This window comes from Szabonella alba, assembly GCF_016765775.1.
Lineage (GTDB): Bacteria > Pseudomonadota > Alphaproteobacteria > Rhodobacterales > Rhodobacteraceae > Szabonella > Szabonella alba.
On the sequence record NZ_JAESVN010000005.1, the window covers coordinates 225,742 to 328,635 of the forward strand.

Below are 102,894 nucleotides of genomic sequence, written 5' to 3' on the forward strand. Positions count from 1 at the left end.
ACCCGCGCCTTTTGCGCGTAGCCGCCCCAATGCGCCTCCCCCACGCGCCAGCCGGTCAGCACAACCGCATCGCCGGGGGCATAGCGCGGATCGGCAGAGCTTTCGACGCGGCCCGCGAAATCAATGCCGGGCACATGCGGATAGTTGCGCACCAGTCCGCCCCCCGGCCCGATGCACAGCCCGTCCTTGTAGTTCAGTGTGGAATAGTCGACGGCAACGGTCACCTCGCCTTCGGGCAGCCGGTCCATGCCGATCTGCTGCACTGTGGCGGCGGTCTTGCCGCCCTCATCCCGTTCCACGACCAATGCGTTGAATTCCATCACCCTGCCTCCGGTTTTACGGATGCAGGGTTGGGGAAGGGGCAGGGGATGTCAAGCGGGCGGCCGAAAGCAGAAAGCCCCGCAAAATGCGGGGCCCCGGTCTTGGCTTTTGTCGGATTCTCCGGGCGGCAATCAGGCCGCGCTGAGTGCCTTCTCGACGTCGCGCTTGATCTTAAGCGCCTTGCCGGACAGTTCATCATCCTTGGACTTGGCAAGGAAGGCGTCCAGACCGCCGCGATGGTCCACGGTGCGCAGGGCATGGGCCGAGACGCGCAGCTTGAAGGACTGGCCGAGGATGTCGGAAATCAGCGTGACATCGTTCAGATTCGGCAGGAAACGCCGACGGCTTTTGTTATTGGCATGGCTGACCGTGTTGCCGGTCATCGGGCCTTTTCCGCTCAGTTCGCAGACGCGCGACATGGTCGAGTTCCTTGTATCTTCGGCGTTACTTCGGCAGATCCCCGGCAGTGCCGTGTCGCGCGATGGCAGGACACCGGTACAGCAGAGCGCATCGCGACGGGCGATGCTCCGAATTCAATCAGCGCCGTTTAGGGGGAATCGCGGGGCGCGTCAAGGGTTCAGCGTTGAAATGCGTGCGGCTAAGATGATGGGGGTCAGATCAGCGGGCTCAGATCATGGGGCCGGGATCGGGGAGGATCTGCACGCCGTTGATCTGCCAGCCCCCGGGGCCTTGCTGCATTTCATAATCCAGCAGATGGGTGCGCCCCTCGGTATCGGTGATCATCACCCTTTGCCACAGCCTGCCCGCGACGTCGCGCAGTTCCAGCAGGCGGACCGCGCCGGGGCGATGCACCATCGGATAGCCCTGCCGCACCATGGTGCCGAAATTCGGCGCCGTTCCGAATAGCTGCCGGATGGTCGGGCTGGCAAAATCGAAGGCCCGGTCGAAATCATCCTTTCGCAACGCTTCGATCTGGCCGTTGATCGTGGCCGATATGCCGGGGTCGGCGGTCTGGGCCGCAAGGGGAGGGGCAGAAAGCTGCGCCGACAGCAGGGCGGTGACAAGGCACAGGGCAGGGGTGATCCGTCGCATGACGCGGTCCCTTCGGTCTGATTATGTCCCCGGGTAAAAGACTAGGCGCAAAACAACCGTGGTCAAGGGCGGGTGGCGGTAAAGACCGCAATCGCCGATCCGGCTTGCCTAGCGGGGGCGGCTTCGCCTATGCGGGACTGGTATGGTAGAAAGGATGCCGCGATGAGCCTGCCCCGCCGCAAGGACCCTGCCGATCTGCGATCCGCCCGCTGGTTCGCCCCCGATGACCTGCGCAGTTTCGGGCATCGTTCGCGCCTGATGCAGCTTGGCTATTCCGAGGCGGATTTCATGGGCAAGCCCGTTATCGGTATCCTGAACACATGGTCCGAACTCAATGCCTGCCACGCGCATTTCCGCGAACGCGCGCAGGATGTGAAGCGCGGGATCTTTCAGGCCGGGGGATTCGCGGTCGAACTGCCCTCACTTTCGGTGGATGAAAGTTTCACCAAGCCCACCTCGATGCTGTATCGCAACATGCTGGCGATGGAGGTGGAGGAAAACATCCGCTCGCACCCGCTGGATGGCGTGGTGCTGATGGGGGGATGCGACAAGACCACGCCGGGGCTGGTGATGGGGGCGATCACGGCGGGCGTGCCGGTGATCTATCTGCCCGCAGGCCCGATGCTGCGGGGCAATTATGCCGGGCGGGTGCTGGGCTCGGGGTCGGATGCGTGGAAATACTGGGATGAGCGGCGCGCTGGCAATGTGTCAGACGCCGAATGGCAGGGCTTGCAGGGCGGGATCGCACGCTCGGCCGGGGTCTGCATGACGATGGGCACGGCCAGCACAATGACGGCGATTGCCGATGCGATGGGGCTGACCCTGCCGGGGGCAAGTTCGATCCCGGCGGTGGATTCGGGGCATCAGCGCATGGGCGCCGATTGCGGGCGGCGGATCGTCGACATGGTCTGGGAGGATCTGACGCCTGACCGGATTGTAACGGCGGCTGCGGTGCGCAATGCCGCGATTGTCGCGATGGCAACGGGCTGTTCCACCAATGCGGTTGTCCATCTGATTGCCATGGCACGGCGCGCCGGGGTGGAGCTGAGCCTTGACGATCTGGACGCGTTGGGGCGGGTGACGCCGCTGATCGCCAATGTGCGGCCGTCCGGCAAGGATTACCTTATGGAGGATTTCTTCCATGCCGGGGGCCTGCGCGCGCTGATGGCGCAGTTGCGCGACCGGTTGGATCTGGATTGCCTGACGGTAACAGGCCGGACCATGGGCGAAAATCTGGAAGGCGCGGTGGTCTGGAATGAGGATGTGATCCGCCCCCTGTCGAACCCGGTCTATGCCGAAGGGTCGCTGGCCGTGCTGCGCGGCAATCTTTGCCCGGATGGGGCGGTCATCAAACCTGCGGCCTGTGATCCGAAATTCCATATCCATGAAGGCCCGGCGCTGGTCTTTGACAGCTATCCGGCCATGAAGGCCGCCATCGATGATGAGACGCTGGACGTGACGCCCGACACGGTGCTGGTCTTGCGCAATGCAGGGCCCTTGGGCGGGCCGGGCATGCCGGAATGGGGCATGTTGCCCATTCCCAAGGCGCTGATAAAGCAGGGATATCGTGATATGCTGCGGATCTCGGATGCGCGGATGTCGGGCACAAGCTATGGGGCCTGCGTGCTGCATGTCGCGCCCGAAAGCTTCATCGGCGGACCGCTGGCCTTGCTGAAAACCGGAGATCTTGTGCGGATGGACCTGCCGGCGCGCAGGCTGGACATGCTGGTGTCTGAGGAGGAACTGGCACGGCGGCGCACGGACTGGACGCCGCCCCAGCCGCATTTCGAACGCGGCTGGGGCTGGATGTTCTCACGCCATGTGACGCAGGCCGACAAAGGCTGCGATTTCGATTTTCTGGAACGCGGGTTCGGCCGCGCGGCAGGGGAGCCGGATATTTTCTGACCGTCCCCGAGGGCAGGATGACCGGGCGCAGGCCCGGTCAGCCAATTGTGCGGACAGGGCAGGCCGTTACCGCGCCAGTTCGCCCGCCAGCCCCCGGTCGATCAGCGCAATCGTGCGCTCGATCCCGTAAAGGGCAATGAAGCCGCCAAACCGCGGACCTTCCGAGGCGCCAAGGAAAACCTCGTACAGCGCCTTGAACCAGTCGCGCAGCGGTTCAAACCCGTGATCCTTGCCGACGGCAAAGACCATGGATTGCAGCGCGTCGCCATCCGCTGCGCCCTCCCATGCCACCAGACGGGCGCGAAGATCCTCCATCGCGGCGCGTTCGCGCGCGTCGGGGAGGCGGAACTGCCGGGTCGGCGCGATGCGGTCGGCGAAATAGCGCACCGCATGACCCGCCGCCGCATCCAGATCAGGATGCGTTTCGGGTGACGCCTCGGGCGCATAGGCGCGGATATAGCCCCAAAGTCCGGCCGCATCGGTCGCCCCCGCCACCGAGGCAAGATTCAAAAGCATCGAGAAGGGCACGACCATATGGGATTCGGGCGGGTTGCCGCCATGGATATGCCAGACGGGATTGTTCACCTGCTGCTCGACCGTCTGGTCGGGCCAGGCGCGCAACTGCTGATGATATTCGTCCACCGCGCGCGGGATCACGTCGAAATGCATCCGCTTGGCGGTTTTCGGCTTCTGATACATGAAATAGGACAGGCTTTCCGTCGCCGCATAGCTCAGCCATTCGTCGATGGTCAGCCCGTTGCCCTTGGATTTACTGATCTTCTGGCCCTGATCGTCAAGGAACAGCTCATAGGTCATATGGTTGGGTTTGCGCCCGCCCAGAACCTCACAGATGCCATCATAGATCGGCGTATTGGTGCTGTGATCCTTGCCATACATTTCAAAATCCACATCCAGCGCCGCCCAGCGGGCGCCGAAATCGGGCTTCCATTGCAGTTTGACCTGTCCGCCCGTCACCGGCAGCGTCCATTCCCGCCCCGTTTCATCATCAAAGGTGATCGTGTGGTTCACCTTGTCGATATGTTTCATCGGGACATACAGCACCCGGCCGGTTTTCGGATGGATCGGCAGGAAGCAGGAATAGGTCTGCTGGCGTTCTTCGCGCAGGGATTTAAGCATGATCGCCATGATCGCCTCATAGCGTTCACAGGCCAGCCGCAGCGTGTCGTCGAACCGGCCCGAGCGATAGAACTCGGTCGCCGAGATGAATTCATATTCAAAGCCGAACGTGTCCAGAAACCGGCGCAGCATCGCGTTGTTGTGATGGCCGAAGCTTTCGTATTCGCCATACGGGTCGGGCACGCTGGTCAGCGGTTTCTGCATATGTTGGCGCAGCATATCTTGCTGCGGCACGTTTTCGGGAACCTTGCGCATGCCGTCGACATCATCCGAAAAGCAGATCAGACGGGTCGGAATGTCGGAAATCACCTCAAACGCGCGGCGGATCATCGTTGTGCGCGCCACCTCACCAAACGTGCCGATATGCGGCAGACCTGAAGGGCCATAGCCGGTTTCAAACAGGACATGCCCCTTGGCGGGCGGGGCTTTCTCATAGCGTTTGAGGATGGCGCGGGCTTCCTCGAAGGGCCAGGCTTTCGAAGTCATCGCAGCGTCGCGCAGGGCAGACATGGGTCTTTTCCTTTTCCTCGGGTGCGGCAGCACAGCGCTGCCTGCAGCCCGCCTGTCCTATTGCCGGGGCGGGGGCGCGTCAATATTGTCGGGGGAAGGCAATAGTGAAGGAAGCCCGCCGTGCCAGACAAGATTGAGATGATGACGCCCCAGGATGCGCTGGTTGCGGTGATGGTGGCGGTGTCCGCCTCGGATGAAAACCTGCGCACCTCGGAACTGGTGGCGATCCAGCGCATCGTCAATCATCTGCCGGTTTTTGCCGATTATGATCCGGCGCGGATGCGGCGGGTCACCGAAACGGTGCTGGACCTGTTTGCGGATGAGGAAGGGCTGGATCTGTTCTTCACCATGATCCGTGACGCGCTGCCCGAACGCCTGTTCGAAACCGCCTATGCGCTGGCCTGCGATGTCGCCGCCGCAGACGGGATGCTTTATGACGAGGAACTGCGCTTCCTGCTGGAGGTGCGGGAGGAGCTTGCCATCGACCGGCTGCATGCCGCGGCCATTGAGCGCGGCGCGCGGGCACGTCATCTGGGGGTCTGAGGAACGACCGAGGGGAAGGGGGCCTAAAGGCGGGATTTGCCGCCTTTAGGCGCTTCTGGCGGTGTTCTGCGGCGTCAGCGGCGCGATGGTAAAGGGTGGAACGGTCCTGCCGCTGCTGCGCGAGCGGATCGCGACCAGTTCGGATTCAAGATCGGCAATCCAGCCTGCCTGTTTCTCGCATCGCCGTTCTGCATCCGTCAGGGCGGCGCGCAGCCATTTCAGATCGGCCTGTTCGGCCTGCTGCTCAAGCCCCGGTTTGCGCTGTATCCCGAACCAGAGCCCCAATCCGAACGCCATCAGCAGGACGATCACGACGCCAAGCGATTGCAGAAGCAGCGAGGGGGCGAAAGAGGCAAACATTGCGGGCACCGTTGAGTTTACTGGAACTGTGGAAGGCGGCGGGGGCCTTCGGGCCGGGATGGACAGGCGGAAGAGGACAGGCGGAAATGGATCGGTGTTGAAGGGCGGACGTTGCGGGGTTCGGATGCGACGCGATCCGTCGGGCAGGGCCGGAAAGTGCGGGATGCAGGCACGCGCGTCCAGTGACATTCGGTCCTTTGCCGCACCTCAAGTCCCGCACGCGCGGGTTTCTGCCGAAACCGCAGTGTTTCGTGATCAACCGGGGCAATTGTCCGGCCGGGCCATGTCAATAACCGGCAGGGCCGTGATTCCGGTGGCAGTCCCTGCGGATTGCCCCGTCCGGTGGCACCCAGGCACGATTCGGGGGGATGAAACGCGGCAAGAGATTGGGCTCAGGTCACCATGCCCGCCCAGCGACCCAGCAACTGGCCCTGCAATCTGCGTGCCCTTGCGTTCCATTCGCGCCCGCCCTCGGGCCGTTCCCGCTGGGCAACCGACAGCCTGTCGCGGCGCGGAAGATCGGCGCAGAAGATTGCAAAGGTCAGTTCCCGCCCGTTCGGAGCCTGAAGATAGCCCGCAAGGCCCGACACGAAATTCAGCGTTCCGGTCTTGGCCACGGCGCGGACCGGATGGCCCTTCATCTCATTGCCCGACAGATCCCGCAGCGCCTGTTCCCGCAGGATCGCGGGCAGGCCCGAGGCGCGTCCCGACCGCAGCGCGCGCACCATGTCGGACGGGGCCACGCGCGATGCTGCACCCAGCCCGGAATGATCGACGAAGCGCGAATTTGCGCCATGGCGCGTCACCGCCCAGTCCGACATGCGCCGCCCGCTGTCAGGCAGGGTCCCTGCGCCCGAGGCCACCAGCCCCACAGCCTCGGCGGTGATGTTGGTGGAGAAGCGCAGCATATCGCGGCTGACGGCCATCAGGTCATCACTGCGGTTCTCGGCCAGCAGATTGCCCTGCGGCGGGGCGCTGATGACCTGCGCGGGGGGCAGTTGCAGCCCATGGGCGCGCATCAGCACCGCAAAGACCTCGGCGCAGTAGTGTTCGGGGTGGCGGACAGGCAGCCAGCGGCTGCCATTGCTGTTCAGGGCCTGCGCCGCGACGCTCCATTCATCCCGTCCCGCGCCCCGGCGGTAATCGAACAGCGGTGCCGCGCGGTTGACGGCACGCACCTCGGCCATGGTGACACGCGGCACAAAACGCCTGCCGCGCGCATCCATCGTCAGTTGCGGCCCCGAGGCGCTGCGGCGCCATTCGAAATGCACGCGGTTGAAGTTCAGGTTCAGCCCGGCAATCGTCGGGTTATAGCCGACATGATCGGGCTGATCGGCGGCGATGCGGTCCTGCCGGGGCACGCCACTTCCGCAGACAAGGAAGCGCCCGCTGATCTCCTTCACCCCGCGCGCGGCAAGGGCGGCGGCCAGATCGCCCAGACGGTCGGTGTCCAGCGTCGGATCCCCTGATCCCAGCAGCACCAGATCCCCCTGAAGCCGCCCGCCCGAAACCGGCCCCGTGGCCAGAACCCGCGTCGAGAACCGGAATTGCGGCCCCAGCCTGTCCAGTGCGTAAAGTGTCGTCATCGCCTTGGCGACCGAGGCGGGCGGCAGGGCGGTTTCGCCGCCATAGGCCTCAAGCACCTTGCCGCTTGCCGTCTCGGCGACCAGAAATCCGACCGAACCGCCCAGCCTTGCCGCCTCGACCAGCGCCATCGCCTCGTTGCCTGCCTGCGCGGAGGAGGCGGAGGTCACGGCGACGGCGCGGGCTGCTGGCCGGATTGATCGGGAAGGGGCCTCGGCGCAGCCGGGCACCGCGATACCTGCCATCAGGCCCGAAAGGACCCAACGGCGGGTGAATTTCTGTTCGGCGCTCATGCCGGAAGACTAGCGGCAGACGGCACGGGGCACAATATCCCGGCGTCTCACACTTTTCTGTGCGGAATCAGGCCCGGTCAGTCGCCGGTGGTTCCGTCGTGCCTTGGCGGCACCGCCAGCCCGGCCTCGGTCATGATCGCGTTCAATGCGATGTCATGGGGCTGGGGAAAGATCGTGTTCAGCCGCGCGGCCTGCAGGCCGATGCCGATGGTGAAGGGGCGCGGGGAAAGTGCTGCAAGGCTGCGGTCGAAATAGCCGCCGCCATAGCCCAGACGAAAGCCGTCTTCGGTCCAGCCGATCAGCGGGGCAAGGGCCACCTCCGGCCTGACAATCGGTGCACCGGGGGGCGGCACGGGAATGTCCCAGATGCCGCGCTGCATGCGGGTTTGTGGCGTCCAGCGGCGAAAGACCAGCGGTGCCGCCCGCGTTTCGACCAGCGGCAGGGCGACGATTGCGCCGCCTTCATGCCACCGGGTCAGCAAGGGCCGCAGATCGGGTTCCCCCTTGATCGGCCAGTAACCCGAGATCACGCGGCCGCTCAGATCCCCGAACCGCGCCTGCAGGAAGGCCGCCAGATATTCGGCGATTGCGCTGCCGACCGATCTGCGCGCCTCCACGCCCAGACCGTCCCGCGCCGCGCGAAGCGTCTGCCGCGTCGCCTTGCGCCAGCGGGCAACGTCACTTGCCTGCTGCGGGTCGATGAAGGACGGATCAAATTCCGCCGCAAAGCAGGGAGAGGAAGCGGGCGGGGCGATCCGTCCCGTGATCCCCGCAGTGCCGAAGGAGGCGGCGTCCTTTGCGGGGGGCGTCCTGTCAGGCCTGCGGAACGGGGGATCACTGGGCATCGGCAGGGGTCCGGGCGTCGGGCTTCGGAATTGTGAATTCCGGGTGATTTCCGGCTCAGGGTAGCTTTCCTGCCATGAATGTAAACGCCTCTGCGCGGCGCACCCGGACCGGCCTTGCGGGCCGGTGCCACCGCTGCGCCATTGGTCAGAAAATTTCATGCCCGCCGAACAGCAGGGGCAAACCGCCGAATGCCAGAAAGGGGCGCGCCGATCCGGCCGCCCCGTTCCTGTTCTTGCCCGTTTCTGCGGCGGGCCGCAGTCGGCCCCCGGGGTCAGGCGACCTCGGCAAAGACCTTTTTCAGCGCCTTTTCCAGCTTGTCGAACATCTCGTCCAGATGGTCCTTGGTGCAGATGAAAGGCGGGCACAGCACGATGGCCTGCCCCAGCGGGCGGCAGATCAGCCCGTGATCGGTGCAGGTATTGGCGATGCGTTCCGACACCGACAACTTGCCGTCGAAGGGCGTCTTGGTCGCCTTGTCCTTCACCGCTTCCAGCGCCCCCATCAGACCCTTGCCGCGCCATTCCCCGATATTGGGGTTTTCGGCCAGACGCGCCAGACCGGCCTCGAAATGCGGGGTCAGGGTGCGGACATTCTCGGCCAGACCCTCATTCATCACGACATCAATCGCCTTCAGCGCGACCGCGCAGCCGACCGGATGGCCCGAGGCGGTGAAGCCATGCGGGAATTCCTCGATCGCCTCCGAGGCGTCCTGCAGGCGGTCCGCCAGATCGGGGCCAAGGATGACGGCCCCCATCGGGAAATAGCCTGCGGTGATGTTCTTCGATGAGATGATCGCATCAGGCACGAAATCATAGGTCTGGCAGCCCCAGGTATTGCCGGTGCGTCCGAAGCCGCAGATCACCTCATCGGCGATCAGCGGGATGCCGTATTTCTTCAGCACCTTCTGCACGGCCTGGAAATAGCCTGCCGAAGGCGGGATCACCCCGCCCGCACCCATGACCGGCTCGGCAAAGAAGCCGGCAATCGTGTCGGGCCCTTCCGTGATGATCGTCGCCTCAAGTTCCCGCGCCATGCGTTCGGTGAACTGCGCCTCGCTTTCGCCATCCTTGCCGAAGCGCCAGTAATGCGGGCAGCCGACATGAATGAACCCGGGCAGCGGCAGGCCGAAGACCGAGTTATAGGGCTTGCCGGTCATCGAGGCGGAAACGGCGGTGACGCCGTGATAGGAATTGATGCGGGTGATGATCTTGCGGCGCTGCGGATGACCCTCGGCCCCGGCAAGGAACCACAGCATCTTGACCATCGTGTCATTCGCCTCGGATCCGGAATTGGTATAGAAGACCCGGCCCCGGTCGAAGGGCGAAACTTCGACCAGTTTTTCCGACAGCATCACCGTCTGGTCCGACATGCGCCCGAAAAAGGCGTGATAGCCCGGGAAGCGGTCATATTGCGCCTTGGCGGCCTCGGCCAGTCCGGGGTGATCAAAGCCCGCGACCATGTTCCACAGGCCCGAATTGCCGTCGAGATAGCTGCGGCCATGCACGTCATAGACATAGGGACCCTTGCCATGGGTCACGATCACCGCGCCGCGTTCATGGATCGAGGGCAGGTCGGTGAAGCCATAGAGCGAATAGCTGTCGGCGCGGCTTTCCCAGCTGTTGGGTGTATCGTCACGCATATCAATCATCCTTCTGACTTTGTACTTCCTCACGCTATCCGGGCGCGCGCGGGCTTTCAATCCGGGGCGTGCTGCGGGGCGGCGGAATGGCGGGGCGGTCGGGCGGAATGCTTGGAAAGCCCCCACCCCGACCCAGCACTCTGACAGCCGCGTACAACCGGCAGGCAGGGCAGGAAGGCCGTCTGCCCCCTTCGCCGCGTGACTCTGCCCCCCTCAAGGCTAGTTCCAGACAGAAAAACCCGGTCCCCCCCTTTTTCTGTCTGGAACTAGCCTTGAGGGGGGCTCCTGCCCGGCCAAGCGGTGCTGCCGCAGGGTCAGAGGCCCAGACGGTCGCGCAGCGAATACCATGTCATCGCCGCAACCAGAAGCGGCCAGCGCAGCGCCGCCCCGCCCGGAAAGCGGGCTTGCGGCAGGCTGGCCATCAGGTCGAACCCGCCCGTCTGCCCGCCAATCGCCTGCGCCATCAGCTTGCCCGCAAGGGTTGCCATCGCAACGCCATGGCCCGAATAGCCCGAGACGGACCAGAGCCCGGGACGCGGGTGCAGAAAACAGGGCAGGCGGTTCATAGTGATCGCCAGTGTGCCGCCCCATGCATGGTCGATCTTCACATCGCGAAGCTGGGGATAAATCTCAAGCATCGGCTTGCGCACGGTTTTCACGATATCGGGAAAGCGGTAGCCATAGCTTTCACCGCCACCGAACAGCAGCCTGTTGTCATCGGACAACCGCCAGTAATTGACCACGAATTTTGTGTCGCAGGCGGCAACGGGTTCGGCCAGCACCGTGCGCGCCAGATCGCCCAGGGGTTCGGTGGCGATGATGAAATTGTTGATCGGCATGACCCGCGCGGCAACGCGCCCCTCCAGCCGCCCCAGATAGCCATTGCCCGCCAGCACGACATGGTCGCAGACGACCTGACCTTCGCCCGTGCGCACCACCTGCCGCGCGCCTTCCGAAATGGAGTGAACCTCGGACCGTTCATGGATCACCACACCCGCCGCAACCGCCGCCAGCGCAAGGCCAATCGCATAGTTCAGCGGATGGATATGCCCGGCACCCCGGTCGATATCGCCGCCCTTGAAAGCGGTTGATCCGATCAGCCCTTCGGGCAGGGGGTCGACCAGATCATAATCGTAATCGCGGGCCAGTTTCTCGGCCATCACCTTGGCGTGATCGGCCTCGCCTTGACTATAGCAGGCATGGGCGATGCCGGGACGGAAGGTGACCGGCATGGCATGGCGCGCGATCAGATCCTTGACCAGTGTCTTGGCCTCTTCGCCCATGTCCCAAAGCGCGCGGGCGCGGGTGCGGCCCACCATTCCCTCAAGCTGGTCCTGTTCCAGCCGCTGCCCCGATCCGACCTGCCCGCCATTGCGCCCCGAGGCGCCGAAGCCCACGCGATGCGCCTCCAGTACCACGACACGGAACCCGGCCTCGGCCAGATGCAGCGCCGCCGAAAGCCCGGTATAGCCCGCGCCCACGACGCAGATATCCGTCTCGACCTGTCCCTTCAGCATCGGGAAAGGGGCCAGCGGCGTGGCGCTTGCCGTATAATACGACGCGGGGTATTCCCCGCGCCGGTCATTGGCGTGCAGAAGATTCATACGTTCAGCAGCAGATGTTCGCGTTCCCACGGGCTGATGACCTGCAGGAATTCCTTGTATTCATTGCGTTTCACGGAATCATAGACGCGGCAGAATTCCGGGCGCAGCACCTCTTGCAGGGCCTTGTCCTCATCCAGCAGGTCCAGCGCATCGCCAAGGTTATAGGGCAGGTCGGTTTCCGACATATAGGCGTCACCCGTACATTCGGCGCGGGGCATCGTCGCCTCGACCAGCCCCAGATAGCCACAGGCAAGGCTGGCCGCGAGACCCAGATAGGGGTTGCAATCCATCCCCGCCAGCCGGTTTTCCACGCGCCGCGCCTCGGGCCCCGAGATCGGGACGCGCAGACCGGTCGTGCGGTTGTCGCGGCCCCATTCCAGATTGATGGGGGCGGCGAAATCGGGGACGTAGCGGCGATAGCTGTTCACATAGGGGGCCAGCAAGGCAACGGCGGCGGGCAGATGGTTCTGCATCCCAGCGATGAAGTGGAAAAACGCCTCGGTCTCACCGCCATCGGCAGAGGAAAAGATGTTCTGCCCGGTTTCCGTATCCACCACCGAATGGTGGATATGCATGGCCGAACCCGGTTCGCCCTCGATGGGCTTGGCCATGAAGGTCGCGAAACAGTCATGGCGCAGTGCTGCCTCGCGGATCAGGCGCTTGAAGAAGAAGATCTCATCGGCCAGCGCGATGGGGTCGCCATGGGCGAGGTTGATTTCCACCTGCCCGGCCCCGCCCTCTTGCAGGATGCCGTCGATTTCAAACCCCTGCGCTTCGGCGAAATCATAGATATCGTCGATCACCTTGCCATATTCATCGACCGCCGACATCGAGTAGGCCTGTTTCCCGGCGGCCCTGCGGCCCGACCGCCCCATCGGCGGAATGATCGGCTGGTTGGGGTCGATATTGCGGGCGACAAGGAAAAACTCCATCTCGGGCGCTACAATCGGCGTCCAGCCCCGTGCCTTGTAAAGCTCGATCACCCGGCGCAGCACATTGCGCGGCGCGGTGGGGATCGGGTTTCCGGCCTGATCGAAAGCGTCATGGATGACCTGCAGCGTCACATCCGCCGTCCAGGGCGCGGCAGAGGTCGTGCCATAATCGGGCCGCAGGATCATGTCGGGTTCGGTGAACAGACCCGAGGGGTTGTCGGCCCATTCGCCGGTTATGGTTTGCAGGAAGATCGAATTCGGCAGGAAATAGTTCTGCTGCCGCGCGAATTTCGAGGCGGGCATGGCCTTGCCGCGCGCCACGCCGGCGATATCGGCGATGATGCACTCGATCTCATCCAGACGGCGGCCCTCGATATAGGCGCGGGCGGCCTCGGGGATGGACTGGATCCAGTCAGCCATGCGCGGCCTCCGCATCCTGTTGACCGGCCTGCCGGGCCGCGCGGAAGAAGGCGCCGATGCGTTTGGCAATGCTGCCCGCATCCAGCGGATCGGCCAGCCGCGCCCGCGCCGCCTGCATCAGCGGATCGGGCACAAGGCCGGGACCCCGCGTGCGCATCAGCCCCTCGACAAAGGCGGGGGGAAATTCGGGATGGGCCTGCACGGTGAACATGCGGTCATCGTAAAGCAGGGCAGCATTGGCGCAAAACCCGTTGGTCGCGACGACCTTGGCACCTTGCGGCACCTGCGTCACCTGATCACGGTGCCAGGCGTTCAGCGTCAGGGTCTGGCCTTCGAAATCGTAATCCGTGGCGCCGACCGACCAGCCCTTGTCATATTGCTCGACCTTGCCGCCCATGGCCTGCGCGATGATCTGATGGCCGAAACAGATGCCCACCACCGGCACATGCGCGCCGTAGGCGGTGCGGATGAAATCTTCCAGCGGCGGGATGAAGGCGTGATCTTCATAGGCGCCATGGCGCGATCCGGTGATCAGCCAGCCATCGGCGGCATGGATATCGGGCGGGAAGTCCATGACTTCCACCCGCCAGGTGCGGAAGGTGAAGCCCTGTTCTGCCAGCAGAAGCTGGAACATGTCGGGATAGTCGCCACTGTCGGGTTTGAGTTGGTCGGGCGCAGCGCCGGTTTGCAGAATGCCGATCAGCATGAAATGTCCTGATGTGAGGGTCAGGCCAGACTACGCGGGCGGATGGGGGGTCGGCAAGGGGGGAGCGGTGACCGGCTGCGCGGTGCCGGTAGAGTGGGGCAGGCAGGCAGGGGGGCGCTGCCCCCCTGCACCCCCCGGGATATTTATGGACAGAAAAAGGAAGGGATCAGCCCTTCTCCTTCTTCGCCTCGGCGGCGGCTTTCAGTTTTGCCACCAGTTCGGCCTTGGGGGACTTGCCGCCGTAGGGGGTCTTGTCGCTGCCATAGGCGTTATGTTCCGCATGGCGCGGCGCGTTCTTGTGGGCCTTGGCACTGCCTGATTTTGCGTAATCCATGAAGGGCTCCGGAATTGGGGGGGCGGGGGACGGACCCCCGCCAATGCCCCATCCCGCGCCCGGGTGCAATCACCCGTGATGCGTCAGACCGTGTCGAGATAAAGTTCGACCTGCTCTTCCGCGGTGAGTTCGGCAAGATAATGGATTTCCTGCCGCTTGGTCAGAACCATGTTGCGGATCATCTCTGGCCCAAAGATGCGCGGCATCGTGGTCGAGGATTCAAAGGCGTCCACCGCCGCCGCCCATGTCGTGGGGATCGTGGACAGGCCGTCGATCGCATAGGCATTTCCGGTCACGGGCGGCGGGGGGTCCATGCCGTCCTCGATGCCGTTCATGGCCGCGCCAAGGATCACGGCCAGCATCAGATAGGGATTCACATCCCCGCCCGCGACCCGGTGTTCAATGCGCCGCGCCGAGGGACTGCCCGCAGGAATGCGGATGGCGGCGGTGCGGTTTTCATATCCCCAGCAGATATTGACCGGGGCATGGGCCTCGGGCACCAGCCGTTCATAGCTGTTGGCATGGGGCGCGAACAGCAGGGTCGAGTCCGCCATCGCATCAAGACAGCCCGCCACCGCATTGCGCAGCATCGCCGTCCCCTTGGGTCCGCCGCTGTCAAAGACGTTGTCGCCATTGCGGTCGATCACCGAGAAATGCGTGTGCAGGCCCGAGCCGGAATATTCCGGATAGGGTTTGGCCATGAAAGAGGCGGCAAAGCCATGCCGCCGCGCCAGACCCTTGACCAGCATCTTGAAAAGCCAGGCATCATCGGCGGCGCGCAGCGCGTCGTCGCAATGCATCAGATTGACCTCGAACTGCCCCAGACCGGTTTCCGATGTCGTGGTGTCGGCGGGAATGTCCATCGCCTCACAGGCGTCGTAAAGATCGGTGAAGAACGTGTCGAACGCGTCCAGCGCGCGGATCGACAGGGTTTCTGCCGCCTTCCGGCGCTTGCCCGAACGCGGGGACAAGGGGACTTGCAGTTTCTTGCCCGAATCGTCGATCAGGAAGAATTCAAGCTCCATCGCGACCACCGGGGTCAGCCCCTGCGCCTTGAAGCGCTGCACCACGGCATTGAGCGCGTGGCGCGGATCGCCCTCATAGGGCTGGCCGTTCTCGCGATACATCCAGATCGGCAGCAGCGCGGTCGGCGCCTCCAGCCAGGGCATCGGCATGAAGCCGCGCTCGGTCGGGCGCAGGGTTCCGTCCTGATCGCCCTCTTCGAAAACCAGCGGGCTGTCGTCGATATCTTCGCCCCAGATATCGAGGTTAAGCACGGAATAAGGAAAGCGGATCCCGTCTTTCAGCACCTTCTCGGCAAAGCGCGCGGGGATCCGCTTGCCGCGTGCCTGGCCGTTGATATCCGCAGCGGCCACACGGATCGTGCGCACCTCGGGATGTTTCCTGAGCCAGTCTTTCATACTATCACCTGATGATCTGCGGGCGCAGCCGCAGCCGCACCCTTGTATTGGCCGGCAGATGCCGGTTGAGCCGTGCATTGATCCGCCCGAAAATCCAGATCAGCCCCAGTGTCAGGAGGATGAAATAGAAGGCCACGATCGGATAGGGCACGAAGGGGTTGAAGGTCTTGTCCACGAAATATTTCGCGTAATAAAGCGCATCACCGCGTTGCTGAAAGGCGGGAAAGCCCGAAAAGAAGACCAGTGTCGTTGCGTGGAACAGAAAGATCGCCTCATTGGTATAGGCGGGCCATGCCAGCCGCAGCATGGTCGGCCACTGGATGCGGCGGAACTTTGCCCAGCCGGTTAGGCCATAGGCATCGGCGGCCTCAAGATCGCCTTTCGGGATCGAGCGCAAGGCACCATGGAAGATTTCGGCCGTATAGGCGGCAGTATTCAGAAAAAGCACGATCAGCGCCCCCGCCCAGGCCCGGCTGAGCCAGCTTGTCTGCACGGTCAGGCCGAAAATCTCGATCCCTGCGCGGGGCAGCAGCACCAGTGCCTCATAGGCAAGGAAGAACTGGATGAACAGCGGCGAGCCGCGAAAGAGGAAGATGAACCATTCGCAGGGCTTGCGCAGCCATGGCGAGGCGGCGTTCTTGCCAAGCGCCACGGCGGTGGCCAGAAAGAAACCGGCCAGCAGGGCCAGCAGCCCGAAATAGACGTTCCAGATCATCCCCGATCCGATCAGGCTGAATTGCTGGCACAGCGTGAAATCTTCACGCGGGAGCAGGCGTTCGCCATGGCCAAGCGCGCGGAACGCATAGGCATTGACGGTTTCCCAGCAGGTCATGGTCATGCCGCGGCCCGCCTTTGCGCTTCGCCATCGGCTGTCGCCTGCCCATGGCTGAGACGGCGTTGCAACCGGGTCAGGAAGATCTCGGAAACCTTGGTCATGGCAAGGTAGAAGACCAGCAGCACAAGGAAATACCACAGCCGCCAGTCAGGATGCGGGTATTCAAAGGCCGAGGTCTTGGCCCCGCCCAGTTCCCGCGCCCAATAGACCACATCCTGCACACCCAGCAAAAACAGCAAGGGCGTCGCCTTGAGCAGGATCATCCACAGGTTGGACAGGCCGGGCAGCGCATAGACCCACATCTGTGGCACAAGGATGCGGCGGAAGACCTGGCCCTGGCTCATGCCATAGCTTTCGCCGGTTTCAAGCTGCGCGCGCGGCACGGCGGCCATGGCCCCCGACAGGACATTGGCGACAAAGGCGCCGAAAACCAGCGCGAAGGTGAAAACCGCAAGGCCCGCCCCATAGATCCGGTGAACGGATTGCGGGGCGCTGCCATGTGGCACTTTCGCCTCGGGGCAGACGCGGAATTCAAGCCCCTGACGGATCGGCTCGGACCAGTCGGGGCAGCGGACCTGATGCATGATCCATTCGATGCCCTGATCCAGCGCGATCACGAAGAACAGGAAAAAGATGATATCGGGAATGCCGCGCACCATGGCGGTATAGGTCTTGCCGATCACGCGCAGCGGCAGGAACGGTGCGCGGGCGGCCATGGCGCCCGCAAAGCCGAAGGCCAGCGCCGCCGGGGCCGTCACGGCCAGCAGCGTCAGCACGGTCACGAAAGACCAATAGAAATCGAAATGCTTGCCTGTGGTCAGGTAGCAGGACAGCCAGGTCAGGCCGTCAAGTTGCGATGGGTCGCTGCAATAGGCAAACATCGGGATTACACGACAGGCGGGGGCAGGGGGCGCCGGGGCGCCCGCCCGCCCCTTCCGGTCATCAGAAGGTCACGGCGTCAGCGCCGAACCACTTGGTGATCATCTCGTTCAGCGAGCCATCCGCCTTCATCGCGGTGATTGCGTCGTCGAACTTGGCCTTCAGTTCGGTATCGGACTTGCGCAGCCCCATGCCGATGCCGCCGCCCAGTTGCACATCGGCATCCAGCATAACCAGTTGCCCGCCGGACTCTGCCGCGATCGGGGCCAGATAGTCCTTGTCGGCAAAGACCGCATCCGCCTCGCCGTTGCGCACGGCGGCGACGGTTTCATCTGGGGTTGCGAATTCCAGCAGGGTCGCGCCGCCTTCAGCCACATGGCTGGCCTGGATAGTGCCGGTCTGCGCGGCGATGACGGCGCTGGTGATATCCACCCCGTCATTCAGCGCCATATAGGCGCTTTCCGTGGCCGGGAAGTAATCCTGCGTGAAGTCGATCACCTGCATGCGCTCATCAGTGATGCTCATGCCGGCGATGATCGTGTCGTAATTGCCCGATTGCAGGTTGGGGATAATGCTGTCCCAGTCGGTGGTGACCCATTCGCAGGTCATCTCCGTCATTTCACACAGCTTGTCACCCAGTTCGCGCTCGAACCCGTCCACCTCACCGGCATCGTTGATGAAGTTATAGGGAGGATAGGCGCCCTCGGTGCCCATCCGCACGGTCTGGGACAGTCCGGCCCCGGCGGTCAGCGCCATCAGGGCGGTCGCGATCAGCATGGTTTTCATTGTTCTGGTCTCCCGTTGTGGATTCGTCTTTTGGTTATACCGGGTCTGTCAGGCCGTGGCCGACAGGAAACCGCGCAGGCGTTCGGTCTTGGGATTGCCGAAAAGCGCGCCCGGGGGGCCCTCTTCCTCGGTGCGGCCCTGATGCAGGAACACGACATGGTCGGAGACATCCGCCGCAAGCCGCATGTCATGGGTGACAAGGATCATCGTGCGCCCCTCATCGGCAAGCGCCTTGATGACGCGCACCACTTCCTGCTCCAGTTCCGGGTCCAGCGCCGAGGTCGGCTCATCAAACAGCAGCGCGCGCGGTTCCATGCACAGGGCACGGGCGATGGCGGCGCGCTGTTGCTGTCCTCCCGAAAGCTGCGCGGGAAAGGCCCCGGCCTTGTCGGCAATGCCCACCTTGGCCAGATACTGCCGCGCCTTGGTCTCGACCTCGGTCGGGTCGCGTTTCAGCACCGTCACCGGCGCCTCCATCACATTCTGCAAAATGGTCATATGGGCCCAGAGATTGAACTGCTGGAATACCATGGACAGATTGGTGCGGATCCGCGTGACCTGCGCGCGGTCGGCGGGATGGCGCGCCGCACCCTCGCCCTTCCAGCGCACCGCTTCGCCCTCGAACCGGATATCGCCCTGCTGACTGTCCTCCAGCAGGTTGCAGCAGCGCAGCAGCGTCGATTTGCCTGACCCCGACGATCCGATCAGCGAGATGACATGCCCCTTCGGTGCCACCATTTCGATGCCCTTGAGCACTTCGAGCGGTCCATAGCTCTTGTGCAGGTTCCGGATCTCGATGACCGGCGCGGCAGGGGAAGGGGGCTGAGGATCGGCTGGCACGTTCGCTTCTGTCATTGTTCAGGGTTGCCGCAAATTAGGACCGATAAACCGCGCCTTTGCAACGGGGATTTCGGGACGACGCAGGGGAACTTTGCCGAAACCCGCGGCATCTGCCCGCATTTCGGGCACAGGGCGGGTGCCGGTTCAGCCGCCCATGGCGGGCGGGGGCGGATCGGGCACGGCCAGATAGGCGGCGGTCGCGATATCGGCCAGCCCGCGCAGACCCAGCAGCGCACGGGGGGCCTCGGGCAGCGCCGCGACCGCATCGGCCAGCGCCGCGCGCAGGGCCGCCACATCCTGCCCGGGCGCGCAGATCAGCGGCAGGCCCGGCGTGGGAACGGTGCGGCCCACCACCCGCAGGGCGGTGGCAAGGTCGGGTTCAGTCCGCTGCAGATGCCGCCATGTCACCGCATCCAGCGCCGCCAGATCGGCCTGCCCCGCAGCCACCGCCCGGGCCGAGGCACGATGTGCGCCGGTCTGCAGCACGGGCCGCAGCCGAAGCCCCGTGGCCGCTGCATGGGTGGCCGGGGCCGCCCAGCCCGATTGCGACAGCGCCTCATTAAAGGCAAAACCGGCATCGTCGAAATCGGCAAGGGCGGCGCGGGGATCGGCATTGCGGGCAACAAAGACGCTGCAATAATGCCCCGGCGGGCAGTCGGGCAGACCGTAATCGGGGGTGCAGACGAGTTGCACCCGGCCCTGCAGCCTGGTGCGGAACGGATAGCCGCAGGTCTGGGCCAGAACCAGATCGGGTGCCTGCCAGATCTGCCACAGATCGGGCGCGTCACGGGTCAGGGCTTCGGGCGCGTCCAGTCCCCGCCGGCGCAGCGCGACGCGGACCAGCGACCAAAGCGTGTCATTCGCCGGCCCCAGATCCCCGAAATCATACATCGGCAGGGCGGCAATCATGTCCGGACTATTCCCCGTCCGCCGCCCGGGATGCGCGTTGCCGTGCCTCTGCCGAGGCGCGGTCGTTCAGCCCCAGCAGACGCGCGATCAGCCGCATCTGGCTGTCTTCCGCATCATGGCGCTGGCTGTCGGCAAGGGCCACCGACCACATCGCCTGCAGCAGCGCCTCGCGTTCGCCCAGCGGAACGGCCTCTTTCAGCGCGCGGGTGAAGCGCACCAGATCGGCGGCCTCGCTTTCCAGAATTTCCGCCTGTCTGCGCAGGGCCGTGGCCTCGGGCGCGGAAAGCCCGTAGCGGTGGGCCAGAACCGCCTCGATCCGCGCGATCTCGACCCCGGCATAATCGTCATCGGCCCGGGCAACGCCGACCAGCAGTGCGGCAAGCGCAAGGCGCGCGTCCATTTCGGTCAGCGGATCAGGGGCGGGGGCCGCAAGGCGGCGCAACATTGCTTCGAACATGGGGGGAATATAGGCACGGTCCGCCGGAAGGCCAATCCCCGTATTCGGGGGAAGGGCGATCACGGCGCGCGCAAGTGTCGCGGGCCATGATGCGGCTGGACGGGCGGCTCCGATTCACCAGTCGTTAACTTTCAACCTGCAGGCTCCGGTCGGTCAGGGGGCCGGATCAGGGGCCCGGGACGGGGAAAGGCTGCGATTCGCAAATGCCGGACATGCAGAAAACAGGGCAGAGACCCCAGACCGGCGCTGAGGCGCGGGAGAGATTCGACAGCGCCGAACGGCTGGCGCGGCTGCGACTGTTCCGGTCGCGCCGGGTGGGGCCGGTCACCTTTCACGGCCTGATCGCCGAACATGGCAGCGGGCAGGCGGCACTGGATGCACTGCCCAGCGTGGCCGCAGCCGCCGGGGCGCAGGAGTATCAGCCTTGTCCCCCTGCGGATGCCGAGGCCGAAATCGGGGCAGGTCGCAAATCCGGTGCGCGGCTGATCTTTCACGGTGAGGCGGATTATCCCGTGCCGCTGGCCGGGCTGGCCGATGCGCCGCCGGTGCTATGGGTTATCGGTAATCCGGGGCTGTTGCAGCGGCCCATGATCGCGCTGGTTGGGGCGCGCAACGCCTCATCACTGGGGCTGCGCATGGCGCGGCGGCTGGCCGAAACACTGGGGGAGGCGGGGCTTGTCATCGTCTCGGGTCTTGCGCGCGGCATTGATGCCGAGGCCCATGCCGCAGCCCTGCGGCTGGGCACGGTCGCGGTGCAGGCGGGCGGGGTCGATGTGATCTACCCGGCCGAGAATGCCGGGCTGGCGGCGGCGATTGCCGAAAAGGGCTGCCGCATCTCGGAAAGTCCGATGGGGCAGGAACCGCAATCGCGGCATTTCCCGCAACGCAACCGCATCGTTTCGGGGCTTTCGCGCGCGGTCGTGGTGGTTGAGGCGGCGGCGCGTTCGGGCAGTCTGATCACCGCGCGTCTTGCGCTGGATCAGGGGCGCGAGGTGATGGCGGTGCCCGGGCATCCGTTCGATGCAAGGGCGGGGGGCTGCAACCAGTTGATCCGCGATGGCGCGCTGCTGGTGCGCGGCTCATCGGATGTGCTTGAGGCGCTGGGCGCCTCGATCCGGCCCGAAGCTGCCCGTCGTGCCGGTCTGTCGCCGGAAGGGTCGCCCCGGCCTGTCACGGCGCGGCCTGACGTCTTGCCCGGCCCCCCGCCCAGTTCACCGCCCGGCCCGCAACCTGCCCCCCGCCCGCTGGCCGAAACCGCCGCGCTGCACAGCCGCATCCTTGACCGGCTGGGCCCCAGCCCGCTGGCCGAGGATCAGCTGATCCGCGATCTGGCCCTGCCCCCCGCGCGGATCGCCCCCGAACTTCTGTCGCTGGAGCTTGAGGGAAAGATCCGGCGGCAGGCGGGGGGGCTTTTGTCGCGGGACCATTAGGGAAAGCGATCAGCGGCAATATTCCGGCAACACCGGATACCAGATCTCGCACAATTGCGGCTCGGAGAACCAGACATCCGTCGCCCCGATGGCCCATTGTATCATCACCCAACTGCCGCCCATGCGGCGATAAAGCACCTGCACCTCGATATTGTCCGGATAATAGCCCTCGCGCAGAACCATCGGCGTGGTTGACAGATCGATCCTGCCGCCGCCGGGCCGTTGCGGTGACAGCCCGGCAAAAGCGACATCTCCCTGCACCCGCAGCGCATCGACAACGAATTCGACCGGAGCCCCCAGCGCAGCTTCGACATGGGGGCGGATCGCATCCATCAGCGCGCGGCGTTCGGCGCTTCCCCGCGCCGGTTCCGTCCAGGCAAGGCCGGGGCCGGACAGCGCGCCGGAAAGGACAAGGACCGTGACAAGCAGGGCGGTCAGGGTGCGGATCAGCGGTTTCATCTTCCCTCGTGGCGATTGGTCTGCCTGTTCCCGGGATGGGTGGCTCTGCCATGCAAAGTCAGGGTGCCGAGGGGCAATCCCTGCGTCAAGACAGCCTGTCCTGCAACTGCACCCCGTCTTGTGGCTTCCATTGACATTCCCGCCCCGGCCCCCACATGGTGCCGCGCCATTCAGGGATCGTTCCGAAAAGAGGTTTTCATGGCTGTCGTTGTCGTCGAGTCGCCCGCCAAGGCCAAGACAATCAACAAATATCTCGGCTCCGACTATACGGTGCTTGCCTCTTACGGCCATGTCCGCGATCTGCCGCCCAAGGATGGTTCGGTCGATCCCGAGGACGGTTTTGCCATGAAATGGGAGGTTTCGGCCGATAGCCGCAAACATGTGCGGGCCATTGCCGAGGCTCTGAAAACCGATGATGAACTGATCCTCGCCACCGACCCCGACCGTGAGGGGGAGGCGATTTCGTGGCATCTGCAGGAGGCGCTGGCCTCAAGCCTGAAGAAGGGCAAGAAGGTCAGCCGCGTCACCTTCAACGCGATCACCAAGGCTGCCGTCACCGAGGCGATGAAGAACCCGCGTCAGGTGGATGGCCCGCTGGTCGAGGCTTATCTGGCGCGGCGCGCGCTGGATTATCTGGTCGGCTTCACCCTGTCTCCGGTGCTGTGGCGCAAACTGCCGGGCGCGCGGTCGGCGGGCCGGGTGCAATCGGTCTGCCTGCGGCTGATCGTCGAGCGCGAGATGGAGATCGAGGCCTTCCGCCCCCGCGAATACTGGTCGGTCAGCGCCGGATTCGAAACCCCGCGCGGCCAGTTTCTGGAGACGCGGCTGGTTGTGCTGGGCGGCAAGAAACTGGATAAATTCGACATTGCCAATGTCGAGGCCGCCGAAATTGCGGTCACCGCCATCAAAAGCCGGACATTCTCGGTTACCGGGGTTGAGCAGAAACCTGCCTCACGCAACCCTTCGGCCCCGTTCATGACCTCGACCCTGCAGCAAGAGGCCAGCCGCAAGTTCGGCATGGGGGCCAAGCAATGCATGAATGCGGCGCAGCGGCTTTATGAGGCAGGGCTGATCACCTATATGCGGACTGATGGCATTGACATGGCGCCCGAGGCGGTGATGGCCGCGCGCGACCAGATCAAGTCGCAATTCGGGCCAAGCTATATTCCCGACAGCCCGCGCATGTACAAGAACAAGGCCAAGAATGCGCAGGAAGCGCATGAATGCATCCGCCCCACCGAAATGTCCGTGACGCCGGAAAAACTACGCCTGACCGATGCTGATCAGCGCCGGGTCTATGACCTGATCTGGAAACGCACCATTGCCAGCCAGATGTCGGCGGCGCGGCTGGAACGCACGACGGTCGAGGTCACCAGCCCGGACGGGCAGGTGGGCCTGCGCGCCAGCGGTCAGGTGCTGCTGTTTGACGGTTTCCTCAAAGTCTATGAGGAAGGCCGCGACGAGGAAGAAGATGACGAGGCCCGTCTGCCGCAGGTGCAGCAGGGCGATGCGCTGCGCGTCCGGGCCGAAACCTATCGCGCGGCCTATGCCAAATCGACCGAGGTGTCCGCCCCCCCCGCGACCGCGACCCGCAGCACCGCTGCCGTGATCAGCCCAGATGCCGCGATCCTTGCCAGCCAGAGCTTTACCCAGCCGCCGCCCCGCTATACCGAGGCAACCCTTGTGAAGCGCATGGAGGAACTGGGGATCGGCCGCCCCTCGACCTATGCGTCGATCCTGACGACGATTGTTGATCGCGACTATGTGCGCAAGGACAAGAACCGGCTTTTCCCCGAGGATAAGGGGCGGCTGGTCACGGCTTTCCTGGCTAATTTCTTCCGCCGTTATGTGGAATATGATTTCACCGCTGATCTGGAAAGCCAGCTGGACGATGTGTCCGCCGGGGATCGCGACTACAAGGAAGTTCTGGCCCGGTTTTGGCGCGATTTCTCGGCCGCGATTGCCGAAACCGCCGATCTGCGCATTGGCGAGGTGCTGACCCGGATCGACGATTTCCTGGCGCCCCATCTTTACCCGCTGCGTGAAGACGGCGGCGATCCGCGCGTCTGTCCGGTTTGCGGTTCGGGCCGCCTGCATCTGAAAACCGCGCGGTCAGGCGGGGCCTTCATCGGTTGCGGCAACTATCCCGAATGCCGCTATACACGCGCGATTTCCGTGACCGGCGAGGAAGACAATTCCGTGCCGCCCGAGGGCCGCGTGCTGGGGCAGGATGCGGCGGGTGAGACGATCAGCCTGCGCTCGGGCCGCTTTGGACCCTATGTCCAGCGTGGCGAGGCGACCGAGGCGCAGCCGAAACCCGACCGCGCCAGCCTGCCCAAAGGCTGGTCGCCCGAGACGCTGACGCTGGAGCGCGCGCTGACGCTTCTCAGCCTGCCGCGTCTGGTGGGGACGCATCCCGAGAGCGGGGAGCCGGTCGAGGCCGCAATCGGGCGCTACGGGCCCTATGTCAAACATGGCAAGACCTATGCCAATCTGCCCGATGTCGAAGAGGTGTTCACCATCGGCATGAACCGCGCGGTTGAGGTTCTGGCCCAGAAATTCAGCCGCGCCCGGGTCGCCGCCGAGCCGCTGAAATCGCTTGGTGACCATCCCGAGGGGGGTGCCATCACGGTGATGCCGGGGCGCTATGGGGCTTATGTGAAATGGGAAAAGGTCAATGCGACCCTGCCCAAGGATGTGACGCCCGAGGATCTGACGGTCGAACGGGCGCTGGAACTTCTGGCCGAAAAGGCCGCAAAGGGCGGCAAGAAGAAAGCCGCGCCGAAGAAGACGGCCGCCAAGAAACCGGCCGCCAAAACCGCTGCGGCCAAGACCACTGCCACCAAGAAACCGGCGGCCAAGAAACCTGCGGCCAAGACCACGAAGAAAGCAGCGCCGAAGGCAGACAAGGCCGAATAGACCCGGCAATCGGGGCCGGGCTGCCGCTGCAACGGCATGCCGGACAGTCCGCCCCATTTTTCTGTCCATAAATATCCCGCGGGGGGTCCGGGGGGCGCGAAGCCCCCCGGCCTTGGCTGCAGCAGGTGGTCAGCCGCGCGGGTCGAGCAGCCGCCCCATGACATGCGCCGCGCGCAGAACGCCGATCCGGCGGCCCTGTTCGGTCACCGCGATCTCGGCGGCACCATCGCGCAGCGCCTCCATCACCTGCCGTACCGGGGTCTCTGCCGCCATCTGGTGTGTGGCGGTGCTTTCGCCCGGCTCCATCACATCGCGCGCGGTCAGCACGGAAAGCGGGTTCATATGGGCCACGAAATCCGCGACATAATCCGAAACCGGATTGGCGATGATATCCCGCGCCGTGCCGCATTGCACGATCCGCCCGCCCTCCATCAGCGCGATGCGGTTGCCGATCTTGAACGCCTCATCCAGATCATGGCTGACAAAGATGATCGTGCGTTTCAGCTTGGCCTGAAGTTCCAGTAATTCATCCTGCAGCCGCGCCCGGATCAGCGGATCGAGCGCCGAGAAGGGCTCATCCATCAAAAGGATCGGCGCCTCGGTCACGAAGGCCCGCGCAAGGCCGACGCGCTGCTGCATCCCGCCCGAAAGCTCTCCCACCTTGCGGTCGGCCCATTGCGACAGGTTGACCAGCGCAAGCTGCGCCTCGACGCGTTCCCGCCGCTGCGCCGCATTTTGGCCCGCAAGTTCAAGGCCAAGGCCGACATTTTCACGCACTGTGCGCCAGGGCAGCAGGCCGAAGGACTGAAACACCATGGCCACACATTCGCGCCGCAGTTTCAGAAGATCGGGCTGAGCCGCCCCCACCACCGCGCAGGACCAGCCACCGATATTGACGTGCACCTGACCCCGGCAGACCGGGTTCAACCCATTCACCGCGCGCAGCAGGGTGGATTTGCCTGATCCCGAAAGGCCCATCAGCACAAGGATCTCGCCCTCGTCCACGCTCAGCGAACAGTCATGCACACCAAGGATCTGGCCGGTCGCTGTCTGCACCTCGGCGCGGCTTTGGCCCTTGTCCATCAGGGGCAAGGCGCGGTCGGGCGCATCGCCGAAAACGATGGACACGCGGTCAAATTCAACCGCAGGACGCCGGACTGGGGAGGGGGGGGCGGAAGCCGTCATTTGCGGCTTACCCTTAACATGCGGTCCAGAAGGATCGCGACAACCACGATGACCATGCCGGATTCGAACCCAAGCGCCGAGTTGACCGAGTTGAGCGCACGGACCACCGGCACACCCAGCCCGTTCGCCCCCACCAGTGCCGCAATCACCACCATCGACAGCGACAGCATGATGGTCTGGTTCAGCCCTGCCATGATCTGCGGAAAGGCATAGGGCAGTTCGACCTTCCACAGTCGCTGGCGTGGCGTGGCCCCGAAGGCCGTCGCGGCCTCCAGCAGGGTCTGCGGGGTCGAGGACACGCCCAGATGCGTCAGGCGGATCGGGGCGGGCAGCACGAAAATCACTGTCGCAATCAGCCCCGGCACCATGCCGATGCCGAAAAACACGATGGCCGGGATCAGATAGACAAAGGTCGGCAGGGTCTGCATCAGGTCCAGAACCGGCACCATCCATTGATAAAGCCGGGGCCGGTGCGCGGCCATGATGCCGATGGGCACGCCGATGGCCATGCAGACCACACAGGCCGACAGCACCAGTGTCAGGCTTTCGGTTGTGGCCTTCCAATAGCCCTGATTGAGAATGAACAGAAAGCCGAGCGCCACCAGAAGGCAGGTCTTCCAGGACCGTTGCAGTGCCCAAGTCAGCGCCACGAAGGCCGCCACCACGATCAGCGGATGCGGGCTTTGCAACACCCAGAGGATCGCGTCGATCAGCGCCTCCAGCCCTTCGGCGATGGCGTCGAACAAGGGGGCTGCATGGGTCTGCAACCAGTCGAAGACGGTCTTGGCGGTTCGCCCGACCGGGATCTTGTTATCGGTCAGCCATTCCATCAGGGCCCCCTGCTTCCAGCGTTCTGCACATGGGGAAAGGGGCGCGTGCCCGCGCCCCCCGGTTTCCCCGGCACCCCTGTCAGTTCAGTGCGGCGGTCACGGCGGCCATGGCATCGCCACCGTCGCGGGTGGTCACGCCGTCAAGCCAGCCCTCCAGTACGCCGGGATTGGCGGCAAGCCAGTCTTTCGCCGCCGCCGCAGGATCAGCGCCGTCATTGAGGATCGCGCCCATGATCTCATTTTCCATGGCCAGCGAGAATTCCAGATTTTCCAGAAGTTTTCCGGTGTTGGGGCATTCCGCGACATAGCCCTTGCGCGTGTTGGTCGCGACCTCGGCCCCGCCGAAATCCGGGCCGAACCAGTCATCGCCACCGGCAAGATAAGTCAGGTCGAAATTGGCATTCATCGGGTGCGGTTCCCAGCCCAGAAAGACCACAGGCTCATCCCGGCCATCGGCCCGCGCGACCTGTGCCAGCATCCCCTGTTCCGAGCTTTCGACCACTTCCCAGCCCTTCAGCCCGAAGGCATCGGCCTCGATCATGTCCAGGATCAGGCGGTTGCCGTCATTGCCCGGCTCGATCCCGTAGATCTGGCCCGACAGCGCCTCTTGCTGGGCTGCGATATCGGCGAAATTCGCGATCCCCAGCGCGGCCCCTGCCGCATTGGTGGCCAGCGTGTATTTTGCCCCCGTCAGATTGGTGCGCACCGTCTCTACCGTTCCGGCCTCACGATAGGAGGCGATATCGGCCTCCATCGTCGGCATCCAGTTGCCAAGGAACACATCCACATCCCCGGCGGCCAGCGATTGATAGGTCACCGGCACCGACAGGATCTTGGTTTCGGTCTCATAGCCCAGTGCCTGCAGCACCACGGTGGTTGCGGCGGTCGTGGCGGTGATGTCGGTCCAGCCGACATCGGAAAACACGACCCGGTCACAATTTGCCGATGCCTGTCCGGCCATGGCCAGCAGCGCGGCCCCGGTCAGCAGCAGTTGTCTCGGTTGTGGCATGTCTTCGATCTCCCCTGTGCATTTTTTGTTGATTGACGAGTCAATAAACTTCAGGTTAGCCCGGCTGGCAAGCAGTTATTGGGAAATGCCGCCAATGCCGAAACTCGGGATGGAGCCTATCCGAAAGGAGGCGCTCGTCAAAGCGACGATCGTCGAAATCGGTCGGGCCGGGTCACTGGATGTGACGGTCAGCCAGATTGCGCGGCGGGCGGGCATGTCGCCTGCGCTGGCGCATCACTATTTCGGCGGCAAGGAGGCGATCTTTCTGGCCGCGATGCGCCATGTCCTGTCGCTTTACGGGGCCGAGGTGCGCGGCGCGCTGGCGGTGGCCGAAGGGCCGCAGGCGCGGCTGGACGCGATCTTCCGGGTTTCCTTTTCGGCCACCAACTTCCGGCGCGAAGTGGTCAGCGCCTGGCTGAATTTCTACGTTCTGGCGCAAAGTCAGGCCGATGCGCGGCGGCTTTTGTCGGTCTATCAGCGGCGGCTGCGCTCAAACCTTCTGGCCTGTCTGCGGCCGCTTCACGGGCACGGGGCCGAGGCGCTGGCCGACAGTCTGGGCGCGCTGATCGACGGGCTTTATCTGCGCGAAGTGCTGAAGGAGGGGCCGCCCGATGCGGAAACCGCCCTGCGGATGCTGCGCGACCATCTGACCGACAAGGGAAAGGATCCGAACCCATGAGGGCACAACCACAGGCAAGCCATTTCGTGAACGGCGACTGGATGGAGGATGAGGCCGGCGCGGTGATCGAGGTCTATTCGCCCGCGACCGGCCGGATCTGCGCCGAACTGCATGAGGCCACACCGGCGGTGATCGACGCGGCCCTTGCCTCGGCGCAGGCGGCACAGCGGGACTGGGCGCGGCTGCGTCCGGTGGAGCGCGGCCGCATCCTGCGCCGCGCGGCCGATCTGATCCGCGAATACGGCGACAGCCTTGCCGCGCTGGAAACCCTGGATACCGGCAAGCCGATTCAGGAAACCCGCGTCGCCGACTGGCCCTCGGGCGCCGATGCGCTGGAATACTTCGCGGGCCTCGCCCCCACCGTGACCGGTGAGACCGTGCCGCTGGGTCAGGATTTCGCCTATACATTGCGCGAGCCCCTGGGCGTTTGTGTCGGGCTCGGGGCCTGGAACTATCCCAGCCAGATTGCCTGCTGGAAGGCCGCGCCGGCGCTGGCCATGGGCAATGCGTTGGTGTTCAAACCCTCCGAAGTGACACCGCTGGGGGCGCTGCAACTGGCCGAGATCCTGATCGAGGCCGGGCTGCCGCCGGGGTTGTTCAATGTCGTGCAGGGGCGCGGGCAGGTTGGCGCGGCGCTGGTGCAGGATCCGCGCGTGGCCAAGGTCTCGCTGACCGGGTCGGTGCCGACGGGGCGCAAGGTCTATGCCATGGCCGCCGAGGGCGTGCGCCATGTCACGATGGAACTGGGCGGCAAGTCGCCGCTGATCGTCTTTGACGATGCCGATCTGGAAAGCGCGGTCGGCGCGGCGATGCTGGGCAATTTCTATTCCGCCGGGCAGGTCTGTTCCAACGGCACGCGCGTCTTCGTGCAATCGGGCATCAAGGAGGCGTTCCTTGCCCGTCTGGCCGAACGCAGTGCCGTGATCGTGCTGGGTGATCCGATGGACCCCGACACCCAGATGGGTCCGCTGGTCTCGGCGGCACAGCATGCAAAGGTCACCGGCTATATCGAGACCGCGAAGGCCGAAGGCGCCCGGCTGGTCTGCGGCGGCGATGCCCCCGATCTGGAAGGCTGGTTCGTCGCGCCCACCGTCTTTGCCGATGTGACCGATGACATGACCATCGCGCAGGAAGAGGTGTTCGGTCCAGTCATGGCGGTTCTCGATTTCGAGACCGAGGACGAGGCCGTGACCCGCGCCAATGCCACGCAATTCGGCCTTGCCGCCGGGGTGTTCACCCGCGACATCACCCGCGCCCACCGCGTGATCGCAGCGCTTGAGGCGGGAACCTGCTGGATCAACGCCTATAACCTGACCCCGGTCGAGGCCCCTTTCGGCGGCTCGAAACTTTCGGGTGTCGGGCGCGAAAACGGCCGCGCGGCCATCGAGCATTACAGCCAGATCAAGACGGTCTATGTCGGCATGGGGCCCGTGGATTCGCCCTACTGACCCCCCTTTCATCTTGACGAAAATACCTTCGGGGGGCCCGGGGGGCAGACAGCCCCCGGCGCCTGAAGCCAGACACAGGCGGCGCCGAGATGCGCCTTGAAGATCCGGAAAGAGAACGATGGAAGCAGATTTCGTGATCGTGGGGGCGGGTTCGGCAGGCTGTGCCATGGCTTACCGGCTGGGTGAGGCGGGGGCATCCATCATCGTGATCGAGGAAGGCGGCAGCGATATCGGCCCTTTCATTCAGATGCCCGGGGCGCTGTCCTATCCGATGAACATGCCGCTATATGACTGGGGCCTGTCCTCGGAACCCGAACCGCATCTGGGCAACCGTCGCCTTGCCACGCCGCGCGGCCGGGTGATCGGAGGATCCTCGTCGATCAACGGCATGGTCTATGTGCGCGGCCATGCGCGCGATTTCGACCATTGGGCCGATCAAGGCGCACAGGGCTGGTCCTATGCCGATGTGCTGCCCTATTTTCGCCGGATGGAACATTCGCACGGGGCGCATTCGGATTATCGCGGCACGGATGGCCCCTTGCATATCACGCGCGGTCCGCGCAGCAATCCGCTGTTCGATGCCTTTATCGAGGCGGGGCGGCAGGCCGGTTATCCCGTGACGGATGATTACAACGGCGCCGCACAGGAAGGCTTCGGCCCGATGGAGGCGACGATCTGGAAAGGGCGGCGCTGGTCGGCGGCCAATGCCTATCTGCGCCCGGCCATGGCGCGGGGCAATGTCACACTGGTCCGGGGACTTGCCCGCCGCGTTGTCATTGCCGAGGGCCGCGCAACCGGGGTTGAGGTCGCACGCCGGGGCGGGGTCGAGGTGATTTCCGCCCGGCGGGAGGTGGTGCTTGCCGCCTCCTCGATCAATTCGCCGAAGCTCCTGATGCTGTCGGGCATCGGTCCGGCGAACCATCTGGCCGAACATGGCCTTCCCGTGATCGCCGACCGGCCCGGGGTGGGCGCAAACCTGCAGGACCATCTTGAGGTCTATATGCAATTTGCCAGCCGCCAGCCGATCACGCTGTACAAATACTGGAACCTGATCGGCAAGGGGATGATCGGGGCGCAATGGCTGTTCACGAAAACCGGACTGGGCGCCTCGAACCAGTTTGAGGCCTGCGGCTTCATCCGGTCGCGCGCCGGGGTGGATTATCCCGATATCCAGTATCATTTCCTGCCCATTGCCGTACGCTATGACGGCAAGGCCGCCGCCGAGGGGCATGGGTTTCAGGCCCATGTCGGGCCGATGCGATCACCCTCGCGCGGTGAGGTGCGGCTGCGTTCTGCCGATCCCGCCGCGCCGCCGATGATCCGCTTCAACTATATGTCCACCGATCAGGACTGGCAGGATTTCCGCGCCTGTATCCGCCTGACGCGTGAGGTTTTCGGTCAGGCGGCGATGGCGCCTTTCGTGAAACATGAAATCCAGCCCGGCCCGGGACATGAGACCGATGCCGAGATCGACGCCTTCATCCGCGACCATGCCGAAAGCGCCTATCACCCTTGCGGCACGGCCCGGATGGGACGGCGCGACGATCCGATGGCGGTGGTCGATCCGGAATGCCGCGTCATCGGGGTGGACGGGTTGCGGCTGGCCGACAGTTCGATCTTCCCGCGCATTACCAATGGCAATCTCAACGGTCCCTCGATCATGGTCGGCGAAAAGGCCGCCGATCATATTCTGGGCCGCAGCCCGCTGGCACCGCTGAACCTGCCGCCGGTTGTCGCCGAGGACTGGCAGACGGCGCAGCGGTGACGAAATGCCAGGAGCAGCCTTTGGGTGGCGTGGCGGGACGGGAACGGGCGTTAACCTAAGTTAACCAAATGTTAACAAAAACCTTGTGATTCGGGCTCATGCGGCCCAGATCCGGGGAATGTTAAGATTTCGTTCCCTTTTCATTCCGGTCCTGACCGCGCTTGCGCTGTTGCCCGCCCCCGCCCCGGCGCTGGACGGGGTGGCGCGGGTGGTCGATGGCGATACGCTGGTTCTGGCCGGGGAAAGGCTGCGGCTTTTCGGGATCGACGCGCCGGAAAAGGGCCAGCGCTGCGATCCTTCAGGGCGCAACTGGGCCTGCGGAGACTGGGCGGCGGCGCGGCTGCGGGCACTGGTGACGGGCGGCTTGCGCTGCGAGGCATTGGACCGCGACCGCTATGGCCGGACGGTCGCGCGCTGCCATGCCGGGGACCTTGATATCGGGGCCGAGATGGTGCGGACCGGCGCGGCCACGGCCTATCGGCGCTATTCAACGGATTACATCGCACAAGAGGCCGAGGCGAAATCCGCGCTGCGCGGGCTGTGGAATGGCCAGACCGCAGCGCCCGAAACCTTCCGGCAGGCGCAGCAATCGGCGGGCAATACCCGCCCGCAAGCGCAGGACCGCTGCGCGATCAAGGGTAATATCTCGGCCAAAGGCGAACGGATCTATCACCTGCCCGGCCAGCGCTATTACGACAAGACCCGGATCGACCGCCGCAAGGGCGAGGCGATGTTCTGCAGTGAGGCCGAGGCCCGGGCAGCGGGATTCCGGCGCGCGAAACGTTGATGCGCAAGGGTACTCCCATCACCGCCCCTCGGCGATCTGATAGGGCAGGGTGCCGCGTCGGTCGGGATCGAGGCTGAGACGCCGTTCAAGCGGCGGCACCGAACGCTGGTGGCAATCGGGCCGTTCACAGATGCGGCAGGAAATGCCGATTGGCTCAAACCGTCCGCGCAGGTCCAGCCCTTCGGCATAGATCAGGCGGTCGGCATGGCCGACCTCGCACCCCAGTCCGATGGCGTAGCGCCGCACCGGGGCACCGTAAGCGCCGCCCGGTTTCGACACATCGCGCGACAGACAGAAATAGCGGATCCCGTCCGGCGTTTCGGCCAGTTGCCGCAGGAAACGACCCGGAGTCTCGAACGCCTGATGCACGTTCCACAACGGGCAGGCGCCACCAAAGCGCGCGAATTGCAGCCGTGTCGCGGAATGGCGTTTGGTGATCGTGCCCGCCTGATCGACCCGCACGAAGAAGAAGGGCACGCCTTTGGCGCCCGGCCGTTGCAGGGTCGACAGCCGATGCGCAACCTGCTCAATCGAGGCATCAAAAAGATCGGCCAGACGTTCCAGATCGTGCCGGACGGTATTGGCGACCTCCAGAAACGGGCCATAGGGCATCAGGGCCGCCCCGGCGAAGTAATTGGCCAGCCCGATCTTGGCGATGCCGCGCGCCTCGGGTGTCTGGAACTGGGCAAGGTCCAGCGTTGCCTCCAGCAGGTCATTCTGGGTCAAAAGCGCGATCTGATGCAGCAACTGGAACCGCTGCGTCGGGCCGGACGCCCCCCGCGCCAGATGCAGCACGCGTTTGGCACTGTCGAAATGGCGCAGGGGGCCTGCCTCGGCATGGCGCAGATCGACGCCCAGCCGGTCCAGCGTGGCGCGGGCGGCCGCGATCACGTCGCGGCGCTGGCCTTGCGGGCAGGCGAAATGTTCGGCCGCGCGATCGATGGCATCAAGGTAATTGTCGCAGTAATGAAAGAAGTCGCGCACCTCTTCCCATGGTGAAGGGCGCAGGGCTGCATCCTCACGCCCCAGTGCCTCATCCAGCGAGGCAAGCCGTTCATGGGTCTGGCGATAGGCCTGATGCAGGGCAAGGAAGGCGCGGGCAAGGGCCGGGGCGTTCGAGGCCGCAAGCCGCAGATCGGCCAGCGGTGGCGGGGCGGAAAACACCGGATCGGCCAGCGCCTCACGCATGTCCGAGACCATGCGCTCGGCATCGCCCGTCGTCAGTTCGGTAACATCCAGCCCGTATTCCTGCGCCAGCGCCAGCACGACCCCGGCAGAGACCGGGCGGTGGTTGTTTTCCATCTGGTTGAGATAGGGCAGTGAGATCCCCAGTTTCTGCGCAAAAGCCTTTTGCGTGACACCGATACGACCGCGCAATTCGCGCAGCTTTGCCCCGGCATAGAGTTTCTGCACCGCCATCGCCGCCCCTGTTTGCAATGCTGCCCGTTCGCAAGTTCGCCTGTTTGCAAATCGGCGCATCTGCAATTCTGACAGTGGCTTTGCAAAACTGTGGCGTCAACCGCGCGAAAGCCGCGCCTCGCGCCGCAGGACCCAGAGGATGCAGAAAATCGCGGCGGCGGATGTGGCCAGCATCAGCAGGATCAGGGGCATCGGGCCGGTATCCGGCCCCAGCACGAAGCCTGCCAGCGCCGAAAGCGCCGCACCGCCCGCAATCGTAAAGGCCCCGCCAAGACCCGCCGCCGAACCGGCAAGCGCGGGGCGCACCGACAGCATGCCCGCGGTCGAGTTCGGCATGACCAATCCATTGCCCAGGCCCACCGCGACCATCAGCCCGAAAAAGCCCAGAGGACCGGCACTGCCAAGGAGTTCGATCAGCATCAGCACAGCCATCCCTCCCGTCGAGATCAGCGCACCCCAGAGAACCATGCGATTGATCCCGACCCGCACCGAGTAGCGGCCGGAAACGAAATTCCCCGCCATATAGCCCAAGGCCGGTGCGCCGAAATATAGGCCAAGCGTCGCGGAATCCATCCCGTAGAAGGTCGTACCCACGTAGGGCGCGCCACCAAGATAGGCAAAGAACGCGCCCGAGGCGAAGGCCGCAGCAAGGCAATAGCCCCAGAAGCGTTGCGAGGTCAGAAGGGCGGGATATTGGCGGAACTGTTCGGCGAAACTTGCCGAGCGCTGCGTCGTCGTCTCCCCCATATCGGCCCAGAGCAGCCAGACCATCCCCGCCCCCGACAGGGCCAGAATGACAAAGGCCGCCTGCCAGCCAAAGGCCGCATCCAGGATGCCACCGATTACCGGGCCCACCATCGGCACCAGCGACATGCCCATGGTCACATAGCCGATCATCGAGGCGGCCTGATCCTGCGGCACCATATCCCGCACCGCAGCGCGTGACAGCACGAAACCGGTGGCGACAACCGCCTGCATCAGCCGGAAGGTCAGGAACAGCGCGAAGTTCGGGGCCAGCAAGACACCCAGCGTTGCCAATGTGAAGATTGCCATGGCCCAGATCGCCACCGAACGTCGGCCCAACCGGTCCGATATCGGCCCGATCACGATCTGCAGCGCCGCCGTCGCGGCCAGATAAAGCGACAGCGAAAGCTGCATCACCCCGTAATCGACGCCAAAAGCCAGCGCCATCGACGGAAGCGAGGGCAAGAAGATGTTCAGCGACAGCGCTGCGATTCCGGCCAGAAGCACCAGCGTCGAAAGATGCGGCGGGGTGGTTCTGTCGAGATAACGGGTAAGGGGTCGGCTTGACATGCCCAGATCGCTAAGCCTGTCCTGCGGGGCTGTCCATCCCGGAAATGCACGCGGGGCGCGATGCACAGGGGTCTGTGCAGCTTTGCCGGATGCGGCGGACAGGTGATGACCGCAGCCGGGATGCGATATCGGCCGGAGTTTCACCGGGCCGGAGGTCCGGCAGTATCGGAGCAGGGCGCCCCGCTTTGCACTGGCCAAAGCGGCAAAATCCGGCTAACCTTTCTTCCAGATCCAGGGCAAACCCGGACATTTGGCAGTAACAGGCACAATCAGGCGGTATTCCATGACGGAAATGGTCTATGGGTCCATGCCCGGACGGGTGGTGGAGCCGGTTCTTCCCCGTTGGTGGCGCAGCATCGACCGATGGTCGCTGGCGGCGGTTTTCCTGCTGTTCAGCATCGGCATGTTGCTGGGGCTTGCCGCCTCGGTGCCGCTGGCGCAGCGCAACGGGCTGGATGTTTTCCACTATGTCCAGCGGCAGGCCTTTTTCGGCGGGCTTGGACTGGCGGTGATGGTCGGCATCTCGATGATGCAACCCGCGATGGTACGGCGGCTGGGGGTTCTGGGCTTTCTGGCCTCCTTCATGGCGCTGGCGCTTCTGCCGGTCTTCGGCACGGATTTCGGCAAGGGGGCCGTGCGCTGGTTCAGCCTGGGCTTTGCCTCGGTTCAGCCTTCGGAATTCCTCAAGCCCGGGTTCATCGTGCTGTCGGCATGGCTTATTTCGGCCAGTCAGGACATCGGCGGACCCCGCGGAAAATCGGCATCTTTCCTTATTCTGGCGGTGATCGTGCTGCTGCTGGCCTTCCAGCCCGATTTCGGGCAGGCGGCGCTGATCCTGTTCGGCTGGGGCGTGGTCTATTTCGTGGCGGGCGCGCCGCTGGTGCTGATCCTGTCGGTCATCGGGCTGACCGGGGCGGCGGGTTTCTTTGCCTATAACAATTCCGAGCATTTCGCCCGGCGGATCAACGGCTTTCTGTCGCCCGAGGTGGATCCGCGCACCCAGCTTGGCTATGCTACCAACGCCATTCAGGAAGGCGGCTTCTTCGGCGTCGGCGTGGGCGAGGGGCAGGTGAAATGGTCCCTGCCCGATGCCCATACCGATTTCATCATCGCGGTCGCGGCCGAGGAATACGGGCTGGTTCTGGTTCTGATGATCATCGCGCTTTACACCACCATCGTCGTGCGGTCGCTGTTCCGTCTGCTGCGCGAGCGCGATCCCTTCACCCGGTTGGCCGGGGCGGGGCTGGCTGCGATCTTCGCGGTACAGGCGATGATCAATATGGGGGTTGCGGTGCGGCTTTTGCCTGCCAAGGGCATGACGCTGCCTTTCGTCAGCTATGGCGGATCCTCGGTCATCGCGGCGGGCATCACGATGGGTATGCTGCTGGCGCTGACCCGGACCCGCCCGCAGGGTGAGATTGCAGAGATTCTGCTGCGGCGGGGGCGCTGATGGCGGGGCGCAGGGCAGACAGGCCGCTGCTGCTGATCGCGGCGGGCGGCACCGGCGGGCATATGTTTCCCGCGCAGGCGCTGGCCGAGGCGATGCTGGCGCGCGGCTGGCGGGTCAAGCTGTCCACCGATGCGCGCGGCGCGCGCTATGCGGGCGGCTTCCCGCGTGAGGTGCGGGTGGAACAGGTGAGTTCCGCAACCTTCGCGCGCGGCGGGCTGCTGGTCAGGGCGCTGGCCCCCCTGCGCATTGCGGGCGGGGTGATCGCGGCGCTGATCGGGCAGCTGCGCGACCGGCCTGCCGTGGTTGTGGGCTTCGGCGGCTATCCCTCGATCCCCGCGCTTGCGGCGGCCACAGTGCTGCGCCGTCCGCGCATGATCCATGAACAGAACGGCGTTCTGGGGCGGGTCAATCAGGTCTTTGCCCTCCGTGTCGATGCGGTGGCCTGTGGCACATGGCCCACAGCCCTGCCCGAAGGCGTGACCGGCACCCATACCGGCAATCCGGTGCGGGCGGCGGTGCTGGAGCGCAGCGGTGCGGGCTATATCCCACCCGGTGATTATCCGATGAGCCTGTTGGTCATCGGCGGCAGTCAGGGCGCGCGCATCCTGTCCGATGTGGTGCCCGAGGCGGTGGCCGCCTTGCCTGAAACGATCCGCGCGCAGTTGCGCGTGGCCCATCAGGCGCGGGCCGAAGATCTGGACCGCGTGACCGCCGCCTATGCCACGGCGGGCATCCGCGCCGAGGTCGAACCCTTCTTCACCGATATTCCCCGCCGTCTGAGCGAGGCGCAGCTTGTCGTCTCACGCTCCGGCGCTTCGTCGGTGGCCGATATCTCGGTCATCGGGCGTCCGTCGATCCTTGTGCCTTTTGCTGCTGCCACGGGTGACCATCAGACCGCCAATGCCCGGGGGCTGGTCGAGGGCGAGGCCGCGATCCTGATCCCCGAGGAAGCCCTTGACCCCAGAGCCCTTGCGGCGCAGATGGCGGCGGTTCTGGGTCATCCCGGGGCCGCGCAGGCCATGGCGCGCAATGCGCTGGCCCTGTCGCGCCCCGACGCGACCGACCGCCTTGTGGAACTTGTCGAAAGCCTGACCGAAAGGGTCCGTTCATGAACGCCGCCACCAAACTGCCCGTCGAACTGGGTCCGATCCATTTTGTTGGCATTGGCGGCATCGGCATGTCGGGCATCGCCGAAGTGCTGATCACATTGGGCTACCGGGTGCAGGGGTCGGATGCAAAAGCCTCAAAGATCACGGCGCGGCTGCAAAGTCTTGGCGCGGTGTTTCATGAAGGCCAGCGGGCCGAGAATATCGGCGAGGCGGCGGTGGTCGTGATCTCCTCGGCCATCAAAAAGGGCAATCCGGAACTGGAAGAGGCGCGGCGTCGCGGTCTGCCGGTGGTGCGGCGGGCCGAGATGCTGGCCGAACTGATGCGGCTGAAGTCCAACATCGCGATTGCCGGAACCCATGGCAAGACCACGACGACGACCATGGTGGCCACGTTGCTGGACAAGGGCGGTTTCGATCCGACCGTCATCAATGGCGGGGTGATCCATGCCTATGGGTCCAACGCGCGGGCCGGTGCGGGCGAATGGATGGTCGTCGAGGCGGACGAGTCCGACGGATCCTTCAACAGGTTGCCCGCGACCGTGGCGATTGTCACCAATATCGACCCCGAGCACATGGAACACTGGGGCACGTTCGACAATCTGCGAAAAGGGTTCTTTGATTTCGTCTCGAATATCCCGTTCTACGGACTGGCTGTCTGCTGCACCGATCATGCTGAGGTGCAGGCGCTGGTGGGCCGGGTGACCGACCGGCGCTTCGTGACTTTCGGGTTCAACGCGCAGGCCGATGTCAGGGCGGTGAACCTGACCTATGAAAACGGCGTGGCGCATTTCGATGTGGCGCTGCAGGGCGAGGGGCCGGATGAAAACGGCGCGCCCGTCGTGATCGAGGGCTGCACCCTGCCGATGCCCGGCGATCACAATGTGTCCAACGCCTTGTCGGCGGTGGCCGTCGCGCGGTTTCTGGGCATGAAAAAGGCCGAGATCCGCGAGGCGCTGGCGGGGTTTGCGGGGGTGAACCGCCGCTTTACCAAGGTCGGTGAGGTCGGCGGCGTGACGATCATCGACGATTACGGTCACCACCCGGTCGAGATTGCCGCTGTCCTGCGGGCGGCCCGGCAGGCCACCAAGGGCCGCGTCATCGCCGTTCACCAGCCGCATCGCTATACCCGGCTGTCCAGCCTGTTCGATGATTTCTGCACCTGTTTCAACGAGGCCGATGTCGTGGCCATTGCCGAGGTCTATGCCGCAGGCGAGGATCCGATCCCCGGCGCCAGCCGCGATGATCTGGTGGCAGGGCTGATCGCGCATGGCCACCGCCATGCCCGCGCCATATTGAACGAGGATGATCTGGAACGACTGGTGCGCGAACAGGCCCGGCCGGGTGATATGGTGGTCTGTCTCGGCGCGGGGACAATCTCCACCTGGGCCGGGGGCCTGCCCGCCCGCCTGCAGGGGCAGGCCGCATGACCGGGGCCGCCCCGTCCCGAGCTTTCCGCGCCAGCCAGAGCGCCAGCGTTCCATCCGTTCCCCGCCTGTACCTGCGCGAAGCCGGAGACATCCGATGCTGACATCCCCCCTGACATTTGCCTTTCTGTGGCTGATCGCGGCAAATGTGATTGCGATGCTGCCCTCCCGCGATCGTCACTGGCGCGCGGCGGGGGTGCTGATCGTGATCGGCATTCCGATCCTGGGCTGGGTGACCTTGACCGAAGGCCCGGTCTGGGGACTGGTGCTGCTGGCGGGGGCCGCAAGCGTGCTGCGCTGGCCGCTGATCCACCTCTTCCGCAAGGCCAGACGCACCCCCGACGCCCCGGCGGAGTAGGGTTGCGCGGGAAGGGGTGAGCGGCCATTCTGCACAACGGGCAGGGTGGGGTGCGGATGGATATTGAGGATATCAAGGACAGGGAAAGCCTTGAGGCGTGGTTGAAAACCCGCCCGAGAGAGGATGCCGTTGCGATTGCCCATCGCGCGGCGTTAAGGGTGTTTCCTCTCGCAATGAGCGCAAGAGATCAAATGGCCACTGGCTTTGGTGATTTTGTGTATCTGCGAATACTGTTGACCAATGCGGCGTTGTCGAACGGTCGTTCTCCAGAAATCATGAATTTAGCGGTTCGATTGAATAAAACAAATGCAGCTTCTTTGGTTGCAAGGGGCTTGCGTTCAAGTCAAGTTCTGATGGCTTTTGACGCGGCACTTCTTTCACTTAGTTTATCTATTTCTGCCAACAACTTTGCCTACTTGGGGTCTCGTGCTGTTGAAGTGTCTTGGAGTTCGATTGCGAGTGTTTTGGACATGAGTTTGCAGAGCCATTTGAGTCGGTTTCCTCCCGACGATATGATTGTTCCGGCAATGTCACCGTCCGAACATGAAGTCTTTACAGATTTTTGGGAGGTCGTTCGAGCTGATATTTCAATTGTCACCGCCACAAACGATGCGCTTCAACTCCCACTCTGGCCCGACACCCCGCCCGACTGGTTCACCCAAGCCGACCATGAAACCCGCGCGATCTGGGCGGAGAACCCTGAACATTGGGACTTCTGGACCCGCTGGTGGGATGCCACGATTGCCGGAGCCCCGCTGGTTTGGGGCCTTCAACGCGACATTGCGTTGATCCCGGATGACGTGTGGAAACAAGGCCCCAGCCCGGTGGCAGAGGCGATCCGCGAAATTGAGGCGCGTCATGCTCTTGAACTGACCGCAAATGGTGAGGCGCTTGTCGTCAACCCTGAAACCGGCTTTGCACGATTGGTTGCCGAAACCGACCTTCCCGATGACATTGCCACCTATGCCCGCCGCAAGATGAAAACCGCGCTGCGCCGGTTCGGTCCGGAACTGGACAACCAGTATCGCCCGCTGGAACCCGCCCATGCCCGGCTTCGCGAAACGCTGGAAGATTCCGCCGCGCTTCCTGTCGAATTGTTCGACGCCTGCGCCAGTTCGTCGCGCATGGTTGTAATCCTTGTGCGCAATGACGCCGTGCCATCTCCCGAAACCGATGCGCTGATTTCGGAGTATCTCACCCTGATCCGTGAGGCAGCGGCTGATATTCTGGCGCATGACATAAAGACGCAGGACATTATTACAAGGCGCAATGCCATTCAGGGCAACAATGCCCTAATTGAAAATGGAGAAGCGATCCGTTTTACCGCCGATCAGCTTGCAAAAGTCTCCGAAGGCCCTTTGTCCCGCTTGATGCGGCGGGACGCCGAGGTTGCGACCGACCCGAAGGCGGATACGGAGAACCGCAAGGACAGCAGCTTCCGACTTGCAGGCCGAATTCTTCGATTCGGAACCTTCGCCGTATCATTTGTCGCTGGGACCGCACGTACGATAACGTCCATCAAAGAAATCGGGCGCGTCGGAAGTTGGATTATCGCAAGACCCGAGTTCCAGCAGGCGTGGAGCGCCATTCTGCGCTTTCTCGGATTTGCCTAACCCCTCACTCCAGTTCCACCAGCAGATCCTTCGCATCCACCTGTGCGCCGGGGGCGATGTGCAGGGCTTTCACCACCGCACTCCGGTCGGCGTGAAGGCCGGTTTCCATCTTCATCGCCTCGATGGTCAGCAGCAGATCGCCCGCATTGACCTTCTGGCCCACGGTCACCGCAACGCTGGCAATTGATCCCGGCATCGGCGCGCCGATATGGGCGGGGTTGCCCTCGGCGGCTTTCGGCTTCACCGCCGCCTTGGCCTTGATCGCGCGGTTGGGCACGCGGACAACGCGGGGCTGGCCGTTGAGTTCGAAGAACACTTTGACGTCGCCATCCTCCCCGGTCTCGCTCATCGTCAGCAGGCGCACTTCCAGCGTCTTGCCGGGGTCGATCTCGGCGGTGATCTCCTCGCCCGGCTCCATCCCGTAGAAAAACGTGCGCGTCGGCAGGGTGCGGACCGGGCCATAGATCCGGTGACGCGCGCGGTAATCCAGAAAGACCTTGGGATACATCAGATATCCGTTCAGATCCTCGTCATCGACGGTTTCCTCTTCGCCATCCTCGGAGGCCGCCATCAGATCGGCAATCAGCTTGGCGCGCACATCCTCAAGATCGACAGGCGGCAGCGACGCCCCTGCGCGGCCGGTCAGCGGGGGCTCATCCTTCAGCACCTTTTTCAGGATGCCCTCGGGCCAGCCACCATGCGGTTGGCCCAGATTGCCGCGCAGCATGTCCACGACCGAGTCCGGGAACACCACCTCGACCTTCGGGTCCTCGACCTGTGCCCGGGTCAGGCCCTGTGCCACCATCATCAGCGCCATGTCGCCCACGACCTTCGATGACGGCGTGACCTTGACGATATCGCCGAACATCATGTTCACATCGGCATAGGCCTGCGCGACCTCATGCCAGCGTTCCTCAAGCCCGAGGCTCCGCGCCTGCGCCTTGAGATTGGTGAACTGGCCGCCGGGCATTTCATGCAGGTAAACCTCGGAGGCCGGGGCCTGAAGGCCGGATTCGAAGGCCGCATAATGCGCGCGGACGGTTTCCCAGTAATTCGAGATCTCGCGCACCGCGCCGATATCCAGCCCGGTCTCGCGGTCGGTATGGTCCAGCGCCTCGACGATGGTGCCAAGTGTTGCCTGTGACGTATTGCCCGACAGCGCATCCATTGCGCAATCGACGGCATCCACGCCCGCCTCGGCCGCCGCAAGGATGGTGGCGCAGGCAATCCCGGCGGTGTCATGGGTGTGGAAATGGATCGGCAGGCCGACCTCATCCTTCAGCGCCTTGATCAGTTTGCGGGCGGCGGCGGGTTTCAGAAGCCCCGCCATATCCTTCAGCCCCAGCACATGCGCGCCCGCGTCGCGCAGTTCCTTGCCCATGGCGACATAGTATTTCAGGTCATATTTCGCGCGATCAGGGTTCAGCAGATCGCCGGTATAGCAGATCGTGCCTTCGCAGACCTTGTCGGCCTCGACCACCGCATCCATGGCGACGCGCATGTTCTCGACCCAGTTGAGGCTGTCGAAGACGCGGAACACATCAACCCCGGTTTCGGCGGCCTGTTTCACGAAGGCCTGCACGACATTGTCGGGGTAATTGGTATAGCCCACGCCGTTCGAGGCGCGCAGCAGCATCTGCGTCATCAGGTTCGGCATGGCGGCGCGGATGTCGCGCAGGCGCTGCCACGGGCATTCCTGCAGGAACCGGTAGGCCACGTCAAAGGTGGCCCCGCCCCAGCATTCGACGCTGAAAAGTTGCGACAGATTGGCCGAATAGGCGGGTGCAACGCGGATCATGTCGATGGACCGCATCCGGGTGGCCAGCAGCGACTGATGCCCGTCGCGCATCGTGGTGTCGGTGATCAGCAGTTTCGTCTGCGCGCGCATCCAGTCGGCCACCGCCTGCGGGCCTTTCTGTTCCAGCAGATTGCGGGTGCCCATCGGCGGTTCCGCCCGGCATTCGGGCGGTTTCGGCAAACGCGCCTCGGCCGGGGGCAGGGGGCGGCCGGCGGTTTCGGGATGCCCGTTCACGGTGATATCCGCGACATAGGTCAGGATCTTGGTCGCCCGGTCGCGGCGCTTCTTGAAATTGAACAGATCCGGCGTCGTGTCGATGAATTTCGTCGTATAGGTGTTGTCGAGGAAGGTCGGGTGCTTCAGCAGGTTCTCGACAAAGGCGATATTGGTGCTGACCCCACGGATGCGGAATTCCCGCAAGGCGCGGTCCATCCGGGCAATCGCCTTTTCGGGCGTCTGCGCCCATGCCGTGACCTTGACCAGCAGACTGTCGTAATAGCGCGTGATGACGCCACCCGCATAGGCGGTGCCGCCATCCAGTCGGATGCCCATGCCGGTCGCCGAACGATAGGCGGTCAGGCGGCCATAATCGGGAATGAAATTGTTTTGCGGATCCTCGGTCGTCACGCGGCATTGCAGCGCATGGCCGGATAGGGTGATATCTTCCTGCCGGTCAACGCCCGTCGCCTCGGCCAGTGTCTTGCCTTCGGCGATGCGGATCTGGGCCTGCACGATGTCGATGCCGGTGACTTCCTCGGTCACCGTATGTTCGACCTGCACGCGGGGATTGACCTCGATGAAATAGAATTTGTCGTCATCCATATCCATCAGGAATTCGACAGTGCCCGCGCATTCGTAATTCACATGGGCGCAGATCTTGCGGCCCAGTTCGCAGATTTCCGTGCGCTGTGCGTCAGTCAGGTAGGGGGCGGGGGCGCGTTCCACGACCTTCTGGTTGCGGCGCTGGACCGAGCAGTCGCGTTCATAAAGATGGTAGATCTGGCCGTGCTTGTCGCCCAGGATCTGCACCTCGACATGGCGGGCGCGCAGGATCATCTTTTCCAGATAGCCCTCGCCATTGCCAAAGGCGGCTTCGGCCTCGCGCCGGCCCTCGCGCACCTTGTCGGCCAGTTCCGCCTCGGACTGGATCGGGCGCATGCCGCGCCCGCCGCCGCCCCAGCTTGCCTTGAGCATCAGCGGATAGCCGACTTTCTCCGCCTCGGCCTTGATCGCCTCCATGTCATCGCCCAGAACCTCGGTCGCGGGGATCACCGGGACACCGGCCTCGATCGCCACCCGCCGGGCCGATGCCTTGTCGCCAAGCGCGCGCATGGTTTCGGCGCGCGGACCGATGAAGGTAATGCCCGCCGCGTCGCAGGCCTCGACGAAATCGGGGTTTTCCGACAGAAGACCATAGCCGGGATGGATGGCATCCGCGCCCGCCATCTTGGCGACGCGGATGATCTCGGGGATCGACAGATAGGCGCCGACCGGCGACAGGCCCTCACCGATGCGATACGCCTCATCCGCCTTGAAACGGTGAAGGGACAGCTTGTCCTCCTCGGCATAGACCGCGACGGTTTTCTTGCCCATCTCATTGGCGGCGCGCATGACGCGGATGGCGATCTCGCCCCGGTTCGCGACAAGGATCTTGCGGAATTCCGCCATGGTCTGCTCTCCCCCTCATAAGTCCGATGGGGTCACTCTAGTTACGCTGCAACGCAGCGCAATCCCTGTGGTGAAAGAATTGTGAACGGGTCCGTGTAGGGGGGGTGCTGCCCCCCTCTTTGGCTGCGCCAAATTCACCCCCCGGGATATTTGGGACAGAAAAAGGCAGGGTGAGGGAAGAGAGGCGACGAGCGGCTGCGCGGGGGCGCGGCGGTTGCAGGCGCGGCGGTTGCAAAGGTGAAAAAGATGTGAACATTAAGGGAACAGCGCTTTTCCCCGCGCTGCCTTCTTCCTATAGTCTGGTCATGAGTCCCACCGACACCCCCCCGATCCCGCTGAGCCAGCGCGCCATGATGGCGCGGCCCGCCCCCTATCTGGACGATCTGAACCCCGCGCAGCGCGCGGCGGTCGAGGTGCTTGACGGGCCGGTGCTGGTGCTGGCGGGGGCAGGGACAGGCAAGACCAAGGCGCTGACCACGCGGATTGCGCATTTGCTGGCGATGAACAAGGCGCGGCCCAATGAAATTCTGGCCGTGACCTTCACCAACAAGGCCGCGCGGGAAATGAAGAACCGCGTCGGCCGTCTGACCGGGGATGTGGCCGAGGGGATGAAATGGCTGGGCACGTTCCACTCCATTTCGGTCAAGATCCTGCGGCGGCACGCCGAACTGGCGGGGCTGAAATCGAATTTCACCATTCTGGACACGGACGACCAGATCCGCCTGCTGAAACAACTGATCGCGGCGGCGAATATCGACGACAAACGCTGGCCCGCGCGGATGCTGGCGGGGTTGATCGACGCCTGGAAGAACCGCGCCTGGACCCCGTCCAAGGTGCCGTCCTCCGAGGCGTCGGCCTATGATAATCGCGGCACCGAGCTTTATGCCGCCTATCAGGACCGGCTGCGCAGCCTGAATGCCGTCGATTTCGGCGATCTGCTTTTGCATGTGGTGACGATCTTTCAGGCCCATCCCGATATTCTGGCGCAATATCAGCGCTGGTTCCGCTATATCCTTGTCGATGAGTATCAGGATACCAACGTGGCGCAGTATCTGTGGCTGCGGCTTCTGGCGCAGGGGCATCGCAACATCTGTTGCGTGGGCGATGACGATCAGTCGATCTATGGCTGGCGCGGTGCAGAAGTGGGCAATATCCTGCGGTTCGAGAAGGATTTTCCGGGGGCGGAGGTCATCCGGCTGGAACAGAATTACCGGTCTACCCCGCATATCCTTGCCGCAGCCTCGGGTGTGATTGCTGCCAATTCCGGGCGTCTGGGCAAGGAATTGTGGACCGAGGTGGAGGAGGGGGAGAAGGTCCGCCTGATCGGCCATTGGGACGGTGAGGAAGAGGCCCGCTGGATCGGCGAGGAGATCGAGGCGCTGCAACGCGGCACGCGCGGGCTTGGCCCCGTATCCGCCGATGGCATGGCGATCCTCGTGCGGGCCAGCCATCAGATGCGCGCGTTTGAGGACCGGTTTCTGACCATCGGCCTGCCCTATCGGGTGATCGGCGGCCCCCGGTTTTATGAACGGCTGGAGATCCGCGACGCGATGGCCTATTTCCGCCTTGCCGTCAGCCCTGCCGATGATCTGGCCTTTGAGCGCGTGGTGAACACCCCCAAACGGGGCCTTGGCGACAAGGCGCAATCGGAAATCCAGCGCGCCGCGCGCGCCTCGGGTGTCAACCTGCTGGAAGGTGCGCGGGACTTGCTGGCCGAGGGGGGGATCGGCGGCAAGGGGGCCGGACAGTTGCGGGCCTTCGTCGCAGGCGTTGACCGCTGGCATGAGGCGGTGCAGGCGGGGGCCGATCACATCCGGCTGGCCGAGACGATCCTTGAGGAATCCGGCTACACCGCCATGTGGCAGAATGACAAGACCCCCGAGGCACCCGGGCGTCTGGAAAACCTCAAGGAACTGGTCAAGGCGCTGGAGCAGTTCGAGAATCTGCAAGGGTTTCTGGAACATGTCAGCCTGATCATGGAGAACGAGACCGAGGAATCCGCCCCCAAAGTGTCCATCATGACGCTGCATGCGGCCAAGGGGCTGGAATTTCCGGCAGTGTTTCTGCCGGGATGGGAGGAGGGGTTGTTCCCCAGCCAGCGCAGCATGGACGAGAGCGGCAAGAAGGGGTTGGAGGAGGAGCGCCGCCTTGCCTATGTCGGCATCACGCGGGCCGAGGAGATCTGCACGATTTCCTTTGCGGCCAACCGCCGGGTTTACGGCCAGTGGCAAAGCCAGCTTCCGTCGCGTTTCATCGACGAGTTGCCCGAGGCGCATGTCGAGGTGCTGACGCCGCCGGGTCTTTATGGCGGCGGCTTCGGCGCGGCGGCCCCGGCGCAGGTCGAGGCGCGGGCGGTCAAGGCGGATGTCTACAATTCGCCCGGCTGGCGGCGGATGCAGGCGCAATCGGCGGCGCGGCCCATGGCGCAGCCGCGCGAGGCCCGCAATCAGGTGATCGACCTTGCCGCCGTGTCGCGTTTCGTGACGGGGGACAGGGTGTTTCACCAGAAATTCGGCTATGGCGACATCACCGGAATCGAAGGCGACAAGCTGCAGATTTCCTTTGACCGCGCCGGGGTCAAGCATGTGGTCGCGGGCTTTGTCATGCCTGCGGATCAGGCGCAGGATGTGCCCTTCTGATCCTGCACCGGCGCCGGGATCAGACCTGATGCTTCTGCGCCGGATCTTTCCCTTGTCGCCCCGCCACGAATCGGCAACCCTGTCGCCCAAGGCGTGGGCGGTCCGCGCTGATGGTGAAAGGTTTTCTGTTATGTCGCTTCTCAACAACCTTGTCTCGGCATTGACCGGCGGATCAGGCAATGCGGGTGGAATGGGTCAGATCGCGCAGATCGCGATGCAGAATCCGCAATTGATGCAGGTGGCGGCATCCATGCTGTCGGCCGGCAACAAACATGGCGGGCTGGCAGGGATGCTGGCGAAGTTTCAGCAGGCCGGCATGGGCGAGGTGGCGCAAAGCTGGGTCGGGTCGGGCGCGAACCAGCCGGTGGCGCCATCGCAGATTGAACAGGTGTTCGGTACGGCGGGAATGGACCGGATTGCCGCCAAGGCCGGGGTTGCGCGGGACGACGCACCCGGATTGCTGGCGCAGATCCTGCCGGTTCTGGTGGATCAGATGACCCCAAAGGGCGCCGCGCCCCAGCAGGCCCCGGCCAATGCGGATGCATTGCTGGGCATGCTGGGTGGTTTGCTGGGCAAGCGATAACCCCTTGGCGGGGCGGTGCGGCGTGATGAAGCGCCGCTCCGCTTCCCTTGACCTTGGCTCCCTTGGCCTTGCGCCCTCTTGACCTTGCATCAGCGCGGGCGTAATCGGTTTTCGTGGCGATTTGTTCTCCGGATTGCGGGCCACGTTAAACATTCCGCTAAACAGGAGCCCGGACCAACCGGTGCCCCTGTCCGATATCCGGGGCTGAAACTGGGGGTCCGACATGGCCGGAAACTGGAAGACGCGTACGCAACTTGTGCATGAGGGCAGCCGCCGCAGCCAATATGGCGAGATGGCCGAGGCGATCTTTCTGACGCAGGGCTTTGTCTATGACAGCGCCGAACAGGCCGAGGCGCGGTTCGTGCAGTCGGGGCCGGATGAATTCATCTATGCCCGTTATGGCAATCCGACCACGCGGATGTTCGAAGACCGCATAGCCGCGATCGAGGGGACCGAGGATGCCTTTGCCACCGCCTCGGGCATGGCAGCGGTCAATGGCGCGCTGATGTCGATGCTGCGGGCGGGCGATCATGTCGTGTCCTCACGCGCGCTGTTCGGTTCCTGCCTTTATGTGCTGGAAGAGGTTCTGATGCGCTTTGGCGTGCGCGTCACCTTTGTTGACGGGGCCGATCTGAACCAGTGGCGCGCGGCTGTGACGCCGGGCACCAAGGCGGTGTTCTTTGAATCCATGTCGAACCCGACACTGGAACTGGTCGATATCCGCGCGGTGTCTGATATCGCCCATGCGGCGGGCGCGCTGGTGGTGGTGGACAACGTCTTTGCAACACCGATCTTTTCGCGCGCGGTCGATCAGGGGGCGGATGTCGTGGTCTATTCCTCGACCAAACATATCGACGGGCAGGGCCGCGCCCTGGGCGGGGTGATCTGCGGCACGCGCGATTTCGTGCGCAAGGTGGCCGAACCCTATCTGAAACATACCGGCGCGGCGATGAGCCCCTTTACCGCCTGGATCATGCTGAACGGCATGGCCACGCTGGATCTGCGCTGCCGGGCGATGGCGGCGGCGGCGCTTGAGATCGCGACCGCGATGGAGGCAGAACCGGGTATCGCGCGGGTGATCCATCCCGGCCTTGCCAGCCATGCGCAGCACGATCTGGCCATGGCGCAGATGGGATCGGGCGGCACGATGCTGTCCTTTGAGGTGAAAGGCGGGAAAGAGGCGGCGTTCCGTTTCCTCAATGCGCTGGAGATCATCAAGATTTCCAACAATCTGGGCGATGCGAAGTCCATCGCGACCCATCCGGCCACGACCACGCATCAGCGCCTGCCCGAGGATCAGAAGATTGCCCTTGGCATCTCGCCCGGGCTGATCCGGCTTTCGGTCGGGCTGGAAGATCCGGCCGATCTGATCGGCGATCTGCAGGCGGCGCTGGCTGCGGTCTGATACAGGGGCGGGGCGGGTCAGCGTTTTTCCGCGCGTTGAGGCGCGCGGGCGGGGGCTCGTCCGCCTGCCTGCCGGCTTTGGCCGCCTGTTGTCGCATTAGCGGGGCTTTTCCGTCGCAATCGGCCTTTTCCGAATCCCGTCCAGCGCCTATCTGTGACGGGACCCGCCGAGTTGGGCAAACTGATCCGGGCATGAGGCCCGCGCGTATACCTGCTGACATTGACGGACGGCCATGTGCCGTGCCTGAACCGAAAGGATCCAGCCATGAACATCCATACGCCCGAGATTGACCGCATTCCGTCGCGCGCTGAGGTCGAGGCGGCGCTGGCGCTGCTGCGGCAGTGGGCGGGCAAGGCCAGCAATGCCGAGATTGCGGCGCTGGACCCTTCGGCGCTCGCACTGACGGGCGGCGGATACCCTGAATTCGCACGGCAATACCCGCGCGAATTCCGTGTGGATGATGCCTATAAGGCCAGCCTGCCCGACCTTCAGAATGGGCCTGCCAGCCTGATCGTCGGGGAAAAGGCGGTGATCCAGCATGTCGGGATTTCGAACTTCCGCCTGCCGATCCGCTACCGCACGCGGGATGCGGGCGAGGTGATGCTTGAAACCTCGGTCACCGGCACGGTTAGCCTTGAGGCGGATCGCAAGGGCATCAACATGAGCCGCATCATGCGGTCCTTCTATACCCATGCCGACAGCGCCTTCAGCTTTGACGTGATCGAGCGGGCGCTGGAGGATTACAAGCGTGATCTGGGATCCTTCGATGCGCGCATCCAGATGCGGCTGTCCTTTCCGATGAAGGTCGACAGCCTGCGTTCGGGGCTTTCGGGCTGGCAATATTACGATATCGCGCTGGAACTGGTCGAGGCGGCGGGCATCCGCAAGAAGATCCTGCATCTGGATTTCGTCTATTCCTCGACCTGCCCTTGTTCGCTGGAACTGGCCGAACATGCGCGGCGGACACGCGGACAACTGGCGACGCCGCATTCGCAGCGTTCGGTCGCCCGGCTGTCGGTCGAACTGCGCCCGGCCAAATGCCTGTGGTTCGAGGATCTGATCGAACTGGCCCGCGCCGCAGTGCCGACCGAGACGCAGGTCATGGTCAAGCGTGAGGATGAACAGGCCTTTGCTGAACTGAACGCCGCCAATCCGATCTTTGTCGAGGATGCGGCGCGGTCCTTCTCGGCGGCGTTGCGGGGCGATGCGCGGATCGGCGATTTCCGGGTGTTGGCGAGCCATCAGGAAAGCCTGCACAGCCATGATGCGGTCAGCCTCTTGACCGAAGGGCCGACCTTTGCCGCGACCAGCCTTGACCCCCGTCTGTTCCAGTCGCTGATCCATAGCGGCTAGGATCCGCTGGCCGGGCCGGAGCCGCGCAACGCGGCCGAGGCTTGACAGGCACAGGGCCGCAGGCCAAGCCTCGGCGCATGATCGACCTGCGCCCAGTCGGATATGTGATCGGATTGCTGCTAATGGCTTTGGCGGCGATGATGCTGTTTCCGATGATGCTGGACCTTGTCGCGGGCAATTCCAACTGGGCGGGCTTTCTGGAATCGGCGATCGTGACCGCGTTGTTCGGTGCCATTTTGTCTTTGGCCTGTGCCAATGGATCGGGGCGCGGTCTGACGCTGCAACAGACCTTTCTGCTGACCACCGCGACCTGGGTGATGATGCCGCTTTTCGGGGCCTTGCCCTTCATCATCGGCGCGCCTGATGCCTCGGTCACGGATGCCGTTTTCGAATCCATGTCGGGCATGACCACGACCGGCACCACAGCCTTTGTCGCGCTGGACAGCCTGCCGCCGGGCACGAATCTCTGGCGCGGCATCCTGCAATGGCTGGGCGGTCTGGGGATCGTGATCGTTGCGATGATCTTCCTGCCGGTGATGAAGGTGGGCGGGATGCAGTTCTTCCGCTCGGAAGGGTTCGATACTCTGGGCAAGGTGCTGCCGCGCGCGCTCGATATCTCATCGGCGCTGATCCAGATCTATATTGCGCTGACGGTGGTTTGCGCGGTGGTCTATTTCGCCCTTGGCATGTCGGGTTTCGATGCGGTGATGCATGCGCTGACCACGGTTTCCACCGGCGGGTTCTCGAATTACGACGCATCCTTTTCGGTCTTTGCCGGGCCGCTGGAATATGTGTCGGTGCTGTTCATGGTGCTGGCCTCGCTGCCCTTCATCCGCTTCATCCAGCTGACGCAGGGGTCGCTTCTGCCGCTCTGGCAGGATCCGCAGGTGCGGGCCTATGTGCGCTGGATGGCCTATGCGACACTGGCCATCGTGGCCTATCGCGTTCTGGCGCTGGAGCATGATTTTTTCGATGCTCTGCGCCAAAGCCTGTTCAACCTTGCCTCGATCAATTCGGGCACCGGCTATGCCTCGGCCGATGTCGCGGCATGGGGGGCTTTTCCCTTTGTCATCGCGATCCTTGCGGGGCTGGTGGGGGGCTGCACCTCCTCGACCGGGTGCTCGGTCAAGGTGTTCCGCTATCTTGTGGTGTTCGAGGCGATCCGCGTGCAGATCCGCCGCCTGCAAAGCCCGCAGGCGGTGATCGAACCGCGCTATCAGGGTCAGCGCATCGGCCGGGATGTGATCGATTCGGTGATCGTTTTCTTCACCATGTTCATCCTGACCTTCGGCGTGCTGGCCGTGGCGCTGTCACTGACCGGGCTGCATACGCGCACCGCCTTTACTGCCGCCTGGACGGCGGTGGCCAATATCGGGCCGGTCTGGGGCCCCGAGGTCAGCCGCAATGGCGGGGTGACCGACTTCCCCGCCAGCGCGCGCTGGATCATGATCTTCGGCATGCTGGTCGGGCGGCTGGAACTTCTGTCAGTCTATGTGCTGTTTATGGCGCGGTTCTGGCGGGCCTGAGGCCCGCCGGACCCCGTCATTTCCAGCAGGAAACCAGAACCGTCATCGCCGCCGCAACCTCGGTCAGATCCTCGGGCGAAAGCGCGCCGTTCCGGTCTGCGGATCGCAGGGTCATCTGCGTCCCAAGGCTGGCCGAAATCCGGTCGGCAGGGCGCAGGAAGGCTACGCCATCGGGCAGCACCCGTCCCTCGGGCGCGCCACCGGGCAGCAGCATTCCCAGTACGGCACCGGTCGCGTCGATCACAGGGCCGCCCGCATCGCCGGGCATGGCGGCAAGACCCAGGCGGGCAAGCCCGGTTTCGCCCGAAAGCCCCGTCACCTCTTCCAGCGAGCCGAAGGTCAGGGTCGGGGCGGGCAGGGCCGCCTCATAGGAATAGCCCGCCACGGCCACCTCACGGCCCAGACGGCCCAGATCATCGGCAAAACCTGCATGATGCGCGGGGGCCAGCGGGCGCGTCGGACGCAGCAGGGCCAGCCCTTCGGCCTCATCCACCGCAGCGACTTCGGCATCCGTGTCGCGGTCAATGGTGATGCGGCTGCAGGATTGCAGAACATCGGTGGTGGTCAGAACGTCGCCCGTGGCCGAGACAAAGAAGCCCGAGCGCGACACGGTGGGGCGGCGCACCTCCATGCCCGCCAGCAAGCCGCGACGGACCCCGTCATCCAAAGGCACAAGGCCGGGGTCAAGCGCCCGCCCCCCGATGGGTTGAAACGAGGCGCCGATGGCCGTGATCGCGCGGGCGGCGCGGTCTTCCAGCGCGGGGTCGGCGGGGTTCCAGATTACCATATAGCCCTTGACCAGCCCCTGACTGAGTTCGGCAAAGGAATAGGAGGCAGTATCGCCGTTGCGGGCCGAGATCGAGAACGAGCGTTCGCCCAGAATCCGGTCCCCCGAGGCGGGAACGTCACGCAGGGTCTGCAGCACATCGTAAAGCCCGTTCAGGGCCGCACGGTCGCCCGGTTTCGAGATCAGCACGACCCGCAGCCCGCTGTCGTCCTTTTCGCGGTAATGGACGAAAGGCGGCTCATAGGCATCGAATTCGACCAGCGCGAGCGGCAGATCGACCTCGATGCCGGATTCGTTTTCGGTCACGCGCTCCAGCCCCAGTTCGGCCTCGATCCGGGCAAGCTCATCCAGCATCTGGGCGCGCTGCGCGGTGGTCATGACGCCGGTGTCGTCATACCCGTTGGCGGCCTGCCATGCCGCCATCGAGGCACGGGTTCCCGGACCGAAAGCGCCGTCAATGGCGGCGGTGTAATGGCCGAACCATTTCAGCGCGGACTGAAGCTCTTCGCGTTCGCTGCGGGTCAGGCGGGATTCGGATTGCCGCGCCTCGGCAAGGGTTTCGTCGGGCAGGGCCGGGGCGGGCTGAAGCGGGGCCGGCATGTCGGTCTCAGCCGGCGCTGGCGCGGTTTCCGCAGGCGCGGCCTGCGCATTGTCCGTTGCACCGTCAAGCGGGGTTTCGACGATTGCGGGCAGATCGCCCGGTGCCAGCGCCGGGGGCGCGGCTTCGGGCGCGGCTTCGGACGGGGCGGTGAAATCCTGCACCGGCTGGGCGGCAGGATCGGCGCCGATGGGCCAATAGGGCTGGCGGAACTGTTGGCCCGCCGCGATGAAACTGTCGGCAGGGATCAGATTTTCAGACCGCAGTTGCGCCAGCCGGGCAAGGCCCGCATCGGGCGAATAGGGGCCAAGGACAATGGCATACCAGCCCGAGGTCATCCGGAACCCGGCCACATCGGGAAACACCTGCGCATAGGCGCGGGCGCGGGTTTCGGCCTGGGTCAGGGTTGGCTGCGCTTCGATCTGGACCCATGCGCGCTCCTGTGCGCTGGCGGCGAGGGACAGCAGCATCCCGGCGCAGAGGGTCAGGAGAAAGGCGGCATGTCGCATGGGTATTCCAATCCTGGGTCCGGATACAAAGCCCCTGCGAAGCACAAATTTGCGGATTTGGCCAGAGCCGAGTGCCGCCGCCAGCCCCTTGCACGCGGGGTTGTGACCAGGGCGGGAGCCTCCGGCGGAGGTATTTCGGCCAAGGTGAAATCACAGTCCGCAAGGCCGGGGGGCTGCGGCAGGCGGAAGATGGGCGCAGGGGCGGGCGCATTGACGCTTTGGCCCCTTGCGCCTAATGAGGGCGCGACACTCCGAGCCGGGAAAATGCCATGTCCGATGCCGCCCCAACCGTGCCCAGCAGCTTTCAGGAAATCATCCTGCGGCTGATGACCTATTGGGGAGGCAAGGGCTGCGCGGTGCTGCAGCCCTATGACATGGAGGTGGGGGCGGGAACCTTCCACCCGGCCACCACGTTGCGCGCGCTGGGGGACCGGCCCTGGGCTGCGGCCTATGTCCAGCCCTCGCGCCGCCCGACCGACGGGCGCTATGGCGAGAACCCGAACCGGTTGCAGCATTATTATCAGTATCAGGTGCTGATCAAACCCTCGCCGCCGGAACTGCAGGATCTTTATCTGGGATCCTTGCGCGCCATCGGCATTGATACCGACCTGCATGACATCCGCTTTGTCGAGGATGACTGGGAAAGCCCGACGCTGGGCGCCTGGGGGCTGGGCTGGGAGGTCTGGTGCGACGGGATGGAAGTCAGCCAGTTCACCTATTTCCAGCAGGTCGGCGGCCATGACTGCCGGCCCGTTTCGGGGGAACTGACCTATGGGCTGGAGCGGCTGGCCATGTATGTGCTTGGCGTCGATCATGTGATGGAGATGCCCTTCAACGATCCCGCAAGCCCAATTCCGCTGCGCTATGGCGACGTGTTCCGCCAGACGGAACAGGAATACAGCCGCTGGAATTTCGATCAGGCCGATACCGGGATGCTGTTCCAGCATTTCAAGGATGCCGAAGCCGAATGCGAACGGATCCTTGCCGCGGATGAGATGGACAAGGCGGGGCGGCGGATCGTTATGGCCCATCCGGCCTATGACCAATGCATCAAGGCTAGCCATCTGTTCAACCTGCTGGATGCGCGGGGCGTGATCTCGGTGACCGAGCGGCAGGCCTATATCGGGCGGGTGCGGGCGCTGGCGAAGAAATGCGCCGATGCGTTTGTCACGACCGAGGCCGGGCGGTCGGAGGCCCTGACATGATGGGCAAGATTCTGGCGGCCTCCATCGTCGTCTCGGCGCTGATCGCCGGAATCGCGATCTATTATCTTCAGGTCTATGCCTATTACGATGAAATCACGGCAGGATCGCCCGAGGCGCGGGTGACGCTGACAACGGCGGATGGTGCGGTCGAGGAGATTGCGGTGACCGATTTCCGGGGCATCGATTCCGACAGTTCCCCGATCCGCTATCGCGCCTGTTTCCGGCTGACCGTGACCCCCGATGCCACGACGCATCGCCCCTATGACGGGGCCGAGCCGTTGGTCGCACCGGGCTGGTTTGACTGTTTCGACGCGCGTGAGATCGGCGAGGCGCTGGCCGCAGGTCAGGCAAGTGCCTGGATGGGAGAAGAGAACCATCGCTATGGCATCGACCGGATCGTGACCGTGCTGCCCGATGGCCGCGCCTTTGCCTGGCAGCAGATCAATGCCTGCGGCAAGGAAGTCTTCGACGGCAATCCGGCGCCGCCCGGTTGCCCGGCGCCACCTGTGCGCTGACCCCCCCCCGCGCCCTTTGATCCGACCCCGCCCGTCCCTGCCGTCAAGGAACCCGACCGATGCCCGATCTTCTGCTTGAACTTTTCTCCGAGGAAATTCCCGCCCGGATGCAGGCCCGCGCCTCGGATGATCTGCGGCGGCTGGTGACGGATGGGCTGGTCGAGGCGGGATTGACCTATGCCTCGGCGGGCGCCTTTGCGACGCCGCGCCGTCTGGTACTGACGATCGAGGGGCTGTCGGCCCGGTCGCAGCCGCTGCGCGAGGAGCGCAAAGGCCCCAAGGCCGATGCGCCCGATGCGGCGCTTCAGGGCTTTCTGCGCTCAACCGGGCTGACGAAGGACCAGCTGGAGTTGCGGGATGACAAGAAGGGGCAGGTCTGGTTCGCGGTGATTGAAAAACCGGGGCGCGAGGCTGCCGAAATCGTGGCCGGGGTGGTTGAGGCGACGATCCGCAATTTCCCATGGCCGAAGTCGATGCGCTGGGGGACGGGCAGTTTGCGCTGGGTGCGCCCGCTGCAGTCGATCCTGTGTCTCTTGAGCGATGAATCCGGGGCCGAGGTCGTGCCGGTCACGGTGGATCACCTGACAGCAGGCAACACGACCGAAGGGCATCGTTTCATGGCGCAGGGGCGTTTTGCGGTCAGCAATTTCGACGATTACCGCGCGAAACTGCGCCGCGCCTTTGTCATGCTGGACCCGGCCGAGCGCGCCGCGACGATTGAGGCCGAGGCCAGCAATCAGGCCTTTGCGCGCGGGCTGGAACTGGTGCCGGATGCCGGGCTGCTGGCCGAGGTTTCGGGGCTGGTGGAATGGCCCGTGGTCCTGATGGGCGATATTGGTGCGGATTTCCTGCATCTGCCGCCCGAGGTGCTGCAAACCTCGATGAAAGAGCATCAGAAGTTCTTTTCGGTCAAGAACCCGAAAACCGGGCGGATTGAGGCTTATGTGACTGTTGCCAACCGCGAAACAAAAGACCATGGCGCGACGATCCTTGCAGGCAACGGCAAGGTGCTGGCGGCGCGCCTTTCGGATGCGCGGTTCTTCTGGGACAATGACCTGCGGGTGGCGAAGGCGGGGATGGGGGATTGGGCCGAGGGCCTGAAATCCGTGACCTTCCACAACAAGCTGGGGAGCCAGGCGGACCGGATTGACCGGATCGCGGCGCTGGCGCGGGAAATCGCGCCGTTGGTTGGGGCGGATGCCGATCAGGCAGAGCGCGCGGCGCGTCTGGCCAAGCTGGACCTGCGGTCGGCGATGGTGGGGGAATTCCCGGAATTGCAGGGCGTCATGGGGCGGTATTATGTGCTGGAGGCCCTGTCGGCTGATGCGGCTGGAGGCCCCGGGTCAAGCCCGGGGCGGGTATCCGCGATTGCCGATGCCGCGCGGGATCACTATTCGCCGCTGGGGCCCTCGGACGCCGTGCCGACAGAACCTGTGAGCGTGGCGGTGGCACTGGCCGATAAGCTGGACACGCTGACCGGGTTCTGGGCGATTGACGAGAAACCGACGGGCAGCAAGGACCCCTTTGCGCTGCGGCGGGCGGCGCTGGGGGTTATCCGACTGGTGTTGGGGAATGGGGTGCGCGGGCATCTTCTCGACATCATTGATGTTTCTGCAGCGCAGGTTTGGTACTCACCCGCCTTGGCTCGATCACTCTACATGCTGCCCCAATCGCTCACGCCCGAGGCTAAGAACTGGCTTGGGGTTTGCCATGTACATCCAACAGAAGCAGGCGAAGAGCCGCCAGTGTTCCTATGTTCCTTTGTCGAGTTTCACACCGCTCTAAGGTCAGAACTAGTTGTGGACGATGCTGAGGTTTGGTTCGACGACCTTGATGCTGACCACCAACTTGTGGACGATCGTATCATTAAAGGAGACCGCCGTCTCCGCAGCCTCACCGCCGACCTCCTCGCCTTCTTCCACGACCGCCTCAAGGTATTCCTCCGCGACGAAGGCATCCGCCACGACATCATCGACGCCTGCATCGCCATGCCGGGCAATGACGACCTGACGCTGCTGGTCACCCGCGCCCGCGCGCTGTCGGAGTTCCTGAAATCCGATGACGGCACCAATCTTGTGCAGGGCTTCAAGCGGGCCAATAACATTCTGACCCAGGCCGAGGACAAGGACGGGGTGGAATATTCCTTCGGCGCCGATCCGAAATTCGCCGAAACCGAGGCCGAGCGCGCGCTGTTCGCCGCCCTTGATTCCGCCGAGGCCACCATCGCCCCGGCCATGCAGGCCGAGGATTTCCCGGCGGCGATGGCAGCCCTTGCCAAACTCCGCGCCCCGATTGATGCGTTTTTCGAAACGGTGCAGGTCAATGCCGACAGTGAAATCCTGCGCCGCAACCGGCTGAACCTTCTGCACCGCATCCGCGCGGCCTGCGCGCCGGTGGCTGACCTCACGCGGATCGAAGGCTAGGGCGGGGCAGGGGGCGTCCTGCCCCCTCGGCCTTCGGCCTTCACCCCCGGGGATATTTGCCGACAGAAAAAGCCCGCGTCCCTTTTTCTGTCCTGAAATATCCTCGGGGGGAGGGCCTGCCGCTTGCGGCAGGTCCGTCGGGGGGCAGACAGCCCCCCGTGCCTTGGCCTCCCCGTTCTGCGGCCCCGTAACGCTTGCGTGACCCGCGATTGGCACTATGCTGCGGCCACAAACCGGAAGGTGCCGCAGTGCAGAAATTCGACCCCCTCCCCGATTTTGCGGAAATCACGCCAAGTGCGGCAATCGCGGCCCAAACCCATGGCTGGCGGGCGAAATGCCTGCAGCGGCTGATCCGGCTGGACATGCCGGTGCCGCGCTCGGTTTCGCTGCCGGCCAGTCTTGTGCGGTGCATCGCGGCGGGGCAGGCGATGGATTATGCCTCGGTGCTGCATTTGTTCGGGGAACGGCCCCTGATCTCGGTGCGCCCCTCCCCGGCCAATCCGGACTGGGGCGGGCCTTCGACGGTTCTGAATATCGGCATGAACGGCGCGCGCCATGCCGAACTGGTTGAACGGCACGGGCAGGCGGCGGCCGATGCGCTGTATCTGCGCTTCGTGCAGGGCTATGCGGTGCATGTGGCGCGGCTGGACCCGGACATGTTTGAGGGGCGCGAGCCTTCGGGTGAGGCGCTGCGCGCGGCGCTGCGCGCCTATGCCGATGAGATGGAGGAACCTTTCCCCGAAGATCCCGCGCGGCAATTGTCCGAGGTGCTGCGGTCGATGGCGCGGGCCTGGGAGGGCACATCGGCGCGGCTGTTGCGACAGGCCAAGGGCGCGCCCGAGGATGCCGCATTGGGGCTGGTCGTGCAGGCAATGGCGCAGGGGATCGGGCAGGGCATATCGGGTTCGGGCGTCATCCAGTTCGTCGATCCGGTGACGGGTGAGCCGCAGATCACCGGGCGCTGGCTGCGGCAGGCGCAGGACCGCGCGGCGCTGCGCGATACGGATGAGGCGCTCTATCTGACGCGCGATGCGCGCGGGCCGTCCTTGCAGGATATCGCGCCCGGGATCTTTGAGACGCTGTCGCGTCAGGGCACCGCCTGCCGCGCCAAGCTGCGCGAGGAAATGCAGATCGAGTTCACCATCGAGGATGGTCGCCTTGCGGTGATTGATGCGGTTCGGGTGCAGCGGTCCAGCCGCGCGGGGCTGCGGATTGCGGTCGATCTGGCGGATGCGGGCATCATCACCCGCAATGAGGCGCTGCTGCGGGTTGAACCGCGCGCCCTGTCGGAACTGCTGCATCCGCAGGTCGATCCGCGCGGACCCCGCGATGTCTTTGCACGCGGCATTGCCGCCAGCCCGGGCGGTGCAACAGGGCGGATCGTGTTTTCCTCTGCCGGTGCGCAGGCCAGCGCCGCGCGGGGGGAGCCTTGCATCCTTGTCAAACGCGAGACCGCGCCCGAGGATATCCGCGGCATGCATTCGGCGGCGGGGGTGCTGACCGAACGGGGGGGCATCACCTCGCACGCCGCAGTGATCGGGCGGGGACTGGGCCTGCCCTGCATCGTGGGTGCATCCGATCTGCGGATCGACCCGCGCGAACGCCGCATCACCGGCGCGGATGGGCGGGTATTCCGCGAAGGCGATATCGTGACGGTGGACGGCACCACCGGTGAGGTGCTGGCCGGGGCTGCGGATATGCTGCCGCCCGCGCTGGACGGCCATTTCCGCAAGCTGCTGTCCTGGGCCGATGCGGTGCGCGATATCGGCATCCGGGCCAATGCCGACACACCCGCCGATGCGCAGACCGCCCGGGATTTCGAGGCGCAGGGCATCGGTCTGTGCCGGACCGAACATATGTTCTTTGAGGATGCCCGGCTGGTCGCGATGCGGGAGATGATCTTTGCCGACAGTCCCAAGGACCGGGCGGCGGCACTGGCGCGGATCCTGCCGATGCAGCGCAATGATTTCGTGCAACTGTTCGAGATCATGGAAGGTCTGCCGGTCTGTATCCGGCTGTTCGATCCGCCTTTGCATGAATTTCTGCCTCATTCACGCGACGGGATGCGGGAACTTGCCGAGGCGCTGGACCGCCCGCTGTCCGAGGTGACGCGCCGGGCCGAGGCGCTGACGGAATTCAACCCGATGCTGGGCATGCGCGGCGTGCGGCTGGGGATCGTGCTGCCCGAGATCTACGACATGCAGGCGCAGGCGATTTTTGAGGCGACGATCGAGATTGCCGCCCGGGGCGGGTCGGTCGTGCCGGAAATCATGATCCCGCTGGTTTCGGCCAAACGCGAGGTGGAACTGGTCAAGACGCGCGTCGATGCGGTCGCGGCAAAGGTGCGCACCGCCAAATCGCGTGATTTCGACTACAAGCTGGGCGTGATGGTCGAGACGCCCCGGGCCGCGCTCAGGGCAGGCGATATCGCCCAGCATGCGGCCTTTCTGTCCTTCGGCACGAATGACCTGACGCAGATGACCTATGGTCTGTCGCGCGACGATGCCGGGCGTTTCATGAACACCTATGTCCAGCAGGGCGTCTTCCCCGAGGATCCGTTCCATATTCTGGATGTCGACGGGGTGGGGGAGCTGTTGCTGATCGGCGCAGAACGCGGGCGGCGCACGCGGGAAAAGCTGGTTCTGTCGATCTGCGGCGAACATGGCGGCAACCCCGAATCAATCTCCTTCTGCCGCAAGGCGGGGTTTGATTATGTCTCCTGCTCGCCCTATCGGGTGCCGCTGGCCCGGCTTGCCGCAGCGCATCTGGCGCTGTTGGAGCCGTTGATTGAGGATGTGGAAATTCAATAGGTTAGCGATAGCCATCGGCCAGGTTTCGCCGATCTTTGACTGCGCGCTGTTGCAATTATGTAACACAATGTGGACAGTTTGATATTTTTGCAGTAAGGCTCACCCCGCTGCCTGCGGACAGGGCCGGTTTTACCGGTCTGGGTGGCCTATTGAAACAACCCGGGAAAACGACCCATGCGCTTGTGCAAAAGCACGCTGGGCGGCCTTATATTGCTGCTTGCTACGGGTGTGACATCTCACGCCGATGTCACCACCAGCCAATCGAATGCGCCGGTTTCGCGCATTTCCGGCCTGCTATCTCTTGAGCATTCTGCCTTGGCCAATGTGCCCAAGGCAACACGTAAAAGCACCGAGAAGGGCAGTTCACAGGTTAGTTATGACCGCGTCTGGCTGGCGGATCAGCCTGCGGTGAGCGGCGGTCAGGAATGGGCCTGTCTTGCCAAGGCGCTGTATTTCGAGGCGCGGGGCGAGACGGTGAAGGGTCAGTTTGCGGTGGCCGAGGTGATCCTGAACCGGGTCGACAGCGGGGCCTATCCGAATTCGGTCTGTGCGGTTGTCAATCAGGGATCAGGGCGCCGCAACGCCTGTCAGTTTTCCTTTACTTGCGATGGCAAGGATGACCGGATCCGCGAGGCCGATGCCTATGATGCGGCGGGCAAGATCGCGCAGGTGATGTTGAGCGGCGCGCCCCGGAAGCTGACGCAGGGGGCCACGCATTTCCATACCACGCAGGTCCGGCCCCGCTGGGCGCATCGCTTTCCGCGCACGGCGCAGATCGGTGCACATCTGTTCTATCGTCAGCCGCTCTGATCAGTCCGCACGCTCTGACCTGCCTGCAAAGGGTTTGCAAAAGGGGCGCGGATGTCGCGGCCCTTGCACCGGGGGGCGGCTTCGGGCAAGCGGGGGGCGCGGCGGGTGGTGATCCTGCCCGCGACGACCGGCCCTGAACCAGCCCTCTGGCGCGGAGACGCAGATGACCAGCGATATCAGCCTTGCCTTCGCCCATCCCGAGGAGCGGGCAGCGGCCTCGGCCAGCGCCGATCCGCGCGACCGGATCAGCCTGCGCGACCATGTGGTCGAGGCCGATATCGGCGCCTTTCAGCAGGAGCGCGGACAAAAGCAGCGCCTGCGCTTCAACGTGGTTGTTGAAACCCGTCCCCATCCCGCGCCCCTGGCCGATGATGTCGATCTGATCCTGTCCTATGACCGGATCACGGAATCGATTGAGGCGGAACTTGCCGAAGAGCGGCTGAACCTTCTGGAAACGCTGGCCGAACGAGTGGCCGAGCGGGTGCTGGCAGAACCGCAGGCGATGCGGGCCTTCGTGCGGATCGAGAAGCTGGACCGTGGCCCCGGCGCCTTGGGCGTCGAGATCGTGCGGTCTCGCGCCGGGGTGCCGATGCGGGTTGATGAGGCGGCGGTGCATCCGGTTGTTGTGCATCTGGACAATGCCGCCCTTGCCGCTGACGATCTGCCCCGGCGGCTGGATCAGTGGGAGGCGCGGGGGCTGCCGGTGATCCTGACCGTGGGGCTGCCCGATCTGCCGCGCCCGGTGACCGGGCACGGGCCAACGCAGCGCCGGATTGACCTTCTGGCCATTGAACAGAACGCCTGGGCGCTGGCCGCGCGCGATCCGCGCTGTGTGGTGGTGGCGACCCGGACCGAGATCGACTGGGCGATGAAACATGGCCGCACCATCGTCTGGGCGCCGTCAAAACTGGTGCTGGACGCGGTGGACGGGCCGCAATCGCGCGATCCGGTGGCACTGGCGCTGTGGCTGGCCGAGGTGATGGCAGCGGACCGTCTGCTTGTTCACGGTGGCGTTTCAGTTCCGGCGGGAAGCCGCGTGCCGGTTGAACGGCTCTGACGGCCGCCCTTGCTCCGGTCCGGGTGATGCGGCACATCAGAGGCCCGGCCCCGGGGATGAGGGGCGCGAACCAGCGGGCGGCATGACTGTTTTCCGACCTCTTCCGCAGACCGGACCGGCGCGCTCCGACACGGCACTGCCGCTGGCGGGGGGCTGGTGCTGGTTCAGCCATGCCGAAGTGCTGGAACGTGGCCGCGCGCCGCTGGTGATCCCGGTTGCGGAGGTGCCCGCCGGGGCGCTGGCGCGACTGACCGCGCCGCGGAACCTGTCGGATCTGCCCACAACACGCCCCGCCCTTATGGGTATTCTGAACGTGACGCCAGACAGCTTTTCCGATGGCGGTCGTTTTCTGGATGCGGGGCAGGCGGCGGCGCAGGCGCGCGCCATGGTGGCGGCGGGGGCCGATATTCTGGATATCGGTGGCGAAAGCACCCGGCCCGGATCGGCCGAGGTTCCCGAAGACGAAGAAATTGCGCGCACCGCACCGGTGATTGCCGCGCTGCGGGCTGAAGGGGTCGAAACGCCCATCTCGATCGACACGCGCAAGGCGGGCGTGGCGGGCGCGGCGCTGGCGGCGGGGGCGAATATCGTCAATGATGTCGCGGCACTGGGCCATGATCCGGCGCTTGCACCACTGGTTGCGGAACGCGGCGTGCCGGTTTGCCTGATGCATGCGCAAGGCGACCCCGCGACGATGCAGGATGATCCGCGCTATGACGATGTGGTGCTGGATGTCTATGACTATCTTGAAGCGCGCATCGCTGTGGCCGAGGCGGCGGGGATTTTGCGCGCGCGGATCATCGTTGACCCCGGCATCGGTTTTGGCAAGACGCTGGCGCATAATCTGGCGCTGATCGCGCGACTGTCGATGTTTCACGCGCTGGGCTGTCCGATTCTGCTGGGCGCATCGCGCAAGCGGTTCATCGGCACGCTGAGCGATGAGCCGCAGGCCGACCGGCGGGTGGCGGGGTCGCTGGCCGTGGCGCTGGCCGGGGCGGCGCAGGGGGCGCAGATCCTGCGTGTCCATGACATGAAAGAGACACGACAGGCGCTGACCCTCTGGTCGGCCTGCAACGGAGGGACCACGCAATGAGCCGCAAGCTTTTCGGAACTGATGGGGTGCGGGGACGGGCGAATAGCCATCCGATGACGGCGGAAATGGCGTTGCGGCTGGGCGCGGCTGCGGGGCGGTACTTCCGCCGAGACGGATCGGCCGCGCATCGCGTGGTGATCGGCAAGGATACGCGCCTGTCAGGCTATATGCTGGAAAACGCGCTGACGGCGGGGCTGACCTCGACCGGGATGAATGTGCTGCTGCTGGGGCCGGTGCCGACCCCTGCGGTGGGGTTTCTGACCCGGTCGATGCGCGCCGATCTGGGGGTGATGATCTCGGCCAGCCACAACCCGGCGGATGACAATGGCATCAAGTTCTTCGGTCCCGACGGGTTCAAGCTGAGCGATGAGGCCGAAACCGCGATCGAGGCGATCCTTGAGGCCGAGATCGTGCCTGCGCGGCCCGAGAATATCGGACGGGCGCGGCGGATCGAGGATGCGCGGGGGCGCTATCAGGAATATGCCAAGACGACCTTTCCGGCGGGGCTGCGTCTGGACGGGCTGAAGGTGGTGGTCGATTGCGCCCATGGTGCGGCCTATAAGGTTGCCCCCGAGGTGCTGTGGGAACTGGGCGCGACGGTCGTGCCGGTCGGCGTGTCGCCCAACGGGCGCAATATCAATGACCGTGTCGGATCCACCCATGTCGAGACCGCCGCCGAGGCGGTGGTGCAGCATGGGGCGGATGTGGGCATCTGTCTGGATGGTGATGCCGACCGGGTGATGATTCTGGATGAACAGGGCCGCGTTGCCGATGGCGACCAGATCATGGCGATGATGGCGGGCCGCTGGGCCGAGGAGGGGCGGCTGCGCGGTGGCGCGCTGGTCGCCACCGTCATGTCCAATCTGGGGCTGGAACGCTTCATGCAGGCGCGCGGTCTGCGGCTGGAGCGCACGGCGGTCGGAGATCGCTATGTGGTGGAACGGATGCGGGCGGGGGGCTTCAATCTGGGGGGCGAACAGTCCGGCCATATCGTGATGACCGATTATGCGACAACGGGCGATGGCATGATCGCGGGTCTGCAATTCCTGTCGGAAATGGCGCGCACGGGCCAGCCCGCAAGCGCCCTGACACAGCAATTCGCCCCTGTGCCACAATTATTGAAAAATGTGCGGTATCAGTCGGGAAGTGACCCGATCGGGACATCAAATGTTCGAAAAGTGATAGATGATGCCGAGGCAAGACTGGTCGGGACCGGGCGTTTGCTGATCCGGAAATCGGGGACCGAACCCTTGATCCGCGTGATGGCGGAATGTGAGGATGAACAGCTGCTGGCCGAAGTGGTGGATGACATTGTCGGCGCGGTCGAGGCGGCGGTCTGACCGCCAGACAGAGCCACCCTGACGACGCGGCCGGATTGGACCTGTGGGCCCATTTTGTGCTATCTTGCAATGGTTCCCGGTTCGCAGAGGCTTTCGGATGCTGACCCTGCCTGAAATCACAAGGCGGGAGGTGACGCCCTATCTGGCGCTCAGGGCGCAGGTATCGCTGCCCTTCGATGATCAGCTTCCGGCCATTCTGGACAGGCTGTTCGCGACGGTGGCCGAGCATGGGCTGACCATCTCGGGGCCGTTGTTTTTCAAGCATGATCTGGTCGTGATGCCCGAGCTTGAAATGGAATTCGGCCTGCCGGTGGACAGGCTGATTGACCCGCGTGCTGCTGATATCGTGTCGGCGGAACTGCCTGCGGGCCGTTATGCAGAAATTACATGGTTCGGCCGCTATGACCCGCTGATTACCGTGAATGCGGTGCTGATCGGCTGGGCGGCGCATATGGGGCTGACCTTCGATTCATGGCCAGATGGCCGGGGCGAACGCTTTGGCTGTCGGCTGGAAATCTATCACAACAGCCCCGGGGAAGAGCCTGAGCCCGAAAAGTGGCAGACGACTGTGGCGATCCGTCTGAAAGAGTGACGTGGCCTTTGAAGTCACCGCAAAGCACCAAAAAGGGCGCCCGAAGGCGCCCTTTTGATTGTCACGATGCAGTCCCTAATCAGTTGCGGGCCTTGTCGACCATCTTGCCCTTGGAGATCCAGGGCATCATGCCGCGCAGTTTCTCACCGACCTTCTCGATCTGGTGTTCGTCATTGATGCGGCGCGTCGCCTTGAACGAGGGCTGGCCGACGGCATTTTCCTGCATGAAATCGCGCACGAACTTGCCGGTCTGGATGTCCTTCAGAACCGCTTTCATGCGGGCCTTGGTTTCCTCATAGGGCAGGATACGCGGGCCCGAGACATATTCGCCATATTCGGCGGTGTTCGAGATCGAGTAGTTCATGTTCGCGATGCCGCCTTCATAGATCAGGTCGACGATCAGCTTTACTTCGTGCAGGCATTCGAAATAGGCCATTTCGGGCTCATACCCGGCTTCGACCAGCGTCTCGAAGCCCATGCGGATCAGTTCGACCAGACCACCGCAGAGCACGGCCTGTTCGCCGAAGAGGTCGGTTTCACATTCCTCGCGGAAATTGGTCTCGATGACGCCCGAGCGCCCGCCGCCGATGGCCGAGCAATAGGACAGGCCGATTTCCAGCGCCTTGCCGGTCGCGTCATTGTTGACCGCAACAAGGCAGGGCACGCCGCCGCCTTTGACATATTCGCCGCGCACCGTGTGGCCGGGGCCTTTGGGCGCCATCATGATGACATCGACGCCGGGTTTCGGCTCAATCAGCCCGAAATGCACATTCAGACCATGGGCAAAGGCGATGGCCGAGCCTTCGCGCAGGTTGTCATGAACGTATTTCTTGTAGGTTTCGGCCTGCAATTCATCGGGCATGGTGAACATGATCAGATCGGCCCAGGCGGCGGCCTCGGCGATGCCCATGACCTTGAGACCTTCGCCTTCGGCCTTCTTGGCGGAAGGGGAGCCTTCGCGCAGGGCGACGACAAGGTTCTTGGCGCCCGAATCGCGCAGGTTCAGCGCATGGGCATGGCCTTGCGAGCCATAGCCCAGGATCGCCACTTTCTTGTCCTTGATGAGGTTCACGTCGCAATCGCGGTCGTAGTAAACGCGCATGTCTTGGTCCTTTCGGGTTTCACTGGCGTGCAGAATAGGCAGATGCAGGAAAGGATGGGCGCAAAATTTGCCATTACTTTCCGATTTGCGTAATGATCATGCCCAATGATGAAGATTATGAAATAATCATGCAGATAGACGATACCGACCGCCGCATCCTGCGCCATCTGCTGGCCGATCCGGACCTGTCCAATGCCGATCTGGCGGCGCGGGCGGGGGTGACCACGGCAACCTGCTGGCGGCGGCTGGACCGGCTGCGCGCGGGCGGCGTGATACGCGCGACGGTGGCCGAGATCGACTGGCGGCGGCTGGGATATGCGGTCGAGGTGTCGCTGCGCTTCAATCTCGACAAGACCAACCCCCGCGCCTTTGACGAATTTCTGGATGCCGCACGGCAGGTGCCCGAGGTGACGGGGATCGAGACCTTTCTGGGCCGGGTCGATCTGCGGCTGACGGTGATCGCGCGCGACATGGCACATTATCAGGAAATCTATCGCAGGCGGATCCTGACCTTGCCGCATATCGCCGATATCGAGGCGTTGATGCTGGTGGCGACGATCAAGGATGAGGGGGCACTGCCGGTATGATCGACCTTGACGACATGGATCGCGCAATCCTGCGCAGGCTGGTGCAGGATGCCACAATCGGGGCAGGCGCGCTGGGGCGGGAACTGGGTCTGGGCCAGCCCGCGACATGGCGGCGTATCCGGCGGCTGGAGGAGGCGGGGGTGATCCGGGGACGGCGTGTTGTCGTGGACCGCGCGGCACTGGGGTTCGGGGTGACGGTCTTTCTGGGCGTCAAGCTGGCAACCAAGGGACGGGTCAGTCTTGAGGATTTCGAGCGCGCCGTGACCGCCATTCCCGAAGTGCAGGTCGTGCAGCATGTGCTGGGACTGTTTGATTACCGTTTGCGCGTGGTCGCCCGCGATCTGGCGGATTTTGAACGCGTCCTGCGGCGGCGCATCATGACGCTGCCCGGCGTGGGGCAGGTGGAGGCCAATGTGCTGTTGTCCGAGGAGGGGCGGCCGGGTCCGACAGGCTGACCGCGTAGGGCGTGGGGCGATTCGCGCTGGCCCTGACCGGCAGGGGCGCGTTAGGTAAGGGGCCCAAGCAAAGGAGATCCCGCCATGACGCATCTGCCGCATTCCCATATCGACCCCGATGGGTTGCAGGAATTCTCGGTCGTTTTCACGGATCGGTCGCTGAACCACATGTCGGCACGGTTCCAGAAGGCGATGCGCGAGATCTCGGACGGCCTGCGGGAGGTTTACGGCGCGGTGGCGGTGGCGGTGGTGCCGGGCGGCGGAACCTATGCGATGGAATCAGTCGCGCGGCAGTTCGGGCGCGGTGAAAAGGTGCTGGTGCTGCGCAATGGCTGGTTTTCCTTCCGCTGGAGCCAGATTTTCGAGGCGGGCGGTTTTGCAGCGGCTGTCGAGGTCGTTATGGCGCGCCAGACCGGCAATGACGCCCGCGCGCCCTATGCGCCGCCCCCGGTGGAGGAGGTCGTGGCGCGGATCCGCGAGACCCGCCCCGCCGCGGTTTTCGCGCCACATGTCGAGACCAGTTCGGGGATCATCCTGCCCGATGAGTATATCCGTGCCATGGCCGATGCGGCGCATGAAGTGGGCGCGCTGATGGTGCTGGACTGCATCGCCTCGGGCTGTGTCTGGGTGGATATGGCGTCGTCCGGCGTCGATGTGCTGATCTCGGCACCGCAGAAGGGCTGGTCGGCCTCCCCCTCGGCGGGGCTGGTGATGCTGTCGGAGCGGGCGGCGGCGCGGCTGGACGGGACCACATCAGACAGTTTCGCACTGGATCTGAAGAAATGGCGCGCGATCATGGCAGCCTATGAAGGGGGCGGCCATGCCTATCATGCCACGATGCCCACCGATGCGCTGATCGGGTTCCGCGATGCGATGGCCGAAACCCGCGAAATGGGGTTTGAGGCCGCGCGGGAGGCACAATGGGAACTGGGGCTGGGCGTGCGGGCGATGCTGGCCGCGCGCGGGGTCCGGTCGGTCGCGGCTGAGGGGTTCGGCGCGCCGGGGGTTGTCGTCAGCTATACCGAGGATCCGGCGGTGCAGAACGGCGCGCGTTTTCGCGAACAGGGCTTGCAGATCGCGGCGGGTGTGCCCTTGCAGGTCGGCGAGGGGGAGGCGTTCCGGACCTTCCGCCTTGGTCTCTTTGGTCTGGACAAGCTGCGCGATGTGCCGGGCACGATGGCCCGGCTGGAACGCGCGCTTGAGGCGGTTGGGCGGATCTGACCTGCCGGAACGGGTCAGGGTGTAACGCGGGTGGCGGTCAGGGCGATGTCGAGGGTGACGGCAAAGCCCACCGTGGCCTCGTCGCCATAGCTGGCCCCGATGCCGAAATCGCGGCGGTCCAGCACGGCGCTGCCGGTCATGCGGGCCTGATCCCCGTCAATCGCCAGCGTGAAGGGCAGGCGCAGCGGGTGAGTGATGCCGCGCAGGGTCAGCGTGCCCTCGGCAACGTAGCCCGTGCCATCGGGGGCAATCGCGGCCTCGAAAACCGCGTCGGAATGGGCGGCGGTATCGAGGAAATCCGCGCCTTGGGCTTGTGTGGTCACCGACCCCAGACGCAGGCTGGTCATGTCGATGCGCACGCGGGTCTGGCCGGTGGGCGGGGTCGCGCGGTCGTCGAAGCGGATCTCGGCCTGCCAGGTTTCGAACTGGCCCGAGACGGGGGCGCCCAGTTGCTGAACCGTCAGGCCCAGCGTTCCCTCGGCCACCTGCCAGTTGCCGCCGTTTTCGATGGCGGTCTGGGCCGTGGTGGGCGCAGATCCCGAAGGCTGGCCCTGCCCCGTCCCAAGCCACAGCGCAAGCCCGCCGCCCGCGATAAAGATCACGAGGGCGGTCAGCGCGGCGGCCCGCGGTTTCACGGTGGCCTGCGCCCCGTCGGTCGGGGCGGCAAGGCCCGAGACCATGCGTCGCAGGGTTGCATCACGGTCGATCAGATGGTGTTTCAGGGCGCCTGCGACATGCAGGATCACCGAGGCGGCCAGCAATTTGGTAAAGACCCCGTGCAGGGCCGCCGCGCCATGGGCGATGGTTTCCGAGGTGGGCACGAAGGGCAGGCCCTGTCCGAACGGCCAGAGGATCGGCGCAAAGGCGGTGGTCGCCGCGTGATGCACCCAGCCGGTCAGCGGCACGGCGAGCAGCGCGATATAAAGCATCCAGTGGACCGCCCCCGCAACGAAGGTCTCAAACCGCCGCTCGGGATGCAACGGCTGCGGATGCGGCTGGGTCAGCGCCCAGAGGATGCGGGCAAGGCCGGTAAAGAAGGCCGCGATCCCCAGCGTCTTGTGCAGCGAAAAAAGCTGCGCTTTGCGCAGCAACTGGTCGGATGTGTCATAGGGCAGGTCATTGGCGATGACACCCAGCGGCAGGGCAATCAGGATCAGCCCGGCGGTCAGCCAGTGAAGCACGCGCGCGATGCGGCCATAGCTGCGGGTCGTGTTGGCAAGGGACATGATCGGACTCCGGTAACTGTCGCGGCGCAGATTAGAGGCGATGCTGCACCTGCGAAAGTCCGGCCCTGCACAGGCCCTGTGCAAAGCGGCCACTCCCTGCAGACGGGGCTTGAGAGATTGCGCGCAGGCAGGCGCTGGGCTATTCCCGGTCAGGACGCAGGGACAGCGGCGCCAGGGCGCGCAGTGGAGGACAGATGACGCGGGCATTCGTATTTCCGGGGCAGGGCGCCCAGACCATCGGCATGGGGCGGGCGCTGGCCGAGAGCTATCCGGCGGCGCGGGCGGTCTTTGACGAGGTGGACGAGGCTTTGGGCGAAAAGCTGTCGGCGCTGATCTGGGAAGGCGATATTGCCGAACTGACATTGACGCAGAATGCCCAGCCCGCGCTGATGGCAACCTCGATCGCGGCCCTGCGGGCGCTGGAAGCGGAAGGTATGCCGCTGGAGGGCACGGCGGATTTCGTGGCTGGTCACAGCCTTGGCGAATATTCGGCGCTTTGCGCGGCGGGATCCATCGGTCTTGCCGATACCGCGCGCCTGCTGCGCATCCGGGGGGCCGCGATGCAGGAGGCTGTGCCGGTCGGCGTCGGGGCGATGGCGGCCCTGCTGGGGCTGGATTTCGCCACGGCGACCGAAGTGGCGGCCGAGGCGGCCGAGGGCGAGGTCTGTCAGGCGGCCAATGACAATGATCCGGCGCAGGTGGTGGTGTCGGGCCATCGCGGCGCAGTGGAGCGTGCGGTGGAGATCGCCAAGGCACGCGGCGCGAAACGGGCGCTGCTGCTGCCGGTCTCGGCCCCGTTCCATTGTGTGTTGATGGAGCCTGCGGCGGCGGTAATGGGCGATGCGCTGGCAGGCGTGGTCATTTCAGCCCCGGATGTGCCGGTAGTGGTGAATGTCCGCGCCGAGGCGGTGACCGAGCCAGACCGGATCCGGGCGCTGCTGGTGGCGCAGGTGACGGGCGTGGTGCGTTGGCGCGAATCTGTCGAATGGATGGCCGGGGCCGGGGTCACCGAGTTCTGGGAAATCGGTGCGGGCAAGGCGCTGTCGGGCATGATCCGTCGCATCGCGAAAGAGACCACGACCCGGAATATCGGCACGCCCGAGGACATTGCTGCCCTGCGCGGCTGATCCCTGCGGGAGCTCTGTGTCATGGGCCGGTGCGGTCGCGCCGGATGAAACCGGGCCGCAGGCCTGATCACGCAATTCCCGGCGGTGTTTCTGCGTCGGGGCGGAACTGCAAAAGGAGTGAGGCATGTTCGATCTGACGGGAAAGACGGCGCTTGTCACGGGCGCCTCGGGCGGGATCGGCGCCGATGTGGCGCGGGCCTTGCATGGTGCGGGCGCGGTGGTCGGCCTGTCGGGGACACGGGTCGAGCCGCTGGAGGCGCTGGCGGCAGAGCTTGGCGGGCAGGCGCATGTGCTGCCCTGCAACCTGTCGGATGCCGCAGCCGTCGAGGCCCTGCCCAAGGCGGCCATTACCGCAATGGGATCGGTCGATATTCTGGTGAACAATGCCGGGATCACCCGTGACAACCTGTTCATGCGGATGTCGGATGAGGAATGGCAATCGGTTCTGGATGTGAACCTGACCTCGACCTTCCGGCTGTGTCGGGGTGTGCTGCGGGGCATGATGAAGGCGCGTTGGGGGCGGATCGTCAATGTCTCGTCGATCGTGGGATCGACGGGCAATCCCGGGCAGGGGAATTACGCGGCCTCGAAGGCCGGTATGGTTGGCATGTCCAAAAGCCTTGCCGCCGAAGTGGCCAGCCGGGGAATCACCGTTAACTGCGTGGCGCCGGGGTTCATTGCGACGGCAATGACCGACAAGCTGAACGATGAACAGAAGGGGCGCATCCTGACCCAGATCCCGGCGGGGCGTATGGGCGATGCGGCCGAGATTGCGGCGGCAGTGCTGTACCTTGCCAGTCCCGAGGCGGGCTATGTCACCGGGGCAACGCTGCATGTGAATGGCGGCATGGCCATGATCTGACCGGGCTTTCCGCCGCTTGCGCCGCGCGCACGGCGGGAGCATGGCAGGGGCCAGGGCGGGGGATGTCCTGCCGGTTGATCGTCGGCGGAGCGGATTGCCCGGAACGGGCAATCAGAAGAAGACGGGAAAGCGTTTGCCTTGGCTGGCGGCGCTTGCTATAGGCCCGACGAAGACGCCGGGCGGAAAGCTGCGGCCCTGACGCGATCCGATCCGTTCAAGGACGGTCGCACAACCGCCCCCCGGGGCAAGGGACACCAAGGCGGGGCCGTCTGCCCCCAACTGCGAGGAAGAGACATGAGCGACATCGCCGACCGCGTGAAGAAGATCGTCGTCGAACATCTGGGCGTCGAGGAAGACAAGGTGACCGAGAGCGCCTCGTTCATCGACGATCTCGGCGCGGACAGCCTTGACACGGTCGAACTGGTCATGGCTTTCGAGGAAGAATTCGGCATCGAGATCCCGGATGACGCTGCCGAAACGATCCAGACCTTCGGCGATGCGGTGAAATTCATCTCGGCTGCCGTCTGATCACGGTTGCTGCCGATACGATTACAAGGGCGCCCCACGGGGCGCCTTTTTCATTTAGCCTGTAGCCCCTGCCGAGTTTCTGCCGACCGTTTCCGGAAGGGGGATTGCCGCGCAGCCCGCGCCGGATTGTTGCGCGCGCAGACGGGGCCGTGTATCAGGCTGGGCGAGGATGGGTCCCTTCGCGCGGGCCCGGGCTGCAGAAGGATTTGCCATGCGTCGCGTCGTAATCACCGGACTTGGAATGGTCACGCCTCTTGCCTCGGGTGTGGAGGCGACATGGGAACGGCTGATTGCGGGGCAATCCGGGGCGGGGCCGATTACCCGTTTCGACCCGTCGGGGGTGGTGACACAATATGCTTGCGAGATCCCTTATGGTGATGGCAGCGACGGCAGCTTCAACCCGGATGACTGGATGGAGCCGAAGGACCGCCGCAAGGTCGATGATTTCATTCTTTACGGCATGGCAGCCGCGCAGCAGGCCGTGGCGGATTCGGGCTGGAAACCGGCCACCGAGGACGAGAAATGCCGCACCGGCGTCATGATCGGATCGGGCATCGGCGGGCTGACCTCGATTGCCGAAACGGCGGTCCTCATCAAGGAAAAGGGGGCCAAGCGTGTCTCGCCTTTCTTTATTCCCGGTGCTCTGATCAATCTGGTCTCGGGGCAGGTCTCGATCCGGTTCGGGTTCAAGGGGCCTAACCATGCGGTGGTGACCGCCTGTTCCACCGGTGCCCATGCCATCGGTGACGCGGCACGGCTGATCGCGTTCGACGATGCCGATGTGATGGTTGCGGGCGGGGCGGAAAGCCCGATCTCGGAAATCGGGATTGCGGGCTTCAATGCCTGCAAGGCGCTGTCCACCAAGCGCGCGGATGATCCCACCAAGGCCAGCCGGCCCTATGACGCCGACCGCGACGGTTTCGTGATGGGCGAGGGCGCGGGCGTGGTCGTGCTGGAGGAATACGAGCATGCCAAGGCACGCGGCGCGAAGATCTATGCCGAGGTGCTGGGTTACGGTCTGTCCGGCGATGCCTATCACATCACGGCCCCGTCAGAAGATGGCGATGGCGGATACCGTTCCATGCAGATGGCGCTGAAGCGGGCCGGGCTGGAGCCGTCGCAGATTGATTATATCAATGCGCATGGCACCTCGACCATGGCCGACACGATTGAGCTTGGCGCGGTCGAGCGGCTGTTGGGCGAAGCGGCTGAGACGGCCACGATGTCCTCGACCAAGTCGTCCATCGGGCATCTGCTGGGGGCTGCGGGCGCGGTCGAGGCGATCTTCTGCGTTCTGGCAATCCGCGATCAGGTTGCCCCGCCGACGATCAATCTGGACAATCCGGCGGTGGCGCCGAAGCTGGATCTGGCGCCGAACAAGGCGGTGAAGCGCCGGATCGACGTGGCCTTGTCGAATTCCTTCGGCTTTGGCGGCACCAATGCCAGCCTGATCCTCGGGCGGGTGACGGACTGATGTGGCGCGCCATCGCCTCTAACGCGCTGACGCTGATCATCGTGATTCTGGTCGTGGTCTCGGGGCTGCTGGCCTGGGGGCGGCAGCAGTTCACAGCGCCGGGACCGCTGGCGGATGCGGCCTGTGTTCGGGTGGAGCGGGGCAGTTCGCTGAGCGCGGTCAGTCGGACGCTGGAAGGGCAGGGCGTGATTACGGATGCGCGCATCTTCCGGATCGGCGCAGATTATTCCGACAAGGCGGCGGGTCTGAAGTTCGGCAGCTATCTGGTGCCGCCCGGGGCCTCGATGGTGCAGGTGCTGGATATCGTGACGGCGGGCGGACAATCGACCTGCGGCCGCGAGGTGAATTTCCGCATCGGGGTCACGCGGACGGATGTGATCCTGCGCGAGCTTGACCCGACAACAAGCCGCTATGTCGAGGTCGTGGCCTTCGATCCTTTCGCCGAGGCCGTGCCGCAGGATTATGTCGATGCGGCAAGCGACAGCGACCTGCGTTATCGGGTGACGCTGGCCGAGGGTGTGACCAGCTGGCAGGTGGTTGAAAGCCTGAAACGCGCCGATTTCCTTGAAGGCGAGATCGCGGAAAACCCGCCTGAGGGCAGCCTTGCGCCGGACAGCTATGACTCGTCCCGCGGCATGGAGCGTGCTGCGCTGATTGCCCAGATGCAGCAGCGTCAGGACAGAATTCTGGCCGATCTCTGGGCGTCACGGCAGGACGGGCTGCCCTATGCCAACCCCGGCGAGGCGCTGATCATGGCCTCGATCGTGGAAAAGGAAACCGGTATGCCCGAGGAACGCGGGCAGGTGGCGAGTGTCTTTGTCAACCGGCTGCGGCAAGGCATGAAACTGCAGACGGACCCGACGGTGATCTATGGTGTGACCCAAGGCGAAGGCGTGCTGGGCCGGGGACTGCGGCAATCGGAATTGCGGCGCGAAACGCCATGGAACACCTATGTCATCGACGGTCTGCCGCCGACGCCGATTGCCAATCCGGGCCGGTTGAGCATCGAGGCGACACTGAACCCCGATGAAACGCCCTATATCTTCTTCGTGGCCGATGGCACGGGGGGGCATGCCTTTGCCGTAACGCTGTCCGAGCATAACGAGAATGTCGCCCGCTGGCGGCAGATCGAGGCACAGCGCGGCGAGGATGGAGTGACAGGCGTTCAGGGGGATTGAACGCTGGCGGTTTTGTGTACACCGCGGTCGTGAATGAGATTCATGGCGGTTGCAGGGGCTGCTCTACGATGTGCCCTGACGGAATCCGCTAATAAACTGTTAAGATCGGGTTCGCTTAAGAGCCTGATATACAGCAATAAACTTGACTTTCCGGACGCTTCTCTCTAACGTTCGGGCAGGCTGGAAGAAATGCATCAGGCGGCACGGGGAAACCCGGGCCGCTTTTTCATTTCGCTTGTGCGGGGGCAGCATGAGAGGCGGGTGCAGCAGGATATGACCAATGACATCTCCGAGGGAGAGAGGCCGGCAGTGGAATTGCTGACCGTGGCGGAAGACATTTTTTCACAGGCGGCACTGGCGCTCGGCCGCGTGGTTCTGGCGCTGGACGATCCGGCGGCTGAACCCGCGCCGGGGGAGGCGCGCGCGAAACTGGCGCTGCAGGCGGTGCGCGATCTGCGCATGGCCTATCAGATCGCCATGGAGGAAAGGGCAAGAGTTGACAAACTTCGCAGACAGGGTGCCGGACAGGCCGGAACCGGGGCGGCCGGGCCCCTTCATTTTGACGCCGCGCGCGATGAGATCGGGCGCAGGCTGGCTCGCCTCCGCGACGCCGGACCTGGTGGATGATTTCGTTGAAGGGCTGAGTGACAACGCATTGCTGTCCTTGCCCTGGCTGTTCGAATTCTGGGCGCTGCCGCATCAGTTGCCGCCCGATGGCGCATGGAAAAGCTGGGTCATCATGGGCGGGCGCGGCGCGGGCAAGACCCGGGCGGGGGCCGAATGGGTGCGCGCCGAGGCGGAAGGGGCGACACCGCGCGAACCCGGCCGGGCGCGCCGCATCGCCCTGATCGGAGAGACGGAAGACCAGACGCGCGAGGTGATGATCTTCGGGCCCTCGGGTATTCTTGCCTGTTCGCCCCCCGACCGCCGCCCGGCATGGGAGGCGACACGCAATCGGCTGGTCTGGCCCAACGGGGCGGTGGCGACGGTCTATTCCGCGTCGAACCCCGAGGCGTTGCGCGGGCCGCAATTTGATGCCGCATGGGTTGATGAACTGGCGAAATGGAAACGCGGGCAGGATGCCTGGGACATGCTGCAATTCGCGCTGCGGCTGGGGGACAATCCCAGGCAGGTCGTCACGACGACCCCGCGCAATGTCGGGGTGCTGAAGGCGATCCTGCGCAACCCGTCAACGGTCGTGACCCATGCGCCGACCGAGGCGAACCGCGCGCATCTGGCGGAAAGTTTTCTTGAGGAAGTGCGCGCGCGCTATGGCGGCAGCAGTCTGGGCAGGCAGGAACTGGGCGGAGAGTTGCTGGAAGAGGCCGAGGGCGCACTGTGGCAGGCGGCGGCACTGGATGCTGGGCGCATTCCGGTTGCACCGGAATTCGACCGGTTGGTGGTGGCGGTCGATCCGCCGGTGACGGGCCATGCGGGATCGGATGAATGTGGCATCGTGGTGGTGGGGGCCATCACCAGGGGCCCGCCACAGACCTGGCGGGCGGTGGTGCTGGAGGATGCGAGCCTGCGGGCCGCGAGCCCCGACCAATGGGCGCGGGCGGCCTTGGGCGCAATGGAACGGCACGGGGCGGACCGGCTGGTGGCCGAGGTCAATCAGGGCGGCGATCTGGTCGAGGCGGTGATCCGGCAGATCGACCCTTTGGTGCCCTATTGCGCGGTGCGGGCCAGCCGGGGCAAATCCGCCCGGGCCGAGCCGGTGGCCGCACTTTATGAACAGGGGCGGGTGGCGCATCTGCCCGGTCTGGGCGCGCTGGAGGATCAGATGTGCCAGATGACGCAGGGCGGTTATCTGGGGAAGGGCAGCCCTGACCGCGTGGATGCGCTGGTCTGGGCGCTGACCGATCTGCTGATCGCCCCGGCCCGCAGCTTTGCGCGGCCCAGCGTTCGGTCGCTTTAAGGAAACGCAAAGGATTTGCTTCAGAACCAGATGCAGAACGCGGCCCGGAATGACCCTCGGGGCCATGGATCGCAAGGATCGAGAGGAACTGACGCCGATGGTTTTCGATTTCCTGAAACGCGCCGCCCCTGTCGAAGTGCCGGAGCAGAAAGCCTCGGCCACCGGGCGTGTCGTCGCCTGGCCGGGCGCGGGCCGCGTGGCCTGGAGCCCGCGTGACACGGCCAGCCTGACCCGGGCGGGGTTTCTGGGCAATCCGGTCGGCTTTCGCGCGGTCAAGCTGATTGCCGAAACGGCCGCCGCCCTGCCGCTGGTGCTGCAGGATTGCCAGCGCCGCTATGAGACGCATCCGCTGCTGGAGCTGGTACGCCGGCCCAACCCGGGGCAGGGAAGGGCGGAGATGCTTGAGGCGATTTATGGGCAGCTGCTGCTGTCGGGCAATGCCTATGTCGAGGCGGTGCCGGGGTTGGCCGCATCCGGGTTGCCTGCGGAACTGCATGTGCTGCGCTCGGACCGGATGAATGTGATCCCCGGCCCGGATGGCTGGCCGGTCGGCTGGGAATACGCGGTCGGTGCCCGCAAGCATCGTTTCGCGGTGCAGGACGGGCCGCCGCCGATCTGCCATATCCGCAGTTTCCATCCGCAGGATGACCATTACGGATTCTCGCCGATGCAGGCGGCGGCGGTGGCGATGGATGTGCATCTTTCGGCCACGCGCTGGTCCAAGGCGCTTCTGGACAATGCGGCCCGACCCTCGGGCGCGATTGTCTATCGCGGGGCGGATGGCGGATCGACCCTGTCGGCGGATCAGTATGACCGGCTGGTCAGCGAGATGGAAAGCCATCATCAGGGCGCGCGCAATGCGGGCCGCCCAATGCTGCTGGAGGGCGGTCTGGACTGGAAGCCGATGGGGTTCAGCCCGTCGGATATGGAATTTCACAAGACCAAGGAGGCGGCGGCGCGCGAGATTGCCATCGCCTTTGGCGTGCCGCCGATGCTGCTGGGGATCCCCGGAGATGCGACCTATGCCAATTATCAGGAGGCGAACCGCGCCTTTTTCCGGCTGACGGTGCTGCCGCTGGTGGGCAAGGTCACGGCGGCGCTGTCGCATTGGCTGTCGCAATGGGGCGGTGAGGCGGCCGAGTTGCGCGCCGATCTGGATCAGGTGCCGGCACTGGCGGTCGAGCGCGATCAGCAATGGGCGCGGGTGGGGGCTGCCGATTTCCTGACCCCCGCCGAGAAACGCGCGATTCTGGGACTGCCCGCCCTGCCGGAGCCAACCCTGCCGGAGGACGCATGAGCGAAGTCCGGGGGGGCGGATCGCGATTTCTGTATGACAGTTTCGACGCGGCCACGGCGCGGATCGAGGCGAATGAACGCGTCGCGGCCGAACGTTGGAGCGGGCTTGAATACCGGCTGGTCCAGATCGAGGGCGCGCTGGAGCGGCTCGAACGGCGGATCTGGGTGGGTGTCTACGGGGTGGCGGCCTTCCTGCTGGCGCAGGGGGCAGAGGCGGTTTTACGCGCGGCAATGAGGTGATGGAATGACAGTTCAGGGAATTCAGGGCGCCCCCGAGCGCAAGTTCCACCAGCCTGAGGCCGGTCTGGTGGTGTCGGATGGCGTCAGGGTCGAAGGCTATGCCAGCCTGTTCGGCAAGGCCGATCAGGGCGGCGATATCGTCCAGAAAGGCGCCTATGCTGCCAGCCTGAAACGGCTGATGGCGGTCGGGCGCCGGGTCCGGATGCTGTGGCAGCACGATCCCGGCCAGCCAATCGGCATCTGGGACGAGGTGCGCGAGGACGCGACAGGGCTTTACGTCAAGGGCCGCATCCTGCCCGAGGTGGAAAAGGGGCGTGAAGCGGCAGCGCTGCTCGCGGCAGGCGCGATTGACGGATTGTCGATCGGCTATCGCACCCTGCGGGCCGAGCGCGACAGCAAGGGCCGCAGGCTTTTGTCCGAACTGGAGCTTTGGGAGGTGTCGCTTGTGACCTTCCCGATGCTGCCGGAGGCGCGCATCGCGGCCAAGGACGATGAGCCAGCCGGGATCTGGCGTGATCTGGCGCAGGTTTTTGACGCGGCGCGGCAGGATCTGGCCCGGGGCTGACCGGCAGCACAGCACAGCAAGCGAAAGGAATAGGGAAATGACCGAGACCAAGGCTCGGGCCGGGGAAGACATGCCCGCCGACCGCCATCCTGTCGATGAGGTGAAAACCGCGATGACGGGTTTCCTGAAAGAGATCACCCGCTTTCAGGCCGAAGTGAAGACAGCGTTGCAACAACAGGAAGAGCGACTGACCATGCTGGATCGGAAAACGACGACCTATGCCCGCCCGGCGCTTTCGGCCCGGACCGAGATGGAAATTCCGCACAAGAAGGCGTTTGACGCCTATCTGCGTTCGGGTGATGACGATGCCCTGCGCGGACTGCATCTGGAAGGCAAGGCGATGAATACCGCCGTTGCCGCCGATGGCGGATATCTCGTTGATCCGCAGACGGCGGAAACAATCCGCTCGATGCTGGTTTCGACCGCTTCGATCCGGGCCGTTGCCAATGTGGTGCAGGTCGAGGCAACGTCCTTTGATGTGCTGATCGACCGCAGTGAGGTCGGTTCGGGCTGGGCGACCGAGGCCGGGCCGCAGGCCGAAAGCACCACCCCGCTGCTGGAACGGATCTCGATCCGCCTGCATGAGCTTTCTGCGATGCCCAAGGCCAGCCAGCGGCTGCTGGATGACAGCGCCTTTGATGTCGAGGACTGGCTGGCGGGCAAGATCGCGACCCGTTTCATCCGGGCCGAGGCCGCGGCCTTCGTCAATGGCGACGGGGTGGACAAGCCCAAGGGGTTCCTGCTGCCGCCGCAGGTGGACAATGACCTGTGGTCATGGGGCAATCTGGGCTATGTGCCGTCGGGCGCCGAGGGCGATTTCCCGGCGATGAATGCCGCCGATTGCATTGTCAGTCTGGTCTATGCGCTGGGTGCCGACTACCGCGCCAATGCGAATTTCGTCATGAATTCCCGCACGGCGGGTGCGGTGCGCAAGATGAAGGATGCCGATGGCCGTTTCCTGTGGTCCGACGGTCTTGCGGCGGCAGAGCCTGCGCGGCTGATGGGGTATCCGGTGCTGATTGCCGAGGACATGCCCGATATCGCCGAGGATGCCTGCGCCATCGCCTTTGGCGATTTCAATGCGGGCTATACAATTGCCGAACGTCCCGATCTGCGAATCCTGCGCGATCCCTTTTCGGCCAAGCCGCATGTGCTGTTCTACGCAACAAAACGTGTCGGTGGCGATGTGACCGATTTCGCGGCGATCAAGCTGCTGAAATTCGCCGAGGCCTGACGCGTCCTGCCATGGTTCCGCCCCCTGACGGGGTCGGACCTTCGGGCGCGTGTCGGGGATTTTGTCCTGCCGTGTCGTCCAGCTGCTCCCTCCGTCCGAGCGATGCGGGATGCGCGCCCGATCCTGCAGATGGAAATCAAGAGGTGTGACATGATGCTGATCGAGCTGAACCCGGTGCCGGATGTGGCCCTGCCGGTTGCGGCGCTGAAATCCCATCTGCGGCTGGGCAGCGGGTTCCCGGAGGACGGGATGCAGGATGCGCTGGCCGCCGGATATCTGCGCGCCGCGATTGCCGTGGTCGAAGGGCGGATCGGCAAGGCGCTGCTGATGCGGCGGTTCCGGCTGGTGCTGGATTACTGGCGTTCGGACAGGGCGCAGGCCCTGCCGCTGGCCCCGGTTGGCACGGTGCATTCGGTGCTGCTGCGCGACCGGGACGGTGACGCGTCGCCGCTGGACCCGGAGCGCTACAGCCTTCGCCCCGATGGCCAGAGGCCGCATCTTGTCTCGGTCGGTGCCGCCTTTCCGCAGGTGCCGATGGACGGGCAGGCCGAGATTGAATTCGATGCGGGGTTCGGCCCGGAATGGTCGGATGTGCCGCCGGATCTGGCACAGGCCGTCCTGCTGCTGTCGGCGGAATATTACGAGATGCGCCATGAGGCCGGGCAGCGCGATGCGGCGGGATTGCCGCTGGCGGTTCAGGCGCTGCTGGAACGCTGGCGCACGGTACGCGTGCTGGGCGGGGGGGCGCGGTGAGCGGGATCCGTCTGAACCGTGCCTTGCTGCTGGAACGGCCTTTGCGCAGCGATGACGGCATGGGCGGTCATGTCGTGACATGGCAGGCGGTCGGGCAGGTCTGGGCCGAGATCCGGCCCGGTGCGGGACGTGAACTGGGCGGCGAGGACCTGCTGCTGTCTTCGGTCCCCCATCGCATCACCCTGCGTGCAGCCCCGCCGGGCGCGGCGTCGCGCCCCGTGCCGGGGCAGCGTTTCCGCGAGGGCACGCGCCTTTTCGACATTCTGGCGGTGACCGAGCGCGATCCCGAGGGCCGGTATCTGCAATGTTTCACCCGTGAGGAGGTGCCGAAATGACCTATGGCATGGCGGCGGCGCTTCAGGTGGCGGTGTATCAGCAGTTGACGGCGGCCCCTGGACTGGCCGGGGTCGCGGTTCTGGATGCCATGCCCGAGGGGGGGCCGGGCGGCAGTTTCGTGCTGATCGGCCCGGAAGAGGTGCGCGACGCGTCAGATGGCAGCGGCGCGGGCGCCGAACACCGGCTGATGATTTCGGTCATCAGCGATGCGGCGGGGTTTCAGTCGGCGAAACAGATCGCAGTCGCGGTTTCGGATGCGCTGGATCAGGCGCCTCTGGATCTGGACCGGGGGCGGCTGGTCAGCCTTGCCTTTCTGCGTGCCCGGGCGCGGCGGCTGCGCGACGGGGCGGTGCGCCGGATCGACCTGACCTTCCGCGCGCGCGTTCAGGACTAAGCGCGCCTGAACGCGGATCACGCCGGTTTAGGGTGAAAAATCAAGGGCGCGACCCGCGCCGAAATCAGCATCGGAGATGACCCATGGCGGTTCAGAATGGCAAGGACCTTCTCATCAAGCTGGACATGACCGGCGATGGCACATTCGAGACGATCGCGGGTCTGCGGGCCACGCGGATCAGCTTCAATGCCGAAACCGTCGATGTCACCAGCCTGGAAAGTCAGGGCGGCTGGCGTGAATTGCTGGCCGGTGCGGGCGTCCGCACGGCCTCGATCTCGGGATCTGGCGTGTTTCGGGACGCCAACACCGATGAGCGCGCCCGGCAGATCTTCTTTGACGGTGAAATCCCGGGCTTTCAGGTCGTGATCCCCGATTTCGGCATTGTCGAGGGACCGTTCCAGATTTCCGCCATTGAATATGCAGGCCGCCATGATGGCGAGGCGACCTATGAGCTGACCATGGCCTCGGCTGGCGCTCTGAGCTTTGTGGCGCTGTGATGACCAATCCATGGGCGGGCGAAGTGGCGCTGACGCTGGATGGCAGGCCGCATGTCGCCAAGCTGACGCTGGGCGCGCTGGCCGAGCTTGAGGCGGCGCTGGAGGCCGGGTCGCTGATTGATCTGGTCGAGCGGTTCGAGGCGGGGCGGTTTTCCAGCCGCGACGTGCTGGCGCTGATCGTGGCAGGGCTGCGCGGCGGCGGCTGGTCGGGAGCGGCGGTCGATCTGCGCTGCGTCGAGATCGGCGGTGGTCCGGTCGAGGCTGCGCGGGTCGCGGCGGAACTGCTGGCGCGCGCTTTCGCTGCGCCGCCTGCGGACTGATCGGGCCATGGCGGGGATCGACTGGCCAGGACTGATGCGCGCGGGCCTGCTGGGCCTTCACTTGCGGCCCGATGAGTTCTGGAGGCTGACGCCGGTAGAGCTGAGAACAATGCTGGGCGTGGATGGCCCCGCCGCACCGCTGGGCCGTGCAAGACTGGAAGAACTGGCGCGCGCCTTTCCGGATCGCGCGCCGCAAACCGGGACGGAGGTCGGGAATGGCGGATATTGAGCGGCTGGAAGACCAGATCGCGGCATTGGAGATCAGCCTTGGCGGGGCGGCCGGAATGGCCGGAGCCTTTGACGGGGAACTGGCGCGGATGCGCGACAGTCTTGTGTTCACCGGGCGTGAGGTGAACAGCCTGTCGCAGGGCATCGGATCGGGCCTGCGCCGCGCCTTTGACGGGCTGGTTTTTGACGGCATGAAACTGTCCGACGCGCTGCGCGGTGTCGCGCAAAGCATGGCGAACACGGTCTATTCGGTCGCGATGCGCCCCGTTCAGAACGCGGTGGGCGGGTTTGTCGCCCAAGGCATGAATGCCTTGCTGAGCGGCCTGATGCCCTTTGAGAAAGGCGGCAGTTTCACGCAAGGACGGGTGATGCCTTTCGCAAAGGGCGGCGTCGTCAGCCAGCCGGTGGCCTTTCCGATGCGGGGTGCGACCGGCCTGATGGGAGAGGCCGGACCCGAGGCGATCATGCCGTTGGCGCGTGGTGCGGATGGCCGGCTGGGCGTGCAGGCGGCGGGCGGCGGGCGGCCGGTGACTGTGGTGATGAACATCTCCACACCCGATGTGCAGGGCTTCCAGCGCTCGCAAAGCCAGATCGCGGCACAGGCGGCGCGCGCGCTGGCGCGCGGTCAGCGCAACAGATGAGGGGCAGATGGGTTTTCACGAGATACGCTTTCCCGCCAATCTGAGCTTCGGCTCGGTCGGCGGGCCGGAACGGCGCACCGAGATCGTGACGCTGGTCAACGGGTTCGAGGAACGCAACAGCCCCTGGGCGGAGTCGCGGCGGCGCTATGATGCGGGGCTTGGCCTGCGCAGTCTGGATGATGTGGAGATGCTGATCGCGTTTTTCGAGGCACGGCGCGGTCAGCTTTACGGGTTCCGCTGGAAGGACTGGGCCGATTTCAAATCGGGCCGCGCCTTGCAGCCCGTGGCCGAGACCGATCAGGTGCTGGGCCGCGGCGACGGGCATCAGCGCGATTTTGCGCTGGTCAAATCCTACCGCTCGGGGGAACAGACCTATCTGCGCCCGATCCGCAAACCTGTTGCGGGCAGCGTGATCGTGGCGCTGGAAGGCGACCGCAAGGTGGAAACGGTGGATTACACCGTCGACACGGCCCTGGGCATCCTGCGCTTTGCCTTTCCGCCCGAACCCGGCGCACTGGTCACGGCGGGGTTCGAATTCGATGTGCCGGTGCGGTTTGATACCGACCGGATCCAGACCTCGGTCGCGTCCTTCCGCGCGGGCGATGTGCCCTCGGTCCCGGTGGTGGAGTTGCGGGTATGACCGCGCGTGAGGCTTTGCACGCGCATCTGGCGCAGGGGATCACGACCACCTGCCATGCCTGGGCGATCCGTCGCAAGGATGGCACGGTTTACGGATTCACCGATCACGACCGGGATCTTGAATTCGACGGGATAGTCTTTCAGGCCGGAACCGGCCTGACCGCGCGGGCGCTGCAGCAGACCAGCGGGCTTGCGGTCGATAACAGTGAGGCGATGGGCGCGCTGTCGGATCTGTCGCTGACCGAGGCCGACCTGATGGCGGGCCGGTTCGACGGGGCGGACCTGTCGGTCTGGCAGGTCAACTGGGCCGATCCATCGCAACGGGTGCTGCGGTTCCGGGGGATGATCGGTGAGATTCAGCGCGCCGGCGGGGCGTTCCGGGCGGAACTGCGCGGGCTGGCCGAGTTGCTGAACCAGCCGCAGGGGCGCAGCTATCAGCGCGGCTGTGCGGCCATTCTGGGCGACGCCGCCTGCCGGGTCGATCTGTCGCGGCCGGGACTGTCCTATGACGTGCCGGTCATTGTGATCGAGGACAGCATCCGTTTTCGCCTGCCGGAGCTGACGGATGTGGCGGGGGGGTGGTTTGAGCGGGGGCGCGTCGAGATGCTGACGGGTGCCGCCGCCGGGTTGACCGGTGTGGTGCGGCGCGACCGTCTGGATGCGACCGGGCGCGTGATCGAACTGTGGCAGCGCCTTGGCGCGCCGATTGCGGATGGCGACCTGTTGCGCGTGGTGGCGGGCTGCGACAAGACCGTTTCGACCTGTCGGTTCAAGTTCGCGAATTTCCTGAACTTCCGGGGCTTTCCCCATATCCCGGGTGAGGACTGGCTGACCGCCTATCCCGCCTCGGGTGGGTTGCACGATGGCGGGAGCCTGATGCGATGAACGACCGGCAGGGGTTGATCGTGGCCGAGGCGCGGCGCTGGATCGGGACGCCCTATCAGCATCAGGCCAGTGCCTTGGGTCATGGGGCCGATTGTCTGGGTCTTGTCCGGGGTGTCTGGCGCGGCCTGCTGGGGCCCGAGCCTGTGCGCGTTCCGCCCTACAGCGCCGACTGGGCCGAGGCGTCGGGCCGTGAGGTGCTGCAGGTGGCGGCGCGGCACTGGCTGGATCCGGCACCGGGCGCTGAGGTCACGGCGGGCGATGTCCTGCTGTTCCGGATGCGGCAGGGACGGATCGCGAAACATCTGGGCATTGCCAGTGGGCCGGACCGTTTCATCCATGCCTATAGCGGCCATGGCGTCATCGAAAGCCCGCTTTCCACCCCCTGGGCGCGCCGCATCGTCGCGCGCTACCGCTTTCCCTGTCCTGAAGGAGCCGAATGAATGGCGACACTTGTGCTTTCTGCCGTGGGGGCAGCCATCGGCGCGGGCTTTGGCGGTACGGTTCTGGGCCTGTCGGGGGCGGTCATCGGGCGCGCGGTCGGCGCGACACTGGGCCGGGCCATCGACCAGCGCCTGCTGGGCGCGGGCTCCGAGGCGGTGGAGGTCGGTCGGATCGACCGGTTCCGGCTGACCGGCGCATCTGAAGGGGCCGAGATCGCGCGGGTCTTTGGCCGCGCGCGGATCGCGGGGCAGATCATCTGGGCCACGCGGTTTCTGGAAAGCACGACCAGCAGCGGCGGCGGCAAGGGCGCACCTAAACCGCGCGTCACGACCTATTCCTATACGGTCAGTTTCGCCATCGCGCTTTGTGCCGGACAGATCCTTGGCGTCGGGCGGATCTGGGCCGACGGGCAGGAAATCGACCCCGGAACGCTGAACCTGCGGCTTTATCCCGGCAGCGAGGATCAGTTGCCCGATCCGCGCATCAAGGCGGTGGAAGGCACGGAAGAGGCACCCGCCTATCGCGGTATCGCCTATGTCGTGATCGAGGATCTGGATATCGGACGCTTCGGCAACCGCGTTCCGCAACTGTCATTCGAGGTGATCCGCCCTGCACAGGGGCCGCTGGCCGATGCCGAGACGCGGCTGGATCAGGCCGTGCGCGCGGTGGCAATGATGCCCGGCAGCGGGGAATACACGCTGGCGACCACGCCCGTGCGCTACAGCGACGGTCCGGGACTGGTCCGTCCTGTGAATACCAACACCCTGACGGAACAGACCGATTTCGAACTGGCGCTGGACAATCTGCGACGCGAACTGCCGCAGGTCGGGGCTGTCTCGCTGATCGTGTCATGGTTCGGCTCCAATCTGAAATGCGCCGAGTGCCGGATCGAACCAAAGGTCGACCAGAAGATCGAGGATCCCGCGATGATGCCCTGGCGCGCCGGGGGTCTGACGCGGGAGACGGCCGCCGAGGTGCAGCCGATTGAGGGGCGTCCGGCCTATGGCGGCACGCCCTCCGACCGGTCGGTGATCGAATCCATCGCCGCGATGCGGGAACAGGGGCTGGAGGTGATGGTCTATCCCTTCATCCTGATGGATCAGATCCCCGGCAACGGACTGGGCGACCCCTGGACCGGAGCGGAGGATCAGCCGGTTCTGCCCTGGCGCGGGCGGATCACCACATCTGCCGCACCGGGGCGTGACGGATCCCCCGATGGCACATTAGCGGCCGAGGCCGAAGTTGCGGCCTTCTTCGGCACGGCGGATCTGGCCGATTTCACCTTTACCGGTGATACGGTGGCCTACAGCGGCGGCGATGGCTGGACCTATCGCCGCTTCATCCTGCATTACGCGCATCTTTGCGCCGCCGCAGGCGGGGTCGATGCCTTCTGCATCGGGTCAGAGATGCGCAGCCTGACCCAGATCCGTGGCCCGGAACACAGCTTTCCGGCCGTGGCTGCGCTGCGCGCGCTGGCCGCTGATGTGCGCGCGGTTCTGGGACCGGAGACCGACATCACCTATGCCGCCGACTGGTCGGAATATTTCGGCTATCATGCCGATGGAAACGTTTATTTCCACCTTGATCCGCTCTGGTCCGATCCGGAGATCGATTTCATCGGCATCGACAATTACATGCCCCTGTCGGACTGGCGCGATGGTGAGACCCATCGGGATGCGCCTTGGGGTGCGGTGCATGATCTGGCCTATCTGCGCGCCAATATTCTGGGCGGTGAAGGCTATGACTGGTATTATGACAGCCCCGAGGGCGAGGCCGCACAGCGCCGTCTGCCGATCACCGACGGCGCGCATGATGAGCCGTGGATCTTCCGCTACAAGGATCTGCCCGGCTGGTGGTCGCATGAGCATTTCAACCGGATCGACGGTGTGCGTGCCGAGGCCCCGACCGCATGGGTTCCGGGGTCCAAGCCGATCCGCTTTACCGAATATGGCTGTGCTGCAATCGACAAAGGCACCAACCAGCCCAACCGGTTTCTGGATCCGAAAAGCTCGGAAAGCGGGCTGCCGAAATACTCCAATGGCCGGCGCGATGACGCGATGCAGATGCACTATCTGCGCGCCATGGCGGATTTCTGGTCCGATCCCGCGAACAACCCCCAGTCCGATCTTTACGCAGGCCCGATGCTGGATATGGCGCGGGCCTTTGTCTGGGCCTGGGATGCGCGGCCCTATCCGGCCTTTCCGGGGCGCGGCGAACTGTGGTCGGATGCTGCCAACCATGCGCGCGGTCACTGGCTGACCGGGCGGGCGACGAACCAGCCGCTTTCGGCGGTCATTGCCGAACTTTGTGAAGCGGCGGGCCTGCGCCATCTGGACCTGCGGGGACTCTATGGCGTGGTACGCGGCTTCACGCCCTCGGGCGCGGGCACGGCGCGGGCGGCGCTGCAATCGCTGGTGCTGGCTTTCGGTCTGGATGTGATTGAGCGGGAAGGGAGGCTGATCTTCCGCCATCGCAGCGCGGCGCGTCCCCATCACCTGCTGCCGGAACGGCTTGCCCAAAGCGATGAGATCGGCGGCGCGGTCGAGACCATCCGCGCCGCCGAGGCCGAGGGCGCGGGACGGATCCGGCTGGGCCATATCGACGAAGGCGGCGATTTTCTGCCCCGTGAAGTCGAGGTGTCCTTTCCCGATGCGGACGGGGCGGCGGTTGCCGGTTCGGAACTGCCGCTGGCCCTGACCGGATCCGAGGCGCGCGGCATTGCCGAGCGCTGGCTGGCCGAGGCCCGGGTGGCGCGGGATACGGCCCGCTTCGCGTTGCCGCCTTCGGCGGCGGGGATCGGCGCGGGCGACACGGTGCAGATCGGGGCGGATCGTTTCCGCATCGATCGTCTGGACCAGTCCGGGCCCGCACTGGTCGAGGCCGTGCGCGTGGAACCCGCCCTTTATGCGCCGGGTGAAGACAGCACCGAACGGTTGCAATCGCAGGCTTTCGTGCCTCCGGTTCCGGTCTTTCCGCTGTTTCTGGATCTGCCCTTGCTGCGCGGCAATGAACTGCCGCATGCGCCCTATGTGGCTGCCTTGTCCGTGCCTTGGCCCGGGGCGGTCGGGGTCTGGAAAGGAATCACTGCAGAGTCCTTTGATTTCAATCTGCTTTTGCCGCTTGCCGCAACAATCGGCGTGACCGAGACGCCGCTGGTCGCGGCCCCTTCGGGCCGCTGGGATCGCGGCGCGCCCCTGCGTGTGCGGCTGTCCTCCGGCGCGTTGCAATCGGTCGATGATGCGGCGCTGCTGGCCGGGGCGAATATCGCCATGATCGGCGATGGCAGTTCCGCAAACTGGGAGGTGTTCCAGTTCGCGCAGGCCGATCTGATCGGTCCGCGCAGCTATGATCTGGGCCGTCGGTTGCGGGGCCAGTTGGGCAGCGATGCGCTGATGCCGGAGATATGGCCTGCAGGATCCTATGTCGTGCTGTTCAACGCGGCGCTGGCGCAGCTTGATCTTGCGCCGTCTGAGCGCGGTCTGGCGCGGCATTACCGGATCGGCACTGCCGCGCGCGGTGTCGATGACCGCAATGCCGTGCAGCGCGTCGAGGCCTTCAGCGGGATCGGCCTGCGCTGCTATTCCCCCGTTCATCTGCGTCACCGCCTGTTGCCGGACGGCGCGATGCGGGCAAGCTGGATCCGGCGCACGCGGATTGACGGCGACAGCTGGGACGCGATCGAGGTGCCGCTGGCCGAAGAGCGCGAATCCTATCTGCTCCGCGTGCTGGTTGATGGCGCGATCCGCCGGGAAGTGACCACGCCCGAGCCGCATTGGACCTATTCCCTGTCCGACCGTCTGGCCGACGGGATCACCGCAGGGTTTGAGCTGCATGTGGCGCAGATTTCTGACAGTTTCGGCCCGGGCGCCTTTGCCCGCCTTTCGGTCCCGGCCTAGCCTGCCGGGCCGGACCGCGGCGGACCGGGCCGGAAGAATGAAATATTTGCCGCTACCCTCTGGACAGGCCCCTGCACCTCGCATAATACCCGGCGCAAGGCCCGGATAGCTCAGTTGGTAGAGCAACGGATTGAAAATCCGTGTGTCGGCGGTTCAAATCCGTCTCCGGGCACCACTTTCCAACAAATCCTGTGATGTCATCGGTTTGGGCAGTGGCGCAACTGTCATGTCATCGGGTGCCGCTTTGGGTGCATCGGACAGACACCCCGGCACATTCCGTCAGAACCACTGGCCCGGCTCCATCAGCCCCAGATCCATCAATTGCTGGCTGTGCCATTCGAACTCGGTCGAATTGTGCCAGCGGAATGTGTGGATATCAAAGGTTGACCCAGGATTGCGCTTCAGCGCCTTGGCGGTGCGAAAGGATGCGATTGCGGTCGTGATGTTGTGATGCCAGGGGCAGGCATAGGTGTTGTATTCCTCATCCGTGAAGGTGAAATCGGGCCGCAGGCGCAGTCCAGGTTTTGCCCGGAACAGCGCGATACGGTCGATCTTGCGGCGCGCGGGGGGAATATGCTCCTCAAAGCGCCAGCGCAGACCGCCGAAGAAATCAAGCTGGCGTTCCCTTGGATGATTATGGTTTGCCGGATCGCGGCGTCCAAGCGCGTAATAGCCTGAGCGGTCCAGTAATGCGCCCTCAAGGCAAACTGCATCTGGATGCCGGTCAAGATCCGGCGCGTAAAGGTCGATCACATAGGACAGGACCGCGTCGCGCCGTTCTTCGGTCTGGAAGGTCAGCATCTCGCGGATGCTGCGCGTCTCGCAGAACGGAAAGAACAGGTATTCGGCGTTATAGCCGTAATGGAACCATGTTCCCGGCGCAGCCTCGATCATAAGGTTGACCGCCGTCATCAGCGCATTTTCGGCATGCGCGTCATACCGGATCCGATGCACCCGTTCGGACAGGTCGGCGGCAAGCGGCATTTCCACCGCAGTCAGCAGAATCACGGGGAAGAATCCCATTTTCAGATGATGGCGCAGGGTGCTGTCGATTTCCACGCTGTCTTCGGCCATGACCACGGCCACCGGTCCCTTGGCCAGCAGCCCGCCATGCCGGGCAAGAAAATTTCCGAGATCCGAATGCTGCATCCTGTCCATCCTGCCGGTCACGTCTTTGTCGCCCGCTTCTTGCTGTTGCGGGGGATGCGGTCAAGCAAAGGGGAAAGCCGCGCCAAGGTCAATCGGGACTGTGAAGGGCGGAGAGATTGAAGATCGGCTGGGTTCGGGCTATAGGGCGGCTGCAATAGGCCCCCGCTTGTCGGGTATATTCCCGGATGCGGCCAGTGACTGGGCCTGCGCTTGGGCCGGGGCCTGGATTGGGGCCCGGACTGGGGATCGAGGGAAACGCGCCATGACCGACCAGACAAGCCCCAAACCCGCGACACCTGCCGGTCAGGCCGACAGGTCCGCCGATGCTGCGCCCGTGCCGCGCAAGCTGTTCATCAAGACCTATGGCTGTCAGATGAATGTCTATGACAGCGAACGCATGGCCGAGGTTCTGGGCGCCGAGGGCTATACCCGCACCGACACGGTCGAGGATGCCGATATGGTGCTGCTGAACACCTGCCATATCCGCGAAAAGGCGTCCGAGAAGCTCTATTCCGATCTGGGCCGGCTGAAACCTGCGAAACTGGCCAAGCCCGATCTGAAAATCGGTGTTGCGGGCTGTGTGGCACAGGCCGAGGGCGGGGAAATCCTGCGCCGGATGCCATTGGTCGATCTGGTCGTGGGGCCGCAAAGCTATCACCGGTTGCCCGCGATGATGCGGGCCGAAGGGCAGGTCGTGGATACCGATTTCCCGGCCGAGGACAAGTTCGACCATCTGCCCGAACGCCGCGCGCTGCGTGGGCCGACCGCCTTTCTGACCGTGCAGGAGGGCTGTGATAAGTTCTGCGCCTTCTGTGTCGTGCCCTATACGCGCGGGGCCGAGGTCAGCCGCCCGCCCGAACGCCTGCTGGCCGAGGCGCGCGATCTGGTCAGCCGCGGCGTGCGCGAGATCACGCTCTTGGGACAGAACGTCAATGCCTATCACGGCGGCGGCTGGGGTCTTGCCCGGCTGTTGAGGGAACTGGCGGGGATCGAGGGGCTGGAGCGGTTGCGCTATACCACCAGCCACCCCAATGACATGGAGGACGATCTGATCGCCGCCCATGGCGACCTGCCGCAACTGATGCCCTATCTGCATCTGCCGGTGCAGTCGGGGTCGGACCGGATCCTGAAGGCGATGAACCGCAAGCATACTGCGGCAGACTATCTGCGGCTGGTCGAACGCATCCGCGCCGTGCGGCCCGACATCCTGCTGTCGTCGGATTTCATCGTCGGCTTTCCCGGTGAAACTGATGCCGATTTCGAGGCAACGATGGACCTGATCGCAGCGATCGGCTATGGCGCAGCCTTCTCGTTCAAATATTCCGCCCGGCCCGGAACGCCCGCTGCCGAAAAGACCCCCGTCGCGCCTGATATCGCGGATGAAAGGCTGCAGCGTCTGCAATCGTTGGTCACGCAGCAGCAGCGCGCGGCGCAAGAGGCCATGGTCGGGCGCGAGGTTTCGGTGCTTTATGAAAAGCCGGGCCGCCTGCCGGGGCAGATGGTCGGCAAATCCGATCATCTTCATGCCGTGCATGTCACCGATCCTGCGGGAAAGGTGGGGGATCTGGTGCGCGTTCGGGTGACGGCCTCTTCCACCAATTCTCTGGCGGCGGAACGGCTGGACTGATCGCGGTCGCTGGTCCGGCGCTAGCCCGGGGATCAGCCTTTGGCGATCAGGGGCAGCGCGGTCAGGCCGTGAAAGTGATAGCTGTCGGCATAGGTCGCCGGACCGGCAAGCGCCAGTCCGGGCAGCCGGGCGAACAGGATCGGCAGGGCGATCTGCAGTTCCAGCCGGGCAAGCGGCGCGCCGACACAGAAATGCAGCCCCCCGCCAAAGGCCAGATGCGGTGCGGCAGTCCGCGCCGGGTTGAACCGGTGCGGATCCTGCCAGACCGCCGGATCGCGATTCGCCGCCCCCAGAAGCAGCGCGATGCGGCTGCCCGCGGCAAGGTTCTGGCCCATGACCTCAACCGGTTCATAGACATGGCGAAAGAACAGATGCAGCGGCGGATCATGGCGCAGCACTTCCTCGGCCAGCGCGGCGGGGGAATGGGCGGCGGGATTGCAGCCTTCGCTCAGGGTCGCCTTCACGCCGTTGCCGATCGTGTGGACGGTCGCCTCATGCCCGGCATTCAGCAGCAGGATGCAGGTCGCGATCATCTCATCCGTGGCCAGCCGGTCCTCGTTTTCGCGGGCGGCAATCAGATGGGTCAACAGGTCATCGGCAGGATGTTTGCGCCGCATCTCGATATGATCGCGCAGGAAGGCCGAGAATTCGGCGGCGGCACGGGCGGCGGCCTCTTCATCCGCGCGGCTGCGCTGCGGGATATACATGCGCACCATCGCATGCGACCAGCCCAGCAAACGGTCGGCCATGGTTTCGGGCACGCCCAGCAGACGCGCGATGATGATGACCGGCAGATGCTGCGCGAAGGTCTCGATCAGGTCGAATTCCCCATCCGGCAGCGCGTCGATCAGGCTGTGGGTCAGGCTTTCGATCTCGGGCCCCAGCGCCGCGATCCGGCGTGAGGTGAAGGCCCGCAGCACCAGACCGCGCAACCGCGTATGGCGGGGCGGTTCCAGTTCCAGCATGGAATGATCCTCGACCGCATAAAAGGGGCGCAGATGGTCGGGCACGGGCATGCGCTGACCGGGCGGGGTTTCGCGCCCGAAACGACGGTCGCGCAAGATCGCATTCACCGCCGCATGCGAGGTGGCACAGATCGTGTCATAGTCTTCCCACAGAAAGAAGGGCCCCGCCGCGCGGGCGCGGTCGTAGAAGTCATAGGGGTTCTGGACGAAATCCGGCTGGTTCGGGGATTGGCGCAGGCGCTGCATCTTGGGATCAGGCGGCCTCCAGCGCCGCGACAATGGCGCCGAAATCGCTGGCCCGCAGACTGGCCCCGCCGACCAGTGCGCCATCGACATTGGGCAGGGCAAAAATCTCGGCGGCGTTCGACGGTTTCACCGATCCGCCGTAAAGCAGACGGATCGCGCGGCCCGTAGCGCCGAGAATGCCGAATTCCTTGGAAATATGGTTGCGGATGAAGCTGTGCACTTCGGCGATTTCTGTGGAAGACGCTGTGAGCCCGGTGCCGATGGCCCAGACCGGTTCATAGGCAATGGCGAAATTCTCCGCCCGACAGCCGATATCCGAGTCGGATCTATAGCGCGTCAGCACACGGTCCAGTTGTCCGGCCACAACTTCCAGCGCCCGGCCCGCTTCGCGTTCCGCGCGGGTCTCCCCGACGCACAGGATCACCGCAAGGCTATGGTCATGCGCCGTCATCATCTTGGCGCGGATCATCTGATCGGTTTCCTGATGGTCCTGACGGCGTTCGGAATGGCCAAGGATCACCCAGTTTGCCCCGGCATCGCGCAGCATCTCGGCCGAGATATCGCCGGTATGGGCACCAGAAGGGGCGGCATGGCAATCCTGCCCGCCGACCTGCAGCGCAGAGCCCGCGGCCTTTTCGGCCATGCGCGCCAGCAGCGTGGCAGGCGGGCAGATCAGCATTTCGCACTGCTTCGGGGCGGGATGGGCGGCGATCAGCGTCAGGATCTCATCCAGATCCTCGGATGTGCCGTTCATCTTCCAGTTGCCTGCTGCAAGCTTGCGCATGGTCCATCCTCCCCTGTTTCTGTGGCGTCAGGGTGGGGCGGATAGGGAGCGATTGCAAGGGGCCGGGGTCAGGCGTCCTTGAACTTGATTGATTCGCCGCAGCCGCAGGCCTCGGACACATTGGGATTGCGGAAGCGGAAGCCCTGTTCCAGCAGCGAGGTCTCATAGTCGATCTCGGTGCCGATCAGGAACATCTGCGCCATCGGCGCGATCATCACCCGCGCGCCATCCTGTTCGACCGTCTCATCCATCGGGTTGATTTCGGTCACATAATCCATCGTGTATTCCATGCCCGCACAGCCGCCCTTCTTGACGCCGATGCGCAGGCCTTTCGAGGCCTGCCGTTCCATCAGGCGGGCAATCTGGCGTGCTGCTGCGGGGGTCATGGTGACGGCGGCCTTGCCGGGAATGGCGAACATGGGGGCTCTCCTGCTTTGTCCACAATTTAAGGGTTGGGAAGGGAAATTCCAAGCGGTGCCAGCAACAGAACCGTCAGATGCGCCGCTGCGATGGCCCAGCCGAACGAGGCCAGCGTGCCGATGATGACATATTCGCTGACCGCCCGGTCATTGCCGACCGTGCCGAAGCGCAGCACCGATTTCGCCGCGATCAGGAAACCGATGCCCGCTGGTTGCCCGGTCAGCACCAGCAGGAAGATCAGCCCGCGTTCCAGCAGACCGATGGCCTGCCCGGCATTCAGCAGCCCTTCGGACGGGCGGGGCATATCGCCCGGCGGGCGGTCCTGCGCCAGCCGCGACAGATCGGCCGACCATGGCGCCATCAGAAAGCCAACGGCAAAGCCGCCCGCCCGTGTGGCAAGGATCAGCCCCGCCAGCAGCGCCATAAGGCCCGGCAGCAGCGTCAGGTCTGGCAGGAAAGCGGGCGGCGACTGCCCCCAGAGCCCGGCGGCGTAAAGCCCCGGCACGGCCAGTGCGACGACCGCCAGCGTCAGCAGATGCAGCGCCTGATCGGCCAGAAAGACCGAAAGCGGCCCCGCCCCGAACCGATGGGCATGGCGGGGGGCAAGATGGGTGCGGATCAGATCAATCAGCAGATGCAGCACCGCCAGCGCCAGAAGCGCCGGATGCAGACTGCCCGTCGTGACGATCGCCGTGACCAGCACGATCACCCCATGGGCCAGCATCGGCACGCTGCGATGCTTGGCTGCAACCATGGCGCGGGTCTGAAAGATGAAATCGGCAAGGACATGCGCCAGAAGCAGGGCGGCAAAGGTCTCGGTCATCGGGCGTGCTCCGTCTGGGAGTGAGAGTGGAAACTGTCCGCCCAGAGGTCGAGTGCCTGACGGATGGTCTGGAATCCTGCAGCGGTAAGGCGGGCATTGACGGCTTGCGTCGAAACGCCAAGCCGTTCGGCGATATCGGATTGAGTCGCGACGGCGGGGGACAGCGCGAATGAAACGGCATTTGCCTGTTCCACGCTCCACCGCGTCGCGCGTTCGGCGATCAGCAGGCAGGTTGCCCTGTGCAGCGGCGTGACGCCCGCGCCCGAGACTGACAGCCAATGGCCGCGCGGCATCTCGTCCAGTGCGCGCCCGGAATGGATAAAGGCCGTGCCGCGCGCATCCGACAGATCGGTGGTTCCGGCAAAGGCAATGTCGCCGATGCCGATGGAAATGCGGGTGGCAAGGGTGTCTTCGCTGGTCCGCAAGCAGGCGAAAAGATAAAGTGCCGCCGTCAGAACACGCTCAGGGCTGTACAGGATCGCGTGCCAGCCATCGCCCCGGAACCGGGTGAAGCGGGAGGGCTGATGCGGCTCCCAGGGCCAGCCTTCGATTTGCTCGAAAAGCGATTCCAGATTTTCGAATGTGCGCTCGACTTCCCGATCAGACGCGCCGGTCGCGCGGATCAGATCGCCCGTCAGGACGCATCGGGGCTGGAACGGGTCATGCTTTGACATGCGGCAAGCCTAACAGATGGCTGCTGCCAATCAATCCCTAAGGGTTGAATCCCTGATTTCAATGCCTGAGGGTTGATCCTGGATGCGGGGCAGGGTCACAGGAAGCCGCAGGCCGCAGGCCGCAGGTTTCAGGCCGCAGGTTTCAGGCCCATGGGGTCCCGGTCTGCAGGCCTTCATAAGGCGCAGGCCTCTGGCCTACATGAAACCCAGTTCCAGCCGCGCCTCATCCGACATCATGTCCATGCCCCAAGGGGGTTCGAAGGTCATGCCGACATTGACCTGCTTGATGCCCGCAAGCGGTTCTACCGCATCGGCAACCCAGCCCGGCATCTCACCGGCGACAGGGCAGCCCGGGGCGGTCAGGGTCATCATGATCTCGACCTCATTCTCGGGCGAAATCTCGATCGTGTAGACAAGACCCAGATCGTAGATATTCACCGGGATCTCGGGGTCGAACACGGTGCGGCAGGCCTCCACGATCTGATCGTAAAGCGGGTGGTCGGTGGTGGAGGGCTTGATGAGGGGCGTACCCTCAATCCGGTCCTGCGGCTGGTTCATCGCGGCCTCACATTCTATTCCGACTGATTATATAGGAAAACGCGCGCCCTGCGTCCAGTGCGCGCATTCTGTTGATTTCGATTGTTCCATTCTAGCTGCTGGCCGTCCGGCCGGCCTACCGGGGTCATCCACCCGGCAAGGCGCAGACTCAGAACGGAATCTCGTCATCCATATCCGGGCGTCCGCCCGAGGGCGCGCCGCCACCCGAGGACCGGCCTCCGCCGCCGCCGCCGCCCTCATATCCGCCGCGATCATCATAACCGCCGCCACCTCCCGAACTGCCCCCCGATCCACCACCGTCACGCCCGCCCAGCAGGGTCAGTTCGCCCCGGAACTGGCGCAGTACGATTTCGGTCGTGTAGCGGTCCGCGCCCGACTGGTCCTGCCATTTGCGGGTTTCCAGCTGCCCCTCGATATAGACGGTCGAGCCTTTGCGCAGATATTGCTCGGCGATCCTGCCCAATGCCTCATTGAAGATCGCGACCGAGTGCCATTCGGTGCGCTCCCGCCGTTCGCCGCTGGCCTTGTCGCGCCAGTTTTCCGAGGTGGCAATGCGCAGGTTCACGACCTTGCCGCCATTGGGAAAGCTGCGCACTTCCGGGTCGCGCCCGAGATTGCCGATGAGGATGACCTTGTTGACCGATCCCGCCATTATTCCCCCTGTTTTGTCAGCTTTCAGTTCGCCCGCGCCCGGCGATCCGGGGGCGGTCGCCCTCCCTGATACCGGGAACGCAGTTAACAAAGCCTATATCCCCGTGAACCGGGGCGCGCAACCACGCGTCCCGGTTCACGGGGGGCAGGATTGGCGGTCTGCCGCTGCCTGCCCGCTGCCTGCCCGGGGCAGGCCGGAGCCCGCAGATCGGAAATGCTGGCCTTGCGCTGCCGAATCGATATAGTGCGCCGGGTGAAACGAGGTGCGGGTGGTTCATGCGGCGCGTGACGGGTCTGGCGATGGTTTTTGGGCTTCTTGTGGCGGCGGTGCCGGTTGCGATGCCCGGCGTGGCTTCTGCCGAGCCGCTGGTTCTGGGCGGGGCGAAATCGCGCAATGCGATGTTCCGCAGCCAGACGAAACTGCTCGATTCCCGGCTGTCGCGGCAATATGCGGCCTCGGTGCGGCTGCAGCCCAAGGCACCCGATGCAAAATCCGAGACGGTTGCGCGGTTCCGGGGCAGCTATAAGGGCGAATATCTGGACATCGCGAAAGGGGCGGCGCGCAAACATGCGGTTCCCGAGGATCTGTTCCTGCGCCTGGTCCAGCAGGAATCAGGCTGGAACCCCGGTGCGGTGTCGCACAAGGGGGCCACGGGTCTGGCGCAGCTGATGCCTGATACGGCGCGTCTGCTGCGGGTCAAGATCGACGATCCGCATCAGAATCTGGAAGGCGGCGCGCGCTATCTGCGCATGATGTATGACCGCTTCGGAAGCTGGCGACTGGCGCTTGCCGCCTATAATGCCGGGCCTGCGGCGGTAGAAAAGCATTCCGGCATCCCGCCCTATGCCGAAACCAAGAATTACGTGAAGGTCGTTCTGGGCAGTTGAGCCTTGGGGGCCTGCCGCCATGCGGATGCAAAAAAGGGGGCCGCACGGCCCCCTTTTCCAATACCGGCCCGTTTCCTGTTCCGGCCCGTCGATGCGTTTTGTCAGACCAGCGCACCATCCGCCGCGATGCGTGTCTTGCCGCCCAGATAGGGGTGCAGCGCTTCGGGCAGATCGACCGAGCCATCCTCGTGCTGGCCGTTTTCCAGCACCGCGATCAGCGTGCGGCCCACGGCCAGCCCCGACCCGTTCAGCGTATGAACGAATTCGGGCTTGCCCCCGGCCTCAGGCCGGTAGCGGGCATTCATCCGCCGGGCCTGAAAATCGCCGCAGACAGAAACCGAACTGATCTCACGATAGGTATTCTGGCCGGGCAGCCAGACCTCCAGATCATGCGTCTTGGTCGCACCGAAGCCCATATCGCCGGTGCACAGCACCATCACGCGATACGGAAGGCCCAGTTTCTGCAGAATCGCCTCGGCGCAGCCGGTCATGCGGTCATGTTCCGCAAGGCTGGTCTCGGGCGTGGTAATCGACACCATCTCGACCTTTTCGAACTGGTGCTGGCGCAGCATCCCCGATGTATCCTTGCCCGCCGATCCGGCCTCGGACCGGAAACACTGGGTCAGGGCGGTCATGCGCAGGGGCAGTTGTGCGGCCTCAAGCGTTTCACCCGCGACCGTATTGGTCAGCGTCACCTCGGAGGTCGGCACCAGCCACCAGCCATTCGTCGTCTGATAGCTGTCTTCGGCGAATTTCGGCAATTGGTTGGTGCCATACATCGCCTCGGATTTCACCAGAACCGGGGTCCATGTCTCGGTCAGCCCATGTTCGGAAACATGCGTGTCCAGCATGAACTGCCCCAGCGCGCGGTGAACGCGCAGCACCGCGCCGCGCAACAGCACGAAACGCGATCCTGACAGCTTGGCGGCGGTCGCGAAATCCATGCCCGGCATCGCACCCGCGATCTGGAAATGCTCCAGCGGGCGGAAAGCAAAGTCGCGCGGGGTTCCCCAGCGGCGCAGTTCCACATTTCCCGTTTCATCCGCGCCTTCGGGCACTTCCGGCAGCGGCGCATTGGGAAGCGCTTCCAGCAATTCGCGCAGCCGCGCATCCTCGGCCGCCGCTTCCTCATTCAAGAGCGCGATCTCGGCCTTTTTCTCGGCGACAAGCCCGCGGAGGCGGTTGAACTCCTCGTCATTGCCGGCGGCCTTGGCGGCCCCGACATCGCGCGAGGCGGCATTCTGCGCCGCTGTCGCGGTTTCGGCGGCAAGGATCTTCGCGCGGCGTGCGGCGTCGATGGCCAGGATCTCGGATGACAGCGGGGCCAGACCGCGACGGGACAGGGCCGCATCAAAAGCGGCGGGGTTTTCGCGGATTGCGCGGATATCGTGCATCATGGCCTCCTGATCTGGGTGCCCCGATATGCCCCATCATCCGCCCAAGGGAAAGTGGGCACGCAGTGGGGCCGGGTTTCAGCCGCGCAGAACGGGGGCAGGGTCGTCTTCTGTTCCGGCCCTTACGCCTGCCGCAGGGTCAAAACGCGGTCAGCCCTGATCCTTCCAGTCGGGATCGCGCTTTTCCAGAAAGGCGCGGATCCCCTCATCCGTGTCACGCCAGAGCATGTTTTCCACCATCACCGCGCCGGCATGGGCATAGGCGCGGTCCAGCGGCAGGCCCATCTGGTCATAGAAACCGCGCTTGCCGGTCCGTACCGCCGCGCCCAGCTTGGCCGCCACAGTGTCGGCCAGTGCAGCCGTCTCATCCTCCAGTGCCTCGGGCGGGACCACGCGGTTGATCAGCCCGATTTCCGCCGCACGGGCCGCCGGGATAAAGGCGCCGGTGGTCAGCATCTCGAAGGCCAGTTTGGCGGGCACATTGCGCGTCAGCGCCACCATGGGGGTGGAACAGAACAATCCGATATTGACGCCGTTCACGCCGAACCGTGTTCCTTCGGCCGCCACGGCCATGTCGCAGGAGGCAACAAGCTGGCACCCTGCGGCGGTCGCGATGCCATGGACCTGCGCGATGACGGGCTGGGGCAGGGTGACGATGGCCTGCATCACATCGGCACAGCGGTCGAACAGATCCTTGAACGCCGCCGCCCCGCCATCCGCTGCCTGCCGGGCGGCCTGCATCTCTTTCAGGTCATGGCCCGCGCAGAAACAGCGCCCCGCCCCTTTCAGCACCACGACGCGGATCTGCGCATCCGCATGCAGCCGGGCCAGTTCATTGGCCATGGCCTCCAGCATGGCATCGGACAGCGCATTCAGGCTGTCGGGGGTGTTCAGTGTCAGATGCGCCACAGCGCCCCGGTCCTCACGCAAAAGCATTGCGGTCATGGCAGTCTTCCTTACCCTGTCGGCGGATTGCTCCGGACCATCTGGCCGGGGTGCAGGATGGATTGCAAGGGGGCCGCATGGACCGGATCGCCAGCCCGATGATGGACTGCGCTGCGCTGACCGAATTCCTGCAGCGGGAATTCGCGCAGGTGGCCGATGATTTCGAGGTTCTGGCCGTGACCGCGACCGGGGTCGATATCCGGCTGCGCGTGGCAGGGCGTCATCTGCGGCCGGGGGGGACGGTTTCGGGGCCCGCGATGTTCGCGCTGGCCGACGTCGCGCTCTATCTGGCAATCCTGTCGCGGATCGGGCCGGTGGCGCTGGCCGTGACCACGAATTGCGCCATCGACTTCATGCGCCGCCCTGCCGCCGGGCGCGACCTGATCGCCGAGGCGCGGTTGCTGAAACTGGGGCGCGTGCTGGCGGTCGGCGATGCGCTGATCCGCAGCGAGGGCGAGGACGCCCCGGTCGCGCGCGCGGGACTGACCTATTCGATCCCGCCCGGGGCGTGACCCTGTAGATAGGCCCGCCCGCGGCGTGACCCTATAGATGGGATAGTCCGGGGACGCGGTGCCAAGGGATCGGCAAAACCCGGCAGCGGCGGCAGGGCAGGGGGCTGCCCCGCGCGCGCCTTCAGTCCTTGTTGCGCGTGAAGGTTCCCTCGATCTGCGCACCACTTTCGATCGAAAGAGTCTTATAGGTGATCTCGGCCGTGACCTGTGCCGCCGAACGCAAGGTCAGCCCCGTTGTCTCTATCCGGCCATTGAGCCGTCCGCGCAGATCTACGGTTTCGGCAGTGACCTTGCCCTTGACCACGCCTTCATGACTCAGCAGCAGCGTCCCGGCAGTGATCGAACCGTCCACCTCGCCCATCACCTCGACCGCGCCGGTGCAACTGATATCGCCGGTGATCCGCAGATCAGCCGCAAGAACGGATTTCCCCGCATTGGCCCGGGGCCGGGCGGCGGTGCTGTCATCGGGCTTGGGGGCGGTGGTCATGGGAGGATCCTCATTCTGGGGCGACACGATACGAAAGACGCGCGGAAAGCTTTGGGTCGCGCGGGCGGGGCGGCATCATGCCGGTGGAACAGGCCGATAGAAGGCCGACAGCCGCAGATGGGTCAAGTGGACAGTTGCCGCGATGACCGGATTCCCGCCGAAAGACCGGGATTCGGCCCGATTTGTCGATATCCGCCCGCAAAGCGCATGAGATTCGCCGGTGATTCCCCGGGTCTGGTCCTGTGAGCGGCACGATTCGTAGCGCCCGTCCTGCCTGCGGCCCCAAAATGCCGCCTTCATGGTCGCCCCCATCCGGCGCAAACCCCAAGGAACAAAGGGCCGGGCGACAGGGAGGGGAAAAAAATCGCCGGACGGGCACTTTTTCTGCTTGCAGGTTTTTTGTTGTGGGCCTAGATACCGCCTCACCGAAACGGAGACGGTCGGAAGCGGCGGTTGAGGGGACGGGCAGCGACGGAAGTTGCTGAGAACAATCAGGAGGCAAGGC

General features: G+C 64.7%; 95 protein-coding genes, 1 tRNA gene and 1 riboswitch (1 of these 97 only partly in view). Of the genes, 56 read left to right on the forward strand and 40 right to left on the reverse strand.

Annotated features, from left to right (window positions below; genetic code table 11):
- The 3 genes from acuI to JL811_RS13360 form a co-directional block, all read right to left on the reverse strand.
- Positions 1-320 carry the start of an acryloyl-CoA reductase gene (acuI, locus tag JL811_RS13350; protein ID WP_202689199.1) on the reverse strand. Its footprint begins 673 nt before the window's first position, so 320 of the gene's 993 nt are visible here — the first part of the coding sequence; it begins with the start codon at positions 318-320; the stop codon falls past the left edge of the window.
- Between the two features lie 132 nt (positions 321-452).
- Positions 453-740 (reverse strand): 50S ribosomal protein L28, encoded by a 288-nt coding sequence (gene rpmB, locus JL811_RS13355; protein WP_202689200.1) that lies wholly within the window; start codon positions 738-740, stop codon positions 453-455.
- Positions 741-948: 208 nt separating this feature from the next.
- Entirely contained in the window at positions 949-1,374 is a 426-nt protein-coding gene (locus JL811_RS13360) for a DUF4864 domain-containing protein (RefSeq protein ID WP_202689201.1), read from the reverse strand.
- A gap of 162 nt (positions 1,375-1,536) precedes the next feature.
- On the opposite strand from JL811_RS13360, the gene araD reads away from it, so the two are divergent.
- Entirely contained in the window at positions 1,537-3,279 is a 1,743-nt protein-coding gene (gene araD, locus JL811_RS13365; protein WP_202689202.1) for an L-arabinonate dehydratase, read from the forward strand.
- A gap of 66 nt (positions 3,280-3,345) precedes the next feature.
- On the opposite strand, the gene JL811_RS13370 is transcribed toward araD, so the two are convergent.
- On the reverse strand, positions 3,346-4,926 hold the full coding sequence (locus tag JL811_RS13370; RefSeq protein ID WP_202689203.1) for a lysine--tRNA ligase: 1,581 nt from the start codon (positions 4,924-4,926) through the stop codon (positions 3,346-3,348).
- A gap of 138 nt (positions 4,927-5,064) precedes the next feature.
- On the opposite strand from JL811_RS13370, the gene JL811_RS13375 reads away from it, so the two are divergent.
- Positions 5,065-5,469: a tellurite resistance TerB family protein gene (locus JL811_RS13375; protein ID WP_202689300.1), complete on the forward strand. Its 405-nt coding sequence runs from the start codon at positions 5,065-5,067 to the stop codon at positions 5,467-5,469.
- Positions 5,470-5,514: 45 nt separating this feature from the next.
- On the opposite strand, the gene JL811_RS13380 is transcribed toward JL811_RS13375, so the two are convergent.
- The 15 genes from JL811_RS13380 to JL811_RS13450 all read right to left on the reverse strand — a co-directional run bounded on the left by JL811_RS13380 (position 5,515) and on the right by JL811_RS13450 (position 20,314).
- A complete protein-coding gene (locus JL811_RS13380; protein WP_202689204.1) occupies positions 5,515-5,829 on the reverse strand; it encodes a hypothetical protein in 315 nt (104 codons plus the stop codon).
- Between the two features lie 392 nt (positions 5,830-6,221).
- Positions 6,222-7,706 (reverse strand): D-alanyl-D-alanine carboxypeptidase/D-alanyl-D-alanine endopeptidase, encoded by a 1,485-nt coding sequence (gene dacB, locus JL811_RS13385; protein ID WP_202689205.1) that lies wholly within the window; start codon positions 7,704-7,706, stop codon positions 6,222-6,224.
- 77 nt (positions 7,707-7,783) lie between these two features.
- The gene (locus JL811_RS13390; protein ID WP_202689206.1) at positions 7,784-8,551 is read right to left on the reverse strand and encodes a 5-formyltetrahydrofolate cyclo-ligase; all 768 of its coding nucleotides are present in this window, start codon (positions 8,549-8,551) and stop codon (positions 7,784-7,786) included.
- A gap of 272 nt (positions 8,552-8,823) precedes the next feature.
- The gene (locus JL811_RS13395) at positions 8,824-10,191 is read right to left on the reverse strand and encodes an aminotransferase (protein WP_202689207.1); all 1,368 of its coding nucleotides are present in this window, start codon (positions 10,189-10,191) and stop codon (positions 8,824-8,826) included.
- Between the two features lie 314 nt (positions 10,192-10,505).
- Complete coding sequence (locus tag JL811_RS13400) at positions 10,506-11,795, reverse strand: NAD(P)/FAD-dependent oxidoreductase (protein ID WP_202689208.1); 1,290 nt, start codon at positions 11,793-11,795, stop codon at positions 10,506-10,508.
- On the reverse strand, positions 11,792-13,147 hold the full coding sequence (locus JL811_RS13405) for a glutamine synthetase family protein (RefSeq protein ID WP_202689209.1): 1,356 nt from the start codon (positions 13,145-13,147) through the stop codon (positions 11,792-11,794). The genes JL811_RS13400 and JL811_RS13405 overlap by 4 nt, the downstream gene beginning before the upstream one ends.
- Positions 13,140-13,853 (reverse strand): type 1 glutamine amidotransferase, encoded by a 714-nt coding sequence (locus tag JL811_RS13410; protein WP_202689210.1) that lies wholly within the window; start codon positions 13,851-13,853, stop codon positions 13,140-13,142. The genes JL811_RS13405 and JL811_RS13410 overlap by 8 nt, the downstream gene beginning before the upstream one ends.
- Positions 13,854-14,019: 166 nt before the next feature.
- Positions 14,020-14,187 (reverse strand): hypothetical protein, encoded by a 168-nt coding sequence (locus JL811_RS13415; RefSeq protein WP_202689211.1) that lies wholly within the window; start codon positions 14,185-14,187, stop codon positions 14,020-14,022.
- A gap of 83 nt (positions 14,188-14,270) precedes the next feature.
- Positions 14,271-15,608, reverse strand: a complete 1,338-nt coding sequence (locus tag JL811_RS13420) for a glutamine synthetase family protein (RefSeq protein WP_202689212.1) — start codon at positions 15,606-15,608, stop codon at positions 14,271-14,273.
- A gap of 4 nt (positions 15,609-15,612) precedes the next feature.
- On the reverse strand, positions 15,613-16,440 hold the full coding sequence (locus JL811_RS13425) for an ABC transporter permease (RefSeq protein WP_202689301.1): 828 nt from the start codon (positions 16,438-16,440) through the stop codon (positions 15,613-15,615).
- Positions 16,441-16,442: 2 nt separating this feature from the next.
- On the reverse strand, positions 16,443-17,324 hold the full coding sequence (locus JL811_RS13430; RefSeq protein WP_202689213.1) for an ABC transporter permease: 882 nt from the start codon (positions 17,322-17,324) through the stop codon (positions 16,443-16,445).
- Between the two features lie 61 nt (positions 17,325-17,385).
- Entirely contained in the window at positions 17,386-18,108 is a 723-nt protein-coding gene (locus JL811_RS13435; RefSeq protein ID WP_202689214.1) for a transporter substrate-binding domain-containing protein, read from the reverse strand.
- A 48-nt stretch (positions 18,109-18,156) separates the two neighbouring features.
- Positions 18,157-18,963 (reverse strand): ABC transporter ATP-binding protein, encoded by an 807-nt coding sequence (locus JL811_RS13440; protein ID WP_202689215.1) that lies wholly within the window; start codon positions 18,961-18,963, stop codon positions 18,157-18,159.
- A 129-nt stretch (positions 18,964-19,092) separates the two neighbouring features.
- On the reverse strand, positions 19,093-19,857 hold the full coding sequence (locus JL811_RS13445) for a phosphate/phosphite/phosphonate ABC transporter substrate-binding protein (protein ID WP_202689216.1): 765 nt from the start codon (positions 19,855-19,857) through the stop codon (positions 19,093-19,095).
- Positions 19,858-19,864: 7 nt separating this feature from the next.
- Positions 19,865-20,314: a tellurite resistance TerB family protein gene (locus JL811_RS13450; protein ID WP_202689217.1), complete on the reverse strand. Its 450-nt coding sequence runs from the start codon at positions 20,312-20,314 to the stop codon at positions 19,865-19,867.
- Between the two features lie 212 nt (positions 20,315-20,526).
- On the opposite strand from JL811_RS13450, the gene dprA reads away from it, so the two are divergent.
- On the forward strand, positions 20,527-21,744 hold the full coding sequence (dprA, locus tag JL811_RS13455; RefSeq protein ID WP_202689218.1) for a DNA-processing protein DprA: 1,218 nt from the start codon (positions 20,527-20,529) through the stop codon (positions 21,742-21,744).
- 9 nt (positions 21,745-21,753) lie between these two features.
- Here dprA and JL811_RS13460 read toward each other — a convergent pair whose 3' ends face one another.
- On the reverse strand, positions 21,754-22,203 hold the full coding sequence (locus JL811_RS13460) for a hypothetical protein (protein WP_202689219.1): 450 nt from the start codon (positions 22,201-22,203) through the stop codon (positions 21,754-21,756).
- 198 nt (positions 22,204-22,401) lie between these two features.
- Between JL811_RS13460 and topA the strand changes: the two genes are divergently transcribed.
- Complete coding sequence (gene topA, locus JL811_RS13465; RefSeq protein ID WP_202689220.1) at positions 22,402-25,122, forward strand: type I DNA topoisomerase; 2,721 nt, start codon at positions 22,402-22,404, stop codon at positions 25,120-25,122.
- Between the two features lie 129 nt (positions 25,123-25,251).
- On the opposite strand, the gene choV is transcribed toward topA, so the two are convergent.
- The 3 genes from choV to choX form a co-directional block, all read right to left on the reverse strand.
- A complete protein-coding gene (gene choV / locus JL811_RS13470; RefSeq protein ID WP_202689221.1) occupies positions 25,252-26,307 on the reverse strand; it encodes a choline ABC transporter ATP-binding protein in 1,056 nt (351 codons plus the stop codon).
- A complete protein-coding gene (gene choW / locus JL811_RS13475; protein WP_202689222.1) occupies positions 26,304-27,137 on the reverse strand; it encodes a choline ABC transporter permease subunit in 834 nt (277 codons plus the stop codon). Before choW ends, choV begins: the two co-directional genes overlap by 4 nt.
- A gap of 79 nt (positions 27,138-27,216) precedes the next feature.
- The gene (gene choX / locus JL811_RS13480; protein WP_202689223.1) at positions 27,217-28,146 is read right to left on the reverse strand and encodes a choline ABC transporter substrate-binding protein; all 930 of its coding nucleotides are present in this window, start codon (positions 28,144-28,146) and stop codon (positions 27,217-27,219) included.
- A 94-nt stretch (positions 28,147-28,240) separates the two neighbouring features.
- Here choX and betI point away from each other — a divergent pair, with 94 nt between their 5' ends.
- The 4 genes from betI to JL811_RS13500 all read left to right on the forward strand — a co-directional run bounded on the left by betI (position 28,241) and on the right by JL811_RS13500 (position 32,825).
- Positions 28,241-28,825, forward strand: a complete 585-nt coding sequence (gene betI / locus JL811_RS13485; protein ID WP_202689224.1) for a choline-binding transcriptional repressor BetI — start codon at positions 28,241-28,243, stop codon at positions 28,823-28,825.
- On the forward strand, positions 28,822-30,273 hold the full coding sequence (gene betB / locus JL811_RS13490) for a betaine-aldehyde dehydrogenase (protein ID WP_202689225.1): 1,452 nt from the start codon (positions 28,822-28,824) through the stop codon (positions 30,271-30,273). The genes betI and betB overlap by 4 nt, the downstream gene beginning before the upstream one ends.
- Positions 30,274-30,391: 118 nt before the next feature.
- On the forward strand, positions 30,392-32,038 hold the full coding sequence (betA, locus tag JL811_RS13495) for a choline dehydrogenase (protein WP_202689226.1): 1,647 nt from the start codon (positions 30,392-30,394) through the stop codon (positions 32,036-32,038).
- A 118-nt stretch (positions 32,039-32,156) separates the two neighbouring features.
- A complete protein-coding gene (locus tag JL811_RS13500; RefSeq protein ID WP_202689227.1) occupies positions 32,157-32,825 on the forward strand; it encodes a thermonuclease family protein in 669 nt (222 codons plus the stop codon).
- A gap of 18 nt (positions 32,826-32,843) precedes the next feature.
- Here JL811_RS13500 and JL811_RS13505 read toward each other — a convergent pair whose 3' ends face one another.
- A complete protein-coding gene (locus JL811_RS13505) occupies positions 32,844-34,244 on the reverse strand; it encodes a helix-turn-helix domain-containing protein (protein ID WP_202689228.1) in 1,401 nt (466 codons plus the stop codon).
- 96 nt (positions 34,245-34,340) lie between these two features.
- Positions 34,341-35,558 (reverse strand): multidrug effflux MFS transporter, encoded by a 1,218-nt coding sequence (locus tag JL811_RS13510; RefSeq protein WP_202689229.1) that lies wholly within the window; start codon positions 35,556-35,558, stop codon positions 34,341-34,343.
- A 283-nt stretch (positions 35,559-35,841) separates the two neighbouring features.
- On the opposite strand from JL811_RS13510, the gene JL811_RS13515 reads away from it, so the two are divergent.
- The 5 genes from JL811_RS13515 to JL811_RS13535 all read left to right on the forward strand — a co-directional run bounded on the left by JL811_RS13515 (position 35,842) and on the right by JL811_RS13535 (position 41,512).
- Entirely contained in the window at positions 35,842-37,008 is a 1,167-nt protein-coding gene (locus tag JL811_RS13515; RefSeq protein ID WP_202689230.1) for a peptidoglycan glycosyltransferase FtsW, read from the forward strand.
- Complete coding sequence (locus tag JL811_RS13520; protein ID WP_202689231.1) at positions 37,008-38,120, forward strand: UDP-N-acetylglucosamine--N-acetylmuramyl-(pentapeptide) pyrophosphoryl-undecaprenol N-acetylglucosamine transferase; 1,113 nt, start codon at positions 37,008-37,010, stop codon at positions 38,118-38,120. Before JL811_RS13515 ends, JL811_RS13520 begins: the two co-directional genes overlap by 1 nt.
- On the forward strand, positions 38,117-39,544 hold the full coding sequence (gene murC / locus JL811_RS13525; RefSeq protein WP_202689232.1) for a UDP-N-acetylmuramate--L-alanine ligase: 1,428 nt from the start codon (positions 38,117-38,119) through the stop codon (positions 39,542-39,544). The genes JL811_RS13520 and murC overlap by 4 nt, the downstream gene beginning before the upstream one ends.
- Positions 39,545-39,638: 94 nt before the next feature.
- Positions 39,639-39,899, forward strand: a complete 261-nt coding sequence (locus JL811_RS13530; RefSeq protein WP_202689233.1) for a DUF2484 family protein — start codon at positions 39,639-39,641, stop codon at positions 39,897-39,899.
- A 56-nt stretch (positions 39,900-39,955) separates the two neighbouring features.
- A complete protein-coding gene (locus JL811_RS13535; RefSeq protein WP_202689234.1) occupies positions 39,956-41,512 on the forward strand; it encodes a hypothetical protein in 1,557 nt (518 codons plus the stop codon).
- Positions 41,513-41,516: 4 nt separating this feature from the next.
- On the opposite strand, the gene JL811_RS13540 is transcribed toward JL811_RS13535, so the two are convergent.
- A complete protein-coding gene (locus JL811_RS13540) occupies positions 41,517-44,978 on the reverse strand; it encodes a pyruvate carboxylase (protein ID WP_202689235.1) in 3,462 nt (1,153 codons plus the stop codon).
- 305 nt (positions 44,979-45,283) lie between these two features.
- On the opposite strand from JL811_RS13540, the gene JL811_RS13545 reads away from it, so the two are divergent.
- The 5 genes from JL811_RS13545 (at position 45,284) to JL811_RS13565 (ending at position 52,484) form a co-directional block, all read left to right on the forward strand.
- Positions 45,284-47,617, forward strand: a complete 2,334-nt coding sequence (locus JL811_RS13545; RefSeq protein ID WP_202689236.1) for an ATP-dependent helicase — start codon at positions 45,284-45,286, stop codon at positions 47,615-47,617.
- Positions 47,618-47,747: 130 nt separating this feature from the next.
- A complete protein-coding gene (locus JL811_RS13550; RefSeq protein WP_202689237.1) occupies positions 47,748-48,200 on the forward strand; it encodes a YidB family protein in 453 nt (150 codons plus the stop codon).
- 103 nt (positions 48,201-48,303) lie between these two features.
- Positions 48,304-48,383: riboswitch (SAM riboswitch) on the forward strand.
- 40 nt (positions 48,384-48,423) lie between these two features.
- Positions 48,424-49,605, forward strand: a complete 1,182-nt coding sequence (gene metZ, locus JL811_RS13555; RefSeq protein ID WP_202689238.1) for an O-succinylhomoserine sulfhydrylase — start codon at positions 48,424-48,426, stop codon at positions 49,603-49,605.
- Positions 49,606-49,869: 264 nt separating this feature from the next.
- On the forward strand, positions 49,870-50,958 hold the full coding sequence (folE2, locus tag JL811_RS13560) for a GTP cyclohydrolase FolE2 (RefSeq protein ID WP_202689239.1): 1,089 nt from the start codon (positions 49,870-49,872) through the stop codon (positions 50,956-50,958).
- Between the two features lie 77 nt (positions 50,959-51,035).
- On the forward strand, positions 51,036-52,484 hold the full coding sequence (locus JL811_RS13565) for a TrkH family potassium uptake protein (RefSeq protein WP_202689240.1): 1,449 nt from the start codon (positions 51,036-51,038) through the stop codon (positions 52,482-52,484).
- A 16-nt stretch (positions 52,485-52,500) separates the two neighbouring features.
- Here JL811_RS13565 and JL811_RS13570 read toward each other — a convergent pair whose 3' ends face one another.
- Positions 52,501-54,378, reverse strand: a complete 1,878-nt coding sequence (locus JL811_RS13570) for a serine protease (protein ID WP_202689241.1) — start codon at positions 54,376-54,378, stop codon at positions 52,501-52,503.
- A 269-nt stretch (positions 54,379-54,647) separates the two neighbouring features.
- Between JL811_RS13570 and JL811_RS13575 the strand changes: the two genes are divergently transcribed.
- From JL811_RS13575 to JL811_RS13615, 9 genes are all read left to right on the forward strand, one after another.
- Positions 54,648-55,583: a glycine--tRNA ligase subunit alpha gene (locus JL811_RS13575; RefSeq protein WP_202689242.1), complete on the forward strand. Its 936-nt coding sequence runs from the start codon at positions 54,648-54,650 to the stop codon at positions 55,581-55,583.
- Entirely contained in the window at positions 55,580-56,098 is a 519-nt protein-coding gene (locus JL811_RS13580; RefSeq protein WP_337924749.1) for a DUF6446 family protein, read from the forward strand. Before JL811_RS13575 ends, JL811_RS13580 begins: the two co-directional genes overlap by 4 nt.
- A 59-nt stretch (positions 56,099-56,157) precedes the next feature.
- Positions 56,158-58,521, forward strand: coding sequence for a glycine--tRNA ligase subunit beta (gene glyS, locus JL811_RS13585; protein WP_202689243.1), 2,364 nt, complete (start codon positions 56,158-56,160; stop codon positions 58,519-58,521).
- A 248-nt stretch (positions 58,522-58,769) separates the two neighbouring features.
- On the forward strand, positions 58,770-61,331 hold the full coding sequence (locus JL811_RS13590; protein ID WP_202689244.1) for a putative PEP-binding protein: 2,562 nt from the start codon (positions 58,770-58,772) through the stop codon (positions 61,329-61,331).
- 174 nt (positions 61,332-61,505) lie between these two features.
- Entirely contained in the window at positions 61,506-62,141 is a 636-nt protein-coding gene (locus JL811_RS13595; protein WP_202689245.1) for a cell wall hydrolase, read from the forward strand.
- Between the two features lie 163 nt (positions 62,142-62,304).
- The gene (locus JL811_RS13600; protein ID WP_202689246.1) at positions 62,305-63,198 is read left to right on the forward strand and encodes a dihydroneopterin aldolase; all 894 of its coding nucleotides are present in this window, start codon (positions 62,305-62,307) and stop codon (positions 63,196-63,198) included.
- Positions 63,199-63,280: 82 nt separating this feature from the next.
- Positions 63,281-64,291 (forward strand): dihydropteroate synthase, encoded by a 1,011-nt coding sequence (gene folP, locus JL811_RS13605; protein ID WP_202689247.1) that lies wholly within the window; start codon positions 63,281-63,283, stop codon positions 64,289-64,291.
- Complete coding sequence (gene glmM, locus JL811_RS13610; protein WP_202689248.1) at positions 64,288-65,631, forward strand: phosphoglucosamine mutase; 1,344 nt, start codon at positions 64,288-64,290, stop codon at positions 65,629-65,631. The genes folP and glmM overlap by 4 nt, the downstream gene beginning before the upstream one ends.
- Positions 65,632-65,728: 97 nt before the next feature.
- Positions 65,729-66,223: a GyrI-like domain-containing protein gene (locus JL811_RS13615; protein ID WP_202689249.1), complete on the forward strand. Its 495-nt coding sequence runs from the start codon at positions 65,729-65,731 to the stop codon at positions 66,221-66,223.
- 79 nt (positions 66,224-66,302) lie between these two features.
- Here JL811_RS13615 and ilvC read toward each other — a convergent pair whose 3' ends face one another.
- Positions 66,303-67,325 carry a ketol-acid reductoisomerase gene (gene ilvC / locus JL811_RS13620; RefSeq protein ID WP_202689250.1) on the reverse strand — a complete coding sequence of 341 codons (1,023 nt, stop codon included), beginning with the start codon at positions 67,323-67,325 and terminating at the stop codon, positions 66,303-66,305.
- Positions 67,326-67,453: 128 nt separating this feature from the next.
- Here ilvC and JL811_RS13625 point away from each other — a divergent pair, with 128 nt between their 5' ends.
- The 3 genes from JL811_RS13625 (at position 67,454) to JL811_RS13635 (ending at position 69,588) form a co-directional block, all read left to right on the forward strand.
- Positions 67,454-67,912, forward strand: coding sequence for an Lrp/AsnC family transcriptional regulator (locus JL811_RS13625; RefSeq protein ID WP_202689251.1), 459 nt, complete (start codon positions 67,454-67,456; stop codon positions 67,910-67,912).
- Complete coding sequence (locus JL811_RS13630; RefSeq protein ID WP_202689252.1) at positions 67,909-68,367, forward strand: Lrp/AsnC family transcriptional regulator; 459 nt, start codon at positions 67,909-67,911, stop codon at positions 68,365-68,367. Before JL811_RS13625 ends, JL811_RS13630 begins: the two co-directional genes overlap by 4 nt.
- Before the next feature lie 84 nt (positions 68,368-68,451).
- On the forward strand, positions 68,452-69,588 hold the full coding sequence (locus JL811_RS13635; protein ID WP_202689253.1) for an aminotransferase class V-fold PLP-dependent enzyme: 1,137 nt from the start codon (positions 68,452-68,454) through the stop codon (positions 69,586-69,588).
- A gap of 14 nt (positions 69,589-69,602) precedes the next feature.
- Here JL811_RS13635 and JL811_RS13640 read toward each other — a convergent pair whose 3' ends face one another.
- On the reverse strand, positions 69,603-70,814 hold the full coding sequence (locus JL811_RS13640) for a cytochrome b/b6 domain-containing protein (protein ID WP_202689254.1): 1,212 nt from the start codon (positions 70,812-70,814) through the stop codon (positions 69,603-69,605).
- Between the two features lie 194 nt (positions 70,815-71,008).
- Here JL811_RS13640 and fabD point away from each other — a divergent pair, with 194 nt between their 5' ends.
- The 23 genes from fabD (at position 71,009) to JL811_RS13755 (ending at position 90,441) form a co-directional block, all read left to right on the forward strand.
- Complete coding sequence (gene fabD, locus JL811_RS13645) at positions 71,009-71,941, forward strand: ACP S-malonyltransferase (protein WP_202689255.1); 933 nt, start codon at positions 71,009-71,011, stop codon at positions 71,939-71,941.
- Between the two features lie 124 nt (positions 71,942-72,065).
- Complete coding sequence (gene fabG / locus JL811_RS13650; protein ID WP_202689256.1) at positions 72,066-72,803, forward strand: 3-oxoacyl-[acyl-carrier-protein] reductase; 738 nt, start codon at positions 72,066-72,068, stop codon at positions 72,801-72,803.
- A 294-nt stretch (positions 72,804-73,097) separates the two neighbouring features.
- Positions 73,098-73,331 carry an acyl carrier protein gene (locus tag JL811_RS13655; protein ID WP_202689257.1) on the forward strand — a complete coding sequence of 78 codons (234 nt, stop codon included), beginning with the start codon at positions 73,098-73,100 and terminating at the stop codon, positions 73,329-73,331.
- A 211-nt stretch (positions 73,332-73,542) separates the two neighbouring features.
- Positions 73,543-74,805: a beta-ketoacyl-ACP synthase II gene (gene fabF / locus JL811_RS13660; protein ID WP_202689258.1), complete on the forward strand. Its 1,263-nt coding sequence runs from the start codon at positions 73,543-73,545 to the stop codon at positions 74,803-74,805.
- On the forward strand, positions 74,805-75,983 hold the full coding sequence (mltG, locus tag JL811_RS13665; RefSeq protein WP_202689259.1) for an endolytic transglycosylase MltG: 1,179 nt from the start codon (positions 74,805-74,807) through the stop codon (positions 75,981-75,983). The genes fabF and mltG overlap by 1 nt, the downstream gene beginning before the upstream one ends.
- A gap of 273 nt (positions 75,984-76,256) precedes the next feature.
- Positions 76,257-76,610: a hypothetical protein gene (locus tag JL811_RS13670; RefSeq protein WP_202689260.1), complete on the forward strand. Its 354-nt coding sequence runs from the start codon at positions 76,257-76,259 to the stop codon at positions 76,608-76,610.
- Positions 76,558-77,901, forward strand: a complete 1,344-nt coding sequence (locus JL811_RS13675; protein WP_202689261.1) for a DNA-packaging protein — start codon at positions 76,558-76,560, stop codon at positions 77,899-77,901. The genes JL811_RS13670 and JL811_RS13675 overlap by 53 nt, the downstream gene beginning before the upstream one ends.
- A gap of 97 nt (positions 77,902-77,998) precedes the next feature.
- Entirely contained in the window at positions 77,999-79,198 is a 1,200-nt protein-coding gene (locus JL811_RS13680; RefSeq protein ID WP_202689303.1) for a phage portal protein, read from the forward strand.
- Positions 79,195-79,437, forward strand: coding sequence for a GTA head formation protein, RCAP_rcc01685 family (locus JL811_RS13685; protein ID WP_202689262.1), 243 nt, complete (start codon positions 79,195-79,197; stop codon positions 79,435-79,437). Before JL811_RS13680 ends, JL811_RS13685 begins: the two co-directional genes overlap by 4 nt.
- A 4-nt stretch (positions 79,438-79,441) precedes the next feature.
- Positions 79,442-80,002: an HK97 family phage prohead protease gene (locus tag JL811_RS13690; protein WP_202689263.1), complete on the forward strand. Its 561-nt coding sequence runs from the start codon at positions 79,442-79,444 to the stop codon at positions 80,000-80,002.
- Between the two features lie 37 nt (positions 80,003-80,039).
- Positions 80,040-81,236 (forward strand): phage major capsid protein, encoded by a 1,197-nt coding sequence (locus JL811_RS13695; RefSeq protein ID WP_202689264.1) that lies wholly within the window; start codon positions 80,040-80,042, stop codon positions 81,234-81,236.
- Positions 81,237-81,386: 150 nt separating this feature from the next.
- The gene (locus JL811_RS13700; protein WP_202689265.1) at positions 81,387-81,989 is read left to right on the forward strand and encodes a head-tail connector protein; all 603 of its coding nucleotides are present in this window, start codon (positions 81,387-81,389) and stop codon (positions 81,987-81,989) included.
- Positions 81,986-82,324: a phage head completion protein gene (locus tag JL811_RS13705; RefSeq protein ID WP_202689266.1), complete on the forward strand. Its 339-nt coding sequence runs from the start codon at positions 81,986-81,988 to the stop codon at positions 82,322-82,324. The genes JL811_RS13700 and JL811_RS13705 overlap by 4 nt, the downstream gene beginning before the upstream one ends.
- Entirely contained in the window at positions 82,321-82,719 is a 399-nt protein-coding gene (locus JL811_RS13710; RefSeq protein WP_202689267.1) for a DUF3168 domain-containing protein, read from the forward strand. Before JL811_RS13705 ends, JL811_RS13710 begins: the two co-directional genes overlap by 4 nt.
- A gap of 83 nt (positions 82,720-82,802) precedes the next feature.
- Positions 82,803-83,216 carry a phage major tail protein, TP901-1 family gene (locus JL811_RS13715; protein ID WP_202689268.1) on the forward strand — a complete coding sequence of 138 codons (414 nt, stop codon included), beginning with the start codon at positions 82,803-82,805 and terminating at the stop codon, positions 83,214-83,216.
- On the forward strand, positions 83,216-83,536 hold the full coding sequence (locus JL811_RS13720) for a gene transfer agent family protein (protein ID WP_202689269.1): 321 nt from the start codon (positions 83,216-83,218) through the stop codon (positions 83,534-83,536). The genes JL811_RS13715 and JL811_RS13720 overlap by 1 nt, the downstream gene beginning before the upstream one ends.
- Before the next feature lie 7 nt (positions 83,537-83,543).
- Entirely contained in the window at positions 83,544-83,765 is a 222-nt protein-coding gene (locus tag JL811_RS13725; protein ID WP_202689270.1) for a rcc01693 family protein, read from the forward strand.
- Positions 83,752-84,405 carry a phage tail tape measure protein gene (locus JL811_RS13730; RefSeq protein ID WP_202689271.1) on the forward strand — a complete coding sequence of 218 codons (654 nt, stop codon included), beginning with the start codon at positions 83,752-83,754 and terminating at the stop codon, positions 84,403-84,405. Before JL811_RS13725 ends, JL811_RS13730 begins: the two co-directional genes overlap by 14 nt.
- A 7-nt stretch (positions 84,406-84,412) precedes the next feature.
- The gene (locus tag JL811_RS13735; RefSeq protein WP_202689272.1) at positions 84,413-85,045 is read left to right on the forward strand and encodes a DUF2460 domain-containing protein; all 633 of its coding nucleotides are present in this window, start codon (positions 84,413-84,415) and stop codon (positions 85,043-85,045) included.
- Entirely contained in the window at positions 85,042-85,929 is an 888-nt protein-coding gene (locus JL811_RS13740; RefSeq protein WP_202689273.1) for a DUF2163 domain-containing protein, read from the forward strand. The genes JL811_RS13735 and JL811_RS13740 overlap by 4 nt, the downstream gene beginning before the upstream one ends.
- The gene (locus JL811_RS13745) at positions 85,926-86,369 is read left to right on the forward strand and encodes an NlpC/P60 family protein (RefSeq protein ID WP_202689274.1); all 444 of its coding nucleotides are present in this window, start codon (positions 85,926-85,928) and stop codon (positions 86,367-86,369) included. The genes JL811_RS13740 and JL811_RS13745 overlap by 4 nt, the downstream gene beginning before the upstream one ends.
- On the forward strand, positions 86,370-90,266 hold the full coding sequence (locus JL811_RS13750; protein WP_202689275.1) for a baseplate multidomain protein megatron: 3,897 nt from the start codon (positions 86,370-86,372) through the stop codon (positions 90,264-90,266). It abuts the gene before it with no gap.
- A 99-nt stretch (positions 90,267-90,365) separates the two neighbouring features.
- Positions 90,366-90,441, forward strand: a tRNA-Phe gene (locus JL811_RS13755).
- A gap of 104 nt (positions 90,442-90,545) precedes the next feature.
- Here JL811_RS13755 and JL811_RS13760 read toward each other — a convergent pair.
- Entirely contained in the window at positions 90,546-91,415 is an 870-nt protein-coding gene (locus JL811_RS13760) for a hypothetical protein (protein WP_202689276.1), read from the reverse strand.
- Between the two features lie 262 nt (positions 91,416-91,677).
- On the opposite strand from JL811_RS13760, the gene miaB reads away from it, so the two are divergent.
- Positions 91,678-93,042: a tRNA (N6-isopentenyl adenosine(37)-C2)-methylthiotransferase MiaB gene (miaB, locus tag JL811_RS13765; protein ID WP_202689277.1), complete on the forward strand. Its 1,365-nt coding sequence runs from the start codon at positions 91,678-91,680 to the stop codon at positions 93,040-93,042.
- Between the two features lie 32 nt (positions 93,043-93,074).
- On the opposite strand, the gene JL811_RS13770 is transcribed toward miaB, so the two are convergent.
- From JL811_RS13770 to ssb, 7 genes are all read right to left on the reverse strand, one after another.
- Complete coding sequence (locus JL811_RS13770; protein WP_202689278.1) at positions 93,075-94,253, reverse strand: cytochrome P450; 1,179 nt, start codon at positions 94,251-94,253, stop codon at positions 93,075-93,077.
- Positions 94,254-94,260: 7 nt separating this feature from the next.
- Entirely contained in the window at positions 94,261-95,037 is a 777-nt protein-coding gene (gene tpiA / locus JL811_RS13775) for a triose-phosphate isomerase (protein ID WP_202689279.1), read from the reverse strand.
- 68 nt (positions 95,038-95,105) lie between these two features.
- Positions 95,106-95,456 carry a HesB/IscA family protein gene (locus tag JL811_RS13780; RefSeq protein ID WP_202689280.1) on the reverse strand — a complete coding sequence of 117 codons (351 nt, stop codon included), beginning with the start codon at positions 95,454-95,456 and terminating at the stop codon, positions 95,106-95,108.
- 26 nt (positions 95,457-95,482) lie between these two features.
- Entirely contained in the window at positions 95,483-96,280 is a 798-nt protein-coding gene (locus tag JL811_RS13785; RefSeq protein ID WP_202689281.1) for a DUF3307 domain-containing protein, read from the reverse strand.
- The gene (locus JL811_RS13790) at positions 96,277-96,954 is read right to left on the reverse strand and encodes a hypothetical protein (protein ID WP_202689282.1); all 678 of its coding nucleotides are present in this window, start codon (positions 96,952-96,954) and stop codon (positions 96,277-96,279) included. Before JL811_RS13790 ends, JL811_RS13785 begins: the two co-directional genes overlap by 4 nt.
- A gap of 195 nt (positions 96,955-97,149) precedes the next feature.
- Positions 97,150-97,512: an SUF system Fe-S cluster assembly protein gene (locus tag JL811_RS13795; protein WP_202689283.1), complete on the reverse strand. Its 363-nt coding sequence runs from the start codon at positions 97,510-97,512 to the stop codon at positions 97,150-97,152.
- Between the two features lie 148 nt (positions 97,513-97,660).
- Positions 97,661-98,164 (reverse strand): single-stranded DNA-binding protein, encoded by a 504-nt coding sequence (gene ssb, locus JL811_RS13800; protein ID WP_202689284.1) that lies wholly within the window; start codon positions 98,162-98,164, stop codon positions 97,661-97,663.
- Positions 98,165-98,439: 275 nt separating this feature from the next.
- Between ssb and JL811_RS13805 the strand changes: the two genes are divergently transcribed.
- Positions 98,440-99,051 (forward strand): lytic transglycosylase domain-containing protein, encoded by a 612-nt coding sequence (locus tag JL811_RS13805; protein ID WP_202689285.1) that lies wholly within the window; start codon positions 98,440-98,442, stop codon positions 99,049-99,051.
- A 101-nt stretch (positions 99,052-99,152) separates the two neighbouring features.
- Here the strand turns inward: JL811_RS13805 and serS are convergent, their stop codons facing one another.
- On the reverse strand, positions 99,153-100,445 hold the full coding sequence (gene serS, locus JL811_RS13810; RefSeq protein WP_202689304.1) for a serine--tRNA ligase: 1,293 nt from the start codon (positions 100,443-100,445) through the stop codon (positions 99,153-99,155).
- A 150-nt stretch (positions 100,446-100,595) separates the two neighbouring features.
- Positions 100,596-101,390 carry an enoyl-CoA hydratase gene (locus JL811_RS13815; protein ID WP_202689286.1) on the reverse strand — a complete coding sequence of 265 codons (795 nt, stop codon included), beginning with the start codon at positions 101,388-101,390 and terminating at the stop codon, positions 100,596-100,598.
- Between the two features lie 77 nt (positions 101,391-101,467).
- On the opposite strand from JL811_RS13815, the gene JL811_RS13820 reads away from it, so the two are divergent.
- Positions 101,468-101,902 carry a PaaI family thioesterase gene (locus JL811_RS13820; RefSeq protein ID WP_237684961.1) on the forward strand — a complete coding sequence of 145 codons (435 nt, stop codon included), beginning with the start codon at positions 101,468-101,470 and terminating at the stop codon, positions 101,900-101,902.
- Between the two features lie 121 nt (positions 101,903-102,023).
- Here the strand turns inward: JL811_RS13820 and JL811_RS13825 are convergent, their stop codons facing one another.
- On the reverse strand, positions 102,024-102,389 hold the full coding sequence (locus JL811_RS13825; RefSeq protein ID WP_202689287.1) for a bactofilin family protein: 366 nt from the start codon (positions 102,387-102,389) through the stop codon (positions 102,024-102,026).
- Positions 102,390-102,894: the final 505 nt, after the last annotated feature.

Excerpts from the sequence above, each read along its gene's own strand:
- rpmB (WP_202689200.1), bottom strand. The coding sequence starts at position 740 with ATGTCGCGCGTCTGCGAACTGAGCGGAAAAGGCCCGATGACCGGCAAC.
- JL811_RS13360 (WP_202689201.1), bottom strand. The coding sequence starts at position 1,374 with ATGCGACGGATCACCCCTGCCCTGTGCCTTGTCACCGCCCTGCTGTCG.
- araD (WP_202689202.1), top strand. The coding sequence starts at position 1,537 with ATGAGCCTGCCCCGCCGCAAGGACCCTGCCGATCTGCGATCCGCCCGC.
- JL811_RS13370 (WP_202689203.1), bottom strand. The coding sequence starts at position 4,926 with ATGTCTGCCCTGCGCGACGCTGCGATGACTTCGAAAGCCTGGCCCTTC.
- JL811_RS13375 (WP_202689300.1), top strand. The coding sequence starts at position 5,065 with ATGATGACGCCCCAGGATGCGCTGGTTGCGGTGATGGTGGCGGTGTCC.
- JL811_RS13380 (WP_202689204.1), bottom strand. The coding sequence starts at position 5,829 with ATGTTTGCCTCTTTCGCCCCCTCGCTGCTTCTGCAATCGCTTGGCGTC.
- dacB (WP_202689205.1), bottom strand. The coding sequence starts at position 7,706 with ATGAGCGCCGAACAGAAATTCACCCGCCGTTGGGTCCTTTCGGGCCTG.
- JL811_RS13390 (WP_202689206.1), bottom strand. The coding sequence starts at position 8,551 with ATGCCCAGTGATCCCCCGTTCCGCAGGCCTGACAGGACGCCCCCCGCA.
- JL811_RS13395 (WP_202689207.1), bottom strand. The coding sequence starts at position 10,191 with ATGCGTGACGATACACCCAACAGCTGGGAAAGCCGCGCCGACAGCTAT.
- JL811_RS13400 (WP_202689208.1), bottom strand. The coding sequence starts at position 11,795 with ATGAATCTTCTGCACGCCAATGACCGGCGCGGGGAATACCCCGCGTCG.
- JL811_RS13405 (WP_202689209.1), bottom strand. The coding sequence starts at position 13,147 with ATGGCTGACTGGATCCAGTCCATCCCCGAGGCCGCCCGCGCCTATATC.
- JL811_RS13410 (WP_202689210.1), bottom strand. The coding sequence starts at position 13,853 with ATGCTGATCGGCATTCTGCAAACCGGCGCTGCGCCCGACCAACTCAAA.
- JL811_RS13415 (WP_202689211.1), bottom strand. The coding sequence starts at position 14,187 with ATGGATTACGCAAAATCAGGCAGTGCCAAGGCCCACAAGAACGCGCCG.
- JL811_RS13420 (WP_202689212.1), bottom strand. The coding sequence starts at position 15,608 with ATGAAAGACTGGCTCAGGAAACATCCCGAGGTGCGCACGATCCGTGTG.
- JL811_RS13425 (WP_202689301.1), bottom strand. The coding sequence starts at position 16,440 with ATGACCTGCTGGGAAACCGTCAATGCCTATGCGTTCCGCGCGCTTGGC.
- JL811_RS13430 (WP_202689213.1), bottom strand. The coding sequence starts at position 17,324 with ATGTTTGCCTATTGCAGCGACCCATCGCAACTTGACGGCCTGACCTGG.
- JL811_RS13435 (WP_202689214.1), bottom strand. The coding sequence starts at position 18,108 with ATGAAAACCATGCTGATCGCGACCGCCCTGATGGCGCTGACCGCCGGG.
- JL811_RS13440 (WP_202689215.1), bottom strand. The coding sequence starts at position 18,963 with ATGACAGAAGCGAACGTGCCAGCCGATCCTCAGCCCCCTTCCCCTGCC.
- JL811_RS13445 (WP_202689216.1), bottom strand. The coding sequence starts at position 19,857 with ATGATTGCCGCCCTGCCGATGTATGATTTCGGGGATCTGGGGCCGGCG.
- JL811_RS13450 (WP_202689217.1), bottom strand. The coding sequence starts at position 20,314 with ATGTTCGAAGCAATGTTGCGCCGCCTTGCGGCCCCCGCCCCTGATCCG.
- dprA (WP_202689218.1), top strand. The coding sequence starts at position 20,527 with ATGCAGAAAACAGGGCAGAGACCCCAGACCGGCGCTGAGGCGCGGGAG.
- JL811_RS13460 (WP_202689219.1), bottom strand. The coding sequence starts at position 22,203 with ATGAAACCGCTGATCCGCACCCTGACCGCCCTGCTTGTCACGGTCCTT.
- topA (WP_202689220.1), top strand. The coding sequence starts at position 22,402 with ATGGCTGTCGTTGTCGTCGAGTCGCCCGCCAAGGCCAAGACAATCAAC.
- choV (WP_202689221.1), bottom strand. The coding sequence starts at position 26,307 with ATGACGGCTTCCGCCCCCCCCTCCCCAGTCCGGCGTCCTGCGGTTGAA.
- choW (WP_202689222.1), bottom strand. The coding sequence starts at position 27,137 with ATGGAATGGCTGACCGATAACAAGATCCCGGTCGGGCGAACCGCCAAG.
- choX (WP_202689223.1), bottom strand. The coding sequence starts at position 28,146 with ATGCCACAACCGAGACAACTGCTGCTGACCGGGGCCGCGCTGCTGGCC.
- betI (WP_202689224.1), top strand. The coding sequence starts at position 28,241 with ATGCCGAAACTCGGGATGGAGCCTATCCGAAAGGAGGCGCTCGTCAAA.
- betB (WP_202689225.1), top strand. The coding sequence starts at position 28,822 with ATGAGGGCACAACCACAGGCAAGCCATTTCGTGAACGGCGACTGGATG.
- betA (WP_202689226.1), top strand. The coding sequence starts at position 30,392 with ATGGAAGCAGATTTCGTGATCGTGGGGGCGGGTTCGGCAGGCTGTGCC.
- JL811_RS13500 (WP_202689227.1), top strand. The coding sequence starts at position 32,157 with ATGTTAAGATTTCGTTCCCTTTTCATTCCGGTCCTGACCGCGCTTGCG.
- JL811_RS13505 (WP_202689228.1), bottom strand. The coding sequence starts at position 34,244 with ATGGCGGTGCAGAAACTCTATGCCGGGGCAAAGCTGCGCGAATTGCGC.
- JL811_RS13510 (WP_202689229.1), bottom strand. The coding sequence starts at position 35,558 with ATGTCAAGCCGACCCCTTACCCGTTATCTCGACAGAACCACCCCGCCG.
- JL811_RS13515 (WP_202689230.1), top strand. The coding sequence starts at position 35,842 with ATGACGGAAATGGTCTATGGGTCCATGCCCGGACGGGTGGTGGAGCCG.
- JL811_RS13520 (WP_202689231.1), top strand. The coding sequence starts at position 37,008 with ATGGCGGGGCGCAGGGCAGACAGGCCGCTGCTGCTGATCGCGGCGGGC.
- murC (WP_202689232.1), top strand. The coding sequence starts at position 38,117 with ATGAACGCCGCCACCAAACTGCCCGTCGAACTGGGTCCGATCCATTTT.
- JL811_RS13530 (WP_202689233.1), top strand. The coding sequence starts at position 39,639 with ATGCTGACATCCCCCCTGACATTTGCCTTTCTGTGGCTGATCGCGGCA.
- JL811_RS13535 (WP_202689234.1), top strand. The coding sequence starts at position 39,956 with ATGGATATTGAGGATATCAAGGACAGGGAAAGCCTTGAGGCGTGGTTG.
- JL811_RS13540 (WP_202689235.1), bottom strand. The coding sequence starts at position 44,978 with ATGGCGGAATTCCGCAAGATCCTTGTCGCGAACCGGGGCGAGATCGCC.
- JL811_RS13545 (WP_202689236.1), top strand. The coding sequence starts at position 45,284 with ATGAGTCCCACCGACACCCCCCCGATCCCGCTGAGCCAGCGCGCCATG.
- JL811_RS13550 (WP_202689237.1), top strand. The coding sequence starts at position 47,748 with ATGTCGCTTCTCAACAACCTTGTCTCGGCATTGACCGGCGGATCAGGC.
- metZ (WP_202689238.1), top strand. The coding sequence starts at position 48,424 with ATGGCCGGAAACTGGAAGACGCGTACGCAACTTGTGCATGAGGGCAGC.
- folE2 (WP_202689239.1), top strand. The coding sequence starts at position 49,870 with ATGAACATCCATACGCCCGAGATTGACCGCATTCCGTCGCGCGCTGAG.
- JL811_RS13565 (WP_202689240.1), top strand. The coding sequence starts at position 51,036 with ATGATCGACCTGCGCCCAGTCGGATATGTGATCGGATTGCTGCTAATG.
- JL811_RS13570 (WP_202689241.1), bottom strand. The coding sequence starts at position 54,378 with ATGCGACATGCCGCCTTTCTCCTGACCCTCTGCGCCGGGATGCTGCTG.
- JL811_RS13575 (WP_202689242.1), top strand. The coding sequence starts at position 54,648 with ATGTCCGATGCCGCCCCAACCGTGCCCAGCAGCTTTCAGGAAATCATC.
- JL811_RS13580 (WP_337924749.1), top strand. The coding sequence starts at position 55,580 with ATGATGGGCAAGATTCTGGCGGCCTCCATCGTCGTCTCGGCGCTGATC.
- glyS (WP_202689243.1), top strand. The coding sequence starts at position 56,158 with ATGCCCGATCTTCTGCTTGAACTTTTCTCCGAGGAAATTCCCGCCCGG.
- JL811_RS13595 (WP_202689245.1), top strand. The coding sequence starts at position 61,506 with ATGCGCTTGTGCAAAAGCACGCTGGGCGGCCTTATATTGCTGCTTGCT.
- JL811_RS13600 (WP_202689246.1), top strand. The coding sequence starts at position 62,305 with ATGACCAGCGATATCAGCCTTGCCTTCGCCCATCCCGAGGAGCGGGCA.
- folP (WP_202689247.1), top strand. The coding sequence starts at position 63,281 with ATGACTGTTTTCCGACCTCTTCCGCAGACCGGACCGGCGCGCTCCGAC.
- glmM (WP_202689248.1), top strand. The coding sequence starts at position 64,288 with ATGAGCCGCAAGCTTTTCGGAACTGATGGGGTGCGGGGACGGGCGAAT.
- JL811_RS13615 (WP_202689249.1), top strand. The coding sequence starts at position 65,729 with ATGCTGACCCTGCCTGAAATCACAAGGCGGGAGGTGACGCCCTATCTG.
- ilvC (WP_202689250.1), bottom strand. The coding sequence starts at position 67,325 with ATGCGCGTTTACTACGACCGCGATTGCGACGTGAACCTCATCAAGGAC.
- JL811_RS13625 (WP_202689251.1), top strand. The coding sequence starts at position 67,454 with ATGCAGATAGACGATACCGACCGCCGCATCCTGCGCCATCTGCTGGCC.
- JL811_RS13630 (WP_202689252.1), top strand. The coding sequence starts at position 67,909 with ATGATCGACCTTGACGACATGGATCGCGCAATCCTGCGCAGGCTGGTG.
- JL811_RS13635 (WP_202689253.1), top strand. The coding sequence starts at position 68,452 with ATGACGCATCTGCCGCATTCCCATATCGACCCCGATGGGTTGCAGGAA.
- JL811_RS13640 (WP_202689254.1), bottom strand. The coding sequence starts at position 70,814 with ATGTCCCTTGCCAACACGACCCGCAGCTATGGCCGCATCGCGCGCGTG.
- fabD (WP_202689255.1), top strand. The coding sequence starts at position 71,009 with ATGACGCGGGCATTCGTATTTCCGGGGCAGGGCGCCCAGACCATCGGC.
- fabG (WP_202689256.1), top strand. The coding sequence starts at position 72,066 with ATGTTCGATCTGACGGGAAAGACGGCGCTTGTCACGGGCGCCTCGGGC.
- JL811_RS13655 (WP_202689257.1), top strand. The coding sequence starts at position 73,098 with ATGAGCGACATCGCCGACCGCGTGAAGAAGATCGTCGTCGAACATCTG.
- fabF (WP_202689258.1), top strand. The coding sequence starts at position 73,543 with ATGCGTCGCGTCGTAATCACCGGACTTGGAATGGTCACGCCTCTTGCC.
- mltG (WP_202689259.1), top strand. The coding sequence starts at position 74,805 with ATGTGGCGCGCCATCGCCTCTAACGCGCTGACGCTGATCATCGTGATT.
- JL811_RS13670 (WP_202689260.1), top strand. The coding sequence starts at position 76,257 with ATGACCAATGACATCTCCGAGGGAGAGAGGCCGGCAGTGGAATTGCTG.
- JL811_RS13675 (WP_202689261.1), top strand. The coding sequence starts at position 76,558 with ATGAGATCGGGCGCAGGCTGGCTCGCCTCCGCGACGCCGGACCTGGTG.
- JL811_RS13680 (WP_202689303.1), top strand. The coding sequence starts at position 77,999 with ATGGTTTTCGATTTCCTGAAACGCGCCGCCCCTGTCGAAGTGCCGGAG.
- JL811_RS13685 (WP_202689262.1), top strand. The coding sequence starts at position 79,195 with ATGAGCGAAGTCCGGGGGGGCGGATCGCGATTTCTGTATGACAGTTTC.
- JL811_RS13690 (WP_202689263.1), top strand. The coding sequence starts at position 79,442 with ATGACAGTTCAGGGAATTCAGGGCGCCCCCGAGCGCAAGTTCCACCAG.
- JL811_RS13695 (WP_202689264.1), top strand. The coding sequence starts at position 80,040 with ATGACCGAGACCAAGGCTCGGGCCGGGGAAGACATGCCCGCCGACCGC.
- JL811_RS13700 (WP_202689265.1), top strand. The coding sequence starts at position 81,387 with ATGATGCTGATCGAGCTGAACCCGGTGCCGGATGTGGCCCTGCCGGTT.
- JL811_RS13710 (WP_202689267.1), top strand. The coding sequence starts at position 82,321 with ATGACCTATGGCATGGCGGCGGCGCTTCAGGTGGCGGTGTATCAGCAG.
- JL811_RS13715 (WP_202689268.1), top strand. The coding sequence starts at position 82,803 with ATGGCGGTTCAGAATGGCAAGGACCTTCTCATCAAGCTGGACATGACC.
- JL811_RS13720 (WP_202689269.1), top strand. The coding sequence starts at position 83,216 with ATGACCAATCCATGGGCGGGCGAAGTGGCGCTGACGCTGGATGGCAGG.
- JL811_RS13725 (WP_202689270.1), top strand. The coding sequence starts at position 83,544 with ATGGCGGGGATCGACTGGCCAGGACTGATGCGCGCGGGCCTGCTGGGC.
- JL811_RS13730 (WP_202689271.1), top strand. The coding sequence starts at position 83,752 with ATGGCGGATATTGAGCGGCTGGAAGACCAGATCGCGGCATTGGAGATC.
- JL811_RS13735 (WP_202689272.1), top strand. The coding sequence starts at position 84,413 with ATGGGTTTTCACGAGATACGCTTTCCCGCCAATCTGAGCTTCGGCTCG.
- JL811_RS13740 (WP_202689273.1), top strand. The coding sequence starts at position 85,042 with ATGACCGCGCGTGAGGCTTTGCACGCGCATCTGGCGCAGGGGATCACG.
- JL811_RS13745 (WP_202689274.1), top strand. The coding sequence starts at position 85,926 with ATGAACGACCGGCAGGGGTTGATCGTGGCCGAGGCGCGGCGCTGGATC.
- JL811_RS13750 (WP_202689275.1), top strand. The coding sequence starts at position 86,370 with ATGGCGACACTTGTGCTTTCTGCCGTGGGGGCAGCCATCGGCGCGGGC.
- JL811_RS13760 (WP_202689276.1), bottom strand. The coding sequence starts at position 91,415 with ATGCAGCATTCGGATCTCGGAAATTTTCTTGCCCGGCATGGCGGGCTG.
- miaB (WP_202689277.1), top strand. The coding sequence starts at position 91,678 with ATGACCGACCAGACAAGCCCCAAACCCGCGACACCTGCCGGTCAGGCC.
- JL811_RS13770 (WP_202689278.1), bottom strand. The coding sequence starts at position 94,253 with ATGCAGCGCCTGCGCCAATCCCCGAACCAGCCGGATTTCGTCCAGAAC.
- tpiA (WP_202689279.1), bottom strand. The coding sequence starts at position 95,037 with ATGCGCAAGCTTGCAGCAGGCAACTGGAAGATGAACGGCACATCCGAG.
- JL811_RS13780 (WP_202689280.1), bottom strand. The coding sequence starts at position 95,456 with ATGTTCGCCATTCCCGGCAAGGCCGCCGTCACCATGACCCCCGCAGCA.
- JL811_RS13785 (WP_202689281.1), bottom strand. The coding sequence starts at position 96,280 with ATGACCGAGACCTTTGCCGCCCTGCTTCTGGCGCATGTCCTTGCCGAT.
- JL811_RS13790 (WP_202689282.1), bottom strand. The coding sequence starts at position 96,954 with ATGTCAAAGCATGACCCGTTCCAGCCCCGATGCGTCCTGACGGGCGAT.
- JL811_RS13795 (WP_202689283.1), bottom strand. The coding sequence starts at position 97,512 with ATGAACCAGCCGCAGGACCGGATTGAGGGTACGCCCCTCATCAAGCCC.
- ssb (WP_202689284.1), bottom strand. The coding sequence starts at position 98,164 with ATGGCGGGATCGGTCAACAAGGTCATCCTCATCGGCAATCTCGGGCGC.
- JL811_RS13805 (WP_202689285.1), top strand. The coding sequence starts at position 98,440 with ATGCGGCGCGTGACGGGTCTGGCGATGGTTTTTGGGCTTCTTGTGGCG.
- serS (WP_202689304.1), bottom strand. The coding sequence starts at position 100,445 with ATGCACGATATCCGCGCAATCCGCGAAAACCCCGCCGCTTTTGATGCG.
- JL811_RS13815 (WP_202689286.1), bottom strand. The coding sequence starts at position 101,390 with ATGACCGCAATGCTTTTGCGTGAGGACCGGGGCGCTGTGGCGCATCTG.
- JL811_RS13820 (WP_237684961.1), top strand. The coding sequence starts at position 101,468 with ATGGACCGGATCGCCAGCCCGATGATGGACTGCGCTGCGCTGACCGAA.
- JL811_RS13825 (WP_202689287.1), bottom strand. The coding sequence starts at position 102,389 with ATGACCACCGCCCCCAAGCCCGATGACAGCACCGCCGCCCGGCCCCGG.